Source organism: Bradyrhizobium sp. NDS-1 (genome assembly GCF_032918005.1).
GTDB classification, from domain to species: Bacteria; Pseudomonadota; Alphaproteobacteria; order Rhizobiales; family Xanthobacteraceae; genus Bradyrhizobium; species Bradyrhizobium tunisiense.
Window position 1 is genome coordinate 3029944 of record NZ_CP136628.1, and the last position, 110385, is coordinate 3140328.

General features: G+C 64.2%; 118 protein-coding genes, 1 tRNA gene, 2 pseudogenes and 1 riboswitch (2 of these 122 cut by a window edge). Of the genes and pseudogenes, 57 read left to right on the forward strand and 64 right to left on the reverse strand.

The features are described from left to right. The 5 genes from RX330_RS13960 to RX330_RS13980 form a co-directional block, all read right to left on the reverse strand. Window positions 1-690, reverse strand: partial view of an SH3 domain-containing protein gene (locus tag RX330_RS13960; protein WP_317243901.1) — the 5' portion only. The gene continues 231 nt to the left of window position 1, outside the view; 690 of the gene's 921 nt are visible here — the first part of the coding sequence; its start codon is at window positions 688-690; its stop codon lies beyond the left edge, outside the window. A gap of 20 nt (window positions 691-710) precedes the next feature. After that, window positions 711-1007, reverse strand: coding sequence for a hypothetical protein (locus RX330_RS13965; protein WP_212081715.1), 297 nt, complete (start codon window positions 1005-1007; stop codon window positions 711-713). A gap of 106 nt (window positions 1008-1113) precedes the next feature. Beyond that, window positions 1114-1668: an inner membrane-spanning protein YciB gene (locus RX330_RS13970; protein WP_212081707.1), complete on the reverse strand. Its 555-nt coding sequence runs from the start codon at window positions 1666-1668 to the stop codon at window positions 1114-1116. 180 nt (window positions 1669-1848) lie between these two features. After that, window positions 1849-2166: a hypothetical protein gene (locus RX330_RS13975; RefSeq protein WP_317243370.1), complete on the reverse strand. Its 318-nt coding sequence runs from the start codon at window positions 2164-2166 to the stop codon at window positions 1849-1851. 81 nt (window positions 2167-2247) lie between these two features. Continuing rightward, complete coding sequence (locus RX330_RS13980) at window positions 2248-3645, reverse strand: carotenoid oxygenase family protein (protein WP_317243371.1); 1398 nt, start codon at window positions 3643-3645, stop codon at window positions 2248-2250. A gap of 105 nt (window positions 3646-3750) precedes the next feature. On the opposite strand from RX330_RS13980, the gene RX330_RS13985 reads away from it, so the two are divergent. Both RX330_RS13985 and RX330_RS13990 read left to right on the forward strand, forming a co-directional pair. Next, on the forward strand, window positions 3751-4482 hold the full coding sequence (locus RX330_RS13985; RefSeq protein ID WP_212081703.1) for a TetR/AcrR family transcriptional regulator: 732 nt from the start codon (window positions 3751-3753) through the stop codon (window positions 4480-4482). 202 nt (window positions 4483-4684) lie between these two features. Then, window positions 4685-5164, forward strand: coding sequence for a DUF6321 domain-containing protein (locus tag RX330_RS13990; protein WP_317243372.1), 480 nt, complete (start codon window positions 4685-4687; stop codon window positions 5162-5164). Here the strand turns inward: RX330_RS13990 and RX330_RS13995 are convergent. Further along, the gene (locus RX330_RS13995; RefSeq protein WP_317243902.1) at window positions 5161-5766 is read right to left on the reverse strand and encodes a hypothetical protein; all 606 of its coding nucleotides are present in this window, start codon (window positions 5764-5766) and stop codon (window positions 5161-5163) included. The two genes, RX330_RS13990 and RX330_RS13995, sit on opposite strands and share 4 nt — an antisense overlap. 164 nt (window positions 5767-5930) lie before the next feature. On the opposite strand from RX330_RS13995, the gene RX330_RS14000 reads away from it, so the two are divergent. Continuing rightward, on the forward strand, window positions 5931-6500 hold the full coding sequence (locus RX330_RS14000; RefSeq protein WP_317243373.1) for an SET domain-containing protein: 570 nt from the start codon (window positions 5931-5933) through the stop codon (window positions 6498-6500). Window positions 6501-6572: 72 nt separating this feature from the next. On the opposite strand, the gene RX330_RS14005 is transcribed toward RX330_RS14000, so the two are convergent. The 3 genes from RX330_RS14005 to RX330_RS14015 form a co-directional block, all read right to left on the reverse strand. Beyond that, a complete protein-coding gene (locus tag RX330_RS14005) occupies window positions 6573-7103 on the reverse strand; it encodes a VOC family protein (protein WP_317243374.1) in 531 nt (176 codons plus the stop codon). Between the two features lie 102 nt (window positions 7104-7205). Then, complete coding sequence (locus RX330_RS14010; protein WP_317243375.1) at window positions 7206-8054, reverse strand: alpha/beta fold hydrolase; 849 nt, start codon at window positions 8052-8054, stop codon at window positions 7206-7208. A 47-nt stretch (window positions 8055-8101) separates the two neighbouring features. Further along, a complete protein-coding gene (locus RX330_RS14015; RefSeq protein ID WP_317243376.1) occupies window positions 8102-8926 on the reverse strand; it encodes an oxidoreductase in 825 nt (274 codons plus the stop codon). 160 nt (window positions 8927-9086) lie between these two features. Between RX330_RS14015 and RX330_RS14020 the strand changes: the two genes are divergently transcribed. Next, window positions 9087-9941, forward strand: a complete 855-nt coding sequence (locus tag RX330_RS14020) for a LysR family transcriptional regulator (protein ID WP_317243377.1) — start codon at window positions 9087-9089, stop codon at window positions 9939-9941. A 927-nt stretch (window positions 9942-10868) separates the two neighbouring features. On the opposite strand, the gene RX330_RS14025 is transcribed toward RX330_RS14020, so the two are convergent. Then, on the reverse strand, window positions 10869-11267 hold the full coding sequence (locus RX330_RS14025; protein ID WP_212081698.1) for a hypothetical protein: 399 nt from the start codon (window positions 11265-11267) through the stop codon (window positions 10869-10871). Between the two features lie 35 nt (window positions 11268-11302). After that, window positions 11303-11533, reverse strand: a complete 231-nt coding sequence (locus RX330_RS14030) for a hypothetical protein (protein ID WP_317243378.1) — start codon at window positions 11531-11533, stop codon at window positions 11303-11305. Between the two features lie 101 nt (window positions 11534-11634). On the opposite strand from RX330_RS14030, the gene RX330_RS14035 reads away from it, so the two are divergent. Next, window positions 11635-12456, forward strand: coding sequence for a helix-turn-helix domain-containing protein (locus RX330_RS14035; protein ID WP_317243379.1), 822 nt, complete (start codon window positions 11635-11637; stop codon window positions 12454-12456). A 40-nt stretch (window positions 12457-12496) separates the two neighbouring features. Beyond that, entirely contained in the window at window positions 12497-13321 is an 825-nt protein-coding gene (locus tag RX330_RS14040; protein WP_317243380.1) for a helix-turn-helix domain-containing protein, read from the forward strand. Here the strand turns inward: RX330_RS14040 and RX330_RS14045 are convergent. Continuing rightward, window positions 13309-14109: a thioesterase family protein gene (locus RX330_RS14045; RefSeq protein WP_317243381.1), complete on the reverse strand. Its 801-nt coding sequence runs from the start codon at window positions 14107-14109 to the stop codon at window positions 13309-13311. The genes RX330_RS14040 and RX330_RS14045 overlap by 13 nt on opposite strands. A gap of 167 nt (window positions 14110-14276) precedes the next feature. Here RX330_RS14045 and RX330_RS14050 point away from each other — a divergent pair, with 167 nt between their 5' ends. Further along, window positions 14277-14942 carry a DsbA family oxidoreductase gene (locus RX330_RS14050; protein ID WP_317243382.1) on the forward strand — a complete coding sequence of 222 codons (666 nt, stop codon included), beginning with the start codon at window positions 14277-14279 and terminating at the stop codon, window positions 14940-14942. Here the strand turns inward: RX330_RS14050 and RX330_RS14055 are convergent. The 5 genes from RX330_RS14055 to RX330_RS14075 form a co-directional block, all read right to left on the reverse strand. Further along, window positions 14920-16119 carry a GNAT family N-acetyltransferase gene (locus RX330_RS14055; protein WP_317243383.1) on the reverse strand — a complete coding sequence of 400 codons (1200 nt, stop codon included), beginning with the start codon at window positions 16117-16119 and terminating at the stop codon, window positions 14920-14922. The two genes, RX330_RS14050 and RX330_RS14055, sit on opposite strands and share 23 nt — an antisense overlap. A gap of 165 nt (window positions 16120-16284) precedes the next feature. Then, a complete protein-coding gene (ccoG, locus tag RX330_RS14060; protein ID WP_317243384.1) occupies window positions 16285-17724 on the reverse strand; it encodes a cytochrome c oxidase accessory protein CcoG in 1440 nt (479 codons plus the stop codon). Window positions 17725-17760: 36 nt separating this feature from the next. Further along, the gene (locus RX330_RS14065) at window positions 17761-17964 is read right to left on the reverse strand and encodes a DUF2892 domain-containing protein (RefSeq protein WP_183234801.1); all 204 of its coding nucleotides are present in this window, start codon (window positions 17962-17964) and stop codon (window positions 17761-17763) included. A gap of 16 nt (window positions 17965-17980) precedes the next feature. Next, window positions 17981-18424, reverse strand: a complete 444-nt coding sequence (trxC, locus tag RX330_RS14070) for a thioredoxin TrxC (protein ID WP_212081680.1) — start codon at window positions 18422-18424, stop codon at window positions 17981-17983. Further along, window positions 18421-19707, reverse strand: a complete 1287-nt coding sequence (locus RX330_RS14075) for an NAD(P)/FAD-dependent oxidoreductase (RefSeq protein ID WP_317243385.1) — start codon at window positions 19705-19707, stop codon at window positions 18421-18423. Before RX330_RS14075 ends, trxC begins: the two co-directional genes overlap by 4 nt. Before the next feature lie 115 nt (window positions 19708-19822). On the opposite strand from RX330_RS14075, the gene RX330_RS14080 reads away from it, so the two are divergent. From RX330_RS14080 to RX330_RS14095, 4 genes are all read left to right on the forward strand, one after another. Continuing rightward, the gene (locus RX330_RS14080) at window positions 19823-20122 is read left to right on the forward strand and encodes an ArsR/SmtB family transcription factor (protein ID WP_375849054.1); all 300 of its coding nucleotides are present in this window, start codon (window positions 19823-19825) and stop codon (window positions 20120-20122) included. A 115-nt stretch (window positions 20123-20237) separates the two neighbouring features. Beyond that, window positions 20238-21248: an efflux RND transporter periplasmic adaptor subunit gene (locus tag RX330_RS14085; RefSeq protein ID WP_317243903.1), complete on the forward strand. Its 1011-nt coding sequence runs from the start codon at window positions 20238-20240 to the stop codon at window positions 21246-21248. Then, window positions 21245-24469, forward strand: a complete 3225-nt coding sequence (locus RX330_RS14090) for an efflux RND transporter permease subunit (protein WP_317243386.1) — start codon at window positions 21245-21247, stop codon at window positions 24467-24469. The genes RX330_RS14085 and RX330_RS14090 overlap by 4 nt, the downstream gene beginning before the upstream one ends. A 10-nt stretch (window positions 24470-24479) precedes the next feature. Beyond that, a complete protein-coding gene (locus RX330_RS14095; RefSeq protein ID WP_212081664.1) occupies window positions 24480-24836 on the forward strand; it encodes a carboxymuconolactone decarboxylase family protein in 357 nt (118 codons plus the stop codon). A gap of 73 nt (window positions 24837-24909) precedes the next feature. On the opposite strand, the gene RX330_RS14100 is transcribed toward RX330_RS14095, so the two are convergent. After that, window positions 24910-25242 carry a hypothetical protein gene (locus RX330_RS14100; protein ID WP_212081662.1) on the reverse strand — a complete coding sequence of 111 codons (333 nt, stop codon included), beginning with the start codon at window positions 25240-25242 and terminating at the stop codon, window positions 24910-24912. A gap of 107 nt (window positions 25243-25349) precedes the next feature. Further along, on the reverse strand, window positions 25350-25754 hold the full coding sequence (locus RX330_RS14105) for a hypothetical protein (RefSeq protein ID WP_212081660.1): 405 nt from the start codon (window positions 25752-25754) through the stop codon (window positions 25350-25352). A gap of 151 nt (window positions 25755-25905) precedes the next feature. On the opposite strand from RX330_RS14105, the gene RX330_RS14110 reads away from it, so the two are divergent. Next, entirely contained in the window at window positions 25906-26130 is a 225-nt protein-coding gene (locus RX330_RS14110) for a hypothetical protein (protein ID WP_212081658.1), read from the forward strand. Window positions 26131-26298: 168 nt separating this feature from the next. Here the strand turns inward: RX330_RS14110 and RX330_RS14115 are convergent, their stop codons facing one another. Next, window positions 26299-26541 carry a PilZ domain-containing protein gene (locus tag RX330_RS14115; protein WP_317243387.1) on the reverse strand — a complete coding sequence of 81 codons (243 nt, stop codon included), beginning with the start codon at window positions 26539-26541 and terminating at the stop codon, window positions 26299-26301. A gap of 185 nt (window positions 26542-26726) precedes the next feature. On the opposite strand from RX330_RS14115, the gene RX330_RS14120 reads away from it, so the two are divergent. Next, window positions 26727-27020 carry an HdeA family protein gene (locus tag RX330_RS14120; RefSeq protein WP_026201704.1) on the forward strand — a complete coding sequence of 98 codons (294 nt, stop codon included), beginning with the start codon at window positions 26727-26729 and terminating at the stop codon, window positions 27018-27020. Between the two features lie 111 nt (window positions 27021-27131). Here RX330_RS14120 and RX330_RS14125 read toward each other — a convergent pair whose 3' ends face one another. Next, window positions 27132-27596, reverse strand: a complete 465-nt coding sequence (locus RX330_RS14125; RefSeq protein ID WP_212081654.1) for a PaaI family thioesterase — start codon at window positions 27594-27596, stop codon at window positions 27132-27134. A gap of 353 nt (window positions 27597-27949) precedes the next feature. Here RX330_RS14125 and RX330_RS14130 point away from each other — a divergent pair, with 353 nt between their 5' ends. Both RX330_RS14130 and RX330_RS14135 read left to right on the forward strand, forming a co-directional pair. Beyond that, complete coding sequence (locus RX330_RS14130) at window positions 27950-28243, forward strand: hypothetical protein (RefSeq protein WP_212081652.1); 294 nt, start codon at window positions 27950-27952, stop codon at window positions 28241-28243. A gap of 107 nt (window positions 28244-28350) precedes the next feature. Then, a complete protein-coding gene (locus RX330_RS14135; protein WP_212081650.1) occupies window positions 28351-28605 on the forward strand; it encodes a hypothetical protein in 255 nt (84 codons plus the stop codon). A 24-nt stretch (window positions 28606-28629) separates the two neighbouring features. Here the strand turns inward: RX330_RS14135 and RX330_RS14140 are convergent, their stop codons facing one another. Together RX330_RS14140 and RX330_RS14145 are read right to left on the reverse strand one after the other, a co-directional pair. Beyond that, window positions 28630-28863 (reverse strand): DUF6894 family protein, encoded by a 234-nt coding sequence (locus RX330_RS14140; RefSeq protein WP_212081643.1) that lies wholly within the window; start codon window positions 28861-28863, stop codon window positions 28630-28632. Window positions 28864-28957: 94 nt separating this feature from the next. Further along, window positions 28958-29184, reverse strand: a pseudogene (locus RX330_RS14145) (hypothetical protein). Between the two features lie 251 nt (window positions 29185-29435). Between RX330_RS14145 and RX330_RS14150 the strand changes: the two are divergent. Then, complete coding sequence (locus RX330_RS14150; protein ID WP_212081639.1) at window positions 29436-29693, forward strand: DUF2798 domain-containing protein; 258 nt, start codon at window positions 29436-29438, stop codon at window positions 29691-29693. Window positions 29694-30299: 606 nt separating this feature from the next. Here RX330_RS14150 and RX330_RS14155 read toward each other — a convergent pair. Both RX330_RS14155 and RX330_RS14160 read right to left on the reverse strand, forming a co-directional pair. Then, window positions 30300-30467, reverse strand: a complete 168-nt coding sequence (locus RX330_RS14155) for a hypothetical protein (protein WP_212081637.1) — start codon at window positions 30465-30467, stop codon at window positions 30300-30302. A 152-nt stretch (window positions 30468-30619) separates the two neighbouring features. Continuing rightward, window positions 30620-30820 (reverse strand): hypothetical protein, encoded by a 201-nt coding sequence (locus RX330_RS14160; RefSeq protein WP_212081635.1) that lies wholly within the window; start codon window positions 30818-30820, stop codon window positions 30620-30622. Between the two features lie 869 nt (window positions 30821-31689). Between RX330_RS14160 and RX330_RS14165 the strand changes: the two genes are divergently transcribed. Beyond that, window positions 31690-32397, forward strand: coding sequence for an OB-fold protein (locus RX330_RS14165; RefSeq protein WP_317243389.1), 708 nt, complete (start codon window positions 31690-31692; stop codon window positions 32395-32397). A gap of 8 nt (window positions 32398-32405) precedes the next feature. On the opposite strand, the gene RX330_RS14170 is transcribed toward RX330_RS14165, so the two are convergent. After that, entirely contained in the window at window positions 32406-33308 is a 903-nt protein-coding gene (locus tag RX330_RS14170) for a transposase (protein WP_317243390.1), read from the reverse strand. A gap of 160 nt (window positions 33309-33468) precedes the next feature. Next, window positions 33469-33541 (reverse strand) — tRNA-OTHER (locus tag RX330_RS14175). 403 nt (window positions 33542-33944) lie between these two features. Between RX330_RS14175 and RX330_RS14180 the strand changes: the two genes are divergently transcribed. From RX330_RS14180 to RX330_RS14195, 4 genes are all read left to right on the forward strand, one after another. Then, the gene (locus tag RX330_RS14180; protein WP_317243391.1) at window positions 33945-34469 is read left to right on the forward strand and encodes a winged helix-turn-helix domain-containing protein; all 525 of its coding nucleotides are present in this window, start codon (window positions 33945-33947) and stop codon (window positions 34467-34469) included. A 34-nt stretch (window positions 34470-34503) separates the two neighbouring features. After that, window positions 34504-34905 carry a PBECR2 nuclease fold domain-containing protein gene (locus tag RX330_RS14185; protein ID WP_317243392.1) on the forward strand — a complete coding sequence of 134 codons (402 nt, stop codon included), beginning with the start codon at window positions 34504-34506 and terminating at the stop codon, window positions 34903-34905. Window positions 34906-35906: 1001 nt separating this feature from the next. After that, a complete protein-coding gene (gene recA / locus RX330_RS14190; protein WP_212081633.1) occupies window positions 35907-36995 on the forward strand; it encodes a recombinase RecA in 1089 nt (362 codons plus the stop codon). 102 nt (window positions 36996-37097) lie between these two features. Then, a complete protein-coding gene (locus tag RX330_RS14195) occupies window positions 37098-38099 on the forward strand; it encodes a hypothetical protein (protein ID WP_317243393.1) in 1002 nt (333 codons plus the stop codon). Between the two features lie 124 nt (window positions 38100-38223). Here the strand turns inward: RX330_RS14195 and gcvP are convergent, their stop codons facing one another. From gcvP to gcvT, 3 genes are read right to left on the reverse strand one after another with little or no spacing between them, the layout of a single operon-like run. After that, a complete protein-coding gene (gene gcvP, locus RX330_RS14200; RefSeq protein ID WP_317243394.1) occupies window positions 38224-41091 on the reverse strand; it encodes an aminomethyl-transferring glycine dehydrogenase in 2868 nt (955 codons plus the stop codon). A 17-nt stretch (window positions 41092-41108) separates the two neighbouring features. Beyond that, on the reverse strand, window positions 41109-41477 hold the full coding sequence (gcvH, locus tag RX330_RS14205) for a glycine cleavage system protein GcvH (protein WP_317243395.1): 369 nt from the start codon (window positions 41475-41477) through the stop codon (window positions 41109-41111). Between the two features lie 10 nt (window positions 41478-41487). Then, the gene (gene gcvT, locus RX330_RS14210; protein ID WP_317243396.1) at window positions 41488-42633 is read right to left on the reverse strand and encodes a glycine cleavage system aminomethyltransferase GcvT; all 1146 of its coding nucleotides are present in this window, start codon (window positions 42631-42633) and stop codon (window positions 41488-41490) included. A gap of 146 nt (window positions 42634-42779) precedes the next feature. Then, a riboswitch (glycine riboswitch) is annotated at window positions 42780-42870 on the reverse strand. Between the two features lie 222 nt (window positions 42871-43092). On the opposite strand from gcvT, the gene alaS reads away from it, so the two are divergent. Together alaS and RX330_RS14220 are read left to right on the forward strand one after the other, a co-directional pair. Continuing rightward, on the forward strand, window positions 43093-45771 hold the full coding sequence (gene alaS, locus RX330_RS14215) for an alanine--tRNA ligase (protein WP_317243397.1): 2679 nt from the start codon (window positions 43093-43095) through the stop codon (window positions 45769-45771). Window positions 45772-45776: 5 nt separating this feature from the next. Next, window positions 45777-46997 carry a cyclic nucleotide-gated ion channel gene (locus RX330_RS14220; RefSeq protein ID WP_317243398.1) on the forward strand — a complete coding sequence of 407 codons (1221 nt, stop codon included), beginning with the start codon at window positions 45777-45779 and terminating at the stop codon, window positions 46995-46997. Window positions 46998-47076: 79 nt separating this feature from the next. Here RX330_RS14220 and RX330_RS14225 read toward each other — a convergent pair whose 3' ends face one another. After that, complete coding sequence (locus tag RX330_RS14225; RefSeq protein WP_212081618.1) at window positions 47077-48291, reverse strand: NADP-dependent isocitrate dehydrogenase; 1215 nt, start codon at window positions 48289-48291, stop codon at window positions 47077-47079. Window positions 48292-48632: 341 nt separating this feature from the next. Between RX330_RS14225 and RX330_RS14230 the strand changes: the two genes are divergently transcribed. Together RX330_RS14230 and RX330_RS14235 are read left to right on the forward strand one after the other, a co-directional pair. After that, complete coding sequence (locus RX330_RS14230) at window positions 48633-49841, forward strand: TrmJ/YjtD family RNA methyltransferase (protein ID WP_317243399.1); 1209 nt, start codon at window positions 48633-48635, stop codon at window positions 49839-49841. A 179-nt stretch (window positions 49842-50020) separates the two neighbouring features. Continuing rightward, window positions 50021-51460, forward strand: a complete 1440-nt coding sequence (locus RX330_RS14235; protein WP_317243400.1) for a DUF1254 domain-containing protein — start codon at window positions 50021-50023, stop codon at window positions 51458-51460. 100 nt (window positions 51461-51560) lie between these two features. Here the strand turns inward: RX330_RS14235 and RX330_RS14240 are convergent, their stop codons facing one another. Beyond that, entirely contained in the window at window positions 51561-52214 is a 654-nt protein-coding gene (locus RX330_RS14240; RefSeq protein WP_317243401.1) for a TetR/AcrR family transcriptional regulator, read from the reverse strand. 246 nt (window positions 52215-52460) lie between these two features. Here RX330_RS14240 and RX330_RS14245 point away from each other — a divergent pair, with 246 nt between their 5' ends. From RX330_RS14245 to RX330_RS14255, 3 genes are all read left to right on the forward strand, one after another. Next, entirely contained in the window at window positions 52461-53003 is a 543-nt protein-coding gene (locus tag RX330_RS14245) for an OsmC family protein (protein WP_126260848.1), read from the forward strand. 35 nt (window positions 53004-53038) lie between these two features. Beyond that, window positions 53039-54151: an acyl-CoA dehydrogenase family protein gene (locus RX330_RS14250; RefSeq protein WP_317243402.1), complete on the forward strand. Its 1113-nt coding sequence runs from the start codon at window positions 53039-53041 to the stop codon at window positions 54149-54151. A gap of 64 nt (window positions 54152-54215) precedes the next feature. Further along, window positions 54216-55094: a sulfurtransferase gene (locus RX330_RS14255; protein WP_317243403.1), complete on the forward strand. Its 879-nt coding sequence runs from the start codon at window positions 54216-54218 to the stop codon at window positions 55092-55094. Between the two features lie 117 nt (window positions 55095-55211). Here RX330_RS14255 and RX330_RS14260 read toward each other — a convergent pair whose 3' ends face one another. Then, a complete protein-coding gene (locus RX330_RS14260) occupies window positions 55212-57158 on the reverse strand; it encodes a sigma 54-interacting transcriptional regulator (RefSeq protein WP_317243404.1) in 1947 nt (648 codons plus the stop codon). A 159-nt stretch (window positions 57159-57317) separates the two neighbouring features. On the opposite strand from RX330_RS14260, the gene RX330_RS14265 reads away from it, so the two are divergent. The 4 genes from RX330_RS14265 (at window position 57318) to cynS (ending at window position 61120) form a co-directional block, all read left to right on the forward strand. After that, a complete protein-coding gene (locus tag RX330_RS14265; RefSeq protein ID WP_317243405.1) occupies window positions 57318-58700 on the forward strand; it encodes a CmpA/NrtA family ABC transporter substrate-binding protein in 1383 nt (460 codons plus the stop codon). Between the two features lie 148 nt (window positions 58701-58848). After that, window positions 58849-59688 carry a nitrate ABC transporter permease gene (gene ntrB, locus RX330_RS14270; protein WP_212081602.1) on the forward strand — a complete coding sequence of 280 codons (840 nt, stop codon included), beginning with the start codon at window positions 58849-58851 and terminating at the stop codon, window positions 59686-59688. 4 nt (window positions 59689-59692) lie between these two features. Then, complete coding sequence (locus tag RX330_RS14275) at window positions 59693-60616, forward strand: ABC transporter ATP-binding protein (protein WP_317243406.1); 924 nt, start codon at window positions 59693-59695, stop codon at window positions 60614-60616. Between the two features lie 15 nt (window positions 60617-60631). Further along, on the forward strand, window positions 60632-61120 hold the full coding sequence (gene cynS, locus RX330_RS14280) for a cyanase (protein ID WP_212081598.1): 489 nt from the start codon (window positions 60632-60634) through the stop codon (window positions 61118-61120). Here the strand turns inward: cynS and RX330_RS14285 are convergent. After that, window positions 61107-61934 (reverse strand): oxaloacetate decarboxylase, encoded by an 828-nt coding sequence (locus RX330_RS14285; protein WP_317243407.1) that lies wholly within the window; start codon window positions 61932-61934, stop codon window positions 61107-61109. The two genes, cynS and RX330_RS14285, sit on opposite strands and share 14 nt — an antisense overlap. A 104-nt stretch (window positions 61935-62038) precedes the next feature. Between RX330_RS14285 and RX330_RS14290 the strand changes: the two genes are divergently transcribed. Beyond that, a complete protein-coding gene (locus RX330_RS14290; RefSeq protein WP_317243408.1) occupies window positions 62039-63013 on the forward strand; it encodes a LysR family transcriptional regulator in 975 nt (324 codons plus the stop codon). A gap of 5 nt (window positions 63014-63018) precedes the next feature. Here RX330_RS14290 and RX330_RS14295 read toward each other — a convergent pair whose 3' ends face one another. Next, window positions 63019-63342, reverse strand: coding sequence for a DUF1476 domain-containing protein (locus RX330_RS14295; protein WP_212081591.1), 324 nt, complete (start codon window positions 63340-63342; stop codon window positions 63019-63021). 319 nt (window positions 63343-63661) lie between these two features. Here RX330_RS14295 and purC point away from each other — a divergent pair, with 319 nt between their 5' ends. Further along, entirely contained in the window at window positions 63662-64429 is a 768-nt protein-coding gene (gene purC, locus RX330_RS14300) for a phosphoribosylaminoimidazolesuccinocarboxamide synthase (RefSeq protein WP_173015815.1), read from the forward strand. Between the two features lie 11 nt (window positions 64430-64440). Next, window positions 64441-64680, forward strand: a complete 240-nt coding sequence (gene purS, locus RX330_RS14305) for a phosphoribosylformylglycinamidine synthase subunit PurS (protein ID WP_148773046.1) — start codon at window positions 64441-64443, stop codon at window positions 64678-64680. A gap of 149 nt (window positions 64681-64829) precedes the next feature. On the opposite strand, the gene RX330_RS14310 is transcribed toward purS, so the two are convergent. After that, window positions 64830-65846 carry a magnesium and cobalt transport protein CorA gene (locus RX330_RS14310; protein WP_212081589.1) on the reverse strand — a complete coding sequence of 339 codons (1017 nt, stop codon included), beginning with the start codon at window positions 65844-65846 and terminating at the stop codon, window positions 64830-64832. A gap of 167 nt (window positions 65847-66013) precedes the next feature. On the opposite strand from RX330_RS14310, the gene purQ reads away from it, so the two are divergent. Together purQ and RX330_RS14320 are read left to right on the forward strand one after the other, a co-directional pair. Further along, on the forward strand, window positions 66014-66715 hold the full coding sequence (gene purQ, locus RX330_RS14315; RefSeq protein ID WP_212081587.1) for a phosphoribosylformylglycinamidine synthase subunit PurQ: 702 nt from the start codon (window positions 66014-66016) through the stop codon (window positions 66713-66715). Then, complete coding sequence (locus RX330_RS14320; protein ID WP_317243410.1) at window positions 66712-67698, forward strand: tripartite tricarboxylate transporter substrate binding protein BugD; 987 nt, start codon at window positions 66712-66714, stop codon at window positions 67696-67698. The genes purQ and RX330_RS14320 overlap by 4 nt, the downstream gene beginning before the upstream one ends. A gap of 28 nt (window positions 67699-67726) precedes the next feature. On the opposite strand, the gene RX330_RS14325 is transcribed toward RX330_RS14320, so the two are convergent. After that, window positions 67727-68128, reverse strand: coding sequence for a RidA family protein (locus RX330_RS14325; RefSeq protein WP_212081583.1), 402 nt, complete (start codon window positions 68126-68128; stop codon window positions 67727-67729). A 144-nt stretch (window positions 68129-68272) separates the two neighbouring features. On the opposite strand from RX330_RS14325, the gene RX330_RS14330 reads away from it, so the two are divergent. Beyond that, a complete protein-coding gene (locus tag RX330_RS14330) occupies window positions 68273-68869 on the forward strand; it encodes a TetR/AcrR family transcriptional regulator (protein ID WP_317243904.1) in 597 nt (198 codons plus the stop codon). A gap of 164 nt (window positions 68870-69033) precedes the next feature. Beyond that, window positions 69034-69459 carry a GFA family protein gene (locus RX330_RS14335; protein ID WP_317243411.1) on the forward strand — a complete coding sequence of 142 codons (426 nt, stop codon included), beginning with the start codon at window positions 69034-69036 and terminating at the stop codon, window positions 69457-69459. 13 nt (window positions 69460-69472) lie between these two features. Here the strand turns inward: RX330_RS14335 and RX330_RS14340 are convergent, their stop codons facing one another. Continuing rightward, window positions 69473-70432, reverse strand: coding sequence for a DMT family transporter (locus RX330_RS14340; protein ID WP_212081580.1), 960 nt, complete (start codon window positions 70430-70432; stop codon window positions 69473-69475). A gap of 76 nt (window positions 70433-70508) precedes the next feature. After that, window positions 70509-70988 carry a PaaI family thioesterase gene (locus RX330_RS14345; protein ID WP_317243412.1) on the reverse strand — a complete coding sequence of 160 codons (480 nt, stop codon included), beginning with the start codon at window positions 70986-70988 and terminating at the stop codon, window positions 70509-70511. Window positions 70989-71175: 187 nt separating this feature from the next. Here RX330_RS14345 and purL point away from each other — a divergent pair, with 187 nt between their 5' ends. Continuing rightward, the gene (gene purL / locus RX330_RS14350) at window positions 71176-73386 is read left to right on the forward strand and encodes a phosphoribosylformylglycinamidine synthase subunit PurL (protein ID WP_317243413.1); all 2211 of its coding nucleotides are present in this window, start codon (window positions 71176-71178) and stop codon (window positions 73384-73386) included. Between the two features lie 120 nt (window positions 73387-73506). Here purL and RX330_RS14355 read toward each other — a convergent pair whose 3' ends face one another. Beyond that, window positions 73507-74694: an acyltransferase family protein gene (locus tag RX330_RS14355; RefSeq protein ID WP_317243414.1), complete on the reverse strand. Its 1188-nt coding sequence runs from the start codon at window positions 74692-74694 to the stop codon at window positions 73507-73509. Between the two features lie 174 nt (window positions 74695-74868). On the opposite strand from RX330_RS14355, the gene RX330_RS14360 reads away from it, so the two are divergent. Next, a complete protein-coding gene (locus tag RX330_RS14360) occupies window positions 74869-75042 on the forward strand; it encodes a DUF1328 domain-containing protein (RefSeq protein ID WP_197951474.1) in 174 nt (57 codons plus the stop codon). A gap of 69 nt (window positions 75043-75111) precedes the next feature. Here the strand turns inward: RX330_RS14360 and RX330_RS14365 are convergent, their stop codons facing one another. After that, the gene (locus tag RX330_RS14365; RefSeq protein ID WP_317243415.1) at window positions 75112-75471 is read right to left on the reverse strand and encodes a DUF427 domain-containing protein; all 360 of its coding nucleotides are present in this window, start codon (window positions 75469-75471) and stop codon (window positions 75112-75114) included. A 196-nt stretch (window positions 75472-75667) separates the two neighbouring features. On the opposite strand from RX330_RS14365, the gene RX330_RS14370 reads away from it, so the two are divergent. Genes RX330_RS14370 through RX330_RS14380 form a run of 3 tightly spaced genes read left to right on the forward strand, consistent with a single transcriptional unit; the run spans window position 75668 to window position 77511 of the window. Beyond that, the gene (locus RX330_RS14370) at window positions 75668-75904 is read left to right on the forward strand and encodes a BolA family protein (protein WP_011088461.1); all 237 of its coding nucleotides are present in this window, start codon (window positions 75668-75670) and stop codon (window positions 75902-75904) included. Window positions 75905-75944: 40 nt separating this feature from the next. Next, complete coding sequence (locus tag RX330_RS14375) at window positions 75945-77126, forward strand: low temperature requirement protein A (RefSeq protein WP_317243417.1); 1182 nt, start codon at window positions 75945-75947, stop codon at window positions 77124-77126. Window positions 77127-77133: 7 nt separating this feature from the next. Beyond that, window positions 77134-77511, forward strand: a complete 378-nt coding sequence (locus RX330_RS14380; RefSeq protein ID WP_317243418.1) for a hypothetical protein — start codon at window positions 77134-77136, stop codon at window positions 77509-77511. A gap of 50 nt (window positions 77512-77561) precedes the next feature. On the opposite strand, the gene egtD is transcribed toward RX330_RS14380, so the two are convergent. Next, window positions 77562-78533: an L-histidine N(alpha)-methyltransferase gene (gene egtD, locus RX330_RS14385; RefSeq protein WP_317243419.1), complete on the reverse strand. Its 972-nt coding sequence runs from the start codon at window positions 78531-78533 to the stop codon at window positions 77562-77564. Between the two features lie 52 nt (window positions 78534-78585). Next, entirely contained in the window at window positions 78586-79881 is a 1296-nt protein-coding gene (egtB, locus tag RX330_RS14390) for an ergothioneine biosynthesis protein EgtB (RefSeq protein ID WP_317243420.1), read from the reverse strand. Between the two features lie 234 nt (window positions 79882-80115). Here egtB and grxD point away from each other — a divergent pair, with 234 nt between their 5' ends. From grxD to RX330_RS14410, 4 genes are read left to right on the forward strand one after another with little or no spacing between them, the layout of a single operon-like run. Then, entirely contained in the window at window positions 80116-80442 is a 327-nt protein-coding gene (gene grxD / locus RX330_RS14395) for a Grx4 family monothiol glutaredoxin (protein ID WP_212081556.1), read from the forward strand. 3 nt (window positions 80443-80445) lie between these two features. After that, on the forward strand, window positions 80446-81000 hold the full coding sequence (locus RX330_RS14400; protein WP_317243421.1) for an O-acetyl-ADP-ribose deacetylase: 555 nt from the start codon (window positions 80446-80448) through the stop codon (window positions 80998-81000). Between the two features lie 43 nt (window positions 81001-81043). Next, window positions 81044-82330 carry a serine hydrolase domain-containing protein gene (locus tag RX330_RS14405; RefSeq protein WP_317243422.1) on the forward strand — a complete coding sequence of 429 codons (1287 nt, stop codon included), beginning with the start codon at window positions 81044-81046 and terminating at the stop codon, window positions 82328-82330. 1 nt (window position 82331) lies between these two features. Beyond that, window positions 82332-83591 carry a serine hydrolase domain-containing protein gene (locus RX330_RS14410; RefSeq protein ID WP_317243423.1) on the forward strand — a complete coding sequence of 420 codons (1260 nt, stop codon included), beginning with the start codon at window positions 82332-82334 and terminating at the stop codon, window positions 83589-83591. A 15-nt stretch (window positions 83592-83606) separates the two neighbouring features. On the opposite strand, the gene RX330_RS14415 is transcribed toward RX330_RS14410, so the two are convergent. The 6 genes from RX330_RS14415 to murI form a co-directional block, all read right to left on the reverse strand. Next, a complete protein-coding gene (locus tag RX330_RS14415) occupies window positions 83607-84674 on the reverse strand; it encodes a threonine aldolase family protein (RefSeq protein WP_317243424.1) in 1068 nt (355 codons plus the stop codon). Between the two features lie 346 nt (window positions 84675-85020). Further along, window positions 85021-85638 carry a 30S ribosomal protein S4 gene (gene rpsD, locus RX330_RS14420; protein ID WP_094895629.1) on the reverse strand — a complete coding sequence of 206 codons (618 nt, stop codon included), beginning with the start codon at window positions 85636-85638 and terminating at the stop codon, window positions 85021-85023. A 199-nt stretch (window positions 85639-85837) separates the two neighbouring features. Beyond that, on the reverse strand, window positions 85838-86605 hold the full coding sequence (locus RX330_RS14425) for an acyltransferase (protein ID WP_212081548.1): 768 nt from the start codon (window positions 86603-86605) through the stop codon (window positions 85838-85840). Between the two features lie 105 nt (window positions 86606-86710). Next, a complete protein-coding gene (locus RX330_RS14430) occupies window positions 86711-87094 on the reverse strand; it encodes a cupin domain-containing protein (protein ID WP_212081546.1) in 384 nt (127 codons plus the stop codon). A 66-nt stretch (window positions 87095-87160) separates the two neighbouring features. Further along, on the reverse strand, window positions 87161-87934 hold the full coding sequence (locus RX330_RS14435) for an HpcH/HpaI aldolase family protein (RefSeq protein WP_317243425.1): 774 nt from the start codon (window positions 87932-87934) through the stop codon (window positions 87161-87163). A 62-nt stretch (window positions 87935-87996) separates the two neighbouring features. Further along, window positions 87997-88794 carry a glutamate racemase gene (murI, locus tag RX330_RS14440; RefSeq protein WP_212081542.1) on the reverse strand — a complete coding sequence of 266 codons (798 nt, stop codon included), beginning with the start codon at window positions 88792-88794 and terminating at the stop codon, window positions 87997-87999. A 186-nt stretch (window positions 88795-88980) separates the two neighbouring features. On the opposite strand from murI, the gene RX330_RS14445 reads away from it, so the two are divergent. After that, the gene (locus RX330_RS14445; RefSeq protein WP_212081540.1) at window positions 88981-89622 is read left to right on the forward strand and encodes a glutathione S-transferase family protein; all 642 of its coding nucleotides are present in this window, start codon (window positions 88981-88983) and stop codon (window positions 89620-89622) included. A 7-nt stretch (window positions 89623-89629) separates the two neighbouring features. Here the strand turns inward: RX330_RS14445 and RX330_RS14450 are convergent, their stop codons facing one another. After that, on the reverse strand, window positions 89630-90436 hold the full coding sequence (locus tag RX330_RS14450) for a Crp/Fnr family transcriptional regulator (protein ID WP_212081538.1): 807 nt from the start codon (window positions 90434-90436) through the stop codon (window positions 89630-89632). A 251-nt stretch (window positions 90437-90687) separates the two neighbouring features. After that, a complete protein-coding gene (locus tag RX330_RS14455) occupies window positions 90688-91764 on the reverse strand; it encodes a SecDF P1 head subdomain-containing protein (RefSeq protein WP_317243426.1) in 1077 nt (358 codons plus the stop codon). A gap of 229 nt (window positions 91765-91993) precedes the next feature. On the opposite strand from RX330_RS14455, the gene RX330_RS14460 reads away from it, so the two are divergent. Next, a complete protein-coding gene (locus RX330_RS14460) occupies window positions 91994-93898 on the forward strand; it encodes an acyl-CoA synthetase (RefSeq protein WP_317243427.1) in 1905 nt (634 codons plus the stop codon). Window positions 93899-94003: 105 nt separating this feature from the next. Here RX330_RS14460 and RX330_RS14465 read toward each other — a convergent pair whose 3' ends face one another. Together RX330_RS14465 and purB are read right to left on the reverse strand one after the other, a co-directional pair. After that, on the reverse strand, window positions 94004-95176 hold the full coding sequence (locus tag RX330_RS14465) for a M20 aminoacylase family protein (RefSeq protein WP_212081531.1): 1173 nt from the start codon (window positions 95174-95176) through the stop codon (window positions 94004-94006). 130 nt (window positions 95177-95306) lie between these two features. Further along, window positions 95307-96614: an adenylosuccinate lyase gene (gene purB, locus RX330_RS14470; protein ID WP_212081529.1), complete on the reverse strand. Its 1308-nt coding sequence runs from the start codon at window positions 96612-96614 to the stop codon at window positions 95307-95309. A 559-nt stretch (window positions 96615-97173) separates the two neighbouring features. Between purB and RX330_RS14475 the strand changes: the two genes are divergently transcribed. Further along, a complete protein-coding gene (locus tag RX330_RS14475) occupies window positions 97174-97761 on the forward strand; it encodes a TetR family transcriptional regulator (protein ID WP_212081527.1) in 588 nt (195 codons plus the stop codon). 28 nt (window positions 97762-97789) lie between these two features. Here RX330_RS14475 and RX330_RS14480 read toward each other — a convergent pair whose 3' ends face one another. From RX330_RS14480 to RX330_RS14490, 3 genes are all read right to left on the reverse strand, one after another. Continuing rightward, window positions 97790-98095, reverse strand: a complete 306-nt coding sequence (locus RX330_RS14480) for a hypothetical protein (RefSeq protein ID WP_212081525.1) — start codon at window positions 98093-98095, stop codon at window positions 97790-97792. 112 nt (window positions 98096-98207) lie between these two features. After that, window positions 98208-98858: a response regulator transcription factor gene (locus tag RX330_RS14485; protein ID WP_212081523.1), complete on the reverse strand. Its 651-nt coding sequence runs from the start codon at window positions 98856-98858 to the stop codon at window positions 98208-98210. Between the two features lie 7 nt (window positions 98859-98865). Next, entirely contained in the window at window positions 98866-100236 is a 1371-nt protein-coding gene (locus RX330_RS14490) for a sensor histidine kinase (RefSeq protein WP_317243428.1), read from the reverse strand. 185 nt (window positions 100237-100421) lie between these two features. Here RX330_RS14490 and RX330_RS14495 point away from each other — a divergent pair, with 185 nt between their 5' ends. The 5 genes from RX330_RS14495 (at window position 100422) to RX330_RS14515 (ending at window position 104791) form a co-directional block, all read left to right on the forward strand. Further along, window positions 100422-101207 (forward strand): MotA/TolQ/ExbB proton channel family protein, encoded by a 786-nt coding sequence (locus tag RX330_RS14495; RefSeq protein WP_317243429.1) that lies wholly within the window; start codon window positions 100422-100424, stop codon window positions 101205-101207. Further along, window positions 101204-101890: a hypothetical protein gene (locus RX330_RS14500; protein ID WP_212081517.1), complete on the forward strand. Its 687-nt coding sequence runs from the start codon at window positions 101204-101206 to the stop codon at window positions 101888-101890. The genes RX330_RS14495 and RX330_RS14500 overlap by 4 nt, the downstream gene beginning before the upstream one ends. Further along, the gene (locus RX330_RS14505) at window positions 101883-102488 is read left to right on the forward strand and encodes a hypothetical protein (RefSeq protein ID WP_212081515.1); all 606 of its coding nucleotides are present in this window, start codon (window positions 101883-101885) and stop codon (window positions 102486-102488) included. The genes RX330_RS14500 and RX330_RS14505 overlap by 8 nt, the downstream gene beginning before the upstream one ends. A gap of 117 nt (window positions 102489-102605) precedes the next feature. Beyond that, window positions 102606-103346, forward strand: a complete 741-nt coding sequence (locus RX330_RS14510) for a metallophosphoesterase family protein (RefSeq protein ID WP_212081509.1) — start codon at window positions 102606-102608, stop codon at window positions 103344-103346. Window positions 103347-103351: 5 nt separating this feature from the next. Further along, entirely contained in the window at window positions 103352-104791 is a 1440-nt protein-coding gene (locus tag RX330_RS14515) for a serine/threonine protein kinase (RefSeq protein WP_317243430.1), read from the forward strand. A 27-nt stretch (window positions 104792-104818) separates the two neighbouring features. On the opposite strand, the gene RX330_RS14520 is transcribed toward RX330_RS14515, so the two are convergent. The 5 genes from RX330_RS14520 to rpe form a co-directional block, all read right to left on the reverse strand. Then, a complete protein-coding gene (locus RX330_RS14520; protein ID WP_212081507.1) occupies window positions 104819-105010 on the reverse strand; it encodes a hypothetical protein in 192 nt (63 codons plus the stop codon). 22 nt (window positions 105011-105032) lie between these two features. After that, window positions 105033-105212, reverse strand: a complete 180-nt coding sequence (locus RX330_RS14525; protein WP_317243431.1) for a hypothetical protein — start codon at window positions 105210-105212, stop codon at window positions 105033-105035. Between the two features lie 5 nt (window positions 105213-105217). Next, complete coding sequence (locus tag RX330_RS14530; RefSeq protein WP_317243432.1) at window positions 105218-105358, reverse strand: hypothetical protein; 141 nt, start codon at window positions 105356-105358, stop codon at window positions 105218-105220. Window positions 105359-105449: 91 nt separating this feature from the next. After that, window positions 105450-106046, reverse strand: coding sequence for a hypothetical protein (locus tag RX330_RS14535; RefSeq protein WP_317243433.1), 597 nt, complete (start codon window positions 106044-106046; stop codon window positions 105450-105452). Window positions 106047-106097: 51 nt separating this feature from the next. Further along, window positions 106098-106799 (reverse strand): ribulose-phosphate 3-epimerase, encoded by a 702-nt coding sequence (rpe, locus tag RX330_RS14540; RefSeq protein ID WP_212081503.1) that lies wholly within the window; start codon window positions 106797-106799, stop codon window positions 106098-106100. Between the two features lie 252 nt (window positions 106800-107051). Here rpe and RX330_RS14545 point away from each other — a divergent pair, with 252 nt between their 5' ends. Then, window positions 107052-107837 carry an EF-hand domain-containing protein gene (locus tag RX330_RS14545; protein ID WP_317243434.1) on the forward strand — a complete coding sequence of 262 codons (786 nt, stop codon included), beginning with the start codon at window positions 107052-107054 and terminating at the stop codon, window positions 107835-107837. 13 nt (window positions 107838-107850) lie between these two features. On the opposite strand, the gene RX330_RS14550 is transcribed toward RX330_RS14545, so the two are convergent. From RX330_RS14550 to RX330_RS14560, 3 genes and pseudogenes are all read right to left on the reverse strand, one after another. Next, on the reverse strand, window positions 107851-108063 hold the full coding sequence (locus RX330_RS14550) for a KTSC domain-containing protein (protein ID WP_212081501.1): 213 nt from the start codon (window positions 108061-108063) through the stop codon (window positions 107851-107853). A 50-nt stretch (window positions 108064-108113) separates the two neighbouring features. Further along, complete coding sequence (locus RX330_RS14555) at window positions 108114-109109, reverse strand: P1 family peptidase (RefSeq protein ID WP_317243435.1); 996 nt, start codon at window positions 109107-109109, stop codon at window positions 108114-108116. Window positions 109110-109166: 57 nt separating this feature from the next. Next, window positions 109167-110385, reverse strand: a pseudogene (locus RX330_RS14560) (PAS domain S-box protein); it runs 1588 nt beyond the window's last position.

A 110385-nucleotide genomic window follows, 5' to 3' on the forward strand; every position in this document is an offset into this window, starting at 1 on the left:
GACCTTGTTGGCCGCGACCCAGCCGCGCCCGGCATAGGGCTTTGGCGCGTTGCGCGGATATCGTTTCTCGTCCTCGTAGTCCTTGCCCGGCGGCTTGGCGCCTTCGATCAGGAACCAGCCATCCCGGAAGCCGATGATGCGGAATTCCGTCAGCCAGCCGCCCTCGGGCGTGTTCTCGGTGCCGCCCAGCTTCAGCCGGTAGGGCGGCGGCAAGGTGCCGAGCACGCGCGCCTTTACCGAGGGCTCCGCGCGCACGTTGAGGCCAGCAGGATCCTTGTCGATGGACCACGCGCCAAGAGCGCAGGGCTCGGTGCCCTCGGGCAGGGTTTTGCGCTTTGCCGCGAGCTCGGCGTGCAGTTGAGCGAAATCTGTCTCGTCGTCGTCAGGGGCCGGCTCGGAGCGCGACTTCAATTCGGCTGAGACCGCGCGGGTTGCATCCGGGGTCAGCGTGACGACGAGACTTTGACGCGCAGCGAATACGCTGGCCGGAGTCTTCGGATCGTTCGATGTTGCGGGATAGACGGCGAGGTAACCCGTCGTGCCTTCGGTTCGATAAGCCGTGCCGCCAACATAACCAGCGGGAACGAAGGCGAGCGCGCTTGCGCGCCACGCCGGTTCGTTGTCGTCCGCAATCGCCGCTTGTGTCGCGACAGAGAGGATCGTTGCCGCGACGAAGCGAAGCCAATGCATGCTCATGCAACGCGAGGGCGTTACGCCCGCGCGCCCGTGAACGGGAAGCTGCCCATGGGGCCGATGCCCATCTCGCCGCTGATGTTGTCGCCCGAGACGGTACCGGTGAATTCGAGCGTGAGCGGCATCGGGTTGGTGATCGAGACCTTCCAGGAGACGTTGTCGCCGGAGACGGTGCCGTCGAAGATCTCGGCGGTATTACCTTCCGCGCCTTGCGTGCCCGTGAGCGTGCCGCCCGCAGCCTTCAGGCTCAACGTCGCCTGGCGCTCGCCCATCGGCGTCGTCATGGTCAGATTCCAGTTGCCGTCCACGGCCATTCCCGTCTCCCGAACAATCCCGGCGGACCGCGACGATCCGCGGCCAGTCCTGAGGCGAGCCTATAACCCAACTCGGCGCGGCTGCCTAACCCTGCATGGGAGGCATTTAAGCGCGGGCAGCGGCACGCCGGCGGCTGCTGACGATGAGGCGCAGAACGACGTATTGGAGGGCAAAGGCCAGGATCTTGCCACCGCCCGCGACGACCGTGAGATAGAACGCCCACAGCTTCAGATCGCCCGTGGAGGCGACCACGATCATGCCGGCGCCGATCACGAACATCAGCGCCGCCCAGGCATAGCCCGCGGCGGTCACATATTCCGGAACCGTCTCGACGACGATCGGCGGCATGTAGCGCAGCATCCAGCCGCGCTTGAGCATGATGAGGCCGATCGCGAAATGCGCGATCGCGGGCTTTGCCAGCATGAAGCGGGCATCGTTGGTGAGCAATGTGATCGCGCCCAGTCCAACGACGAGCGCGAGGCTCGCATAGGTCATGTAGTTGAGCTGCTGTCCCTTGACGCGGGCATAGATCACTTGCGCGAACGCGCCGGCGATCGCCACCGCCGTCGCCAGGACGATATTGTCGGTGATGAGGTAGACGGCCAGGAAGAGGATGGCGGAGAAAAGATCGGAGCCGAGACGGGCAAATACGTCTTTCATCGTGATCCTGTTCAGCGGGGCGTTGGGCAATGCGCGGGTGGATCTACCATACTTGGTCCGGCGATACTCGGGATATCACTTTGTGAACAGATGGCCCTCTTGCGGGCGGCGAAAGCGGCCGCGAGGCCCCAGGCCGGGATGCTACCCGCCAACACCGATGCGGCCGGTCAAGCGCAATCTTTACAGTGTCAAAATGATGTAGGCAGCCTGCAAGAGCTCAATCGCAGCGAGCGCTTGCTCGGATGCCTCCTCGGCGATGGCAGCCCAGGGCAGACGAGAGAGAACCGGCAGCGTGCCGGCGAACAGGATGCCGGCGACGAGCAAGATGCCGCCGTTGAAGATTGGCTGTCCGTCCGGCGGCCGCCGCACCATCTGCGGCGTGAGCGCGGCGCAGGTCAGGACGAGGACGGCCAGGCAATCTGCAGTGATCGAGGGCATGTGAAACTCTTCTGTCATTCCGGGCGAGGCGAAGCGTCGAGCTACGGTGCGCAATTGCACATCTGAGAATCCATTTCGCTACGCGTAATGCTGCCAATGGATCCGGGCTCGCGACTTCGTCGCGCCCCGGAATGACAGCTCCTATGCCGCCCCCACCCAATTGCCGTGAAAACCATCGGGCACGCGGTGGCCGAGCTGCACCAGCGCGACGGGTCCCGCCTCGACATCGGTGGCGTTGAACACGGCAAGGTCGCTGCGGTTCTCCCGCGCGCGCCAGACCACCGCCAGCAGCCAGCCATCGCCCTCAGTCGCATCCTTCGATCGTTCGACGAATACCGGCTCGGAGATGGTGTCGCCGGCCGGCAGCAGATAATGGCCGAGCCGCCGGCCGTAGCCGTCGACATGGACGACGCCGGAGAGCGCGCCGAACATCGCCAGCCGCGGGTTGGCGCAGGCGTACCAGCCGTGACGGTTTCTCAGCCCGGCGCGGCGGTCGTCGATGCGCGGGAATTCGCCGGTGAGATCGTCCAGATAGGTCTGCTGGAAGCGGTCGGTATTGCCTGAGAGGTCGAAGGTCCAGCGGCAATGCCGGGCGCGCGACTTCTCCGGATCGGTTGGACGGCCGTCGGGATGGGGAAACAGCGGCGCCTCCTCGAACTGCATGACGTCGGCGACGATGCGGTTCCCGTCCTCCCACGCATTCATGACGTGGAAGACGTAGCAGGCCTCAGCTCGAAACCAGACGATCTCCTTGGTCGTGCCGCTCCGCTTCATCACGCCGACATAGGCGCCCTTGTCCGGCTCCCAGGCATAGGGGGGCCGTCCGCTCATTGCGCGCTCCATGCTGCCGGTAATGGGGAGGATCGGAAACAGCACGTGGTTCGCGGTGACGATGAAGTCGTGCACCATGCTGGCATAGGGCGCCTCGAACCGCTCGATGCGCGTCGCCTTGCCGGAGGCATCGATCGAGCCGTAGGAGAGGGCAGGCGTCAGCGGACCTGCCGCGTTGTAGCCGAAGAACACCAGCTCACCGGTCACAGGGTCGATCTTCGGATGCGCCGTGAAACTGCCGGCGACGCGTCCCTGGTAATCGTGATAGCCGCGCGTTGCCAGCGTGCCCGGCTCGATCTCGGTCGGCAGATGCGCTTCTTCAAGCGCCAGCAGCTTGCCGGCATGGAAGATGATGTTGGTGTTGGCAACGCCGCCATCGGTGAGATCGGCGGGAGCATCCGGCAGCTTGCGGCCGAAGCCGCCGAACAGGGCGCGGCCGGCATCATGCTCGGCGAGCCATTTCGGCGTGCGGACCCAGCGATTGCGATAGCTGGCGCGGCCGTTCTCGAGATGGAAGGCGTGCAGCATGCCATCGCCGACGAACCAATGCGCGCCGGGAGATTCGAACTGCGGATTGGGGCCGTTGCGATAGAGCACGCCGTTCAGCTCGCGCGGCAATTCGCCGATGATCTTCAGGAAGGGCGCGTCCGCTTCGAACGGGATCGGCGCGATATTGTTGCGGCGCTCGGTGACGGAGTCGTGCTGCACGGCATATCCTCCCTATCTTTACATCGTAAAGATTAGATAGCGCCGATTGCCGCATCAGTCAAGCGAAATCTTTACACTGTCAATATTGCGTCATATAGCTTGCAAATGACCAAGACCGACACCAAGAGCGACACCGCGCGAAGCTCGCGCGCCCCCAGAAGAGCGGCCTCGATCGCGGCACCGCGTGCACCACGCCGCGCGGGAAGCGCGAAGACCGAGACGCCGTACCATCACGGCGCCCTGCGCGAGGCGCTGCTCGAGGCCGCCGAACGGGTGCTGGAACGCGATGGGCTCGCCGGTCTCACATTGCGCGCCGTGGCGCGCGAGGCGGGCGTCTCGCATGCCGCCCCCACCCATCACTTCGGCGACCTCACCGGGCTGCTGAGCGAGCTTGCGGCGATCGGCTTCCGCCAGTTCAACGACGCGATGGCTGCCTCGTCCAATGCCGCCTCCACGCCGCTCGAGCATGCGCTGGCGCGCCCGAAAGCCTATGTTGCCTACGCGCAGGCTCATCCCGGCATGTACGGCATCATGTTCCGCACCGAGCGGCTCGATTATTCCAGGCCCTCGCTGCACGAGGCGGCCGAAGCCTCCTTCGCCGGACTTGCGAATGCGGTCGGCATGATGCGGCAGGAGCAGATCAGCGGCGACGCGCTGACGCTGAACCAGGGCGCCGCGATCGCACGGGCCTGGTCCATGGTCCACGGCTTCACCACGCTTCTGCTCGACGGCCGACTGAAGGATATTCTGGAGCGGCTGCCGGAAGGAACCACGGCCGAGCGGCTCCTGGAGGCGATGCTGACCGCGCCCGTTACGGCGAAGCTGCCGAGCTGCTGATCGACGGACCTGCGCAACTCTTGCCGTGATCAGGCGTTGACGCCGCATGGCAAAAACAGCTCGTGCTCCCTGGAAACGCTCGAATCCCCGCAAGCGGGCCGGCAAGTCCTCAAAGCATCTCAGTCCCGCGCAGAAATCGGCGGCAAAAGCGCGCGCCCGCCGCGCTGGTCGCTCTTATCCCAACCTCGTGGACAACATGCGCATGGCAGCGAAGAAGAAATCCTCCAAGACCAAGAGCTCCAAGAAAACTTCAAGGTCGAAAACGTCAAAAGAAAAGTCGAAGACGTCTGCGAAGAAGACCCGCAAGCGCACCACGAAGAAAGCCAAGACCCGCAAGCGCAGCGCATCCGCGCGCGAAAGGGATCCACGCGGCGGCCTGACCGCGGCGGGCCGCAAGGCGTTTGCGCGCAAGCAGGGCGCCCAATTGCGGCCCGGCGTCACCAAGAAGGAATCAGAGATGACGCCACAGGAGATGCGGCGGAAAGGCAGCTGGGCCGTGCGCTTCTATGGCCGCACGAAACTGCCGCCGCTGGTCGATGCGGAGGGGCAGCCGACCCGCCACGCATTGTCGGCGCATGCCTGGGGCGAGCCGGTTCCGAAAACGGTGGCGGCGGCGCGGCGCATCGCGGCCAAGGGAGAACGGCTGCTGGCGCGCTATCGGCGCGCCAAGGCGAGAGGCTAGCGCATCGTCGCGAGCTCGACGGCGCGGCCGCGCGTGCCGATGATCTTCACCTCGTCCTTGCCGCAGGTGAAGCCGCGGGCGAGATCGTCGGCGGCCTTGCGTGCGAGCTCATTGGCGGTGGGATTGGCGGCCGCATCGACATAGGCGACATGGCAGACCGCGCCCGGCGGCAGTCGGGTCACGACCAGCATGGCCCTGGTGTTCGGCCGCCCCTGCTTGTCGGGATCGCTGCTGTCGGCGATATGCCAGCGCTGGATGATCGCGAACGGCTTTGCGTCCATGGCGCGCCATTCGATGGTCGTCTCGGAAGAATTGAACGGGCCGAACCAGACTTGGGCCGCAGGTTCCTCCGCCGCTTTCTTGCGGTTGCGCCCGACGGAGACGATTTCGCGAAGATCGTCCTCGGCGATCAGCACCATGAGACCGTCCTTGCCCGGACAGATGCGCGTCGTGCTGCCGTCGAGCTCGCTGGGCTTGCCGATCTGGCGGCAGTTCTTTGGCGCCGTCGAGGTGTAGGTGCTGCCCATGGATTGGGCGCTGGCGCTGTTGAGCCCGATACAAATCATCAAGGCAGCGAGGCCAGTGCGGGTGAAGTGGTTCATCATGAGGGCTTTGACGGTACGGGAACTTCGTACCATCAGACGTCTTCATTGTGGGCAAGGTTCAAACAGGGGCGGGATATACCTGACAGCGGCGCGGAATCGTTCTAGAAGAGCGGATTCGCTTTGGGCCCTCCAGCCTCGTTCGCGTCCTCCTTTATTTGATCATGCCAGCCACATCGTCGAACAAACCCTATCGCGTCGGCCGCTCCAAGACCGGACTCGGCCTCTTCGCCACCAAGCCGATCAAGAAGGGCACCCGGATCATCCGCTATTACGGACCGATCCTGGATTCGCGGATTCCCGCCCACGACGAGATCGAGAACAAATATCTGTTCGAGCTCAACGGGCGCTGGACCATCGACGGCTCGGTGCGCAAGAACCTCGCCCGCTACATCAACCATTCCTGCCGTCCCAATGCGGAATCCGACGTCCGCCCGCGCGAGCGCAAGGTCTTCATCCGCGCGATCAAGAACATCGAGCCGGGCGACGAGATCAACTACGATTACGGCACCGACTATTTCAAAGCCTATCTGAAGCCGATCGGCTGCAAGTGCGACTCCTGCGAGAAGAAGCGCAAGAAGCTGCGCGCCGAAGCGCGGGCGGAAGCCGCCAAGGTGAAGGCGCGCAAGGCCAAGAAGGTGGTCGCCAAGGCTTCGAAGACCAAAGCCGCCGCCAAAAAGAAGAAGCTCAACGGCAAGCACTTCGCCGGCAAGGCCGGCCGGGCCAAGGTGTAGCGCTTCTTTCGTGGTCTGACAGCGTCAGGATCGCCGCGAATGAGCTGATGCGGGTCCCTTCTCGCGCCCTGCTCAGTCCTCGTCCTGCCACCTGCGCAGATCTGTCTGGTCATGATAGGCCATGCGGTCCGGCGTGGTGATGAATTCCATCGTCGTGCCCCATGGCATGCGGCAGTAGCAGACCTTGTTTCCAGGACCTTTCTCGGTTGCATAGGGAATAGCGCGCGGCGCGGTGAGAGGAGTGCCTCCCGCCTTCGCGAAGCGCTCGACCGATGCGTCGATGTCGTCGGTGTAGAGAGCGAAGTGCGTGATGCCGAGGTCGCTCGCCCGGATCGGCTTTGCTTGCTCGGGACCGTGCATCTCGAAGAGCTCGATATCGGGTCCGGTGCCGATCTTGACCATCGCCTGCGCACGCACGACCGTTCCGGGAAAAGCGCCGACGGCCCGTTCGAATTCGGGTCCGTGCCGCGGCGGATCCGGCGGTCCGAAGGACTGGTAGATCACCTGGCCGCCGAAAGCTTCCACCAGGAACGATTTTGCTGCTTCGATGTCGGGCACCGTGATGCCGATATGATTGACGCCGCGAATGACGGGTGCAGTCATGACAGTCTCCTTTGCTGTTTAATCGATCCATCGCGATCGCTGCGGTGCAATTCGCGGCAGCCTCGCGATCCGCCCGGCCCAAGACGGCGCGGGCGCTGAGTTTCAATTGGCCTTGAGGAAATCGATCAGGGCGGCTGCGACTTCATCCGGCCGCTCGTCCGCGACATAGTGGCTGCATCGCGCGATCGAGCCGCCCCTCACATTGGTGGCGAACTCCTTGAGCATCGGCACCATCTGAGCGCCGAACCGCTGGTCCCCACCCAGGCCAAGCACCGGTATCTCGAGCGGTTGCTTCTTGTACGCGAGCGCAGTCGCATGATCGGCGGCGAGCGTGCGGTACCATTCCATGCCGCCACGCGTGCGGCCAGGAAGCGCCATCGCCTTAGCGTAGATCTCGATGTCCGCCGGGTTGAAGGTGCTGTGATCGTAGAACCGCTCTGCCATGAAGGTCGAAACATAGTCATATTCACGGCCATGAATCAGGCGCTCGGGTAAGTCCCGGTTCATGTGGAAGCTGAAGTGCCAGAGCCTTGCGGTCGTCGCTTCCCATCCGGTCCAGCCGGGAAGCGGAACGTCGAGGACGGCCAGGTGGGTAACGGCCTCTCGATGGATGGCGGCCTGCGGCAAGGCAACCATTCCGCCGATGTCATGTCCGCACACGGCGTAGCGTTGGTGCCCAAGGGCAACCATCACTTCATGCGCGTCGCGCGCCATCGTCGCCTTGTCATAGCCGTCGAGGGGGCAGTCGGAAAAGCCCGCGCCGCGCAGGTCCATGGCGACCACGCTGAAATGCTCGGCTAGCAGCGGCATCACTTTGTGCCATTCCCACCATGTTTCCGGCCAGCCGTGAAGCAGAAGGATCGGCGGGCCTGAACCCCCCGTCACGGCGTTGATCTTGATGCCATTCACCGGCACCAGCTGCTGGGTAAACCCGTTCAAAGCTGCGATCATGATCGCTTCCAGTCAGATGGGTGTCAGATAGAGCGCGTGCACAGCGCTCAGGGCTGGTCGAAATCAGTGGCGATCGTGATGTCACGCCAGGCGTCGATGTCACTGCGGAAGGCCGCCAGCTTTCTCTCGGCGATCGCGTGCGCGGCGGGGCCGAGCGGCAGATGGAGCGGGGAGTCCTCGGCGTCGACGGCCTGCAGGATCACCGCGATCGCCTTGTCGGGATCGCCCGCCTGATTGCCGTTGCTGGTTTCGCGATAGTGTTTGCGTGAGCTTGCGGCATATTCAGGCATCTCGTTGGCCGCCATCATGATCGATCGGCCAAGGAAATCGGTGCGAAACGGCCCGGGTTCGACGACCAGCACGCGGACTCCGAACGGCTTCAGCTCGCCGGCGAGCGCTTCGGAAATTCCTTCCACAGCAAACTTGGCGGCGTGGTAATAGCCTCCGCCGCCGCGGCCCTCGATACCCGCACCGGACGACATGTTGACGATCGTTCCGCCCGAACGTCGTAAGACGGGTAGCGCGGCTCTGGTGGTTTCGATCAGACCGAAGACGTTTACATCGAACATCGGCCGATATTCTTCGGGCGTGCCTTCCTCGATCGCGCCGAACAGTGCGTAGCCGGCATTGTTCACGAGCACGTCAAACCCGCCAAATGTCTCGACCGCCTTCGCAACCGCTGCCTTGGCTGCCGCCGCATCGGTCACGTCGAGTGGCAAGGTGATCATGCGGCCGCCGAAAGGCTCAGCCATTGCCCGGATCGATCTGACATTGCGGGCCGTCGCTATAACCCGATCGCCGCGCTGGGCTGCAGCGAGCGCGAGCCGCTGGCCGAAGCCGCTTGAGCAGCCTGTGATGAGCCAGGTTTTCATAACTTCTTCTCCGAGTTGTTTCACCCACGCAGCCGCCCTCATGGGGGCGGAATTCCCAGAAGGACGCGCTTCGGACGATGGCGGGAATCTAGCTGCTTAGATTTGTTCGTTAAGTGATGTTCCTGTACTCTCGGCGTTCAGTTTTGTGTGGGTGGTCGCGATGGAATGGAGTGACGTCAGAATCTTTCTTGCTATTGCGAGATCCGGCACGCTCGGAGGCGCCGCGCGTTCGCTTCGGACAAGCCATCCGACCGTCGGCAGGCGCCTTCGCGCACTCGAGCAGGCAATCGGTCACACGCTCTTCCAGCGCACAGCGGACGGTCTTGTTCTGACCGATGAGGGCCACGGAATCATCGCGCTGGCCGAGCAAATGGAAGAAGGCGCGCTGGCCATGGAGCGCCGGCTTGCGGGACGGGAGCAGAATCTCAAAGGCAATCTGCGCATTTCATCAACGGACTGGTTCGGGGCCTATGTCCTGCCTCCCATTCTGGCGGATTTCTCGAACGCATACCCCAATGTCGACGTTGAAATCCTGACCGGCACGCGCCGGTTCAGCCTCGCCCAGCGGGAGGCCGAAGTCGCTTTTCGTGCCGTTCCGTTCGACACTGCCGATGTGATCCAGCGGCGGCTCTTCAGGCTCGAATACGGCGTCTACATCGCGGAGGAGGCGGCTGATCCCAAATATGGCGATGGGGCTGGTTTCCGGCTGATCGCGCCATCCACGCCCCACTTCCCCGACATCGCGTGGCTCATCGAGAGTTTCCCCAACGCAAGACCGCTCCTGCGATCGAACAACCGCAACGTCCAGGGACGCATGTGCAGGGAAGGCGTCGGCATCGCTGTCCTGCCCCGCGTCGTCGGCAATCAGATCCCTGGTATCCGTCGACTGGATCTGCCGACGCTGCCGCCAGCGCGAGACATTTGGATGGGATACCACCGAGACCTACGGCGTCTTGGGCGTCTTCGCGCGTTCATTTCGACGGTATCGGACCATCTCGTGAACGCAGCCGCATAGCACGGCACGACCCGTCGGGCAAAACACCCCAAACCCGTCAATCCCTCCCGACAAAAATATATCGCTTTTCCGAATTTCGGATTTGTGGCATACGTCTTCCATCCCGGCCCTCCCAGAGGGGCGCTTCGCGATCGTCACGAGATGCGGGCCGGGGTGCGGTGGACGCGGTAGCGCCGGCGCGATTGGCGTGAGGACAGGGACGGGCGACCGTTGAGTCCCGGCACAACGCGCATACGACACGGCGCGGTCACAGCGGTTTGGTCAATGGTCCGGGGTGCGCACACTAAGCCCCGGACGCTGAGGCCAGGCCGTCCGCGGACGGAGAAGTCGTGTGGTCCCGACGCCCGGGGTTCTGGCGTCAAGGCTTGCGGTGATGCGGCGGCCCGACCGGGTACGTGCATCAGCCATCCGCGAGGCGACGGGGGCAATAGTGCAACGCTCCCCGAGGAGAGCACGAAGGACACCGTTAAAACCATCCGCGCAGGGAAGGCCGGGCGACCGGCATCACCTGTAGTCCAGCCCGTGTGCATTTTTCTTGTACACGGACTCGGGTGCCGCCGGCGCCCGGCCTTCCCTGCGCCCTTTGGCTATCAAGGGGCGCTGAGCGACAGCAAGCCTTGGGCGAAACGCGCCGCGAGACTGCGGAGGCGCGTCTGTAAGTTTAACTGAGAGTGGTAAGAATGCCGACGATGCACCTTGCTCCGTCATTGCGAGGAGCTCAGCGACAAAATTGCGTAGCAATTTTGCGCAGATGCGACAAAGCAATCCAGGCTGGTTCCGTAGAGGCAATCTGGATTGCTCCGCTACGCTCGCAATGACATGGAGAGGCGAGCGCCACGCGGGTGCTGTTGTGCCCCGGACGCGGCGTCCTTCGGCTCTGCGCCGCAACGCCAAAAGCGTTGCAGCGCGTCCGGGACACGGGAGCCATCACGCCGCGACCGCAGTCCCGCTCTTGCGCCATCCCACATATTGCAGCTCGGCGAACACGCCGGTGGCGATGGCCTGCGCCACGACCATCAGCTCGCCTGCAAGGTTCGGCGACACCGCGCCGGACAGCAGCAGGCCGATGCTGCCGACCGTCCATGCGGCGTTGCCGATGATGACGAGGAGCAGGAGCGGCTTCGGCACCGCGGCGCGCGAGGCGAGCCAGCCGACCAGCGCCGTATAGGCGATCAGGAACAAGCCGGTCTCGCGCAGCAGCGCCTCGGGTAGGCTGAACAGCGCCGCGAAGGCGCCTGCGCCAAAAGTGAATCCGAGCGCGGCGACGCCGCTGAAGACGGCATCGGCGAGCAGGGCGCGGCGCAGGAAGGTGGATGCTTCGATCATCGTGGTTCTCCTTGGTTGAGGTTGGGGAAGGGACGTCAGCGCAATCCGCGCCACCAGGCGCGGACGAGGCGGGCGAGGCGGTACGGACAGAGGCTCCTGCCGACGCCGTGCTCGAAGGCGATGACCCGCGCGACGACATAATCGCCGGTCGAATGCACGAGCGGCTCGGGCATGTTGAGACTGCGCGCCAGCATCCGGGTTGCGAATGCCATCGCCCAGGGCACGACGTGGTCTGCGACGGTCCGGTAGAGCAGCAGCGCGATCATGGTCATCTCCTGTTGCAACCGAAGATGCGCCGACCCGCGGGCCAATTCGATTACCTCGCGGGTAATGGAAGGGCCGAAATCTGCGTGGTAGGTTTTGGGTCATGAACGCACATGCATCCACGGCCCAGGCCGAACGTAGCCAGCCGATCCATATCGGCGATCATTTGCGCGAATGGCGGCAGCGCCGCCGCATGAGCCAGCTCGATCTGGCCGGTGAGGCCGAGATCTCGGCACGTCACCTAAGCTTCGTCGAGACCGGCCGCGCTGCGCCCTCGCGCGACATGGTGCTCAGGCTCGCCGAGCGTCTCGACGTGCCCCTGCGCGAACGCAACGTGCTGCTGGTCGCCGCCGGCTACGCGCCGGCATTCCCGCAGCGCCAGCTGGAGGATCCGGCCTTGAAATCAGCCCGCCAGGCGATCGACATCGTCCTCAGGGCGCACGAGCCCAATCCCGCGCTGGCAGTGGACAGGCACTGGAACCTGATCTCCGCCAATCGCATGGTGGCGCCGCTGCTCGAGGGCATCCCGCAGCGTCTGCTCGGCCAGCCGCTCAACGTGCTGCGGCTCGCCTTCCATCCGGAGGCGCTGGCATCTCGCACCGTCAATCTCGCGGAATGGTGCGGGCACCTGTTGGAGCGGCTGCACCGGCAATGCGAGGCGACCGCCGATCCCGAGCTGATCAAGCTCTACAACGATCTGAAGAGCTATCCCATTCCGGCGCGCTCGGCGCCGCTGTCGAGCGACAATGTCGCGATCCCGTTCAAGCTGCGACATCAGGGCGAGATCCTCAGCTTCTTCTCCACCACCATGGTGTTTGGCACGCCCGTCGACATCACGCTGTCGGAGCTGGCACTGGAGACCTTCTTTCCGGCGGACGAGCGCACCGCCGAACGGCTGAAGCACATGGCGACCGCTTTGCCATAGCGGCGTTTACAGGCGGGAGCGGCCCCCGCATAATCTGCCGATGGACACACGATCCTCCCGGCCCTTACGGCCGGTCAACCCGGTCGGCGATCTCCTGCGCGCCTGGCGCATGCGCCGCGCGCTAAGTCAGGCGGAGCTGGCGTTCGAGGCCGGCATCTCGGTCAAGCATCTGAGCCATGTCGAGACCGGCAAGGCCGCGGCGAGCCGAGACATCCTGTTGCAGCTCGCATCCGCTCTGGATTTATCCCTGCGCGACCGCAACGCGCTGCTCGAGGCCGGCGGCTTCGCCCGGCAATATGGCGAGCGCGATCTCGCCGCGCCCGAGCTTGCCGATGCGCAGCGCGCCATCGATCTTCTGCTGCGACGGCACGAGCCGTTCCCCGCGATCGTGACCGACCGGCGCTGGAACGTAAAGCAGGCCAATCGCGCCGCCTCGCGCCTGATGACCATGCTGCTCGGTTCTGAGCGCATGCAGCGGCCGCTCAATCACATGCGCATGTTTCTCGCGCCGAACGAGCTCAAGCCTTTCGTCGAGAACTGGCCGACTGTTGCGGCAGCGCTGCTTGCGCGGGCGCGCCATGAAGCGATGGCCGCGCCGCTCGATGAGGCCCTGCAATCGACCTGGCGCGAATTGATGCGCTTGCCGGAGCTTCCCATGCTTGGGATCGAGGACAACGCCGTGCCGGGACCGCTCTGCGAGGTGCGCCTGCGCAAGGGCGAGGTCGGCATCGGCCTGATTGGCGCGGTGCTGACGCTCGGCACGCCGCAGGACGTGACGCTGCAGGAGCTTCGTGTCGAGATGTTCATGCCTGTTGATGCCGTATCCGAGGCCGCCCTGATCGCGCTCTCGGCTCAGGACGCCTGAGCTTGCATGGCGTCGCGTCGTTCAAAGCTCATGGCCTGCATCACCTCCGCGAACGGCCCCTTGAGGTCGCTCAGTGTTGCCGTGGTGAGGCCCGCGCCGTTGGCACCGACGCGTGTGGCGGCACGGATCAGGATCCATTCGCTCTCCGGCGGACGAAAAAAATAGAGGCTGATCTCCGGGTTGATGAAGGTCCATTCGCGCATGTCGACGATCTGCGCGACGCCGCTGGAAAAGTCCGCGGCCTGCACCGCCTGCAACAGCGGCGTGTTCGGCTCGCCCTCGACCAGCGGCGAGTCGAGCCGCATCCAGGCGGCCGCCGGGCCCGGCTTTTCCAGCGCGCCCTCGATCAGCCGCACCGACACGTTTTGGAAATAGCGGCTCCATTTCTGCGCGAAGGCCGGCGGCGGGACGCCCGCCTCTGGCGCCTTGTCGGCCGCCGCTTGCCTCGCAAAGGGATCGACGGGCGAGCCTGCGCTCGGCGCCGTCAGCAGCGCGGTGCAGCGGCCGATCTCGGTCTCGCCGTCCATCAGCCGCACATGCAAGGTCTTGGCCTTGCGGCCGTCGCGCAGCAATTCGCTGATGGTCCTGAAGGCGCGCAGGCCTGCCGGCCGCCACAGATCGAAGGTCAGGCGCCGCACCGCGAAGCCGGATTCGGCGGCGAGACGCTCGACCTCGCGGGTCATGAGCGCAGTGGTGGCGCTTCCCTGCAACATGTCCGGCGACCACGGACCGCCGGCGTGCTCCGTGGCCCGGAACTGATGGCCTTCCGGCCTGAAAATGGCGCTCATTGCGGTGTCTCCTCGGCTGCATCGTGGCCGCGAGTATCCGGGCCGGCGGGACCTGTCGCAATAACCGCAGAGGTGAAGTCGTGAGCCATGCAGGACCGGTGCCTTGCGTCGTGTCCGGTTCGGCTTATCTTCCGGCGAACCCGTATTGCCCGAAGGAGGCGCCTGACATGAGCACGCTCAAACCGCTCCAGATCGACGTCGTCTCCGACGTGGTGTGCCCCTGGTGCTATATCGGCAAGCACCGGATCGAGAGCGCGCTGGCGCTCGTTCCGGACGTTCCGGTCAAGCTCAATTTCCGCCCGTTCTTCCTCAATCCCTGGGTGCCGCGCGAGGGCATCAGCCGCGAGGCCTACCTCACCCAGAAGTTCGGCTCGGTCGAGGCCTACAAGGGCATTGCCGGACGCGTGGTCGCGGCCGCGGGCGAGGAGGGGCTCGTCTACAAGCCCGAGCTGGTGGCACGCCAGCCCAACACGACCGATTGCCATCGCCTGATCCTGTGGGCCGAGGCGATCGGCAAGGCGCCCGAGATGAAGCAGCGCCTGATGGAGCTGTATTTCCGCGACGGCGGCGATCTCACCGATGTGAACGTGCTGGTGCAGGCGGCCGCCGATGTCGGCCTCGATGCCGACGACGTGCGCAAGCGCCTAGCCACCGACGACGACGTCGCGCGCGTCTCGGCCGACGCACAGGAAGCCGCCGAGAAGGGTATCTCCGGCGTGCCCACTTACGTCTTCGCGCAGAAATACGCCGTCTCCGGCGCGCAGGATCCGAACCTGCTCGCCCGCGCGATCCGCGAGGTCTCGGCAGAGATCAACGCACAGGCGGCGGAGTAGCTTTCGCTGATTTGCGGAGCCGGCGAACCATACGTCGTGCAGCCTCATGCGCGGCGTTGACGCCGACCAGCGCTCCATGGACGAGCGCGACCACCGGATCGTGCCGCCGCAGCGGGATCAGCACGTCGCCGACCGCGAAACGCCCGCGCCAGATCGGGTTGATCATGGGGTGGTCGGCGCTCGCGGTGGAATCCGCGCTGGCGATGGCGGGATCGGCGCAGAGATGGCGGGTGAGGTCGAGCGTGAGCTGCACGCCCGGTGAATATCTGGCAAAGCGCTCGTCGATGCCGAGCTTGAAGAAGAACGCGCGATCCTGATGGCGCAGCACGATGCCGGCGGCAATCGGCGTCGTGCCGGCGCGAAGCGTGATGATCTCGCACTGCGCGGTCTCTGCCAGCGCCGGGACGGCGCGGCGAATGAAGGTCGCATCGCCCGCATGCCGGACCAGTGCGGTGCCGCGCTCGCCCTTCCAGCCGCTGGCTTCGAGCCGCAGGAATGTTTCGAGCGCGGACCCGATCTCGTCAGGCCGGCGTGCGACGTCGAACGTAACAGGGCCGCGCTGTTCGAGGCGATGGCGCAGGCGCCGCAGCTCCTTGAGCTTCTTGGCGCCGAGTGCATCGCGCAGTAGCGTTTCAGCATCCTGCGCCGCGTCGAGGCAGGCGCGAATGTAGGAGGAAAGCACGCGCGGCTTCAGGCCATCGCGGCTCAGGACCTGCCTGAGTGCATTCATCGCAGCACCGTCGAGCGCGACGTCGTTCAGCACGAGCGCATGCGCGCCGACCGCGCGCGCCTGCTGCAACAGAGCCGCGGCCGCCTCGATCGGCGCGTCGCGGTCGATCAGCGGACTGCACAGCGTGCCGTAGGGATACGCGCTCACCAGCGCGGGCAGGGGGATCTTTAGGGCCCGCCACAGCGAGATCACCGGCATCAGCCCGATCAGCCGCGCCGAAGAACTGTCGAATGCGGGCAGTGCCGAGGCTTTGGTGCGGCCGCGCGCGGTTGCGCTGACGGCGAGTTCCCAGGCAGGCAGGTAATATCCGTTCGGCTCGACGGCGCGTTGCGCGAGTGCGCGCCATTGGCCTGGGTCGATCGTCGCGAGCGGAACGCACGCACTCGCGGCGTCGGCATGCCTTGCCGATGCCGGCTTGATCGCCGCCTGCTGCGCGATGTCGGCCACGTCCCGTCGTCCCCAATCACGCGGGCTGAGCCCGTGTTACGCTGCTCATCCTTAGCGCAAAGAATGGAAAATACCGTTGGGACGCCGCTTCAATTCGAGCGGTAGTATTAACGTTTCGTTGAGCATGTGGCGGCAGGCCGCTGGATGCGCAGTGGATTGCGGACGTCATTGATCGCCCGGCAAGAAATGGTCGCGGGCGGTTGCCCGTCCGCCGCTGGCGGTGTCGGTGATGGCGATGTCGACGTCGCGCGAGGTCTTGGGCAGGTCGCTGGGACCGACCTGGACCGACAGCCTGACCTCGCGGGTCTGGTCCTGGCCAACCTCGACGATCGGCTTGCCGTCCGAGCCGGATTCGATACCGGCGACGCGAATGGTCGCGCCGGGCAGGCCGGAAATCTCGAGCGTAAACGATCGCTGCGCGCCCTTGTTGAGGATGCGCACGGTATAGTCGTTGCGCACGCCGCCGTCCGAGAGCTGGACGAAGAGGGGATTGCGCTCGTGCAGCACGTTGACCTCCATCGTCGCGCGGGTGGCGAGCGTATAGAGCATGATGCTGCCCACGAGGGTGATGGCCGCGGCGTAGATCACGGTGCGCGGGCGGACGATGCGATAGATCGGCGGCTTGCCGTCGCGCCGGCGCTGCATGTTGATGTCGGTGTCGTAGCCGATCAGCCCCTTGGGCCGGCCGATCTCGCTCATCACGTTGTCGCAGGCGTCGATGCACAGGCCGCACTGGATGCAGCCGAGCTGGATGCCGTGGCGGATGTCGACGCCGGTCGGGCAGACATTGATGCACTGGTGGCAGTCGACGCAATCGCCGGCGAGATCGCCCTGCGCGCGCGCGGCGTCCGCCTTCTTCACCGACATGCGCGGCTCGCCGCGGTCGCGTCGATAGGTGACGTTGAGCGCCCATTCGTCGGTCAGAGCCGCCTGGATGCGCGGCCATGGGCACATGTAGATGCACATCTGCTCGCGCGCGTGGCCGGCAAAGACATAGGTCGTTGCGGTCAGGATGCCGATCCAGAGATAGGCGATGAACGGGGCCTCGAAGGTGGCGAGCTCCTTCACCAGCGTCGGCGCGTCGGCGAAATAAAGCACCCAGGCTCCGCCGGTCCACCACGCGATCATGATCCAGAGGAAATGCTTCAGCGCAACCTTCCGGATATGGTCGAACGTCCAATAGTGCTTGTCGCCCTGCATGCGCTCGCGGCGGTCGCCCTCGACCCAACGCTCCACGGCATAGAACAGGTCGGTCCACACCGTCTGCGGGCAGAGATAGCCGCACCACAGCCGTCCCGCGACCGCGTTCATCAGAAACAGAGCCATCGCCGCGAGAATGAGCAGGCCGGTGAAGTAATAGACCTCCTGCGGCCACAGCTCGATGAAGAAGAAATAGAAGCGGCGATGCGGCAGGTCGATCAACACGGCCTGGTCGGGCAGGCCGGGGCCGCGGTTCCAGCGTACGAACGGCAGGAGATAATAGACCCCCAGCGTGACACAGAGGATCGCCCATTTAATGCGGCGGAACGGCCCGTGGACCGACTGGGGATAGACCTTTCTGCGCTTCTCGTAGAGAGGTCCCTCGATGAAGGTGTCGTCGGTCATGGCAAATTCCCCCGCATCACAACTGCGTCGGCGCGTTCAGGAGAACGCGCAGCCGCTGCTCAGGCCCAGCTTCCTGAACACGATCGCCGCCGGGCAGAAGCCGGTGATCGAGGCCTGCAACATGTTCAAACCGGCGAAGGCCGTCAGCAGGTACCAATATGCATTCACGTAGGTGCCCAGTGCGAGACCGAGCAGGACGACGCATCCCGCAAAGGCTAGGACGGCTTTATCGACATTCATGGCAGGCTCCTTTTGCTTACGAACGGTTCAGGTTGGCTTCGGTCCAGGCGACGATGCTGCGCGCATCCATCGCGCCGGATTGGCGGGCGATCTCACGGCCACCGCGCATCAGCAGCAGCGTCGGAATTCCGCTGATGTTGAGGCGCGAGGATAGAGCGGGTGTGTCGTCCGAATTCAGCTTCAGAAGACGCACGCCGGGTTCGAGCTGTTGCGCCGCGCGCTCGAACATCGGGGCCATGGCGCGGCAGGGACCGCACCATGGCGCCCAGACGTCGATCAGCACGGGGATGTCGCTGCCGGCGACATGGCGATCGAAGCCGGTCTCGTCCACGTCGATCGGCCGGCCCGTGAACATCGGCTGATGACAGGCGCCGCAGCGCGCGCCTTGCGGCGTGCGATCGGCGGGCAGGCGATTGATGCGCCGGCAATGTCCGCAGACGATCTGGCGTGTCGTGCTCATGTGCCTGTTCGGACCTCCTTGATCTTGGCGATGTTCAGCCTGTCGAGCAGGAAGCGCTCGTAGAACGGCTCGCTCTCGCCGCGCCGCATCTTGCGCAGGAAGTATTTCTCGAAGGCGACCTTGGCGAGGTGCACCCATTCGCCCTTTGAGGACCAATTGACGTTGCGCGGCGGAATCTGCGGCTGCGCCAGGAAGGCAACGCCGGAATCGCCGAAATCGGCGAGGCAGATCGCGTTCCAGGTAGGCTGCGCCGTCGCCGCCTTGCCGCGCAGCAGGGCGCCGATGTTCATCGCGGTCGCCGTCACCATGGATTCGATCATGAAGCCAGTCTTGGGAACGCCGACCGGCACCGGCGTCGCGCCGACCGGCGCGATCGCAACGCAGACACCGACCGCAAAGACGTTGGGGAAGGTTGGATTCTGCTGATGCTTGTCGACGATGACAAAGCCGCGCGGATTGGTCAGATTCTCGATGCCGCGCACCGCCTCCACGCCGCGAAAGGCGGGCAACATCATCGAATAAGCGAAAGGCAGCTCATGAGCCTTGCGGGACGTGCCGTTGTCGGAGAACTCTTCCACCGTCATCAAGCCTGGGGCGACATTGTCGACGCGGGCGTTGGTGATCCACTTGATGTGCTTCTCACGCATCTCGCTTTCCAGAAGGCCCTTGGTGTCCCCGACGCCGTCGAGACCGAGATGTCCGATATACGGCTCCGAGGTGACGAACGTCATCGGCACCCGGTCTCGTAGCTTCCGTCTGCGCAGCTCCGTTTCGAGGATGAAGAGAAACTCGTAAGCCGGCCCGAAGCAGGAAGCGCCCTGGACAGCGCCGATCACGATCGGGCCGGGATTGGCCGCGAGCTTCTCGAACGCGTCTCTCGCATGCGTGGCGTGATCGACGTGACAGATCGATTGGGTGTGGCCTTGCGGGCCGAGGCCGGGGACTTCGTCGAATGCGAGTTCGGGACCGGTCGCGACGACCAGATAATCGTAGTCGATCGACGTCCCGTCGCCGAGTTCGACACGGTTCTCGGTCGGGTGGACGCGCTTTGCGCCCTGCGTCAGCAGCCGCACCCCCTTGCGTTTCATGATGTCCGCGAGATCGATCTCGATCTCTTCGCGCTTGCGCCAGCCGACTGCCACCCAGGGATTCGAAGGCACGAAATGATAGACCGCGCCTTGCGAGATGACGCTGAGGCGGTCCTCCTTTCTCAACTGGGGTAGCAATTCATAGGCCATCAGCGTTCCGCTCAGACCGGCTCCGACTACGACAATCTCCGCCATGGGTACCTCCGTTGGACCAAGTTGCTCCGCCGGTTCAGTTCCGGCTGTCATGCGACGCTTGACGATATATTCATATTTGCGTATATACGCAACTATGAAAATAAATGCCGACATCATGGAGCGGGCGGCGGATCAGGCGAGCGAGTTGCTGAAGGCGCTCTCCAATCGCCATCGCCTTCTCATCATCTGCCAGTTGATCGACGGCGAGCGGTCGGTCGGCGAACTGGCCGAGTTCCTTGGACTGCGCGATTCCACGGTCTCCCAGCATCTTGCGCTCCTTCGCAAGGATGGCCTGGTCGCATCCAGGCGCGATGCGCAGACGATCTTCTATTCGATCGCCAGCGAGCCGGCCCGCGAAGTCCTGAAGACGCTTTATCAGGTGTTCTGCGCGCCGAAGTCCGCAAGGACGAAGTGAAGGCTACTCAAGTGCGGACGGACGCGCCTTGCGCGAGATCAACGCGCCGTCGCCCGATGTCGATGAAATGAGAGGACCGCCGCGGCGCGGTGTGGTGAAGTAGATGAGGACACGGATGCGTCCCTTGCAATATCCGGCATGCCTGTGGCTTCTGGCCGCCTGGGCGACGATCGGAATTCCGGCGGGGTCGGCTGCGGCCGCCGCAACGCTCACCGTGGCGCAGCAGCAGGTTATCGACGAGAAAGCCGTCTTCGCGACGGTCGAGAGCATCAGTGTGGTTCCCGCCCGAAGCCGCATCGGCGGGACCGTGGTTCAGCTCAAGGTGCGGGAAGGGGATCGCGTTACCGCGGGCCAAGTCATTGCGGCGATCGGCGACGAGAAGCTCGTCCTCCAGATGAAATCGCTCGATGCGCAGATCGAGGCGCTGCAGGCACAGGCCAAGCAGGCGCAGCTCGACTTCACCCGGACCGAAGGTCTGGTCGAGCGGGGCATCCTGCCGCGCGTCAAGCTCGACGAGCAACGCACGGCGCTCAACGTCGCCGACAACGGCTTGCGCGCCAGGACCGCGGAGCGCGCCGTCATCAACGAGCAGCTCAACCAGGGACAGGTGCTTGCGCCGACGGACGGGCGCGTGTTGAAGCGGTTGATCACCGTCGGATCCGTCGTGCTTGCCGGCGATCCGCTCGTGACGGTCGCCGAGCAGAACTTCAAGCTGCGGCTGCGCGTACCGGAGCGTCACGCACGCTCTTTGAAGGCCGGCGACAAGATCCGCGTCGATGGCGCGGAGTTGGCGGGAGAAGCCTCGAAGCGCGGCGTGATCGACCTCGTCTATCCCCAGATCGAGGAGGGGCGCGTCATCGCGGACGCGACCGTCGAAGGGCTGGGTGAATATTTTGTCGGGGATCGCTTGCGGGTGTGGATCGCTGGCGGCGCGCGGCCGGCCTTCGTCATTCCCTCGAGCTATGTGACGACCAGGTTCGGCATCGACTACGTCCAGCTCCGGAAAGGCAGCGAGACGATCGACGTGCCGGTGCAGCGCGGTCGCGACATGCCGACGCCTTCGCTTCCCGACGGGCTCGAAATCCTGTCCGGCATCGGGGCCGGCGATCAACTGGTGCAGCCGTGAATCTCGGTCTGTCAGGACGGTTGACCCGGTCGACCATTGCATCGCCGCTGACGCCGCTGTTCCTGATCGGGGCGCTCGTCGTGGGGCTGATCGCCGTCGTGGTGATTCCGCGCGAGGAGGAGCCGCAGATCAGCGTTCCCATGGTGGACATCCGCGTCAACGCCGACGGCCTGCGCGGGCCGGACGCGGTGGAGCTGGTGAGCAAGCCGCTGGAATCGATCGTCAAGGGCATCGACGGCGTCGAGCACGTCTACAGCCAGACCGAGGATGACCGCGTGATGGTGACCGCGCGCTTCCTGGTCGGCACCAAGTTCGAGGATGCCATCCTCAGGGTCCACGAGAAAATCCGCGCCAATCTTGACCGCATTCCCGTTGGCATTCCCGAGCCGCTGATCGTAGGGCGGGGCATCAATGACGTCGCGGTGACGGTGCTGACGCTGTCGCCGAAGCCGGAAGCGGCCAGCCGCTGGACCGACAAGGACCTCTATGAGCTCGCCGACAAGCTGCGCGCGGAGCTGATGAAGGTCGACGACATCGGCCTGACCTACATTTCCGGCGGCACCGCGCAACAGATCCGGGTCGAGCCCGATCCGGAGAAGCTGTCGCTGTTCGGCGTCACGCTGCAGCAGCTCGTGGCCAAGGTAAAGGACGCCAACCGCTCGTTTCTGGCCGGGCAGGTCCGCGATGCCGGCATCGTGCGGAGCGTCGCGGCGGGACAGACGTTGTCCGGCATTCCCGATATCGGGCTGTTGCTGATCACGAGCCGCGACGGCCGGCCGGTCTATGTCAAGGACGTCGCCTCCGTCGTCGTCGGCCCGAGCACCGTCGAGCATCGCGTCTGGACGGAAGCACGCGATGCCGCCGGACAGTGGGCGCGTACGCCCGGCGTCAGCCTGGCGCTGGCCAAGCGGGCGGGCGCCAACGCAGTCGTCGTGTCCGAGAACATCGCTGAACGCCTCGCGGCGTTGAAGTCGCGCCTTCTTCCCGAAGACATCCAGGTGACGGTGACGCGCGACTACGGCGAGACCGCCAACGAGAAGGCCAACGAGTTGCTGTTCCACCTCGGACTCGCGACGATCTCGATCGTGGTGCTGATCGCGGTCGCGATCGGCTGGCGCGAGGCGCTGGTGACCCTCGTCGTGATTCCCACGACGATCCTGCTCACGATGTTCGCTGCCAATCTGATGGGCTACACGATCAACCGCGTCAGCCTGTTCGCGTTGATCTTCTCGATCGGCATTCTCGTCGACGACGCCATCGTCGTCGTCGAGAACATCGCGCGGCACTGGGCCATGCGCGACGGCCGGCCGCGCCTGCAGGCGACCATCGAGGCGGTGGCGGAGGTCGGAAACCCCACCATCGTCGCGACGTTGACCGTGGTCGCCGCGCTGTTGCCGATGCTGTTCGTGTCGGGCCTGATGGGCCCCTATATGGCGCCGATTCCGGCCAACGCGTCGGCGGCCATGCTGTTCTCGTTCTTCGTCGCGATGGTGGTCGCGCCCTGGCTGATGCTCAAGCTTGCCCCAAAAGGCGAGGTCGCCTCGGCGCATGCGGGGCACGATGAAGGACGGCTCGGCCGGCTGTACCGGCGCTTCGCCTCGCCGATCGTGCGGAGCAAGCGGTCGGCCTGGATATTCCTGCTCGGCGTCGGCATCGCAACGCTGCTGTCGATGACGCTGTTTGCGACCAAGTCGGTGACGGTCAAGCTTTTGCCGTTCGACAACAAGTCCGAGATCGCGGTTGTCGTGGACCTGCCGGAAGGGGCGAGCCTGGAGGCGACCGAGCGCACGCTGTTCGGCGCGGCCGAGATCGCCCGGCAATTGCCGGAGGTCACCTCGCTGCAATCCTATGCCGGCACGCCGGCCCCCTTCAATTTCAACGGCCTGGTGCGGCATTACTATTTGCGCCAGAGGCCCGAGCTCGGCGAAGTGCAGGTCAACCTGGCCGCGCGTGGCGAGCGCAGGCGCGCCAGTCATGAGATCGCGCTCGAACTGCGTGAGAAGCTGAAGGCGCTCGATCCGCCCGCGGGCACCAGCGTCAAGGTGGTCGAAGTGCCGCCCGGGCCGCCGGTGCTTTCGACGCTGCTCGCCGAGGTCTACGGTCCCGACGCGACCACGCGCCGTGCGGTCACGGCCGAGCTCAAGAAAGTCTTCGCAGAAGTCCCGTTCATCGTCGATATCGACGATTCCGTCGGCGAGAAACGGCCACGGCTGCGGCTCTCGATCGACCAGGACCGGCTCGAATTCTTCGGCGTCGAGCAGCGCGACGTCTACGACACCATCCAGGCACTGTTCGGCGGCATCTCGGTCGGCTACTCGCATCGCGGTGAGGACCGCAACCCGATCGAGATCGCGGTGCATCTCGGAAAGCGCGATCTGGTCTGGGACGAGGCTCTGGCCTCCACGCCGGTGCCGGCCAACACATTGCCCGGCAGCAAGACGGTCGTCGAACTCGGTCAGGTCGTGAAGGCGACCATGGAGGAGGGCTCGCCGACGATCTTCCGCCGCGACGGGCGCTTCGCCGACATGGTGATGGCCGAGCTCGCCGGACGCTTCGAGGCGCCGCTTTACGGCATGCTCGCGGTTGCCGATCGTGTCGATGCCCATGACTGGGGCAAGCTGCCGAAGCCGGCGATCAGCCTGCATGGCCAGCCGTCGGACGAGTCGCGTCCAACGCTGCTGTGGGACGGCGAATGGGAAATCACCTGGGTCACCTTCCGCGACATGGGCGCAGCGTTCGGCGCCGCCATTCTCGGCATCTACGTGCTGGTCGTGGCCCAGTTCAGGAGCTTCCGTCTGCCGCTCGTCATCCTGACGCCTATTCCGCTCACGTTGATTGGCATCCTGGTCGGGCACTGGCTGCTGGGTGCGCCGTTCACCGCGACCTCGATGATCGGCTTCATCGCGCTGGCCGGCATCATCGTGCGCAACTCGATCCTGCTGGTCGATTTCATCAGGCACAGCGGTGGGGATGGGAAGTCGCTTCGCGAGGTGGTGCTGGAGGCCGGAGCAGTCCGCTTCAAGCCGATCCTGCTCACCGCGCTCGCGGCCATGATCGGGGCTGCGACCATCCTGCTCGATCCGATCTTTCAGGGATTGGCGATCTCGCTCCTGTTCGGGCTTGCGTCATCGACGCTGCTCACAGTGCTGGTAATCCCCGCGATCTATATCGCCTTGCGCGCGCCACGCGAGGCCGCTTCGACCACTGCCAGATCCAGCTAGCGAGGCTCCGATGGACAAGAACTTCGTCGAAATCACCAGGAATATCTCGGCCAACCTGAAAAAGCTGCGGAGCGACATTCCCGATACGATGAAGGGATTTGCCGCACTCGCCCAGGCCGCCACGCGTGACGGGGCGCTGGACAAGAAGACCAAGGAACTGATCGCGCTGGCACTCGGCGTCGCCGCGCATTGCGACGGCTGCATCGGCTTTCATACCGAGGCGCTCGTCAAGCTCGGTGCAACGCGCGAAGAGATCGAGGAGACGCTCGGCATGGCCGTGTATATGGGCGGCGGGCCGTCGCTGATGTATGCAGCCGATGCGATCGGGGCGTACGAGCAGTTCCAGCAGCAAGCCGCTTCCGATTGAGCTGCGCGCGGATGTCCGACGTGAAGAGGACCGGACGACGATCGTCCGGTCCCCTTGCCTTACCTCTTGGTCACTACCAGTAGCGGTCGCCGACACCCACGCCGACGCTGACGCCAGGCGCGCGAATGCCGACGCCGGCGCGCGGGCCATCGTCATAATGGCGATGATAGGTCCGGCGCTCGTAATAGCGATCGCGCGGCATGTAATTGTAGGAATCGCGCACGATCACGCGCGAACCGCCGCGTGTGCGATAGCAGCGGCCGTCGTCGTCGCAGACAAGCCGTACTTGCTGGACCAGATCCGGATTGGCGTACTCGCTGCTCGTGTAAATATCGGACGCCTTCGCACTCGACGTGGCTGCCAGAGCGCCGACGCCCGCCAAAAGCGCAATCGTGAATGTCTTCATCCTGTCCTCCTCGAAACTGCCCTCGGCGGTAACAAGAAGGGGAGGCGGCGATCGTTCCCCGCCGCGATGCTGGTTTTTCCCGGAACTGGCCGTTTTTGCGGCGGTTCCTAGATCGGCTCGTAAGTCTCGCTCCCGCAGATGTCGTCGGCTTCCGCTCGCCGGCGGTCGACGACCTTTCCGCCTGTGATCGTGACGATGTAGGTCTGGGCACCTAGCGAAGTGCCAGTCGCGGAAGTGAGTTGCGCGCGGACGCAGGAGGTCCAGCCCGGTCCGCGCACCTCACGATGAGGTGGGGCGACGTGCACCTCGCGCGGATAGGAGGTGCTCAAGAAGACGACATCGATCTGCTCGCGTACCACGCGCTTGACGTCGGGAGGCGCTTCGGGAGGCGGCTGCTCGGCCTCCTTCATACGCATGAACTCGGGCACCGGCGCGCGGCTATCGGCAACGCCGCAAGCACCGAGCGCGAGCGATCCGGCGAACAGCGCCGCATGAGCAATAATCCGCAACATCCGTGAAGATCCCCTGCGGGCCAACAGATAGACACGAATGCGATCCGGCGAAGTCCCTGCCGATCAAAATTTGCTGAAGCCTTGGAACCGGCGGCATTGCTATTCCGCGATTGCCGGCTAGTTTGTACCCCACACGAAGGGGATTGCACCGATGAGGATTTTGGTCATAGCGACCGCCATGCTGGCACTGACGGCCGCCTCGGTGCAGGCGCAGGGCCGGCGGCATCCGCCTGAACCGGCCAAGCCGGCGGACAACAAGCCCAAGGTCGACGAGAACGCCTACAAGGCCGCGCTCGAGCGCATTCCCGAACCCAAGGACAAGTACGACCCGTGGGGCGGAGCCCGTCCGAACGAACCTGCCAAGAAGCCGAAGTAGAGCTGGTTCGGACGTTTCGATTCCCGCCCATCGTCGCGCCTGCGACGGCTTATTCGAGAAGCGACGAGGTGCCCGCGATCGGCGTGCTTGCACGGCGTCGCCGTCGTCGTTGGCGTGATCATCATCGTGTTGTGGATGCGATACGAACGTTCGTTCACATCGTGCGCGTTATTGCACGAAGGCGAGGCCGACGCGCTTGTCACTGCGCCAAACTGTGCGACAATTCCGCACGAAATCGTCGCACGCGATCGAGAGCGTGAACGATTGCGGCAACGTGAGGGGGGCGTCGAGGTCGATGGCCGCGCCGCCCGCCGACATGTTTCGCACGGTGCAACGAATGCCGCTGTTTTGAAAGGTGATCGTTCCACCCTTGAAAACACGGTGACGCTGTGCAGCACGCTTCTCGATCATCGGCGTCGATCCATTACGATGATTGTGAAAATAGTGCATGGAAATTACGTTGAACTAAACTCAATACCGGCGCTACTTGCACGTCGCTTCAGACTTTGTTTACGACGTTGGAGCGGCCAGTCACTTCCCGCCGACTTTAGGACCAAGTCTTTCTTTTATGGCGTTACGCGCCGATGGAGATTCCGATGAAGACCACGCTTTCGATCTTGCTCGCCGCCGCGTTCTCGCTGTCGTCGATGCCCGCCCACGCCGTCAAGTGGGACCTGTCGACCATGAGCTGCAAGCAATTCCTCGAAAGCGGCGAAGACAACATTCAGGTCGTGCTGACCTGGATGGACGGGTGGTACAAGGGTGACGAGGACAACGCGATCATCGACACCGACGTGTTCATCGAGAACGCCAAGAAATTCGGTGCCTATTGCGGAAAGAATCCAACCGCCAGCATCGTCACCGCGGCCGACGAAGTGCTCGGCAAGTAACCTTTGAAATTTGCGGACGCAATCGCGTTCTTGTTTCTTGCTTCGACACGATCGTGATGGAGAGCCGCGCTGCGCCTTGCGCTCACGCGGCTCGCTTTTTTATGCCGATGCTCAGCCCGGCAGCATCGCGAACGCGCTCGACACCATGGCCACAGGCTTGTTGTCGCCAGCCGAGAGCAGCGTGACGCGGCCAAAGCTCATGGTGCGCCCGAGCCGCACCACGCGCGCGTCCGCCAGCACGTCCATCGAGGACGCCGCGCGCATGAAATGCGTGGTCTGGTCGACCGTGGTCATCGGGCGATAGCCGCGATTGGCAGCGAGGATCGCGATCACCATCGCGGTGTCGGCAAGCGCCATCAGGGCCTGGCCGCAGACCACGCCGCCGTTTCGGCACAGCCGCTCCGAAAACGGCATGCGCAGGACCGCACCCGGCTGCCAGTCCGGCAGATCCGCCGGCTGTGTATGCTCGATGCGCTCGACCGTGAGGTTGAGATCCTGGACCCAGGGCGCAAAAACCTCGCCGAGGATGCGTTTGGCGTCGGACAGGCCGAATTCGGCGTCTGGCTGCATTTGCATTGCTGTCGCACTCTCCTGTATTGCCTGATGTTTCGGCCCATTGTGCGCGCATCGACGCTGCAAAGTCACCCGGTCCCGTCGGCTTGAAAATGCCTGACTTGGGCCGATATGATGCCCCGCTCGGGTAGGGGATGGATGATGTTGCGCCGGTGTGTCCTGGTCTTCTCTATGGTCGCGCTCGGCCTCTCGCTGAGCGGGTGCACCAAGTGCGGTCCGATCTGGGACGATTGGCTGCATGGGCCCAAATCGTGCCGGTCGGATCGGCACTAGCGGACCCCGGGCGGCCCTGGCGGCCGCGCAAGGATGACCTGGCGCGGGCGATCCGTGCCTCATGGATGATCAAGGAGTGGACGATGAAGCTTTTCCGTTTGGCCGCGGTGCTGGCCGTGGTCGCGGGACCTGCCTATGCGCAGTTGCCCAATATCAATCTGATGCAGGACGCTCCGAGCAAGTCCCCCGAGGAGAAGGCGGCGGAAGCCGAGCGTGACAGGGCCTACAAGGAAACGCTGAAGAAGATTCCGGATACCAAGGCGTCCAACGATCCCTGGGGCGGCATGCGCTCCGATCCGCCGAAACAGCCGGCGGCGCCGAAGGCCTCGGCTGCGACCAGCGCGCCGAAGAAGAAGTCCGGCACGGCCGCCAACTGATCGCATGGCCCGATCTGGGGCTGCAATGGCGCCTCCGATTGGGACTCCTCTTCATCCGATCCGCTCCCTACATTTGGCCGAGCGTATTGCGTAGAGGAGGGCACGACATGGCCGATCGTCCGCGGGACCTCGCCGAGCGGATGGCGCGCCGGCGCAAGCTGGCCGGCAAGCCCGGCCAAACAGTCGGCGACGGCTATCTGCGCGAGACCTTCACGCTGCCGCGCGCGGCGGCGCGGGAGCAGGCGCAGGCCTTCTTCGCCCGCTATCCCAAGGCCGGCTATATGAGCGCGGTCGAGACCTGGCGTGAACTGCCCGGCGGCGACATCGAATTCACCATGCGGCGGCTGCCCAGCGCGGACTAAAGCCGGCTCGACCCGAACGCGGTGCTAGTCGAGGGTTTCGGCAACGATGCGGATCCGGAACACGGGTTCCTTGGCCTCGTCCAGCAGCTCCATGTGCCATTCGGAATTTTCCTGGAGCTTGCGGGCAAGGCCGGCGGTCATGTCGGCGCAGACATTGGTCATTTCTTTCCAGGCCGAATCGCGATCGGCAAATTCCGTCGCCTGGTCGGCGCAGCCGGAATAACGGCCATTCCGGATTCGAAAGAAATAGAGTGGCATGGCGGGCACCGATAGCGCGCGTGATGGCCTCGTCCCCAAGGCCATGGGCGCGCGTAGTCCAATCCCAAACCCGCGTCAGATCAATTCCGGGCGGCTACGGATCAGGCCGCCGCAGCGATTTCATCCGGCCGGTTGAGGCGGCGTTTCGGCCGATCGCTTCAGCTCCCGATCGATGCGCAGCTGCACGCGCCGGATCGCGAGCAGGTCGATTTTCGTCTCGGTCCTGCCGGTCTTGATCTGCTCGCCGATGCGGAACTGCCACTGCCAGATTCCGGGAATCGCCGTCTTGGCGACGGTGAACTCGATGCCCCTGTGATTCATGGTGACCTCCACGATTCACGTCCACGATTGGAAACATGCTGGTCGTCATAATATTCCCGGACAAGCAAATTCCGTCAGGGGAACTGTCGGATCCCCGTGGTTCTCCGACCATGAACAGAGTTCCTGAGCTGCGTCCCGGTTGCGTCGTGCACATCGAGACCCCGCCCGGCGGTTCCCGCCGGGTCCCGTGCCCTACGAGCTGCGGCATGTGCCTTGCTTGGCCTGATGGCGGCAAGCAACATGGGCCCGTCATGCTCGGCATTCCCCGCCGCTACAGTCACTTCGTCTTCGGAATCATCCAGTCCGGACTGACCTCGCTGATCGCGGCGGGGATCGCCAGCTTTCCAGCGGGCAGCGCGATGATCTTCATCGGGCACTGGATGGTGTCGTGGCTGATCGCCTGGGCCGCGATGTTGCCGATCGTGCTCATGGCGGCGCCCGCGATCCGCGCCTTCGCTCTGCGTCTGACGCGGGAGGACAGCGAACCGCGCGCCGGCAGCCAAGCATGAAAAAAGCCCCGCCTGGGGCGTGCCGGGCGGGGCAGAGAGTTATTGGAGGCCGAGGTGCTGGGCTTGCAACACCAGAGCCGCATCATCCTAGCGGGCTCCGCTTACGGCAGCCTGACGGTGCGCCAAATTTCCCCGGGCCCGATTCCGAGGCCGCAGACTGGCCCCGCGCCCGTCCCAATTTCGACATCCGTTCGCACAACTGCAGACACACAGGTCGGCAAGATTTCAAACCGTTCGGCGCAGCCATGGGGGAAACGTGGCACGCCGGCAACGGGGTGGCATCATGGATAACGTAGAGCGGTCATTTGCCGCCGCGACAGCGGCTGGCTTCGTGGTGCTGGTGATCGGCCTCGTGCTGCTGGCGCTGCTGTAGGGCACGCGGACGGCGGCCGGGCCCCGCGACGATCGGGCGGGGCCTGCGGCCATTCTCGAAAATTGGGAAAACAACCCCATGCACAGTCGGGGGCATGGGAGTTTCGCTGATCCTTCAGTAGCTTAGCGGTAGTGTTTGGATACCGTTGCGTTCGCCCCGCGAGCCTGACGCGTCTTGCGACGGGGCGATTCTCGCCTTGCCGGAAGTGAGCGATCGCTTCTGCGGCCGGGGCTCTAGTGGATCTTGATGTCGTCGAGGGGAAGATGAAGCTCGCTGGCGCGCTCTTCGCGATCCCTCTTGCGAAACTCGTTTTCCTTGCGCTCGAACTTGATCAGCTCCTCATGCGCCGCCTCCAGCAGCGGATTGCGCCTGATCGTTTCGCGGTGCTTGTCTTCGGTCATGACTGAAGTCCCCAGAGTTGCGGTCTCACCCTGGAGAAGGCCGGAGACCGCGAAAAGTTCGGTGCCAGAGGATTGCGGAATTATGACGGCGCAAGGCAGCTCGCCCTTGATGCGCGTCAGCCTCGGTCCGAAAGGACGTCGCGGCTGCGCGGCTATTTCGGCGGTTGCAGTCCGGGGGATTTGACCCAGTCGTGCAGATGATTTGCCATCTCGGCTTCGCGCGCCTTCTTGAGCAGGGCGTCCCTTTCAGGGCCGGGCGGAAGCCGGGAGGCGTCCTCCTTGACCTGTTTCACCCATGCGGAGAGCCGGTCTTGAAGGGTCAGTTGCTGCTTGAAACGTCGTCGCTTGATCATGGCACGCCCCTGTCCGCGCGAGCACGGCGGGAGCGCCATCGGCTTCTCGTCACCGGGAGCAGCCGGGGTCCGTGCGGTGATGATGGATTAGGATCCATAAAAGGAACGGCGTCTGTTCAATTGTGCGCACAGGACGCTCCGAGAGTGAAAGGCCCGGTGCTGTCCTGATTGGGACACCCGCAGAGGGGAAATGGGACACTCCTCCCATTAAGGAAAAAGTGGCAATTCCACTTGATTCTAAGGCAGGGCCGAATCTACTTTCGGTCTCGCCGGGGCTGGCATTTCAGCACGAACATTCATTGCAACCGGCAAGGGGCTACCGCACAGGTGGCCCCTTTCGATTCCGACACCCGCAGAGTGGGATTAGGGCGCAATGAGGAGGGACAATGAGGCGACCTACACGTGGTCGTTTTCATCGTCACGGCCCGTGATGACGACGTTGCGGACACAAATCAGCGGGATCGCGAAGGCAATTCAAAATGAAAGAAGCCGCCAACCGAGGCGGCCTTGCTTCACGGAAAAACGCCACCCGCCTAATCTGTGTCGCGGGCAGCGGCTTCCCAGCCCCGGGTGGGTTTGCAAAACCCCGGTGGGTTAGGAATTGCACATCCTCATCATGTGGTCTGAGCAAAATTGCTCACACTGACGATCCATATTCCCGCCCGCAACGTGTTCCGTTGGGTCCAAATTCCTTGATCCACCCAAGGGTCGGGCACAAAACGAAAGCCGGTACTGGCCGAAATAGGCCACTCGCAAATGCAAAATAGGCCAGTCAACTTGCCCGCCGCCCCCATTGCTGCGTTCGAAAGATTCGGCGACTCAACCACAGGCGGCTATAAACGTGTAGTTGTTCTGGGGAGGCGTGGGCATTGCTTGCCGGAGACGATCTTTCAATCGTGCTGTTTTTTATTGGTACGGGCGTTAGCTTTGGGTGCGCTGGAATGAGTGCAGCCGGTTGGAAGCACCCAGCCTTAATTTCCGGACTATTCGGGATTGCAGCTATATGCATGGCTCTTGGGATGGCTTGGAACGCCGTCAAAGAGGCCTCACCTCCAGCAATTACTGGCGCGATTCATCAAATCGCGACAAATCCCGTGTCGTGGTTCGCGATTTTGGTTCTGACCGCGGCGGCATCAATCATGTTGCCTAAGCGAAAAACAGATCAACAAATGATTCCTCAGCTTGAGAAATCAGAGGGCATCGAACAAGCCAATCCAGTCGGGGTTAAACCTGCTGTGGCGGTGGCCGCCCAGAGGATATTTATTGACGCTAGTCCCGAATTTCTGCTCAACCTGTACAAAGATAAGACGTCGCTCCAAGGCGACGCGTTGGCGGCCAATTATTTAGGAAAATGGATATCCGTCACCGGCGAGGTTGCCGACATTTCCGAAATTATGGGCCACTACATCATCGTCATTCTTTTCGTCAACCGTAAGATGGTCTCGGCGACGTTCCTGACGGAATTCAGAGACCACATCTCTCATATTACGCAAGGCGCCAAAATCACGGTTCGAGGAGAGCTTCACGCGATAGACACTATCAGCGTCAAAATTAGACAATGCGAGCTGGTTAGCTAAGACCGCGCTTATGCGCGGCCACCTTGAATTACCACGAACTTCCGGCGCCGATCTGGCGGGGTCTCCGTGGGCAGCGCGGGCGCCACAGCGAGCGCAGCATCCACAAGCTGCGCAATGGTCCAAGCCCTGTCGGCCAGCCCCAGTGCCTTCGCTGGGGTCGTGCGCAGGGCTTCATGGACGCGGCACAGATTGTAATGCGCAACGTACAGCGCGACGGCGGCAACGTGGTTGTCCAGCTTCTTGCTAAAGCCGTTCGTGAGGCGGGTGAACCGACGCGACGCCATGCGCAGCGAAAGGTTCTGGCGTTCAACGTAGCTGGTTGAAACGTACTGCTCGGGATCGCCCGATACTACGTCACGGCTTACAGCTACTACGGCGGCGGGCGAGTAGCGGCCCTGCGCTTCCTTTACCAGATGGGTTACGCTGTAGGTCTTTACGATCACGCCATGGGAAGCGTCCGGGCCGAAGGCGTCGCGGATTGCTACCCGGTAGGGGTGGAAGCCGTCCGTGCTGATCTCCGGCTGGCCGATCACGCGCTGGCGCAGGTCGTGTAGGAAGTCCATCGTGCTTTCGGCATTCCGCTTGCCGACGCCCCAGCTAATGATTGCCTTCTGCGTCCCGGCCATGCCGATGAAAACGTACTGATCACCCTTGGCGTTGATCTCGTGACGCTGGACGTTCTTTTGCTTCTTGCCGACGAAGCTCCAAAGCTCGTCAAGTTCAAGGCGTTCGGTGCGGACGCCGACCATGATGCGGTCGTGCAGCTCCATGCAGCCCATGCCGACACGGAGGGCCAGGCTGGCGACGGTGCCACGGTTGACGCCGGTAAGACGCGAGGCGGTACGGATGCCGACGCCCTCGCAAAGGGCGGCAATGACTTCAACTTGCTTATCTCGGGACAGGACGTTCATGAGGGCGCAATCCTCGTTTTGGATTGGCCCCGGCGGACTCTAGAAAATACGCCTTCCAGGGCGTATATTCTGATTTGGTCGTCCGGCCCGGGGCGCAATCTCGGGTTCGATGGCTAGGGATCGGCAGCGTTCCAGCGCCGTCGGTCCCGCTAATTCTCGGCTGCCCTGCCGGGATTAGAACCCGGACCTCTCCGCGTGTAACAGCGAGCGTCCTACCATTAGACTACAGGGCACCTTTTCGAAGCCGCATCGTCCAACCGATGCGGCTTTTTTGTTTGTATGTTTCCAATCCCAGCAAGTCAAGCAATGTTTGGTTTTGTGAGTGGATTTACGACTAGAATGGTATCTCTATTTTTGGTGGGAAGATTTCCACACAGGTGGCCTGTGGATAGAATAGTAACGCTTGATTGAGGTTTGGTATCGTGCAATAAAAAGGGCGCGCAGGATTCACGGTCCTAGCGCGCCCTATGTCCTCACCCGGTCAAGAGCAGAGGAGGTTGCGAAGAAGATGACGGTCCAACAAGCGAGTGGGGGTCCGTGACCCCTTATGACCCGCCTACAAGGGCGTCTTTGCTTTGTGCCGCTTCGCAACGGCACTCTTAATCCTATAGCACATAGGTGCGTTGGGAGCAACAAATGTCTGACGAATCTAAGGGAATCGACCCTTACGAGACGGTCTTGGCTGATCTCTACGCGAAGCGCGATCAGATTGCGCAAGCTATTGCCGCCATTGAAGGGCTGCGCGGCGGCGCCATGGGCGGCAGTTCTAATGCCGGTGGCGCTGCTCCGTCGGGAGGGGCTTCAAAGCCGAATAATGGCTCTCTGGATCACCCCGGGGCTCTCCTGGGCATGTCTATCGTTGACGCGGCGAAAGCCCTACTTGCACACAAGCGAACCCCACTAAAGAATCCCGATTTCGCCGCCATGTTCAAGGCTGGCGGCCTTCACATGAACTCTAAAGAGCCCGCGAACACCATTGGATCGGTGCTGACCCGTCGTATGACTGAGGTTGGTGACGTGGTGAGAGTGGGGCGCGGGACTTGGGGCCTGAAAGAATGGTACCCAAACCGAAGCTTCAAGGTGAAGGACGACGAAAAGAAGGACGATAAGAAGCCTCAACAAGAGCCCGGGAAGATCGGGCTTGATGCCGCGCTGGAATAAGAAAGAGGCCGCCCAATGAGGCGGCCCATCGGTTATGGCAAAGCACAGTCCCTCCAAAAACCCTGATTTGATTATCGGGCCGCTGCCGGTGGCAGCGGTCAATAAGACGTTGGGGACGGAGATTGATGCAGGAGATGTCATATTGACCCGGGGCGCTCAGCGCCACGCGAATAAACGCCACCCCCAAGACTATCCTAAGTGTTTGCCGCACCTTGCAAGTGTGATCGCGAACCCCCGCTATATCGGAGACGATCACAACAATAGCGGTATCGAGATTTGGGGGTATGTAGCAGCTCTTGGAGCGCTGGTTTTAGTCGCGGTCGAATTGGTTCCCGACGAAAACGGCTGCTATCAGATATCAAGTTTTTATATGGTGTCTGAGAAGAAGGCTAACGCCAGGCGATTGAAGGGTTTCTTGAAGGTCGTGGTAGTCTAACTGAAAAGGGCTCCGATGCAGATCGGAGCCCTTTTAGTATACTTTCGGGAAATTAGATTTGCTGGGATGCCCACACCCAGATCTCTTCGCCGATTGCTCGACTACTTTGCCTGACGAACGTTCGATCATCAGGCGCGTGAGGAGGCCGTTCTCACCTCAAAACTCGCTTCCCGTTGGACAACCCTCGCATAGCGGTTTTGTTTCCGCAAGGCTGAAGTAGCCCAAAACAGTGACACTTTGGTTACTTTTGCCGGGGAATTTGTGCCAAAAGTCCGGCTTCAGGTTCGATATAAGGATGAAATCTCGGAATTCCACCCCGAAACGGACCTATTTGCAGGTCCCTGCAAAGTTACCCTCCGAGGTAACGGACTGGGTGAGACACACAGGGGGCCGCCAACTGAGGCGGCCTTACTTTTTCGGAGGAGGCTCTAGCCTGCTAGCAAGCAGCAACCACGCCTCAGCCGAGTTTTGGAGCGCCGTCTTTCGGCGGCCAATATTACGCTCAGCCTGCGCTAGCTGTTCGGCGGCCTTCTGTCTGCATTCGTCCGCGGTAAAATTCATGCCGCGATTAGATCTACTTCGGCGCGGCTTGTCTGGTCAAAACAGGACACCATGCTGAGGGGGGGGTCAATGCTCCTTGCGGAGCTTCCTGATAAGCGCCTTTTGATCGTCGATATGCTCTTGCACGACCTGCCGAGCTTCGTCGGTCCGCTGATCGTCCGCGGGCTTCTTCTGTGGCGGACCCTCGTTGCTCATCGTTGCATTCCATCAGCGTTGATCCGGTAAGGATTGATTCACCTCAACGATTTGAGTTCCGTTTTCAAATCAGGCCACTCCCAAAATCAAACTAGGCCACTGCGCTCGGAAACAGGCCACCGCCACGAAAGCCCAAAAGAACATATTGCGAACCTAGAACAAATAGGGTACATTGCTTTTGTCGACGAGCCGCCTCGCAACCGTTTGTCCCTCACGCGAATCCTCGCCATAAGGAGCACGACCCAATGTCCGCCACTGCCCTGCGTATCGTCGAAGGATCTTCCATGGACAAGAGTAAAGCTCTGGCCGCCGCGCTCTCTCAGATCGAGCGCCAGTTCGGCAAGGGCTCGGTGATGAAGCTCGGCAAGAACGATCGCTCGATGGATGTCGAGGCGGTCTCGTCCGGGTCCCTCGGGCTCGATATCGCGCTCGGCATCGGCGGCCTGCCCAAGGGGCGTGTCGTGGAAATCTACGGGCCGGAATCCTCAGGCAAGACGACCTTGGCGCTGCACACGGTGGCGGAAGCGCAGAAGAAGGGCGGCATCTGCGCCTTCATCGACGCCGAGCACGCGCTCGACCCGGTCTATGCCAGAAAGCTGGGCGTCAACATCGACGAGCTCCTGATCTCGCAGCCTGACACCGGTGAGCAGGCGCTGGAAATCTGCGACACGCTGGTGCGCTCGGGTGCGGTCGACGTTCTGGTGGTGGATTCGGTCGCGGCCCTGGTGCCGAAAGCCGAGCTCGAGGGCGAGATGGGCGATGCGCTGCCGGGCCTGCAAGCGCGGTTGATGAGCCAGGCGCTGCGCAAGCTGACGGCCTCGATCAACAAGTCCAACACCATGGTGATCTTCATCAACCAGATCCGCATGAAGATCGGTGTGATGTACGGCTCGCCCGAGACCACCACCGGCGGCAACGCGCTGAAATTCTACGCCTCCGTCCGCCTCGACATCCGCCGCATCGGCGCGATCAAGGAGCGCGACGAGGTGGTCGGCAACACCACCCGTGTCAAGGTGGTGAAGAACAAGCTGGCGCCGCCCTTCAAGCAGGTCGAGTTCGACATCATGTACGGCGAGGGCGTGTCCAAGATGGGCGAGATCCTCGATCTCGGCGTCAAGGCCGGCATCGTCGAGAAGTCAGGCGCCTGGTTCTCCTATGACAGCCAGCGCCTCGGCCAGGGCCGCGAGAACTCGAAAGCGTTCCTGAAGGCCAACCCCGACATCACCGCCAAGATCGAGACCTCGATCCGCCAGAACTCCGGCCTGATCGCCGAGCAGATCCTGGCCGGCACGCCGGAGCGCGACGCCGACGGCGAGGAGCCGGCGGACGAGTAAGTCTTAACGCGAAGGTTTTTCGCGAGGAGCGGGCGCTGAAGACGTTGAGTTGCCGACGTCGTCAGCGCCCGTTTCGTTTTGCATGAGAGGGGCCTGCCGACCATGAAGCGCGTGATCCTGACGAGTTCGTCCGGCGTCAGCCTCGCGCTCGCGGATCGTGCTGACTTGGTCATTCCCTTCATCTATCGCTTCGTTTCGGGGCCACTTCCGTCAGCTGGCCATCTCAACGGTTATCTCGCCTGGCGCGAGTCCAGGACATGGTACGATGAGATGCACTGGTCGGATTGCGTTCCCGTCCGCTATTCGCTCCTTCTCAGGCGACAGGATCGAGCTGGCGCGTTGCTCTGGGTCTGCGAGAATTACGGGGTCGATGTCATCGAACTGTGGTTCGACTCCGAACCAAACAGTCAATTGCAGCTGGTCTGGATCCTCGATTACCTGCGTTCCAAACCACCATCCGCCACTGAGAAGCTGCGGTTGCGACATGTCGATTTCGACCTGCGCGGAGCCGACCCAGCCGCGCTTCGTCTGCGCGACGTGCAGGAGTTCGATCTGGCAGAAAGCGATTTTGCGATCGCCAGCATGGCCTGGGAGGCTTACCGTGCGCCGACGCCAGAGCTTTGCGCCGGGCTGCTCGGCAGACAGCTCGGCAGTTTGCGTTTTCTGAAGCCTGCCATGGAAGACCTGCTCGCAGAGTTGCCTTCAACGACGGGACTGGGGGCGACCGAGACGCGGCTTATCGAACTCATCGCAACAGGGCACAATCGTACCGATGAACTATTTCGGCCGGGTGCTCTGGGGACGGGGATGTTCGATCGATGGGAGTTGGGCGCGCTGCTCGAAGGACTTGCATTCGGCCCTGCGCCAGCGATCGCGGGTCTGGACGCCAAGCTGGCGACACTCGATCCGGACAACGCGCGCAGTCGCAACGCCGCCTATCGCCGGAGCCGCCTGTCGCTGACCGAATTCGGCAAAGCGGTTCTGGAGGGCCGGGAGGATTTCCGCCGTCATAATCCGATCAGACGCTGGTGGGGCGGCACGCTCCTCACCAACGAACGGCTCTGGCGTTGGGATGGGCAAAGGCGAGTGTTGGTTGCGCCTTAGGTCGGGACCGTAGGATCGTAGGGTGGGCAAAGGCGCGCAAGCGCCGTGCCCACGATCTTTCACCGCATATGGAGGTGGCGGGCACGCTTGCGCTTTGCCCACCCTACGAAACCTCCGTCGTGTCCTACTCCGCGGCTTGCGCGTAATCGCTCACCGGCGGGCAGGAGCACACGAGGTTACGGTCGCCATAGACGTTGTCGACGCGGCCCACCGGGCTCCAGTATTTATCGGTGCGCGAGCTGCCCGCGGGGAAGCAGCCCTCGGCGCGGGTGTAGGGGCGATTCCAATCGTCGCCCGCGATGTCGTGCACGGTGTGCGGGGCGTGGCGCAACGGCGAGGCTTCGATCTTGAAGCGGCCGGCTTCGACCTCGGCGATCTCTTTCCGGATCGCGATCATGGCGTCGCAAAAACGATCCAGCTCGGCCTTCGATTCCGATTCGGTCGGCTCGATCATCAGCGTGCCCGGCACCGGGAAGCTCATGGTCGGCGCGTGGAAGCCGTAATCGATCAGGCGCTTTGCGATGTCGTCCACGGTGACGCCGCTTGTCGTCTTCAACGCACGCGGGTCGACGATGCATTCATGCGCGACGCGGCCCCTGGCGTTCTTGTAGAGCACCGGGAAGTGCGGATCGAGCCTTGCCGCGATGTAGTTGGCGTTGAGGATTGCGATCTCGGTGGCGCGCTTCAGGCCTTCGCCGCCCATCATCAGGATGTAGATGTAGGAGATGGTCAGGATGGAGGCCGAGCCGAACGGTGCGGCCGAGACCGGGCCGACAGGCGCGTCGCCTTGCGTCGCCGGATGACCGGGCAGGAACGGCGCGAGGTGTGCCTTGACGCCGATCGGGCCCATGCCGGGGCCGCCGCCGCCATGCGGGATGCAGAAGGTCTTGTGCAGATTGAGATGGCTGACATCGGCGCCGTAATCGCCGGGCCTGGAGAGGCCGACCTGCGCGTTGAGGTTGGCGCCGTCGAGATACACCTGGCCGCCATGGCCGTGCACGATGTCGCAGATCTCGCGAATGTGCTCCTCGAACACGCCATGGGTCGAGGGATAGGTGATCATGACCGCGGCGAGGTCGTTCGAATGCTTCTCGGCCTTGGCGCGGAGATCATTGACGTCGACGTCGCCGTTCTTCTCGCAGGCGACCACCACCACGTCCATGCCGACCATCGCGGCCGAGGCCGGATTGGTACCGTGGGCGGAGGAGGGGATCAGGCAGATCTTGCGATGGCTTTCGCCGCGCGAGGCATGATAGCCGCGGATCGCGAGCAGCCCGGCATATTCGCCCTGCGCGCCGGAGTTCGGCTGCAGCGAGATCGCGTCATAGCCGGTGATGTCGCACAGCCATTTTTCCAGCCGGGCGAACAGCGCGTGATAGCCCTTGGCCTGCTCGCGCGGAACGAACGGATGCAAGCTCCCGAACTCCGGCCAGGTCAGCGGCATCATCTCGGTGGTCGCGTTCAGCTTCATGGTGCAGGAGCCCAGCGGGATCATCGCGCGGTCGAGCGCGAGATCGCGGTCACTCAGCTTGCGCATGTAGCGCAGCATCTCGGTCTCCGAGCGATGCGCGTGGAACACGGGATGGGTGAGGAAAGCGGTGGTGCGCTTCAACTCGTCCGGCAGCGCTTCGCGCGTCTCGGCATCGATCTCGGCATAGGCGAGCTTGCCGCCGAAGGCGCGCCAGACCGCTTCGACCGTCGCAGGCGTGGTGGTCTCGTCGAGCGCGATGCGCAAGGCGGGGGCGCCGACGCCGAGATTGATCTTCTCGGCAGCCGCGCGCGCGACGATCTCGGCGCGCTTGGCGCCGGCATCGACGCTGAGCGTGTCGAAGAAGGTGTCGCTATCAGGCGCAAAGCCGAGCTTGCGTAAGCCGGCCGCGAGCACGGCCGCGCGGCGATGCACGTTGCGCGCGATCTGCGTCAGGCCCTCGGGGCCGTGATAGACCGCATACATCGAGGCGATCACGGCGAGCAGCACCTGCGCGGTGCAGATGTTGGAGGTCGCCTTCTCGCGGCGGATATGCTGCTCGCGGGTCTGCAGCGCGAGGCGATAGGCCGGCATTCCACGGGAGTCCACGGAGAGGCCGACGATGCGGCCGGGCAGCGAGCGCTTTAGCGCATCGCGCACCGCCATATAGGCCGCGTGCGGTCCGCCATAGCCCATCGGCACGCCAAAACGCTGCGCGGAACCGATCGCGATGTCGGCACCCAGCTCGCCGGGCGAGGCGAGCAGCGTCAGCGCCAGCAGGTCGGCGGCGACGATCGCGAGCGCGCCCTTGGCCTTCAGTGCGGCGATTGCGGGCCTGAGGTCGCGCACTGCGCCTGACGAACCCGGATATTGCAGCAACGCGCCGAGTACATCGGCCTTGTCGAGATCGGTGAGGGGATCGCCGACGACCAAACTCCAGCCCAGCGGCTCGGCGCGGGTGCGCATCACGGCGAGCGTCTGCGGGTGCACGTCCTTGTCGACGAAGAAAGCCTTTGCCTTCACCTGCGAGTGCCGCTCGGCCAGCGCCATGGCTTCGGCGGCAGCGGTGGCCTCATCGAGCAGCGAGGCGTTGGCGACGTCGAGCCCGGTGAGATCGCAGATCATGGTCTGGAAGTTGAGCAGCGCTTCCAGCCGGCCCTGGCTGATCTCGGGCTGGTAGGGCGTGTAGGCGGTGTACCAGGCCGGATTTTCGAGGATGTTGCGCTGGATCACCGCGGGCAGGATGGTGCCTGAATAGCCCTGGCCGATCAGCGAGGTGAAGACCTGGTTCTGGCTTGCGAGCTCGGTCATATGCGCGATCGCCTCGGTCTCGCTGAGCGGCTTGCCAAGGTCGAGGGGGGCGGCCTGCCGGATCGAGGCCGGCAGCGTCTCCGCCATCAAGGCATCGACGCTCTTTGCGCTGACGGTTTCGAGCATTGCGGTGACGTCGCGCGCCGAGGGGCCGATATGGCGGCGAACGAAACTTGCGGCGGTGTCGCCGTTGGTCTTGCGGTGCGCGGTCATCGCTTGCTCCATCGTCCTTAAGCCGTATGTGCCTTGTAGGCGGCTTCATCCATGAGACCGCCGAGCTCGCTCTTGTCGGCAATCCTGATCTTGAAGAACCAGGCCTTGCCCTGCGCGTCCGAGTTCACCAGCGCCGGCTCGGCGGCGAGCTCGGCATTGGCCTCGAGCACCTCGCCGGCCACGGGCGCGTAGACGTCGGAGGCGGCCTTCACCGATTCCACGACGGCGGCGGCTTCCGCCTTCTTCAGCGCGCGGCCGACCTTGGGCAACTCGACGAACACGACGTCGCCGAGCTGCTGCTGGGCATAGTCGGTGATGCCGATAGTGGCGACATCGCCGTCGATGGCGAGCCATTCATGGTCGGAGGTGTACAGCGTCGTGGTCATTGTCTCGTCCTCAGCGTTTGTAGGTGTTTTTCACGAAGGGCATGGCGGCGACTGCGAGCGGCAGTCGCTGGCCGCGCACCTCGGCGAACAGTTTGGTGCCGAGCGCGCTCAGGTTCGTGGGCACGTAGCCCATCGCGACCGGCGCATTCAGGCTCGGGCCGAAACCGCCCGACGTGACTTGTCCGATCGGCTCGCCTGCCGTCTCGTCGGCAAACAGCAGCGCGCCCTCGCGCACCGGGGCGCGGCCGAGGGCGAGCAGGCCGATGCGGCGGCGGGATGCACCACGATCGAAATGGGCCAGGATCTTGTCCGCACCCGGAAAGCCGCCGGCGCGCGCGCCGCCGGTGCGGCGACTCTTTTGCACCGACCATTCCAGCGCCGCTTCGACCGGCGTCGTGGTGGTGTCGATGTCGTGGCCGTAGAGGCAGAGCCCGGCTTCCAGCCGCAGGCTGTCGCGCGCGCCGAGGCCGATCGGCAGCACGTCCGGATTTTCCAGCAGCATCCTGGCGAGGCGCTCGGCATCCGCAGCGGGGACGGAAATCTCGAAACCGTCCTCGCCAGTGTAGCCGGAGCGCGAGACGAAGCAGGCAATATCGGCAACCATGCGCGGACCGGCATCCATGAATGTCATGGACGGCGCCTCTGCACATAATTTCGCCAGCGCCGTCTCCGCCTTCGGGCCCTGCAGCGCGATCAGCGCGCGGTCGCCAAGAGAATCGATGACGCAATCGTTCGAGAGATTCGCGCGCAGATGCGCCTCGTCTTCGGCCTTGCAGGCGGCGTTGACGACCAGGAACAGGTGGTCGCCGAAATTGGCGACCATGAGATCGTCGAGAATGCCGCCATCTTCATTTGTGAACTGGGCGTAGCGCTGCCGCCCCGGCGCGATCGCCACGATATCCTGCGGCACCAGCCGTTCCAGGGCGCGGGCGGCGTCCTCAACCTTGCCGGACTTCGGCCGGAGCGCGAGCTGGCCCATATGGGAGACGTCGAACAGGCCGGCGGAGGCCCGGGTATGGAGGTGCTCCTTGAGCACGCCCGCGGGGTATTGCACGGGCATGTCATAGCCCGCGAACGGCACCATCTTGCCGCCCAGGGAGACATGAAGCCCGTGAAGGGGCGTACGTTTCAGGGAGTCTTGGTCGTGCGCTAGCATCTTGGAGGGCCCTCGGCGGTTCCCCGGGGACGATTCCCCGACGGACACCAGTCGAAGCCCCATCTGTCGCTGTGCCTGAGAGTATTATCCCGTCGGCGGACGCAGTCCGGGTCTAGACCCGTCGGCGCCTCTTTCCAGATGCTGTCAAAGCCACGCGGTCCTTTTGCCTGAGAGTTTCCGGGGCGGTTGCTCCTTCGGCGCCGGCTGCCTAAAGCCGGTCTCTCCCGACGTGGCCGTACGATACAGATGGGTACAGACCACAGGGCGGCCAAGCCTGTCAACGCGACTTCCGTGCCTTTCAACCGGATTGCGCTGATGTGGCAACCCTATGATCTCCTTGCACAGTTTCTGGACAGCGAAGCTGGCCTTGTCTAAAAGCGCTTTGGCCCGCAGATATCAGCCTTAACGTTACGGTTTTGATGGCGAGAAGCGGGTCCAAGCACACCCGATTGGATGAACATGAGCGGCGTCAACGAGATCAGGTCGACCTTTCTGAACTTCTTTGCCGAGAACGGCCACGAGATCGTGTCGTCCTCGCCATTGGTGCCGCGCAACGACCCGACATTGATGTTCACCAATGCCGGCATGGTGCAGTTCAAGAACGTCTTCACCGGCGTCGAGAAGCGGCCCTATCAGCGCGCCACCACCTCGCAGAAATGCGTGCGGGCCGGCGGCAAGCACAACGACCTCGACAATGTTGGCTACACCGCGCGCCATCTCACCTTCTTCGAGATGCTCGGCAACTTCTCGTTCGGCGACTATTTCAAGGAGCGGGCGATCGAGCTCGCCTGGACGCTGATCACCAGGGAGTTCGGGCTCAAGAAGGACAAGCTGCTGGTCACCGTCTACCACACCGACGACGAGGCGGCAGGCCTGTGGAAGAAGATCGCGGGCTTCTCCGACGACCGCATCATCCGCATCCCGACCTCGGACAATTTCTGGGCGATGGGCGACACCGGCCCGTGCGGCCCGTGCTCGGAGATCTTCATCGACCGCGGCGAGCACATCTGGGGCGGGCCTCCGGGCTCGCCGGAAGAGGACGGCGACCGCTTCCTCGAATTCTGGAACCTGGTGTTCATGCAGTACGAGCAGGTGACGAAGGAGGAGCGCGTGCCCCTGCCGCGTCCCTCGATCGACACCGGCATGGGCCTGGAGCGCATGGCCTGCATTCTGCAGGGCGTCGAGAGTGTGTTCGAAACCGATCTGTTCCGCCATTTGGTCGATGCGACGTCGTCCGCGCTCGGCAGCGGGCCGAACGAGCAGACCGTGGCCTCGTTCCGCGTCATCGCGGACCATCTGCGTTCCTCGGCCTTCCTGGTCGCGGACGGTGTGCTGCCCTCGAACGAGGGCCGCGGTTACGTGCTGCGGCGGATCATGCGCCGCGCGATGCGCCATGCGCAGCTGCTAGGTGCGAAAGAGCCGCTGATGCATCGGCTGGTCTGGGCGCTGGTGCGCGAGATGGGCCAGGCCTATCCCGATTTGATGCGCGCGGAGAATCTGATCGAGGAAACGCTGCGGCTGGAAGAGACCCGCTTCCGCAAAACGCTGGTGCGCGGCCTTGCCATCCTCGACGAGAGGAGCGCGTCCCTGAAGAAGGGCGACATGTTCGACGGCGACGTCGCCTTCACGCTCTACGACACCTACGGCTTCCCGCTGGACCTGACGCAGGACGCGCTGAAGTCGCGCGGCATCGGCGTCGACCAGGCCGCGTTCACCGACGCGATGGAGCGCCAGAAGGCCAAGGCGCGCGAGTCCTGGAAGGGTTCTGGCGAGGCGGCTTCCGAGGCGATCTGGTTTCCGCTGCGCGAGAAGCTCGGTGCCACTGAATTCCTGGGCTACGAGACCGAGAGCGCCGAGGGCGTGGTGTCCGCGCTGGTGAAAGACGGCGCCGAGGTGACGAGCCTCAAGACCGGTGACACGGGCGCGATCGTGCTGAACCAGACGCCGTTCTACGCGGAGTCCGGCGGCCAGGTCGGCGATACCGGCGTCCTCACGGGCGAGGGCGGCATCAAGTTCCGCGTCGCCGACACCCAGAAGAAGCTCGGCGATTTCTTCGTGCATGTCGGCACCGTCGAGAGCGGCGAGCTGAAGCTCGGCACCGCGCTGCAGCTCGAGGTCGATCATTCCAGGCGCTCCTCGATCCGCGCGCATCACTCGGCGACGCATCTCATCCACGAGGCGCTGCGCCAGGTGCTCGGCGATCACATCGCCCAGCGCGGCTCGATGGTCGCGCCCGATCGTTTGCGCTTCGACTTCGTGCACCCGAAGCCGATCACGGCGGAAGAGCTTGCGCGCATCGAGGACATCGCCAACGACGTGGTGCTGGAAAATGACGAGGTCACCACCCGCGTGATGGGCGTCGACGAGGCCCGCGAGGCCGGCGCGCGCGCTTTGTTCGGTGAAAAATACGGCGACGAGGTCCGCGTCGTCTCGATGGGCCGGACCGCGCGCGAGCGTGGCGCCAACGCGCTCGGCTGGTCGGTCGAGCTCTGCGGCGGCACCCATGTGCGGCGCACCGGCGACATCGGCCTGATCACGCTGACCGGCGAGAGCGCGGTTGCCTCCGGCGTGCGCCGCATCGAGGCGCTCACCGGCAACTACGCGCGAAAACACGCCAACGAGACCATGGCGCTGGCGAAGACCGCGGCAAACGAGCTGCGCACCTCGCTCGACGACGTGCCGGCGCGCATCACCGCGCTGATGGAGGAGCGCAAGAAGCTCGAGCGCGAGCTCTCCGACGCCCGCAAGAAGCTGGCGATGGGCGGAGGTGCATCCGCGAGCAACGGCGCAGCCGCGGGCGTGCGCGAGGTCGGCGACGTCAAGCTGATGGCGCGTGCGGTCGAGGGCATCGAGATGAAAGATCTCAAGAGCCTGGCCGACGAGGCCAAGAAGCAGATCGGATCCGGCGTGGTCGCCATCGTCGGCGTCACCGAGGACGGCAAGGCCGGTGTGGTGGTCGGCGTCACCGCCGATCTCGCCGCGCGCTTCAACGCCGTGAACCTGGTGCGCATCGCCTCCGAAGCGCTCGGGGGCAAGGGCGGCGGCGGCCGGCCCGACATGGCGCAGGCCGGCGGCCCCGACGGGGCCAAGGCGACCGAGGCGTTAGCTGCGATCGAAAAAGCCATGGCCGGCGCTTAAGGATCATGCGCCCCAGTCCGCGCGGACATGGGCTTCCCGATCCCAATATGAGGGATCGCCTCTATGAATTGCTGGAGCACGATCCGCTGGCCTATTCAGTCGGATCGCGCTTCATCCAGATCATCATCGGCGTCATCGTGCTCAATGTGGTCGCGATGATCCTCGCCTCGGTGCCGGAGCTGGACGCTCAGTTCGGCACGCTGTTCGCGGCCATCACCATCCTGTCCGTGATCGTGTTCGCGCTGGAATATGCCGCGCGGCTGTGGACCGTGGCGGGCCACACCCAGCGCAAGGCGTCCGCGCTGTCCGACCGGCTCGGCTACGCCTTCTCGGCGCTCGGCATCATCGATCTCATGGCGTTTCTGCCGGCCGTGATCGTGCTCGCCACCGGGGGGCATGCGACGCTGGCGGCCCTCGGCGTGCTGCCGTTCTTCAAGCTGATACGGTACTCCCCGGCGATGCGCTCGCTGCTTGCCGCCGTGCATGCCGAGCGGCGGGCGCTGATCGGCTGCATCGTCATCCTGATCGGCGCGGTCCTGACCTTCGCCTCGCTGCTCTACGCCATCGAGCGCGACGTGCAGCCGGACAAGCTCGGCACCATCCCGCAGGCGATGTGGTGGGCGATCGTGACGCTCGGCACCGTCGGCTATGGCGACGTCGTGCCGGTGACGCCGCTCGGCAAGCTGATCTCCACATTCGCCATCATCAGCGGCTTCGCCATGATCGCGCTGCCGGTCGCGATCATCTCGACCGCGTTCGCCGAAGAGGTGAAGCGGCGTGATTTCGTCGTCACCTGGGGCATGCTGGCGCGGGTGCCGCTGTTCTCGCATCTGTCGGCGGCGGAGATCGCCGACATCATGCGGCTGCTCCGCGCGCGCACCATCGAGCAGGGCGAGATTCTGGTGCGGCGGGGCGATGTGGCCTCGTCGATGTATTTCATCACCGCCGGCGAGGTCGAGATCGCGCTGCCGAGCCAGCATGTGCGGCTCACCGACGGCACTTTCTTCGGCGAGATCGCGCTGCTGCACAAGACAAAGCGCAGCGGCACGGTGACGGCGATACGAAAGACCCGGCTCCTGGTGCTCGACGCCCAGGACTTTCACGCCCTGATCGAACGCATGCCGACGCTCGCCGACCACGTTCACACCACCGCCAAGGCAAGGCTTGCCGACACCGGCGATCTCGCGCTGGCGGAACTGGCGCAGGGGGACGAGGGAGGCCGCTGAAGCGGTCCGAAAAAGCAAACGGGCCGCGCTGTCGCGCGGCCCGTGATGTCCGGCCCAGTCGGGCGGAATTGCGGACGGCTTAAGCCGCCAGCTCCTTGGTCAGGTTCTCGGCGACCTTGTCGAGGAAGCCGGTGGTCGAGAGCCAGCGCTGGTCGGCACCGACCAGCAGCGCGAGATCCTTGGTCATGTAGCCGGCCTCGACGGTGTCGACGCAGACCTTCTCCAGCGTGTTGGCGAACTTGGCGAGCTCGGCATTGTTGTCGAGCTTGGCGCGGTGGGCGAGGCCACGGGTCCAGGCGAAGATCGAGGCGATCGAGTTGGTCGAGGTCTCCTTGCCCTTCTGGTGCTCGCGGTAGTGGCGGGTCACCGTGCCGTGGGCGGCTTCGGCTTCCACGGTTTTGCCGTCGGGAGTGAGCAGGACCGAGGTCATCAGGCCGAGCGAGCCGTAGCCCTGCGCGACCGTGTCGGACTGCACGTCGCCGTCGTAGTTCTTGCAGGCCCAGACATAGCCGCCGGACCATTTCAGCGCCGAGGCCACCATGTCGTCGATCAGGCGGTGCTCGTAGGTCAGGCCCTTGGCCTCGAATTCCTTCTTGAACTCGCGGTCGTAGATGTCCTGGAAGATGTCCTTGAAGCGGCCGTCATAGACCTTCAGGATCGTGTTCTTGGTCGAGAGATAGACCGGGTAGTTGCGCAGCAGGCCGTAGTTCAGCGAGGCGCGGGCGAAGTCGATGATGGAGTCGTCGAGATTGTACATCTCCATGGCGACGCCGGCGCCCGGAGCCTTGAACACTTCCTTCTCGATCACGGTGCCGTCCTCGCCGACGAACTTCATCGTGAGGGTGCCCTTGCCGGGGAACTTGAAGTCGGTGGCGCGGTACTGGTCGCCATAGGCGTGGCGGCCGATGATGATCGGCTTGGTCCAGCCGGGAACCAGACGCGGCACGTTCTTGCAGATGATCGGCTCGCGGAAGATCACGCCGCCGAGGATGTTGCGGATGGTGCCGTTCGGCGACTTCCACATCTGCTTGAGGTTGAATTCCTTCACCCGGGCTTCATCAGGGGTGATGGTGGCGCACTTGACGCCGACGCCGACCTTCTTGATGGCTTCGGCGGCGTCGATGGTGACCTGATCGTTGGTGTGGTCGCGGTATTCCATGCCCAGGTCGAAGTAGAGCAGCTCGACATCGAGGTACGGATTGATCAGCTTGTCCTTGATGTACTGCCAGATGATCCGGGTCATCTCGTCGCCATCGAGCTCGACGACGGGATTGGATACCTTGATTTTTGCCATGATCGGGGAAGCCTCTTGGGAACGGCGCTTTCGGCGCGCCACGGGAATATCCGCCGCCTCTTAGCACCGCCGGGCGGCGGGCGAAAGCCAAGGGATTATGCACTTTTAGCTCATCCAGCTTGCCGGGATTGGGGGGCGGGCGGCGGCTCTCGCCCGGCCGCCGGGGGCACGTTCCCTGCGATTTCAAAAACCGAATCTAACCCCGTTATTTCCCTTGAGAATTTTGTCAGGACAGGCAAACGACAGGCGAACGGGACGAGGCCGTCGGCAAGCGGCGGCTTGAATCAATTCCCAAGGCGGCCTTGCCAAGGCCTTGAGACGTAGAGTGAAAGCGAAATCAGATGTCGGGGACTGACAAGAGCAAGGCGGGTTTGTCCCTCGACGGTCCCATCGTCATCCTGGTCGAGCCGCAGCTCGGTGAGAACATCGGCATGGCCGCGCGCGCCATGGGCAATTTTGCGCTAGGCGCCTTGCGCATCGTTAACCCCCGGGATGGCTGGCCCAACATCGCGGCCCAGCGCGCCGCGGCCGGCGCCGACCATATCCTGGAAAGGGTCGAACTGTTCGACACGGTTCAGCAGGCCGTCGCCGACCTCGACCTGCTGTTCGCCACCACGGCGCGCCCCCACGACCAGGCCAAGCCCGTGGTCGGGCCGGAGGCCGCGGCGAGCGAGATCGCCGGGCACGTCGCGACCGGCGGCAGGTGCGGCATCCTGTTCGGCCGCGAGCGCTGGGGGCTGACCAACGAGGAGGTCGGGCTCTCCAACCGCATCATCACGTTCCCGGTCAATCCAGGCTTCGCCTCGCTCAACCTCGCCCAGGCGGTGCTGCTGGTCGGCTATGAATGGTTCAAGCGGGCCACGTCAGGCGAGCTGCCGCACGCCATGCCGGAGCGCTCCGAGCGTGCCTCGCAGCACCAGATGCAGGCCTTCTTCGACAATCTCATCCGCGAACTCGACAAGGTGGAGTTTCTGCGACCTGCCGAGAAGCGCGACACCATGCTGGTGAACCTGCGCAACATCTTCAGCCGGATGGAGCCGACCAAGCAGGACATGCACACCCTCCATGGAGTCGTCATGGCGATCGCCGAGGGGCGCAAGGGCCCGGCCAAGGGCGGCGTGCTCGACGGCGAGCAGGCCACGCGCCTGCGCGCGCTGCTGGCCGAGCACGGCCAGGGCGGCGGTGTGCCCGACAGTGGCTCGACCGTGCGCGGCCTCGCCCGCCTGCTTCGCCGCAACCCGACTGATGCCGAGCGCCTGCTCTGGCAGGCCCTGACTCGCGACCGCCGCTTTGCAGGCCAGTTCAAGCGCCAAACCCCGGTGGGGCGGCACATTCCGGATTTCGTCTCGTTCCCGCATCGGATCGCGATCGAGCTGGTCAACCCGGGCGAGGGCGAGGCGATCGCAGCCGACCGCGCGGGGCGGCGGACGTGGCTGGAAGCGCGGGATTATCGGGTGCTCGACATTCGCGCTGCAGATGTGGAGCGGGATCTTGAGGCGGAGCTGGTGCGGCTGCAGAGGATGATGGCGGAAAACACAGACATTCCGTAGGGCAAGGAGTTCGCGCGCCGTCGCAACCCACTGTTTGTACCGCCAGTTGATGCAGACGTGTTGAGTTGTCCTGGCGAACGGCACTTGAGCGCGGTCCAAAGGCCATCCGTCCCATTGATACATGTCAAGGAACATGGAACCCCCCTCGCTACGCTTTGGGGCAGCAGGGAGGGTTCGATATGTCAATTGACCGTCGCCAAGCGCTGGCCGTGTTCAGCGCCGCCGCATCGTCGCTTGTGATGTCCCGCGCGGCACGTGCCGAGTTTGACGGTCCTGTCGTCAGGGCACTGGAGGGAGGCGAAGATTTCTGGCTCGCCCAGGACGCCTATATCTATGGCTATCCGCTTGTCACGATGGAAATGACCCGCCGCGTGATGACCAACGTCGCGACGCCGCAGGGCACGCGCGCGCCGATGGGGCAATTCGTCAAGCTGCGCAAATACCCTGATGCCAGCTTCAAGGACGTCACCGCACCCAACGCAGATACCCTTTACACGACCGCCTGGATCGACGTCGGAGACGAGCCCTGGGTCCTGAGCATGCCTGATATGAAGGACCGTTATTTCCTGTTTCCGATGCTGGACGGCTGGACCAACGTCTTCCAGGTCCCGGGCAAGCGCACCACCGGCACCAAGGCGCAGACCTACGCGATCACCGGCCCTGGCTGGAAGGGAACGCTTCCCGCCGGTGTCAAGGAATACAAATCGCCCACGAGCATGGTGTGGATTCTGGGCCGAATTTATTGCACCGGCACGCCGGAAGACTACGCGGCCGTGCATGCGGCACAGGACGAGTTCAAGCTCTTCCCTCTCAGCGCGTACGGCAAGTCCTATACGCCGCCGGCAGGCAAGGCCGATGCGTCGATCGACATGAAGACGGCCGTTCGCGATCAGGTCAACCGCATGGACGCCGCCGCCTATTTCACTCTTCTGGCGCTATTGATGAAGCGCAATCCGCCGGCCGCCGCGGATACGGCTGAGGTCGCCAAATTCGCGAAGATCGGTCTTGTCCCCGGCAAGGATTTCGACGCGAGCAAATTCGATGCTGCCTTCGCCAAGCGGGTCCCGCAGGTGGCATTCGACCGCATCATGCTCCAGTTCAAGGTCAACAAGGCGATCAGGAATGTCAACGGTTGGGCCTTCGACGCTGAAGCCGGCGTCTACGGCACCAATTACTTCAACCGCGCCCTGGTCACGGCCATCGGCCTTGGCGCCAACCGAATTCAGGATGCGTGCTATCCGACATCGCAGAAGGACGCCGACGGGAAAGAGTATGTCGGCAGCAACAAGTACGTCATGCGCTTTCCGAAGGGGCAGCTTCCTCCGGTCGGCGGCTTCTGGTCGCTGACGATGTATGACGAGCACTATTTCTTCGTTGCCAATCCGATCAACCGCCAGTCGATCAGCGCCCGCCAGAACCTCAAAGTCAATCCGGACGGTTCGGTCGACCTCTACATCCAGAAGGACAATCCCGGCTCCGACAAGGAGAGCAACTGGCTTCCTGCGCCCGCGGGCAAGTTCGTGCTGATGTTGCGGATGTACTGGCCCAACGAGAAGTCGCCTTCGATCATCAACGGGACCTGGAAGCCGCCGCCGGTCCGGCAGGTGACGAGCACCTAGGGCCCTACAAAATCTTCGTAGCCCGGATGGAGCGGAGCGTAATCCGGGACGTTGTCACCGCATTCCGCTTCGCTGCATGCGGGCTACAAGACAAGCGCGATCACACCGTCTCCAGCTGCTCCGCCGCCCGCTTCTTCTTCGCCTTGGACTGCCCGAGCAGCGGGCCTGCCGTGAGTGCCGCCGTATCGGCGACGGCCGGATCGCGCGAGATCATGGCGGCGACGATCGCGCCATCGATGATGAGGCCGAGCTGGTGCGCGAGCACTGCGGGCTCGGCCGATCCCAATTCACTGGCGAGCTTCTCGATGTGGCCGAGCACGATCTTCTTGTGCTTCAGCGCGATGCTGCGGAACTGTTTTGCGTCCTTGTCGTGCTCGCCCACCGCATTGATGAAGGGGCAGCCGTAGAAGCGCTCTTCCGCGAACCAGCTCTTCAGCGCCGGGAAGATGCGCGTCAGTTTCGCCTGCGCGTCGCCGCCGCCTTCTTCCATGGCGCCGATGAACCAGTCGCGCCATTGCTTGCCTTCGCTCTCGAGCACGGCGTTGACGAGATTGGTCTTGGAGCCGAACAGTTTATAGAGCGTGGTCTTGGCGGTGCCGGCCTCCTCGATGATGGCATCGATGCCAGTGGCGTTAATGCCGTTCTTGCAGAAGAGGTGCGTGGCGGCATTGAGCAGGCGCCCGCGCGCGGATTCGTCGTCGCCGGCACCGGCGTGCGGCGAACTGGATTTCTTCTTCGATGACGTCTTTGCCATAGGCTGCAACTTACTCGCAGCTGCGCGGCATCATCAAGCCGCATCTCTTTCGCGCCGAAAAGATTCGCATCGGCGAACCCATCTGCATCGCCTTTGAGCAGAGCCCGACTGATCAGTCTGCAGGCAGCGCCCCTTAAGCGGCTCCAATCCCTCGCATTTCCTTTTCGGCCCGCTTTGGCACGTCCTATGCAAGGAAACAGACCGTTCGGTATCCTACCGATTTCCACTTCTGCGAGGGAGAAGAAGATGACTGCCGTCGTTCAAAAGACAGTGCTGACGGGGTGCCTCGCGCCCATCGACAAGAACGGCCTCGAGCAACTGATCGCGAGCGGCAAGGCCAATCCGAAGGTCGTCAAGACCTTGAAATGCAAGACGGTTGCGGAGGGTAAATTCCGCCACGCCAACTACATCCGCAATCTGCCGCCCTACATCGTCGACGAACCGCCGGGGCTGCTGGGCGACGATACCGCGCCCAATCCGTCCGAAGCCTCGCTCGCCGCGCTCGGCTCCTGCCTCGCGGTCGGCCTGCACGCCAACGCCGTGCACCGCGGCTGGATCGTCAACAAGCTCGAGCTCGAGCTCGAAGGCGACCTCAACATCACCGCGGTCTGGGGCACCGGCGATACTTCGGACAAGCCGGTCGGCTTCACCGATGTGCGCGTCAAGGTCGACATGGAATGCGAGGGCATCGCGCAGGACGAGATCAACGCGCTGGTCGCCCACGTGAAGAAATGGTCGCCGGTCGCCAACACCTTCACCCGGCCGGTCAATCTCGAGGTCGGCATCTAGCCGAGAGCAATCACGACACGGTGCGGGAGACGATCATGGGTTCACTGGCTTTATCGCGGGTCGACGTTCTGGATCAGCCCGCACCGTCCATTGCAGGTGAGGTGGCGCGGATCGCGCGGGAGCAACTCGCGCCGCTCGCGGTCGGCATCGACGACGGTTCGGTCTATCCGGCCGAGGTGCTGCGTGCGTTCGGCGCGGTCGGCGCCTGGGGCAGTCACGTGCCGCACGAAGGTCCCGCCGATCTGCGCTGCGCGATCCAGGCGATGGCGGCGATCGGGGAGGTCTGCGGCGCCACGGCCTTCATGGCCTGGTGCCAGAACACGCTGGTCTGGTACGCGGCGAATTCCACCAACGTGAAGCTGGCCAAGCGTTTTGGCGATGCATTCTCGACGGGGCGCGTGCTCGGTGGCACCGGTCTCTCGAATCCGATGAAGAGCTTTTTCGGCATTGAGAAGCTCAAGCTGAAGGGGCGCAAGGTCGAGGGCGGCTACGTCGTGCGTGGCGCGCTGCCCTGGGTCTCCAACCTCGGTCCCGACCATTATTTCGGCACCATCTTCGAGCGCGAGGACGACGAGGGCACCGTCATGTTCCTCGCCGACTGCTCGGACCCCGCGATCACGCTGACGCCGTGCAAGCCATTCATGGCGATGGACGGCACCGGCACCTATGGCGTGCAGTTCCGCGACGCCTTCGTGCCGGACGAACTGATCCTCGCCGATCCCGCCGGCCCCTTCGTGAAGAAGATCCGCGCCGGCTTCATCCTGCTGCAGGCCGGCATGGCGCTCGGCCTCATCAAGGACTGCATCAACATCATGGACGAGGTCGACGGTTCGCTCGGCCACATCAACCGCTATCTGCCGCAGCAGCCGGTGCATTTCCGCGAGCTCGCCGCCGAGCTCGAGGCCGAGACCATGGCGCTGGCACGCGATCCCTACAACGAGGAGGAGACCTACTGGCGCAAGGTGATCGCGCTCAGGCTTCGCGCGGGCGAGGCCAGCGTCGCGGCGGCGCATGCGGCGATGCTGCATTGTGGCGCCCGCGGCTACTTGAAGAGCCACCGCGCGCAGCGGCGCCTGCGCGAGGCCTATTTCGTCGCGATCGTCACGCCGGCCACCAAGCAGCTGCGCAAGATGCTCGCCGATTTCTGAGTTCCAAACCTTAGAGCTCTACGAGTCCACCCGAAGACCCACCAACCTCAACGGAGAGGCTGCCATGACTGACGTTCTGATCACTGCCGTCGAACTCGCCGATCTCTTGAAGACCGAGCCGTGTGTCGTCATCGACACCCGCAATCCCGATGCTTACGCCGCCGGGCACCTGCCGGGCGCCGTGAACGTGCACGAGATCTTTACGTTCCTCGCGACCTCGACGCCGGAAGGCATGGCCGAGCTCAAGACGAAATTCGCCGATGCGTTCGGCGCTGCCGGCCTTTCGGGCAAGGAGACGGCGGTGGTCTACGAGCAGTCGATGAACTCCGGCTTCGGCCAGTCCTGCCGCGGCTATTACCTGCTCACCATGCTCGGCTATCCCAAGGTGAAGGTGCTGCATGGCGGCTTCGACGCCTGGTCGGGTGCGGGCTTCCCGGTAACCAAGGAGGTGCCGATGCCGGCGAAGGCGTCGTTCGCGATCGTGCCCGAAGCCGGCGAGATCCTGATCGACGCCAAGACCATGCTCGCCGCCGTCGGCAAGCCCGGCATCGCGATCCTCGACGTCCGCGACGTCGACGAGTGGATCGGCGACAGTTCGTCCCCGTACGGCAAGGATTTCTGCCCGCGCAAGGGCCGGATTCCGGGCGCCGTGTGGCTGGAATGGTATCGCATGATGAAGCCTACAGCCGAAGGCCCGCGCTTCAAATCCAAGGACGAGATTCTGGCGGAATGCGCCACCGTCGGCATCTCGCCGACGACGCCGGTCTACCTCTACTGCTTCAAGGGCGCGCGCGCCTCGAACACGTTCCTGGCACTGAAGAACGCAGGCGTGAAGGACGTGCGGATGTATTTCGGCTCCTGGAACGAATGGTCGCGCGATCCGTCGCTGCCGATCGAGCAGGGGCTGCCGATGGCACCGGGTGTGACGACAAAGGCGGCCTGAGCGCGCGCCTCGTCCTTCGAGACGACCGCTTCGCGGTCTCCTCAGGATGAGGCTAAGCGGCACCGGTGTCTGTTGATACTGTTGCCGCGCACTCCGTCCTCATCCTGAGGAGCCCGCCTAAAGCGGGCGTCTCGAAGGATGGGCCGATTGCGGACGAGGCGCGATCCCAAGCGCCTTGATCCGCGAGGCCAGCGTGGTCGGCTTGATGTCCAGCATCTCCGCCGCGCCGCCGGGACCGAACACTTTCCCTGTGCAGGCTTCGAGTGCGGCGAGGATGTTGGCGCGCTCGTAGTCGCGCATCTCGGACGAGGTCATGACGGTCGGCCGTGCATCGGCCTTCTGGCGTGCCGTGCCGATCGTGGGCTGCGCGCCGGAGGAGTCCGGCAGGTCGATTCGCAAACGGCCGTTCTGCGACAGGATCGCGGCGCGCTCGATCACGTTCTGCAGTTCGCGGACATTGCCGGGCCAGTCGTAGCGGGTGAGCCGCCGCGCATCGCCTTCCGACAGACGCAGGTTGGATTTCAACGCCTTGCTCTCGCGCGTCAAAAAATGCTGGGCGAGCAGGGGGATGTCCTCGCGCCGTTCGCGCAGAGGCACCGTCTCGATCGGGAATACGTTGAGGCGGAAATAGAGGTCCTCGCGAAAGCGACCGCGCTGGACCTCCTGCTTGAGGTCGCGGTTGGTCGCGGCGATGACGCGGACGTCGACGGCGCGCGTGCGTTCCTGGCCGACGCGCTCGAAATTGCCCTCCTGCAGCACGCGCAGCAGCTTGCCCTGTAATTCGAGCGGAATTTCGCCGACCTCGTCGAGGAACAGCGTGCCGCCGTCGGCGAGCTCGAACCGGCCGATGCGGTCGCGCGTTGCGCCGGTGAAGGCGCCGCGGACATGGCCGAAGAACTCGCTCTCGAACAATTCCCGCGGGATCGCCGCGCAGTTGACGCGGATCAGCGGCCGGTCGCTGCGGGTGGAATCCTCGTGGATGGCGCGCGCGATCAGCTCCTTGCCGGTACCGGACTCCCCGGTGATCATCACCGCCGCCGTGGTCGGCGCCACCAGCTTGACCTGGCGCAGCGTCTTCTGGATCGCCTCGCTTCCACCGATGATGCCGCGCGGATTGGTCTCGATGCGGATTTCCTCCTGAAGATAGGCATTCTCAAGTTCGAGCCGCTCGCGCAGGCGGTCGACCTCTGCTAGCGCGGCATGCAGCTTCTCGTCGGCCTCGCGCCGCTGGCTGACATCGCGAAACACGACCACGGCGCCGACCACGACGCCGCGGTCGCGGATCGGCGTGGACGTGTATTCGACCCACGCCGGAGAACCGTCCTTTCGCCAGAATACTTCGCCGTCGACCTGGTGCACGGCGCCGTCGCGGAACGCCGCGTAGATCGGGCAATCATGGTTGTGATAGTGCCGGCCGTCGTGGTGAGTGTGGTGCACGATCGGATGGATCTCCTTGCCGACCAGCTCCTCGGCGGTCCAGCCCAGCATGCGTTCGGCCGCGGGATTCACGAAGGTGGTCTTGCCCTCGGCATTGACGCCATAGATGCCTTCGCCGGCGGCGCGCAGAATCAGCTGGTTCTCGCGCTCGATGTCCTGGAACACGCGCTCGACCCGCTGCCAGGTCGCGATCCCACCTCGCATGTGGTCCTCGGCGGCGGCATCGACATTGCGGCGGCGGCGCGCCTCGAGATCGGTGAGGACGAGCAGCACCAGGGTACGGTCGCCGTGGCTGACGAGGCAACCTGACGTTTCGAGCCGGAGCTCCTGGCCAGTGGCGTACCGAGGGGCCAGCGCCGTGGTCCAGTAGGCGCCCTTGTGCAGCACGGCCTGGGTGAACACGGTGAGTGCGGGAAGCTGGCCGTTGTGAAGCGTGCTGGCCTTGGTCTGCCGCAACAGGGCTCGGTCGTAGCCGAGCAGGGAGCAGGCGGCCGGATTGGCATCGATGATCTGGTCGCCGTAGGGGTCGACCAGCAGCGTCGCCTCGACGGAGGACTCGAAGGCCGCAATTCGTGGGTCGATGGTCCGGGCCGCGTCGTCGTGGCCAGGCATTGGCGTCGTTGCCATTGCGAAATCTCGTAATTCGGCTACGAATTTTCGTATATCACGATTTTTCGTAGCGACCAAGCTTCACTGAAAGCGTTGCGTCATCAATGCCGTGGACGGCAGAGCCGCCGTGGCATGCTCCTTGCGTAATTCCTCCTGCAACGACGCGCAGGAGGTCCGATGTCCACGTTCGACAATCCGTTCGATCCCAACCGCAACCTCCGTGATGGCTGCGCCTGTGGCCAGCATCGCTCGGCAGCCGAGCACGAGCAGGCGACCACGGCGCTTCGCTGCGAGCCGGCCGAGAGCGAGGACAAACGCTACGAGGGCGTCGTTGCCTCCGCCGTCATGCGCGCGATGTTTCCGCAGGACGTGGCGCGGCGCGCCTTCCTGAAATCGGTTGGTGCCTCCACCGCGCTTGCGGCGCTCTCGCAGTTCTTCCCGCTGAAGACGGCGACCGAAATCTTTGCGCAAGGAGGCGCGCCCGAGAAGAAGGACCTCAAGGTCGGCTTCATCCCGATCACCTGCGCCACGCCGATCATCATGGCGGCGCCGATGGGTTTCTATTCGAAGCACGGCCTCAATGTCGAAGTGGTCAAGACCGCCGGCTGGGCGGTGATCCGCGACAAGACCATCAACAAGGAATACGACGCGGCGCACATGCTGGCGCCGATGCCGATCGCGATCTCGCTCGGGCTCGGCGCCAACGCCATTCCGTTTGCGGTGCCTGCGATCGAGAACATCAACGGGCAGGGCATCGTGCTGGCGGCCAAGCACAAGGACAAGCGCGATCCCAAGGACTGGAAGGGAATGAAGTTCGCGATTCCCTTCGACTATTCCATGCACAATTACCTGCTGCGCTATTATCTCGCCGAGCACGGTCTCGACCCCGATACCGACGTGCAGCTGCGCTCGGTGCCGCCGCCGGAGATGGTCGCGAATTTGCGCGCCGACAACATCGACGGCTTCCTCGCGCCCGACAACATTTGCCAGCGCGCGATCTATGACGGCGTCGGCTTCATGCACCTGTTGTCGAAGGAGATCTGGGACGGCCACCCCTGTTGCAGCTTCGCCGCCAGCCGCGAGTTCATCACGACGGCGCCGAACAGCTTTGCCGCGCTGACGCGCGCCATCGTCGATGCCACCGCCTACGCCTCCAAGGCGGAGAACCGCAAGCAGATCGCGGAAGCGATCGCGCCGGCCAATTACATCAACGCGCCGGTCACGGTGCTGGAGCAAGTCCTGACAGGCACTTATGCCGATGGCCTCGGCGGAGTGAAGACGGACGCCAAGCGCGTCGATTTCGATCCGTTCCCCTGGCAGTCATTTGCGGTGTGGATGCTGACGCAAATGAAGCGCTGGGGCCAGATCAAGGGCGACGTCGACTACAAGGGCGTCGCCGAGCAGGTGTATCTGGCCACCGACACCAAGAAGCTGATGACCGACATGGGCCTGTCGCCGCCGGCGAGCAGCTACAAATCGTTTGCGGTGATGGGCAAGAACTTCGATCCGGCCAAGCCGGAGGATTATATCGCGAGCTTCAAGATCAGGAAGTCGTCGTGATGGTGAGCTCTCTCGTGTCCCGGACGCGATGCAGCACGCAGTGGTACATCGCTGAGCCGGGATCCAGTGTGGCCGCATGGGTCCCGGTTCTGCGTCGCACCGCTTTGCGCTGCGCCGCGCCCGGGACACAGTATCGCTGGTGCGCCAGATGACCTCCTCCCTCCGCCTCCGCGCCGGTCTCGTCTCGATCGCATTGCTCGCCGCGTTTCTCGGCATCTGGCACCTCGCCACGCGCTCGACCGGCGCAACGACAACGATGAGCCCGGAATACGCCAAGCTGATGGGGCTGACGGCCACGCAGGGGAAATCAGCGATGCCCGGGCCGCTCGATGTCGGCGCCAAGCTCTGGGAGCACCTGAAGCGGCCGTTCTACGACAACGGACCGAACGACAAGGGGCTCGGCATCCAGCTCGCCTATTCCATCGCACGCGTCGGCACCGGCTATCTGCTCGCCGTGCTGGTCGCGATCCCGCTCGGCTTCCTGATCGGCATGTCGCCGCTGCTCAGCAAGGCGCTCGACCCCTTCATCCAGGTGCTCAAGCCGATCTCGCCGCTGGCCTGGATGCCGCTTGCGCTCTACACCATCAAGGATTCCTCGATCTCGGCGATCTTCGTGATCTTCATCTGCTCGATCTGGCCGATGCTGCTCAACACCGTGTTCGGCGTTGCCAGCGTGCGCAAGGAATGGATCAACGTCGCGCGGACGCTCGAGGTCAGCACCGTCAGGCGCGCCTTCACCGTGATCCTCCCCGCTGCGGCGCCGACGATCCTGACCGGCATGCGCATCTCGATCGGCATCGCCTGGCTCGTCATTGTCGCCGCCGAGATGCTCGTCGGCGGCACCGGCATCGGCTACTTCGTCTGGAACGAGTGGAATAATTTGTCGATCACCAATGTCATCATCGCGATCCTGCTGATCGGGGTCGTCGGCATGCTGCTCGACCAGATCCTGGCGCGGTTCACGCGCATGGTCACGTTTCCGGAGTAGGGGCATGACCGACAAGTTCATCTCCATCGAAGCCATCGCGAAGCGCTATCCTGGCGCCGGAGGGGCCACGACCACCATCTTCGAGAATCTGTGGCTGTCGATGGCCCGCGGCGAGTTCGCTTGCGTGATTGGCCATTCCGGCTGCGGCAAGACCACGGTGCTCAACATCCTTGCCGGCCTCGACGCGCCGAGCGAGGGCGCCGTGATCGTCGACGGGCAGGCGATCTCGGGCACCAGCCTCGACCGCGCCGTGATCTTCCAGAGCCACGCGCTGCTGCCCTGGCGCACCGTGCTCGGCAACGTCGGCTATGCCGTGAGCTCGAAATGGCGGAGCTGGGACCGCGCCAAAGTGAGGGCGCATGCCCAGACCTTCATCGATCTCGTCGGGCTGACCGGCTCCGAGCACAAGCGCCCTTCGGAGCTGTCGGGCGGCATGAAGCAGCGCGTCGGTATCGCGCGGGCGCTGTCGATCACGCCGAAGATGATGCTGATGGACGAGCCGTTCTCGGCGCTGGATGCATTGACGCGCGGCACGCTGCAGGACGAGGTCCGGCGCATTTGCCTGGAGACCGGGCAGACCGCATTCATGATCACCCACGACGTCGACGAGGCGATCTATCTCGCCGACAAGATCTTTCTGATGACCAATGGGCCCGGCGCGGTGCTCGCAGAGGTGGTCGAGAACCCGCTGCCGCGGGATCGCGGCCGCACCGATCTGCACCGCCATCCGCTCTACTACGCGCTGCGCAACCACATCATCGATTTTCTGGTGACGCGAAGCAAGACGTTTACCGCCGAGACGCCCGGTCACGATCCACGCAATGTGCCGCTGGTGCATATCGGCAAGCCCGGACTGACGGTTGCCTCCGGTGGTGACGAGCAGCGCCAGACCTGGATTCCCGGGACCAGTCCCGGACTGACTGCCTGAAACGGAGACCCTGACATGAAACGCGAAGACCTCACCGAGAAGCTGCTCGACATCAAGCGCGAGAAGGGATGGAGCTGGAAGCACGTCTGCGAGAAGATCGGCGGCTATTCCGAGGTGCTGATCGTCGGTGCGATCATGGGCCAGATGAAGCTGACGAAGCCGCAGGCCGCCAATGCCGGCGAGTTGTTCGGCCTGTCGAAGGCGGAAGTCGCGATGCTCAACGAGGTGCCGATGCGCGGCACCGGCACGCCGATGCCGCCGACCGATCCCCTGATCTACCGCTTCTACGAGATGGTGATGGTGAACGGTCCGGCCTGGAAGGCGCTGATCGAGGAGGAGTTCGGCGACGGCATCATGTCGGCGATCGACTTCGACATGGGAATCGAGCGCGTCGCCAACCCGAAGGGCGATCGCGTCAAGATCACCATGAGCGGCAAATTCCTGCCCTACAAATATTACGGCGCCAGCGGCAACGTGCCGGAATACGGCTTCAGGGAGGAGTGACCGCGGCGAAGGCCTCGCGCAGCGCGCCGACCGGAGCCATCTCGCGAACATAGGTGAAGGAGCCCTTGTCCTTCATCTCACGCGCGCAGTTCAGGAACGCCGCGAGCGCGTAGCGCGACATGGCGCCGCCGACGCTGATGCGCTTGACGCCGGCGGCGGACAATTGCGCCGTTGTCAGCGTCGGGTCGGCAAAGCCCATCACGTGGTTGAACGGCTTACTGATCGAGGAGACGACGGTCCGGATCGTGGCGAGATCGTACAGGCCGGGCGCATACAGGACGTCGGCGCCCGCGGCCTCGAAGGCCTGCAGGCGGCGAACCGTGTCGTCGATGTCCTTGCGGCCGTGCAGGAAGTTCTCGGCCCGAGCCGTCAGCGTGAACGGAGTTGGCAGCGCACGCGCCACTTCCACAGCGGCCTGGACCCGCTCGACGGCGAGGGAAAAGTCGTAGATGGGGCGATCGCGGTCGCCGCTGAAATCCTCGATCGAGCCGCCGACGGCGCCAGCTTCCGCGGCACGCCGGATGGCTTCGGCCGCACGTTTCGGCTCATCGGCCCCGCAATTTTCGAGATCGACGCTCACCGGAAGGTTGGTAGCATCGACGATCTCGCGCGCGTTGGCGAGGATGACATCGAGACTGACGCCGCTGCTGCCGAGCATGTTGGCAACTCCGAGGCTCGTCGTCGCGAGGGCCTCGAATCCCATTGCTGCGAGCAGCTTGGCCGTACCGGCATCCCATGGATTGGGAATGACGAAGGCGCCAGGCCGCTCGTGCAGCGCGCGGAACGCCGTCGCCTTGTCCAATTGGCTCGTCATGGCTCGTCTCCGTGTTGTCCGTCGATGCAGCCTTAGGAGCATTTTCGCCATCCGACAAATTTGTTATTCTTGCAAAGGACATCAGTTTTTTGCATGAGGTCGCGATGGACAGTGACGCCCTCAACACCTTCCTGACGGTTCATCGCAGGGGCGGGATCTCGAATGCCGCGAAATTCCTGCACCGCTCGCAGCCGGCGATTTCGCGCCGCATTGCGCTGCTTGAGCAGGAGCTTGGCGTGCCCCTGTTCGAGCGGGCGGCGGGCCGCACCCGGCTCAGCGATGCCGGGCGCGTGCTGATCCCCTATGCCGAGCGGGCGGTCGCCGCGGCGCAGGACGCCGAACAGGCCATACGCGCTTTGACCAAGCAGAATGCGGGGCCGGTTTCGTTGGCGGTGACCGGCACGCTCGCCGATGGCCGGCTGTCGACCATCATGAAGCGGTTTGCCAGGGAATATCCCGCCGTCACGCTAACCTTGCGGACGGCGACCAGCGCGGAGGTCAGCGATCTCATCCGGCGCGGCGAGGCCACGATCGGCCTGCGCTACAACGTCGACCGCGCCGGCGATCTCGCCTGCGAGCTGGTGCTGACCGAGGCGTTACAGGTCGTTTGTGCGCCCGAACATCCGCTGGCCGGCAAGCGGGTGAAGCGGCTCGCCGAGCTTCGCGGTGAACGCTGGATCGCATTCCCGGAAACGCGCGGCCGCCGCGAGATCGCCGCAGCCCATGTGTTCGCTCTGTTTCTCACGCAAGGGCTCGGCGAGGTCGAATGGACGGCAGTCGACAGCCTCACCGCGCGGAAGCGCCTCGTGGAGGCCGGCTTCGGTCTCGCGCTATTGGCGAGAAGCCATGTGGCAGAGGAGTTGCGCGCGGCATCGATCGCGACGATCATCGTCGGCGATCTTGCCGCGGATCAGGACACCGTCCTCGTGACCCGTCGCGACGGCTTTCTGAGCGCTGCCGCCGAGCGCCTGCTCGACACCATCCGCCGCAACTATGCCGGGCGGCATGTCTCGGTCTCAAAGTACGCCAGAAAAAGATCGCCGGCGCGCAAGGTTGTTGCGCGCCGGCGGCTCGTCTGAATGGATTATTTTCCCGCCTTCACCTCGGCGGCTGCCACCGCGAGCAGCTCGCTCATCTTGGCGCGAATCGCCTGTTCGGTGACAGCGACGTTCTTGGCGGCAAAATCGGCCGTGAGCTTACGCAGGACGTCGGCATCGCCGGCCTCCTCGAAATCGGCCGCGACCACCTCCTTGGCATAGGCGGTGGCGGCATCGCCTGACATGCCGAGCTTTTCGGCCGCCCACAGCCCGAGCAGCCGGTTGCGGCGGGCTTCCGCCTTGAATTTCTGCTCCTCGTCGAGGGCATACTTCTTCTCGAAACCTTCCTGGCGCTTGTCGAACTCGCTCATGCCTTGTTCCAAATCCCTCTGAATGGAGCGGGGGCCTTCCGTTGCGACCGCCCGGCTGCATGCCTACATAGATAGCACATATCGGCAAAACAACGGGCCGTTAAGCCGCAGGCGAGACGGTATAAGTTGGTGCCGGAGGGCCGGATCGATTGTGCTCGGTCAGCCAATCGGATAGGTTGCCTGAAGGCTTGGTTCCCGTTCTGTTTCCAAGGATTCGAGACGGGTTCCCAGCCGTTCACGGCAGCTCCGCTGTGGGTCGCAGTCCTCGTAACCGGAGCACACCAAATTCATGGATTTCAACAAAACACGGTACATCCCAATGAGCCGTCGGCGTCGCATTTATGAAGGCAAGGCAAAGGTTCTCTATGAAGGCCCGGAGCCCGGTACCCTGATCCAGCACTTCAAGGACGACGCCACCGCGTTCAATGCGAAGAAGCATCAGGTGATCGAGGGCAAGGGTGTCCTCAACAACCGGATCTCGGAGTACCTGTTTCAGCACCTCAACGACATCGGGGTGCCGACCCACTTCATTCGCCGCCTCAACATGCGCGAGCAGCTGATTCGTGAGGTCGAGATCGTGCCGCTGGAGGTAGTGGTGCGGAACGTCGCTGCCGGCTCGCTGTCGCAGCGCCTCGGCATCGAGGAGGGCACGCAGCTGCCCCGTTCAATCATCGAATTCTACTACAAGAACGACCAGCTCAACGACCCCATGGTGTCGGAAGAGCACATCACCGCCTTCGGCTGGGCGACGCCCCAGGAGATCGACGACATCATGGCGCTCGCCATCCGTGTCAACGACTTCCTCACCGGCCTCTTCCTCGGCATCGGCATCCGCCTCGTCGACTTCAAGATGGAGTGCGGTCGCCTGTTCGAGAATGAGATGATGCGCATCATCGTCGCCGACGAGATCTCGCCGGATAGCTGCCGTCTGTGGGACATCAAGTCCAACGAGAAGCTCGACAAGGACCGCTTCCGCAGGGATCTCGGCGGCCTGCTCGAGGCCTATACTGAAGTTGCAAAACGCCTCGGCATCCTCATGGAGAACGAGCGTCCGCAGGGCTCAGGCCCGGTGCTGGTGAAGAGCTGAGGGGATTTGACGTGAAGGCACGTGTTACCGTTACCTTGAAGACGGGCATCCTCGATCCCCAAGGCAAGGCCATCGAAGGCGCACTGAAGTCGCTCGGCGTCGATGGCGTCGCCAGCGTCCGCCAGGGCAAGGTGTTCGATATCGAGCTCGCCGGCGCCGACAAGGCCAAGGCGGAAGCGGCGCTGAAGGATGCCGCAGACAAGCTGCTGGCGAATACCGTGATCGAGAATTATCGGGTTGAGATCGTTTAGGCTGTCTCGTAGACCCTCATGGTGAGGAGCGCAAAGCGCGTCTCGAACCATGCAGGCCCGGCTGTTACATCTCGGCCTTCATCCTTCGAGACGCGCGCGAAGAGCGCGCTCCTCAGGATGAGGGGCGAGAGAAGCGCAACGGCATTCGCTCACAGCCATCCGACGCTGCGAAAACGCCAGTACAGCGTCGTGCACGCCGTCAGCATCACGCCGAGCAGCATGAAATAGCCGTACTCCCATTCCAGCTCCGGCATGTGCTTGAAGTTCATGCCGTAGATGCCTGCGAGCGCGGTCGGGACCGCGATGATCGCGAGCCAGGACGCGAGCTTCTTCGACACCGCCGTCTCCTGCGCCTGGCCGACCAGCAGGCTCGCCTCGAAGGCGAAGGCCAGCACCTCGCGCATGGAATCGATGCGCTCCTGGATGTTCCGGACGTGGTCGGTGACGTCGCGAAACAGCGGCTGCATGGCCTTCCGCACCATCGACAGCTCGTCATGCTCCAGCCGGCGGCAGACCTCCACCAGCGGGCCGATCGCGGTCCTGAGCCGCAACAGGTCGCGGCGCAGCATGTAGAGCCGCTCGATCTGCGCCTTGCTGATCGGCTTGGAGAGCACGTCGTCCTCGATGCCCTCGATCTCGTCGTGAATGCTTTCGAGCACGGGCGAGTAATTGTCGACGATGAAATCGAGGATGGCGTAGAGGATGTAGTCTTCGCCGCGCGCGAGCGCCCGCGGGCAGCTCTCGCAGCGTTCGCGCACCGGCGTGTAGGACGTCGAAGCGCCGTGGCGCACCGAGACCAGATAACCTTCGCCGACGAAAATATGCGTCTCGCCGAAGGCGATCCGGCCCTCGATCAGTTGCGCGGTCCGCGCGACGATGAACAGGGCCTCGCCATATTGCTCGATCTTCGGCCGCTGATGGGCGTGGTTGGCGTCCTCGATCGCGAGATCGTGCAGGTCGAACTGCTTCTGCACCGCGCCGAGCAGCGCCATGTCCGGCTCGTGCAAGCCGATCCAGACCACGTGGCCGGGCTTGGTCCGCCAGCTCGAGGCCTCGCTGATGGCGATGTTGGCGACGCGCCGGCCGTCGACATAGGCACCGGCGGCGACGACACCATCGGTAGGCACCGGTTCGGACGGGGATGTGGGCAGCGACGGGACGTTCATGGCTTCAAATCCCGGCAAATCGAGCGGCCGCGCGGCGTGCGATTATCACCTGTGCACAAGGCCCTGTGCCGAGGCTAGCACTGGTAAAATCCCCGTCAAATGGTTATGTCTCTTCGTGAATTGGCCGCTTGGCCAGCCTCGATTCCCGCTCCATCGGAACCTCAGCCATGAAAGCCGCCATCCTCGTCTTTCCCGGAATCAACCGCGAGCGCGACATGGCGCGTGCCTTGAGGCTGATCTCCGGCAGCGAGCCGGCGATGGTCTGGCATGCCGAGACGGCGCTGCCCGCGGGCACGGATCTCGTGGTGGTGCCGGGCGGCTTCTCCTACGGGGACTATTTGCGCTGCGGTGCCATCGCGGCCCGCGCGCCGGTGATGGATGCGGTGCGCGACTATGCGGCCAAGGGCGGCCTCGTGCTCGGCGTCTGCAACGGTTTTCAGATCCTCTGCGAGTCCGGCCTTCTGCCGGGCGTCTTGATGCGCAACGCGCGGCTGAAATTCATCTGCCACGACGTGCATCTGCGCGTCGAGCGTTCCGACACGCCGTTCACCCGCGGCTACAATGCCGGCCAGGTGATCCGCGTGCCGGTCGCTCATGGCGAGGGCAATTACGAGGCGGATGAAGAGACCATCAAGCGGCTCGAAGGCGAGGGGCGGGTGCTCTATCGCTATTGCTCGGCCGAGGGTGTGGTGGACGAAGCCCATAACATCAACGGGGCGGCGCATTCGATCGCCGGCATCGTCAACGACAAGGGCAACGTGCTCGGCATGATGCCGCATCCGGAAAACCACGTCGAAGACATCATGGGCTGCACCGACGGCCGCGGCCTGTTCGCGGGCCTCACGGCGCATCTGGAAAAGGCGGCGTGATCTCGTTCGTGGCGAAGCGGGCGCTCGCGGCGATCGCGGCGCTGACGCTTGCGTCATTTTCGCTCGCAACCAGCGCTCTCGCGCAGGATTACCCCAAGCGTCCGATCACCATGATCGTGCCGTTCGCGGCCGGCGGCACCTCGGACGTGATCGCGCGCGCGGTGGCCGAGCAGATGGGCATCGCGCTCGGCCAGACCATCGTGATCGAGAACGTTGCGAGGGCCGGCGGATCGACCGCGCTGGCGCGCGCCTCCCGCGCCGAGCCCGACGGCTACACCATCGCGATCGGCAATGCCGGCACCAATGCTGCGACCTACACGATCTATCCAAAGCTGCCGTTCACGCCGGAGTCCTTCGTGCCGATCGCCATGGTGGCGAAGACGTTCGGCATCATCGCCGTGCGCAAGGATTTTCCGGCGAAGGACCTGAGAGAGTTCATCGCCTACGCCAAGGCAAATCCCGGCAAGATCAATCTCGGCCATGCCGGCGTCGGTTCCTCGAACTATTTGATCTGCAAGAGCTTCGTCACGTCAGCCGGGATCGACGCGGCGTTGGTCGGCTATCGCGGCGCAGCGCCCGCGCTGACCGATGCGGTCGGCGGCCAGATCGACGGCGTCTGCGATGCGGCCGCATCCGTCTCGCAGTCGATCAACGACAAGCTGGTGAAGGGGCTCGTGGTCGGCTCGACCGTGCGCCTCGCCACGCTGCCGGATCTACCGACCTCCGCGGAGGCCGGCCTGCCTGAGTTCGAGGCACAGGGCTGGAATGGCCTGTTCGCGCCGAAGGGGACGCCGCCGGCGATCATCGCCAGGCTCAACGCCGCCGCGCGCACGGCCGTGGAAACCGACGCGGTGAAGAAGCGCTTTGCCGATCTTTCGACCGTCGCGCCCGATGCAGGCGAGCATGCGCCGGAGCTGCTGCAGCAACTCGTGACGCGCGACGTCGAGAAGTACCGGAAGATGCTGGCGGACGACGCCAAGTAGTCGGCACATCTCCTGCGCTCGGCGAGATCTACTGAGTTGCTGAAGGGACGCGGGCGATGACCTTGATCTCGAAGTCGAAGCCCGCCAGCCAGTTCACGCCGACTGCGGTCCAGTTCGGATAGGGAGCTTCACCGATCTCGGCTGTGCGGACCGCCATCACCGTCTCGATCTGGTTCGCAGGATCGGTGTGGAAGGTGGTGACGTCCACCACATCGTCCAATGTGCATCCGGCCGCCGCGAGCACGGCGCGCAGATTGGCAAACGCGCGTCGCACCTGGTCCTCGAACACAGGCTCGGGCGAGCCGTCCTCGCGACTGCCGACCTGCCCTGAGACGAACAGGAGGTCGCCGGATCGGATCGCGGCGGAATAGCGATGCGCTTGGTACAACGCATGGCGGTTGGCAGGGAAAATGGCCTGACGCTGGAGCATGTTTGAGCCTTTCGATGGGCGATGGAAGGGCACCGAACCAGATTGCGTGACGGTGCCGCCCGTGGCATTGAGGTATTTCATATACGGCGCGTATGTGGGATATCGCTCACATACGAGGCGTATGTCAACAGGAAATTGAGCGGCATGGAAAAGGGAAAGCGTGCCGCGGCGATGGCGGAAAATCGGGCCAAGCTCATCCGCGCCGCGCGCGAGGCATTTGCCACGCAGGGTTATGCAGAGGCCTCGATGGACGAGCTCACGGCCGCCGTCGGTCTGACGCGGGGCGCGCTGTATCACAATTTCGAAGACAAGAAGGGGCTGCTCTGGGCCGTCGTCGCGCAGATCGACGGCGAAATGGCGGAGCGGCTCCGCGTGGCCCGCGAGCAGGCGCCCACTTTATGGGAGGGTCTTCTCGCAGAGGGCAGCGCCTATATCGAAATGGCGCTCGATCCAGAGATCCAGCGCATCATGCTGCTGGACGGACCCGCCGTGCTCGGTGATCCCTCCAAATGGCCCGGCGAGAACGCCTGTCTCGATATCACGATGGGAGCGATCGCCTCGCTGATCGAACAAGGCGTGGTGAAGCCGGTCGATGTCGAAGCGGCGGGGCGATTGCTGAACGGCGCCGCGCTCAGCGCCGCCTTATGGGTTGCGGCAGCCGACGAACCGAAAAGCGTGCTGAACAAGGCTATCGACGCGTTCCGAGAGTTGGCGAGTGGATTGCTACGCAAGAAGATCTGACTGCGCGTGATGCAAACCACTCCGAAGCGCCTCTCGGGTCCGCTACGGCATGCCGCTGCAATTCTTTTAATGATTGTCCGGCTTGCATTTGCGGGATATTTCTCTGTCCGTTGACGTCGCCGAGACGGTCTCGTCCTCGCACCAACACCGGGAAACAAGACAACATGATGAGCGACACAAACGTCCGGGCTGGTCAGTGCCATTGCGGCGCTGTGCGTTTCGAGGCGACGCTCAGCGACGGCTTCAATTCGATCCGCCGCTGCACCTGCTCTTACTGCCGAATGCGCGGCGCGGTCATCGTCATGGTGGAGATGGGCGGCATCAAGTTCCTGAAGGGCGAGGATGCACTGACGAGCTACCGCTTTCATACCGGATCAGCACAGCATTTTTTCTGTTCCCGCTGCGGCATCTACACGCATCATCAACGTCGATCGGACCAGAATTCGTATGCGGTCAACGTAGCTTGCTTCGACGGGATAAGTCCGTTCGATTTTCTTGAGGTTCCTGTCACGGACGGCGTCAATCATACCAACGACACCGGCAAACCGACGCGCCGCGCAGGCACCCTCCGCTTCATTCCGGCGGACTGACCATCGCCATGGGCTAGCGCCGCTTCAGCCGCTCCGCCGGCACCGTCATCGCGGCAACGCCGGCCATCACCAGCAACAGTCCCAGCGCGAGGTTCGACGGCACGCTCTCGCCGAGCAGCAGCACCGATAGACCCACGCCGATCGGGATGCGCAAGTATCCTTGCGCGTTGGTGGTCAGCGTGCCGAGCCGGCCGAGGCAGACGTAGAACAGCATCAGGCCCAGCGCGCTCGAGACGATGCCCATGACGATGGTGGCGACGATCGCCGTCGGCGTCGGATGCAGCGTCCAGGGCTGGTCGATGAGCAGCGAGGGCGGCAGCAGGATGAGGCCGCCGAACAGCAGCGAGCCGGCCGCCACCACCATCGGGTCGTATTCCGACAGGCGAAGACCGAAGATCGTCGCGCAGGCAAAGGAGATCGTGGCGAGCAGGATCGCAATCTCCGCGACGATCTCGCTGCCGAAGCCGCGCAGCGCATCGAGCCCGACGATGGCGACGGTGCCGGCGAGTCCCAAAATCGCGCCGGCGAGCTTGAGCAGCGTCGCCGGCTCGTGCCGCGTGATCAGCGAGGTGATCAGGAAGGCGAAGATCGGCGTCGTCGAGGCCAGCACAACCGTGTTCGACGCCGGCACATATTGCTGCGACCAGGTGATGATCAGGAATGGAAAGGTCGAGTTGATCAATTGCTGGGTGGCGAACAGCTTCCAGGCCCTCGCGTCGGTGGGAATCCTGATGCCGCGCATCCACAGGATCGCGAACAGGAAGGCGGCCGCGATCAGTGAGCGCGCCGAAATGAAGGTGATGGGCGGGATCGTGGGAAGCGCGAGCTTGGTCAGCGGATAGGTCGAGCTCCAGCAGCAGGCGAGCGCCAGCAGCAACGCATAGTCGCGCCAGTTGCGCGCGCCGGTTGCGGCGATGGGCGACAGTGGTGCGGCGGCTGTCGCGCGCCTCGCCTCCGATGTGCTCTGCGGCACCTTGTTCTTGCTCCCCGGCGCGGTAGCGCTTGCCGCGAAGTCTGGGCGAGGGCGCGCGAAAAAGGAAGGCGTCGAGCTATGCGTTTGGCTGAGGGAGCGCCTTCCGCTTCATCCGCTTGATCGTGCCGGAAAAGGTGAGCAGCAGCCGTTCGCCGGACATCATCTGGCCGCGCAGGAAGATCAGCGAACCGCCGGCCCGGCTCACTTCGCCGGTGCATTCGATCAGCTCGCCCTCCCGTGCCGCGTCGAGGAACTCGCAGGAAAAATTGGTGGTCACGGCCCGGCTGTCCAGGACATGGGTGGCGATCGCAAACAGGGAGTAGTCGGCAAAGGCCATGTAGCAGCCGCCATGGACGTTGCCCGAGCCGTTGAGGTGCTTCTTCTCCACCCGGAAGGCGCTGCGGACGCTGCCGTCTGCCTCGATCCGGTGCCAGAAGGGGCCGACATGGGCCTCAAAACTGTCGCGAATCCAGGTCCGCCAGCCCAGAAATTCGCCCTCAGTGGCGACGTGGAGGTCGGGGCGGCGGGGCGGGGGTGCTTTGGTCAATTCGTGCAAGGAGATGGGCCTTCAATTGCGGGTCTTCAGCCCTTAAATCCGATCTGTCCGCGCCGTGCAATTCCTGTTCCCGAAGGGCGGCCTGCCGCAAAATGTGGGACAGCGGGAAAATGCGCCATAAAGGGCTTTTCGCGAGCCCCGGATGTTCCTAAGAACGGCCAAACCGCCGCCCGAAAGCCCCGAATCCATGAAGAATGAACCGAAGATCACCCCCGAACTGGTTGCCGCCCACGGGCTCAAGCCCGACGAATACGAGCGCATCCTGAAGCTGATCGGGCGGGAGCCGAGCTTCACCGAGCTCGGCATCTTCTCGGCGATGTGGAACGAGCACTGTTCGTACAAATCCTCGCGCATCCACCTCAAGGGGCTGCCGACGAAAGCACCCTGGGTGATCCAGGGCCCGGGCGAGAATGCCGGCGTGATCGACATCGGCGACGGCCAGGCCGTGGTCTTCAAGATGGAGAGCCACAACCACCCGAGCTATATCGAGCCCTATCAGGGCGCGACCACTGGCGTCGGCGGCATCTTGCGCGACGTCTTCACCATGGGCGCGCGCCCGATCGCCTGCCTGAACGCGCTGAGCTTCGGTGCGCCCGAGCACGCCAAGACCCGGCATCTCGTCTCCGGTGTCGTCGCCGGCGTCGGCGGCTACGGTAATTCCTTCGGCGTGCCGACGGTGGGCGGGCAAGTGCGCTTTCACACCCGCTACGACGGCAACATCCTCGTCAACGCGATGGCGGTGGGCCTCGCCGATGCCGACAAGATCTTCTATGCAGCCGCCTCCGGCGTGAACATGCCGATCGTCTATTTGGGCTCCAAGACGGGGCGCGACGGCATCCACGGCGCTTCGATGGCCTCGGCCGAGTTCGACGACAAGTCCGAGGAGAAGCGCCCGACCGTGCAGGTCGGCGATCCCTTCGCCGAGAAGCTGCTGCTGGAGGCCTGTCTCGAGATCATGGAGAAGGGCTGTGTCATCGCGATCCAGGACATGGGCGCGGCGGGCTTGACCTGCTCGGCGGTGGAGATGGGTGCCAAGGGCGATCTCGGCGTCGATCTCGATCTCGACGCGGTGCCGACCCGTGAAACCGGCATGAGCGCCTACGAGATGATGCTCTCGGAAAGCCAGGAGCGCATGCTCATGGTGCTCAAGCCCGAGAAGGAGAAGGAAGCCGAGGCGATCTTCAAGAAGTGGGGACTGGATTTCGCCGTCGTCGGCTACACCACGCCGAGCAAGCGCTTCGTGGTCAAGCATGGCGGCGACGTCATGGCCGATTTGCCGATCAAGGAACTCGGGGACGAGGCGCCGCTCTATGATCGCCCGCACGTTCCCTCCGCCGCGTTGCCCGTCGTGCATGCGCGCGACGTGCCGGCGCCGATGAGCCTTGGGCCTGCGCTGGAGAAGCTGATCGGCACGCCTGACATGTGCAGCAAGCGCTGGGTCTGGGAGCAGTACGACCACGTCATCCTCGGCAACACCATGCAGCGCCCGGGCGGCGATGCCGCCGTGGTGCGTGTCGAGGATGGGCCGAAGGGCCTGGCGCTGACCGTCGACGTGACGCCGCGCTATTGCGAGGCCGATCCGTTCGAGGGCGGCAAGCAGGCGGTGGCGGAGGCCTGGCGCAACATCACGGCGGTCGGCGGCAAGCCGCTCGCGATCACCGACAATCTCAATTTCGGCAATCCTGAGCGGCCCGAGATCATGGGCCAGTTCGTGGGCTGCCTGAAGGGTATCTCGGAAGCCTGCCGCACGCTGGACTTCCCCGTCGTCTCCGGCAACGTCTCGCTCTACAACGAGACCAACGGCCGCGCGATCCTGCCGACGCCCTCGATCGGCGGTGTCGGCCTGCTCGACGACTTCACCAAATCAGCCTCGCTGGCCTTCAAGGCAGAGGGCGAGGCGATTCTCCTGATCGGCGAGACGCACGGCTGGCTCGGCCAGTCGGTGTACCTGCGCGACATCTGCGGTCGCGAGGAGGGCGCGCCTCCGCCGGTCGATCTCGCCGCCGAGAAACGCAATGGCGATTGCGTGCGCGGCATGATCCATGGCGGCACGGCGACCGCCGTGCACGATCTCTCCGACGGCGGCCTCTTGATCGCGCTTGCCGAGATGGCGATGGCGAGCGGCATCGGCGCAAAACTGCTCGCGGCGCCGACTGCGCTGGTGCCGCAGGCCTATTGGTTCGGCGAGGATCAGGCGCGCTATCTCGTGACCGTGCCTGAAACGGAAGCGGGCCGCGTGCTCGCCAAGATGCGCGGCTGCGAGGTGCCCTGCGTGCGGATCGGCACCACCGGGGGCGATGCCATCGCGGTCGCCGGCGAGGCGCCGGTAACGATCGACAGCTTGCGCAAATCGTTCGAGCGCTGGCTGCCGGAATATATGAGCGGCAAGGCGGCATAAGGCGCTGCCACACACTTCGTCATTGCGAGGAGCAAAGCGACGAAGCAATCCGGACTACCTCCGCGGAGGGATTCTGGATTGCTTCGCTGCGCTCGCAATGACGAGTGGAGAGGCCATGCCTCACAATATGCGCGATGCGCCCGGGATCTGCCGCAATGCTCGCGTCAGAGCCCAGCTCGCCGCGACCGTCAGCACAAACCCGATCGTGGCCTTGACGATGGCCGGCAGGTCGTAGTCGAACAGCCAGTATTGCAGCCACAATGCGATCGGATAGTGCACCAGGAACATGCCGAACGCGTCGCCCTGCATCGGATCGAGCAGCCGGGCTGAGCCTGATTGCTTGAATCTCTGGAAAATGGCCAGGATCAGAAACATGATGGCCACGCTGAAGACAGTGAAGCAGATCGCATAGAGCGCTTCATACCAATCCGGCAAAGGCGCCGGGTTGCCCAGTATTTCGCGCTTGATGAAGATCAGCGTCCACAAGAGGCAATACGGCACGATCGCCAGCACCATCCAGTCCCAGCTGACCTTGGCCATGCGGCCGTCGACAGAGAGCAGCCCACGATCCATTTGCGCAACGCCGATGCCGGCACCGAAAAAGAAATAGGTCGCGTAGAGCATCACGCGCCCGTGCTGGACCGAGAACGGCCCGAACTCGAACCAGCTGCTGTGTCCGTAGTGAACCAGCCCGGGAATGTAGAACGCCGCGGTTACGGCCAGCATGACTGCGAAGAACACGGCGGGCCGGCGGCGACCATGCAGCGAGAGGCGATTGATCGGATCGAGCAGATTGGGTGACAGCCGGTGCAGCAGGCAGGCCACCAGGTCGAAGGCGAACAAGACCCATAGGAACCAGATCGGCCCGCTCGGCCATGGGCCCTTCGTGACCATATTCCACCAGAATTCCGAAAAGCCGATGTCCGGATGATGCCGCAGGGAGATCGCGTAATAGGCGAGCGGAATGACCGTAAAGGCGCAGATCACGAAGGGTAGGCCAAGCCGAAGCAGGCGATCTGCCATGTAGCTCCGCGCTCCCTTCCGGGCGATGCCGGACCAGGCGAACAGTCCCGACAGGAAGAAGAACATCGCCATGAAGAAACTGTCGGTGGCGAGCACGATCATATCGAAGCCGAAAAAATAACTCGGATCGGTATGACCGAAATAAGTATAGGGGATCACCGCGTGATGCAGCAGCACCACCAGGGTCAGGAAGGTGCGGGCGCGATCGATCGCCAAATTGCGCACCTTGGTCTGCGGCGCGGCATGCACCTCTGCGCCGATCGTCGCTGAATGTGACATCGTCATCGTGGCCGCCCCGATCTTGATCCCGGCCGGATTCTGCCGCCGAGAACTTGATTCAGCAAGGGCGGCTTGTTCGCAGGTCGCCCCCGACTACCTCTAGGAACCAGTTTCTCGCAGCAATGTTAGCGTTTGCCGAAAACGGTCTAGGCCATGAGTTGCGGCAGTTCGGAGCAGGCGATGACGATCCTGAAATGGGCGCTGATCTTCCTACTTGTCTCGATCGTGGCCGGCGTGCTCGGCTTCACCGGCATCTCGGCCGCCTCGGCCGACATCGCCCGATTCCTGTTCTACGTCTTCGTCGTGATCTTCCTGGTGCTGCTGATCCTGGGGCTCACGATCTTCAGGACGTGACCCGATTCGGGTCCCCTTCGTCGTCCTGGCCAGGCTTGACGCGGCCATGACGACGGTGGGTTGCGGCGCTTACCCCACTTCCTCGATCTTCACCTTGTCCGGATAGAACGCCAGATGGCCGGAAATCTCGGCCATCGCCGGGAAGGGCGTCTCGTAGGTCCAGATCGCGTTGTTCAGCGTCTCGCCGTCGGCCTTGACGCTGAAATAGCTCGCATCCCCCTTGTATGGGCAGTGGGTGACCCGGTCGGTGCGCTCGAGGAGGGCCATGTTGGTGTCCTCCCGTGGCACATACTGCACCGCCGGATACTTGGCCTCCTTCAAGGTCAGCGCCCTGCCGGTCTCGGCGATCACGACGCCGCCCGCCGTGACGCGGACGCGCCGGGGGTTCGGGGTGATGGTGATGGGGTGGTCCGGCCCTGGAAGCTTCATGATGTCACGCCTTTTCGATCAACCTGTCACGCGCGGCACTTTGTCGTGCCTTTATCCTGATGCGATCAGGGATATAGTGCCTGAGGACGTGACGGTGAAGGCCGTTCACGCTAAGTTTGGCCCTGCCGGGCCGGGGACCCCGGCAGCGATTCGACGACGAGGCTGATTAGCAGCCGAGACAAGGAGCGAGACCCGAATGCCCATGGACGCCCACGATATCGAGGCGATGATCAAGGCAGCAATCCCCGATGCCGAGGTGACCATCCGAGACCTCGCCGGCGATGGCGACCATTATGCCGCGACCGTGATCTCTGAATCCTTCCGCGGCAAGTCCCGCGTCCAGCAGCACCAGATCGTCTATCAATCCCTGCGCGGCCAGATGGGCGGCGTGCTGCACGCGCTGGCGCTGCAAACCGGGGTACCAGGGACCTGACGAGACTGCAGCTGACCTGACCAGCGCCAGGGGGACGATGATGGCTGCGGACAATCCGCGCGGCGCGATGTTTCGCGTCATCACGCCGAACCACCACAGCCGCGTCACTTATGTCGAGCTGTTCTTCGATCTCGTCTTCGTCTTCGCGGTCACGCAGATCTCGCACGCGCTGCTGCACCATTTCACGGCGCTCGGCGCGGTGCACGTCGTGGTGCTCTTTTTGGCGGTGTGGTGGGCGTGGGTCTTCACCGCCTGGGTGACCAACTGGCTCAACCCCGAGCTGACGCCGGTCCGCATCCTGCTTTTTGCGATGATGCTGGGCGGCCTCGTGCTGTCGACCACGATCCCGACCGCGTTCGAGGGGCGGGGCCTGTGGTTCGCGATCGCCTACGTGGCCCTGCAGGTCGGACGGACCGCGTTCTGGATGTTTGCGACCCCGCATCACCGGTCTGCAGTGCGGCACAACGCGGTCCGTATCCTGGCCTGGTTCTCGGTCTCCGCAGTGCTGTGGATTGCTGGCGGTCTGTCCCACGGAGACACGCGGCTCTGGCTGTGGATCGCGGCGGTGAGCTGGGAGTACATCGCGCCGGCTGCACGGTTTTGGGTGCCGAAGCTGGGATTCTCGTCAGTCGAGGCCTGGGCCGTCGAAGGCGCGCACATGGCCGAGCGCTGCTCCCTCTTCGTCATCATCGCGCTCGGTGAAGCTATCATCGTCAATGGCGCAACATTCGCTGAACTGGAATGGAACGCGAGCAATATCCTCGCCTTCGTCTCGGCGCTGGTCGGCGCCATCGCGATGTGGTGGATCTATTTTCACAAGGGCGCCGAGGCCGGCTCCGAGCGCATCTCGAAGTCCGCCGAGTCCGGCCGCCTGGCGCGGCTCGCCTACACTTATCTGCACACGCCGATCGTCGCCGGCATCATCCTGACCGCGGTCTCGGATGAATTGGTGCTGAAGCATCCGGCCGGACACTCCGACATGCGCACGATCGTGAGCACCATCGGCGGTCCGTTGATCTTTCTGATCGGCACCATCCTGTTCAAGCACGCCATCCGCGGCTTCCTCCAGCTCTCGCACGGCGTCGGCATCATGCTGCTGCTCGCGCTGAGCTGGTTCGCGTCGGACCTGTCGCCGCTCTGGCTATCGGTTGCGACGACCGCGATCATGATCGTGGTGGCGGTCTGGGAGTCGGTGTCGCTGGGGGCGACAACCGAGGAGTAGGCAGGGCATGAGGCGCCTCATCATGTTCGGCGCTGCCGTGGTCGCCGCACTTGTCATCGAGGAGGCCACGCACGGCTGGGTGCTCGGCCAAAGCCCGTCGGCTTGCCGTGCCATGGGAGGAAAACCTGCTCCAGCCGCTGGACGCTGCATCATGCCCGCGTGTTACTGGCTGGGCGGTTGCGGACATTGGGCGTATCCGCCGCAGTGGCTCGATCGCGTCAAGCCAGGCGACCCGATCTCAAAGGTGGTTTTCTGGCTCGGCGAGCCGCTCCAGCGCGAAGGCGAGTATCTCTCCTGGTCGTGCGGGAAGGCGCACGCTGACAGCTTCCGCGCCGTGATCCGGGATGAAAGGCTGGTGGCAATTGAACCGTGCAAGCCTGATTAAGTCCGCGCCGAAGGCCGGGAGCTGACGGTCCAAAGGAGAGGCGGAGGAGCTTACTCTGCAACCTCCAGCGCATGCACCGAGAACATCTTCGCCGCGTCCGTCCAGCTCTCGCGCACACGCCAGCCCGCGCCTTGCGCCAGCGCGGCAAAACGCTCGATGCTGTACTTGTAGCTGTTCTCGGTGTGGATGCTCTCGCCCGGGCGGAACGAGAAGCTGGTGCCGAGCAGGCGCACGGTCTGGCTCTTCCTGCTGATCAGGTGCATCTCGATGCGATGCCGCTCGCGATTGTAGATCGCACGATGGGTGAAGGCGGAGAGGTCGAAATTGCCGCCGAGCTCGCGGTTGATGCGCACGAGAACATTGAGGTTGAAGCGCGCGGTGACGCCGGCGGCGTCGTTATAGGCGTCGTGCAGCACGCGCTCTTCCTTTTCGAGGTCGGCGCCGATGATCATCTGCGCGCCCCGGCCCAGGATCTCGCGCGCGCTCTTTAGGAAGGCCTGCGCTTCATGCGGCTCGAAATTGCCGATGGTCGAGCCCGGGAAGAAGCCGACCTTGGGCATGGAGGCGACCTGTCTGGGCAGCTCGAACGGCGTCGTGAAGTCGGCGGCGACGGGATAAATGCCAAGCGCGGGAAAATCCCGCTTCAGACCGTTCGCCTGTGCCTTCAGGAAGTCGCCGGAGATGTCGACGGGGACATAGGCCGCGAACTTGCAATGATCCAGCAGCAGGCGGACTTTCGTGGTCGCGCCAGCGCCGAACTCGACCAGCGCCGCGTGCTCCGGGATGATCTTCGCAATGTCGCGGCCGCGTTCCTTCAGGATCGATAGCTCGGTGCGAGTCGGGTAATATTCCGGCAGCTTCGTGATCGCCTCGAACAGCTCCGATCCGGTCGCGTCGTAGAAATATTTCGGCGACAGTTTTTTCGGCTGCTGCGAGAGGTCCTCGATGGCCTCGCGGGCGAAGGCAGTCGTCTGCTCGTCGGGAAGATGGGCTTCGGCCAAAGCGCTGGCGTGCACATTCATGATACTCTCCTGAACGCGCTGTCCGGCGCGCATTTATCGTCGGATAAGAGTTTTACTCGTAGTCGGCGAGCCGCAGTCCCGTGAATTGCCAGCGGTGGTGCGGATAGAAGAAGTTCCGATAGGTGATACGGCTGTGGCCTTCCGGAGTTGCAAGCGAGGAGCCGCGCAGCACCAGCTGGTTGACCATGAACTTGCCGTTGTACTCGCCGAGCGCGCCTTCGATGGCGCGGTAACCGGGGTAGGGTGAATACGCGCTGCGCGTCCACTGCCAGACGATACCGAAGGCGTCGTTGAGCTGGCCGGCGCGGGCCGCGACCTCCCATTCCATTTCGGTCGGCAGGTGCTTTCCGGCCCAGCGGGCGAAGGCGTCCGCTTCGTAATAACTGACGTGGCAGACCGGCGCGTCGGGATCGACCGGCTCGAGGCCAGCGAGCGTCATCACTTGCCAGGCGCCATCAACTTCGCGCCAATGGCCTGGGGCCTGCCAGTCTTCCTTGCTGGCTGCGGCAAAGCCGTCCATCAGCCACAGCGTTGCGCTCCGGTAGCCGCCGTCACGCATGAAAGCGAGCCACTCGCCGTTGGTGACGAGATTGCGCGCGACCTTGACCGGGCCGACCAGGGCGCGGTGCGCCGGCTTCTCGTTGTCGAAATGAAAGCCGTCGTCGACATGACCGACGGTGTGGATGCCCTCGTTCAGCGCCAGCCAATCCTCGCCTGAGCGTGTCGCGGCGGGGAAGCGCCACTCCGGGTCGTAGGCGGGGTAGACCGGGTTCTGCGCAAAGGCGTGCAGGATGTCGGTGAACATCAATTCCTGATGCTGCTGCTCATGGTTCAGCCCGACCTCGACCAGCGGCGCGATCTCGCGAATCTTGTCGGCGCCGGCCTCGCGGAAGAATTTGACGACGGCTGCATCGACATATTTGCGATAGGCGCCGACCTGATCGGCGCTGGGCCGGGTGATGTCGCCGCGATGATTGCGCGCATGGCGCGGACCGGCGCTGACATAATAGGAATTGAACAGGAACGCGAAATCGGGATGGAAGGGCCGATAGCCCGCAGCGTGTTCGCCGAGCAGGAATTGCTCCCAGAACCAGGTGGTGTGCGCCCGGTGCCATTTCGTCGGGCTCGCATCCGGCATCGACTGGATCTGCTGGTCCTCCGGCGAGAGCGGCGCGGCCCGGCGTTCGGTCTCGTTGCGCACGGCAACGAACGCGTCTTCCAGCCTCCGGGCGAGGCCGCCCTGACCGGACGGTGACGAAAGCGGGACGGTGGCCGTAGCGGAGGCTGGTTTCGTCACGTTTTTCTCCAGACAGGACAAGAGAACGTTGTTGGCGTTGCCCGGTTCCAAAACCGGGGTTCGTCCTAGATAGGGGCTCCGTGAGGGTATAAAAGTCCTCCTGGGCCATGATATTCGCGTCATCATGCAATGGGGCGCCGCCGCCAAAGGCCCCGCTCCCTGAGGCCGTTCGCCGCCATTTTACTTTGGATGCACAACGGTTTGGGCTACATATATGAGCAGACATCGGGTTAAATCGGCTGAGCCGGCCCGAAGTGATTGTTGAGGCCCCAGAAGGACATGGATATGAGCATCGAGGAATTCATCGCCAACGAAGTGAAGTCGAACGACGTGGTTCTGTTCATGAAAGGCACGCCGCAATTTCCGCAGTGCGGTTTCTCCGGCCAGGTCGTCCAGATCCTCGACCATATTGGCGTCGGCTATAAGGGCCTCAACGTCCTCGAATCTGCAGAACTGCGGAACGGCATCAAGACCTTCTCCAACTGGCCGACCATCCCGCAGCTCTATGTGAAGGGCGAGTTCGTCGGCGGCTGCGACATTATCCGCGAGATGTTCCAGGCCGGCGAATTGCAGCAGCTCTTCTCCGAGAAGGGCGTCGCCGTCGCGGCTTGATGCGTGACCCGGCTGACGCGCCGGATCGGCAATGCCGAGCTCGACGTCATTGTCGCCGACATCACCACTCTGAGCGTTGACGCCATCGTCAACGCGGCCAACACGTCGCTCCTTGGCGGGGGCGGCGTGGATGGGGCGATCCATCGGGCGGCTGGCCCCGACCTGCTGGCCGAATGCCGCACGCTTCACGGCTGCAAGACGGGCGATGCCAAAATCACTGGTGGTTACCGGCTCAAGGCCGACCATGTGATTCACACCGTCGGGCCGGTCTGGAATGGCGGGACGCTGGGCGAAGACGATCTGCTCGCCTCCTGCTATCGCAGCTCGATGAAGCTGTGCGGGAAGCACAAGCTGACCTCGGTGGCATTCCCTGCGATTTCGACTGGCATTTATCGCTTTCCCGCCGACCGGGCGGCCGATATTGCCGTGCCTACGGTGATCGAAGAGCTTTCTGCGGCTTCATCCGTCGCTCGCGTGGTGTTCTGCTGTTTCTCCGAGCCGAGCGCCAAGCTTCATGCCGAGGCGCTCGCGCGCTACGGCAGCCCTTGTGCCTCATGATGCGCCCGGTACACTCCGGCGGACCATGTTCCGGGGAGGGGATATGATTTTACAGTCTGGACTGCGTGCGCTGGTCTGCGGCGCGCTGGTGTCGCTTGCCACGGCCTCCTTCGCGCGGGCGGAAGGCACCTACGAGATTCCGGCCGGTGCGCGTTTCAATCAAGAGAAGCTCGCGAAGATCAGCGAGTTCTTCAAGAACGAGGTCGCGACCGGCAAGATCGCCGGCGCCACCGTGCTGATCAAGCAGCACGGCAAGCCGGTCTATCACGAGGCCTTCGGCGTGCAGGACGTGGTCAGCAAGGCGCCGATCACCGACAAGACCATCTTCCGCCTGTTCTCGATGACCAAGGCGATCACCTCGGTCGTGGCGATGCAATTGATCGAGGACGGCAAGATCAAGCTCGATGATCCCGTCTCGAAATACATCCCGTCTTTCGCCAATGTGAAAGTCGGCGTCGAGAAGAAGGCCGAGGACGGCACCAAGTCGCTCGAACTGGTGCCGCCCATCCGGCCGATGACCGTGCTCGACCTGATGCGGCATAGCTCGGGCATCACCTATGGCTTCTATGGCGACAGCCTGGTGCGCAAGGCCTATCGCGAAGCCAATATCTATGCCGGCGATTTCGATCTCGCCGAGTTCGCTGAGCGGATCGCAAAGCTCCCACTGCACAACCAGCCGGGCGCTCTCTGGCAATATGGCCATTCCACCGACGTGCTGGCGCGCGTGATGGAGGTTGCGGCCGGCAAGCCGCTGATCGATATCATGCGCGAAAAGCTGCTCGATCCGCTCGGCATGGTCGATACCGGCTTCTTCGTCACCGCCCCGGAGAAGCAGAAGCTCGTGGCACAGCCGGTGCCGAACGATGCCGACTTCCGGGTCGGCCGGATTAACGATCCGACCGTGGTGAAGAAGATCCAGTTTGCCAGCGGCGGCATGGTCACGACCATGGCCGACTATGAGCGCTTCGCGCAGATGCTGCTCAACGGCGGCAGCCTCGACGGCAAGACCATCCTCAAGCCGGCGACCTACAAGCTGATGACGACCGATCAGGTGGGACCGGGCTCCGGCGTCGAGCGCGACTATTTCTATTTCCCCGGCGACGGGTTCGGCTTCGGTCTCGGATTGGCGATCCGTACCGATCCCGGCAATGCCAAGCCGCCGCCGCCCGGCAATCTCGGCGAATTGAAGTGGGACGGTGCCTCCGGCTGCTATTTCGTCATCGATCCCAAGCAGGACATGTTCTTTGTCCTCTTGGAGCAGACCCCGACCGAGCGCCAGCGCGTGCAGCGGACCTTGAAGCAGCTCGTCTATGAAGCCATGGAGAAATGACATGAGGTCGTGCCGCGCGCTGATCGCGGCGCTCGTTCTTTTGGTCGGCCTCGTCGATGCGCGTGCGGGCTCCGAGCACGCTGCGCACAAATTGTCGCCCGACGGCCTCGCAAAGGTTTCCGACTACATCCGGAACGAGGTTGCCACCGGAAAGATCCCCGGCGCCATCCTGCTGCTCCAGCAGCACGGCAAGCCGGTCTATTATGAGAATTTCGGCGTCCGCGACGTCGCGACCCAGCTTTCGATGAGCGCGGACACGATCTTTCGCCTCTACTCGATGTCGAAGCCCATCACGTCAGTCATGGCGATGATGCTGGTCGAGGACGGCAAGCTCTCGCTCGACGATCCAGTCTCGAAATTCATTCCGGCCTTCGCCCACATGAAGGTCGGTGTCGAGAGAAAGGCCGAAGACGGCACGGTAACGCTGGCGCGGAAGCCGCTCGCGCGCCCTGTCACCGTCAAGGACCTGCTGCGCCATACTTCAGGGCTGCCTTACGGCTACCGTGGTGGCAGTATGCTGCATGAGCTCTACGCCGATGCCAATCTCTTCCAAAGCAATCTTGGCAATGCCGACTTCGTCGCGAAGATCGCCGCGCTGCCGTTGGCCGAGCAGCCGGGCACTGCGTGGGACTACGGCTTTTCCACCGACGTGCTTGGCCGCGTCGTCGAAGTGGCTTCGGGAAAGACTCTGCTGCAATTCGAGAAGGAGCGGCTGCTGGATCCGCTCGGCATGACCGAGACGGCATTCTACGTGGCCGATCCCGCCAAGTTTCCGCGCATCGCCGAGCCGATGCCGGAGGATCGCAACATCAACCCGACGACACCGATGCGCGACATCAGGCGACCGCTGAAATGGGAATCGGGCGGCGGCGGCATGGTCGGCACGATCGGCGATTACGCCCGTTTCGTGCAGATGCTGCTGAATGGCGGCACGTATGAGGGGCGGCGCTATCTCAAGCCCGAGACCGTGGCGCTGATGGCTTCAGATCACGTCGGGCCCGAGACGAAGATCGCGCGCGACCAAAGTTATCATCCGGGCCCCAATTCCGGCTTCGGCCTCGGATTCGCGGTCCGCACCTCGGTGCCGCCAGGCACGTCATGGCCACTTGGAGAGTATCGCTGGGACGGCGTCGGCGGCACGTTCTTCTTCATCGATCCCGAAGATGATCTGTTCGGGATCTTCATGGTGCAGACGCCGTCGCAGCGCGGCCGGATCCAGTTGGCACTGAAGACGCTGATCTATCAGGCGATGGGGCGGTGAGCTGTCGTACGGGACTTACGCCCCGAGCACGATGTCGCGGACGTATCCGATCGTCTCCTCGATCTGGCTGGCATCGACGTCGAGATGGGTGCAGGCGCGGATGCGGCCGTCCATCATCGCAAGCGTCACGCCGCGCTGGCGTAGTGCCGCGACCATCTCGTTGCCGGCAATGCCGGCGCCGTCGGGCTTGAAGAACACGAGATTGGTCTCGGGCTCCTGCACCTCGATGCCCGCGATCTGCGACAGCCCGCGGGCAAGCGCGCGCGCATTGGCGTGATCGTCGGCGAGGCGCTCGACGTGATGATCGAGCGCGTAGATGCAGGCGGCGGCACAGATGCCGGCCTGTCGCATCGAGCCGCCGAGGCGCTGCTTCCACTGCCACACCGCGTCGATGAAGGCGCGCGAACCCGCCAGCACACCGCCGATCGGCGCGCCCAGGCCCTTGGAAAAGTCGATCCAGGCCGAGTCCCAGCCTGCGGTCATGTCGCGCGGGGAGATGCCGCTCGCCACGGTGGCGTTGAGCAGGCGCGCGCCGTCCATGTGAGTGACGAGGCCGTGCTGCTTGGCGATCGCGACGATCTCGTCGAGATCAGCCTTCTTCCAGATCGTGCCGCCGCCGATATTGGCGGTCTGCTCGACGCTGACGACGGTCTGCGGCGGCTGGTAGCGCGTGCGCGGATGCAGAGCTTTCCGGAACGTCTCCGGCGTGAACTGGCCGTCGGGACCCTTGAGCTGGGTGACCTGGAAGCCGCCGATCGCGGCATGCGCGCCGCCTTCGCGGGCTATGATGTGCGCGGTCTCATGCGCGAGGATCTCGTCGCCCGGACGGCAATGCACCAGCGTCGCGGTGACGTTGCACATCGTGCCGGACGGCATATAGACCGCGGCTTCCTTGCCGAGCAGATCGGCTACGCGCTCGCACAGCGCATTCACCGTCGGATCGTCGCCGACCTGCTCGTCGCCGACCTCCGCCCGCGCCATCGCCTCGCGCATTGCAGCCGTCGGCTTGGTCTGCGTGTCCGAGAGCAGATTGATGCGCACCGGCGGCGCCTTGGGATCGATCGGGGGAGGGGTGTAGAGCATGGCCTGTCTCGTCATCTGGTCGAACGGTTGCGACGTATTGCGGGCGTATCCCGATGACCTGTACTGGCCACGAGAACGTTGGGCGACGCGCTCTCGCGCGGCAAGGAGGATTTCGTCTGGCGTGTCGGCTGTGAAGATATTGCAATCAGGCTGAGCGAACAGCCCCCGATATCGGCAGATCTGCTCATCGCGGGAGAGGGTTTCCCACGCTCGAAGCGCCACTTCAGCGGGCGCAGCTGAGGCAGAGTATTGGCGAGCCGGTCGGCCATGCGAGACATCCATGGCATGCTACCAAACAAAAAGGCCCCGGAAACCGGGGCCTTTGAATGTCGTTCTGCCGTGCCTATCAGCGCGAATAGAATTCGACGACCAGATGCGGCTCCATCTGCACCGGGAACGGCACGTCGGAGAGATGAGGGATGCGCACGTATTTCGCCGTCATCTTGCCGTGGTCGACTTCGAGATAGTCGGGAGTGTCGCGCTCGGGGAGCTGGCTGGCTTCGAGGACGTGGGCGAGCTGCTTGGAAGCTTCCTTGACCTCGATCACATCGCCGATCTTGACCTGATAGCTCGAGATGTTGACCTTGCGGCCGTTCACCTTGACGTGGCCATGGTTGATGAACTGGCGCGCGGCGAAGATCGTCGAGACGAACTTGGCGCGGTACACGACCGCGTCGAGACGGCGCTCCAGGAGGCCGATCAGGTTCTCGCCGGTGTCACCCTTGAGGCGGCTGGCCTCGACATAGATGCTGTGGAACTGGCGCTCAGAGATGTTGGCGTAGTAGCCCTTCAGCTTCTGCTTGGCGCGCAGCTGCACGCCGAAGTCGGAGAGCTTGCCCTTGCGGCGCTGGCCGTGCTGGCCGGGGCCGTATTCGCGGCGGTTGACGGGGCTCTTCGGGCGGCCCCAGATGTTCTGGCCCATACGGCGGTCGAGTTTGTACTTGGCTTCACTGCGCTTAGTCATCGCGTCCTCTTGGGGTTTCACGGTTTGAGGAAACGCGCCCTCCTGTGTGACGGGCAAGCCCGGCACCGACAGGTCCAATCCCCAAAGCATAGGAGGCAGGACCACGGGTCGCGAAACGCTTCGCGGGCCGAAATCGGCCCGCGAGCAGGCGGCTTTTAGGTGAGTTTGGCCCATTCTGTCAATGCGAATGGCCGCGAAATCAGGTCCCGACCGCTCGGATGGGCTTTGACCCGGCCGCCCGCAATTCGGCAGCGATTTCAGTGTTCAGGACCTGTTCCAGGCGGGTCAGGACCCGGGCGATGGGGGCCGCGTCGGTGACGCGGTGGTCCCAGCGGATCACGACATGAATGGTCTGATCCGGCTCGACCAGCCCATAGCTCAGGACAAAGGGGCCCGGCGTGATCGGGTGGAGCTCGCCGCCGCCATAGGCGGCCACCGAGCTCACTCCGAAGCTGCCGAACCAGTTGCCGCGCTGACGGCCGAAATTCAGGCCGAAAGCCCAGGACAGGCGCCGCAACGGCAGCGGCAAGCGCGTCGCCCGCATGATCTTGCGGAACATCGGGACGTCCTCGATCGGAGCCGTCTTGCCGCGTCGGATTTCCGCATCGACGGCAGCCAGCGAAAGGTCCTCGGGACCTGCGATCCGCTGCGGAAGGACGCATTCCTCGCCATCCTCGACCCGCGCGATCGCGACTGTCGCCACGCTTTTGGGCAGCTCATAGAGGGTCGGCCACGGCCATTTGGCATAGACGGTGCGCAGAATCGGCTCGTCCCTGGCCACCAGGGCAAAGGCCTTGACGAACATCGCGGCCCAGCCGGCAGGTGCGGTTGCGCCTGCGCGGGCCTCCAGCACGGGGCGGATGTTGAGCGAGCGGGATAGCGAAACGAAAGGCACGCCCATCGAGGCATGCATGAGGTCGCAAATCAAACGGCGCCGCAGCGAGATGGTCTTGGGCGTCCCGCGCATTGGTCTCCGGTTCCAGATCAAAGGATTAAAATATGTGCAGCGAGCGGGGCCCGCCCGCTCGCTCTAGCATGAACCAACCCGCTTGGGGCCAGTCGGTTCGCCGCATCAGGGCGCCGGCGAGGCCAGCGGCTTGGTCTTGTCGACGACGTAAATCCCAAGCACTTTCATGGCCTTGTCGCCATGAGCCTTGGCGTCGTGCACGACGCCGGCCGGAATCTGGTAGGAATCACCGGCTTTCAGGGTCTTCTCCGGCTGCCCGTCGATGAGGAGATTCAGCTCGCCTTCAAGCACATAGCCGGTCTCGATTCCCGGATGGGTATGGCGTCCGGCCGCGCCGCCTGCCGGGACTTCCGCGATGGCGGTGATGGTGTTGTAGCCATCCGGGAACTCGACCTTCTGAAGCGGTGTACGTTTGATGCCGGGCTGTTGGGCGAAGGCAGCGAAGGCAAGGCCTGCAAAGGACAGAGCGAGCAAAGTCTTTTTGAGCATTGGTTTTTCCTCCCTGGAACGACCCTAGCAGCGCGGCAATTCCCGGCAAGGTGGCCAGCGGCCTGTTCAGCGCTTGATCCCCTCGAATGCCGTCATGATGCCGCGCTGGAATAGAGACCAGTCGAAGCCGAGCGCGATCGAGCGGTAGCCGCGGTCGATCAGGGCATTGGCCTGGTCGGCGGTGCGGGCCACGCCGCCGATCGGCACGCCGCTTCTGAGGATGCCGGCCTCGGCGCGCGCCACCAGCTCCAGCAATTCCGGGTCGTCCATCTGGCCGCGTTTGTTGATGGACGTCGCGAGGTCGCCGGGGCCGATCACCGCAACGTCGATGCCGGGCGTTGCCATGATCTCGTCGATGCGGTTGACGGCATCGACATGCTCGATGGTGATCATGCAGATCATTTCGTCGTCGGCTGATGCCATGTAGTCCGGTATCGACTGGCCCCAGCGGAACGGCGCGTGGAAGGGACCCCAGAGACGATCGCCGCGGGGCGGATAGCGCACGCTACGCACCGCTTTCTCGGCATCAGTGCGGTTGGTGATCATCGGAAAATTGATACCGAAGGCCCCGATGTCCATCGGCGCCTTTGCAAGCCACGGCTCGTTCGCCGCGATCCGTACAAGGGGCGTACACGGCGTGCCCGTCGTCGCGGCGATCATCGCGTGAGCTTCGGTGAGCCCGATCGGTCCATGCTCGAGATCGACGATGATCCAGTCGAGCGAGCGTGCCATGATCTGCACGGTCTGCACGCTCGGGATGGTCGCGATCGCGCCGAAGGCGGGACGGCCTTCGCGCCAGAGCTGGCGGAGACGGTTGAGCGGCGTGGTCGGGACCGACATGGAAAAGGCCTGCTGCTAGGTGAAGACGGCAAAACCTAGCAGCGCGCCGTCGCCGCGCAAAGTCAGGCCAGTGCGCGGCCGCCGAAGAACGGCGTCAGCATGGTCGAAAGGCGATGCACGCGGTTCGAGGTGAAGATCATCTCGGCGCGGTCCTGCGCGATGCCGCCGACCCGTGGGCCGAGCAGGTCCGAAACGCGGCGCGCAATGGCGGGCGCCGGATCGATCCAGTCGACAGGCCAGGGTGCCAGCCGCCTTAGCCGGTCGAGCAGCAGCGGATAGTGGGTGCAGGCGAGCACCACCGTGTCGGTGCGCGATGTGGCATCGCCGGCCTCACCGACGAAGCAGGGAGCGAGTTCGGCGCGGATGGCCTCGTCGCTGATCGGCGTCCCGCTGAGCTCGGCTTCCGCCAGCGACGCGAGTTCGGGAGAGCCGACCAGCGTCACCTCGCATCCTTGCGCGAAATCACGGATCAAAGCCTTGGTGTATTCGCGCTTCACCGTGCCCTTGGTGCCGAGCACAGAGACGCGGCGGGTTCTGGACTGCGCGCAGGCCGGCTTGATCGCCGGGACCGTGCCGACGAAGGGCACGGAATAAGCCGCGCGCAAGTGCGACAGGACCAGGGTGGACGCCGTGTTGCAGGCGATGACGACGATATCAGGATCATGCGTGCCGATCAGTTCACCCATCAGCGGCACCACGCGGGCGATGATCTCGTCCTCGCCGTGGTGGCCATAGGGGAAGAAGGCGTCGTCGGCGACGTAGACAAAGTGTGCGTCGGGGCGCGCGGCCACGACCTCGCGGAGCACCGTGAGCCCGCCAAGGCCGGAATCGAACACCAGGATGGTCGAAGAATTGGTCACGGAATTACCCTAGCCCGCCATGGTTACCATTCGGTTTTTAGGGCGGTTTTGCGGCGGGGACCGGCTTGGGGGCCGATTTGGAAGGCTTGAATGTGCCCGGACATATCCGCAAAATTCCGGGAAGCCAGCAATCACGAGGTATGATGCGGCGTCACAGTGCTTCCATTTGCGTTCGCAGGAGACCTCATGCTCACCGTCCATCATCTCGGTAAGTCGCAGTCCGAGCGCATCGTCTGGCTGTGCGAGGAGCTGGGAATCCCATATGAGCTGAAGCGCTACACGCGTGATGCCGCGACCATGCTGGCACCGGCCGAGTACAAGGCGCTGCATCCGGCCGGCACGGCACCGGTCATCACCGACGGCGAGCTGGTGCTCGCGGAATCCGGCGCGGTCGTCGACTACATCGTTGCAAAATACGGCAACGGCCGTCTCGTGCTCGGGCCCGACGATCCAGCCTTTGCGCAGTTCCTGTACTGGCTTCATTTCGCCAACGGCACCTTGCAGCCTGGCATGGGACGGATGATGATCCTGAGCCGGCTCGATCTCGCCAAGGACAATCCGACCCTGCGCGCGATGAAGGGGCGGCTCGATCGCGCCTACGACCTTCTGGACGCCAGGCTTCGCGAGGCCGAATACCTGGCGGGCAGCGCCTTCACCACCGCCGATATCATGACGGTGTTCTCGCTCACCACCATGCGCTACTTCCAGCCCTATGATCTCCAGCGCTGTCCGAACGTGGTCAGATATCTCGGCCGCATCGGCGGCCGTCCGGCCTACCGGCGCGCGATGGAGAAGGGCGATCCGGGCATGGAGCTGCTGCTCAGCTGAGAGGCTGTCACGCGATGCGGTTCGTGGTCGCTGCCCGTTCGCTGGCGAGCTGCTTCTGCAGGCGATCGATGTTCTGCAGCAGGCGCTGGCTGGTCAGGACCAGGAAATAATAGCCGAACTGCGGATCCTGGAAGTAGATCTCGAGCAGCCGGTCATAGGTAATCGTCAGCACTTGGCCGTCTTCGATGCATTCGATCGTTCCGGTGCGGCGGTTGTCGGGCGTCAGGAAGCCAAGCTCGCCCATCAGTGCGCCCGGCCCGATCTCGACGTTGATCTCCTTCACCCGGAACTTGCCGGTGACGGCGAGCAGCATCTCCTTGGCAGGATCGCCGAGCTTGAAGAGCGTATCGCCCCGGCGATATTTGCGCTCGGTCATGAACGGCTTGAGCCATTCGATCGACATGTCGCCTTCGGCGGCGTGGCGTGCCTTCTTGACCAGCTTGAGCATCTGCCGCAGGCGCAGGGCGTTGATCGGAAGCAGCAGCAGATAGAGCAGGAACGTCGCGACGTTGGCGGTGAGCGCGCCGAACACGGCGAAGAAGGCGCAGCCGATCATGTTGGCGACACGCAGGGGCACCATCGTTCGCATCAAGAGAGTGGCGACGAAGAAGCCGGCGCCGACCGCGGCGAACAGATTGGCGAACGTGATGTTATGGACAAAGATCTCCAGCAACCGATTGAAGATCGCGTCATAGGTGACGTTGTTGGGATCGAGGCCCATCTGGACCAGGATCTTCGCGATCCTGAGGTTATCCGTTGCCGCATCGAGAATGCGGTCGAGGATCGAGGAAATGTCTGCGCTGCCGGACGGCATGGTACTAACCCCGCGTAAGGCCTTCAGTCCTGGTCGGTATGCTCGACACGTGTAGCCGAAATCGGATGACGGCTGCCTGAAATGAGGCCTTCGGCCGCCACGCCGCAAGAGGCAAATTTTAGCCTGATCGGGCGTTTCGGCAATTGCCCGTTGGTTGCGCCTCTGGCTGCAACAGGGCCGTGATTCGGGGTGGGCTTCGACGTCGCAAGGGGGCTGGACGCCCGAGGCGGGGGCGTCGGACGATCTTCGCCTTACGGCTTGGCGGCGGGCTGGACGACCTGTTGCTCGACAAGGCCAAGACGTCCGGGCAGAGAGCCGGCGCGCAGCAGCATGGCGACGCTGTTGGCCTCTTCCAGGGTGAAGTTGCCGGAAATCTGGCCGGAGCCGCCGGTGATGGGCTCGCGGATCACGGGGGCGGAGACCACCTTGTCGTCGAGCGCGATCGCGAAGGGCATTCCGACGTTCTCTGCCGTGATGTGGGCGAAGCGCCGGGTACCGCGGCCGTTGAAGCGGAACGAGGCGATCGGCTCCTTCGTCCCGCTCGCAAATCCCGGGCCTGCATAGCTGATGTCATTCCCGTCGAGCGCGCTCGCCTTGACGAGATAGGGGAGCTTGTCCTTGAAGCCGAACATGAGTTCCGAGCCCGCCGGAGGCGTGCCGGATTGCGCCTGCTCCGCCGACATCGTGACATCGATCAGGCGGAAGCTGACCTTGACCTTCTGGGCGAATATCGCGGTGATACGGTCGGGCTCCATCATGCCCGGCAGGAAGATGCGGATGCGGTCCGTTCCCTCGGGCTGAACGCTGGCCAATGTGACGCCGGCGTCCTTGAGTCGCTGCTCGATCATGCCGATGGAATCTTCGACGAGATCACGTAGCCGTGCGGCGGATGCGGCGTCGGTCGGCGCGAGCCTGACCAGCCCGTCTCCGGCGCCGGTCACGGTGAGTGCGTGCGTGGGCAATCCCTCTGCCGCCGAGGCGAGCTTGCGCGTGAGCAGCTCACGGCCCTTGACGTCTGCGATCTTCACGTCGACGCCGCCGTCACGGATCGTAAGGCCGGAGAAGGCGATCCGGCCCTCGCGCAGGATCTTGTAGACGTCGTCGCGCAGATCCGTGGTGACCGCCTCCCGCAAGGCGTCGTTGTCCACCTTGTAGATGATACGCGATCCGCCCAGTTTCTCCATCTTGTCGTTGATGAATGCCGCGACCTTCGCGCGCATCTTGTCGAGCTGCGGGTCGGCGTGCGCCACGCGCGGCAGCGAGATCGTCGATGCGATCGCGAGAACGAGGAGCAGTCTCGTGATGCGATTTCGCAGGTGCGCGGGCATGATGACCTCAAGTCTTGCGGCAGGGCGCTGATACGCGAATTCAGTGCCAGTTCTTGGTCCCTCGACCGGTCCCAGAGGTTCAAGCGAAGCGGCCGGTAGGCAATGGACGAACGGCAAATCATCCATCATTCTGTCCGCGCTCGGCCGGCCATCGGCCGATGCCTCGCCGAGCCAAAATGTCAAAAAGACAGGGCGGCGGGGACATGCATCTGAGGGAGGACGGAATTCCATGGGTATCCACGCGCTCGATCGGTCTATCGGCAACGACTATCCGGACCTGGCGACGGACGCGGAAGTCCGGGCCTTCGAGCAGGTTCCCTACGCCGATCGCGTCGCGGCCGAGAGCACCTATGAGGCGATCAGGCTCGGTGCTGCGCGCAACCCAGACGGCGCAGCGATCCAGTTCCTGCAAAACGCCGACCCTGCCGACACGCCGGTCGTGGTCACGTACCGCGATTTCATCGCGCGAGTCACGCAGGCCGCCAACATGTTTCATGCGCTCGGTGCGGAGAAGGGCGACGTCATCAGTTTCATGCTGCCGCTGGTGCCGGATGCGTTCGTGACGCTGTTCGGCGCCGAGGCCGCGGGCATCGCCAATCCGGTCAATCCGCTGCTCGAGGCGCATCAGATCGCGGAGATCCTGGACGCCGCAAACACGAAAATCCTGGTGGCGCTCGGTCCGATGCCGGGCACCGATATCTGGCAGAAGGTCGAGCAGATCCGCCCGCAACTGAAGAATCTCAAGGCAATCGTGCAGGTGTTCGGCGGCGGCGATCCCGCCAAGGGTATCTTTGCCTTCGGCGACCTGATCAAGCAGCAGCCTTCCGACAGGCTCGTCAGTGGGCGCAAGATTTCGGGCAGCGACATCGCCGCCTATTTCCACACCGGCGGCACCACCGGCACGCCGAAGCTGGTGCGGCACACCCATACCAATCAAGTCTATCAGGCCTGGGCGCTCAATCTGCTGCTGAAGGCGAAACCGGGCTCCAATTTACTGTTCGGCATGCCGCTGTTTCACGTCGGCGGTTCGCTGACGCAGGTGCTGCTGACGCTGTCGGCCGGCGGCTCGCTGGTCGTGCTGTCGCCGAGCGGCTGGCGCAATCCAAATGCGGTGAAGAACATCTGGCAGCTCGTCGAACGCTTCAAGCCCGAGGCCCTGTCAAGCGTGCCGACGGTGCTGGCCGCCACGCTCGCGGTGCCGCCGGGCAACGCCGACATTTCCAGCCTGAAATATGCCGCCGGCGGCGGCTCGGCGATTCCCGTCGCCGTCGGCTCGGCGATCCAGGACAAGCTGAAGCTGCCTGTGGTCGAGGTCTACGGCATGACCGAGACCTCAAGCGTGCATACGCTGGCCTATCCGTCGCGGCCGATCCGGCTCGGCTCGGTCGGCCTGCCCATGCCTTATTCGCGCGTGCGCATCGTGCAGCTCGATGCCGATGGCCGCCTGATCCGCGACTGCAAGCCGGACGAAATCGGCGTCGTCATCATGGCCGGGCCCGGCGTGTTCGGCGGCTATCTCAACGACGAGCACAACAAGGGCGCGTTCGTCGACGAGGTGTGGGTCAATTCCGGCGATCTCGGCCGGCTCGACGCCGACGGCTATCTCTGGATCACCGGCCGCGCCAAGGACCTCGTGATCCGCGGCGGCCACAACATCGATCCGGCGCCGATCGAAGAGATCATGTTCCGCCATCCTGCCGTCGGCTTCGCTGCTGTGGTCGGCCAGCCCGACGCCTATGCCGGCGAGCTGCCGGTGGGTTACGTGCAGCTCAAACCGGGCGCCAAGGTCGAGCCGGGCGAGTTGGAGACGTGGGTGCGCGAGCGCACACCGGAACGCGCCGCCGTCCCGGTGCAGGTCATTCCGATCGATCCGATGCCGGTGACGGGCGTCGGCAAGGTGTTCAAGCCGCAACTGCGCTGGGACGCGGCGGAACGCGTGTTCACCAGGGTGCTGGCTCCGCTGGTCGAGCGGGGCATCGACTGCAAGGTGAAGGTCGGCGCCCATGGCAGCCACGGCTCGATCGCGACCGTGACGCTCACGGGCCTGCCGTCGGATCAGCGCGATACGGTTGCAGGCGAGGTACATGCGCTGCTTGCACCGTTCGTGATGCGCCACGAGGTGGTGCAGGCATAAGTGCTTGCGTTGGAGTGTAGCCCGGATGAGCAAAGCGATGTCCGGGAAGCCGGCTGTCCCGGGTGTCGCTTTGCTCACCCGGGCTGCAGCAGCACACGTGCGGCTCTACCCCGCCGGCATCCGCGTCTCGACCAGGCGTGCCCAGAACGAGGCGCCGTGGCCCAGAATGTTGTCGTTGAAGACATAGGCCGGATGGTGGCATTCGTTGCCGTCGCCCATGCCGACCAACACCATCGCGCCGGGACGGGCTTCCAGCATGAAGGAGAAATCCTCCGCGCCCATCATCGGGATGAACTTGTCGTTGACGCGGTCGGCGCCGACGATGTCGCGGGCGACGTCGGCGGCAAGGCCGGCCTCGCGGGCATGGTTCATCGTCACCGGGTACATCCGCGTGTATTTCGTCTCGGCCGAGCCGCCATAGGCACGCGCGATGCTGTCGGCGACTTCGCCGATGCGGCGCTCGACGAGATCACGCACCTCAGGGTCGAGCGTGCGCACGGTGCCGGCGAGCTCGGCGATCTCCGGGATGATGTTGAAGGCCGTGCCGGAATGGAATTGCGTGATCGAGATGACCGCTGATTTCAGCGGATCCACGTTGCGCGCCACGATCGATTGCAGCGCGTTGACGATCTGCGAGCCGATCAGCACGCTGTCGACGGATTTGTGCGGACCCGCGCCGGCGTGACCGCCCTTGCCGTGGACCGTGATCTGGATGTTGTCGGAGGAAGCGAGCATCGCGCCGGGCGTGGTTGCGAAATGGCCTTCGGGCAAGTTCGGCATGTTGTGCATGCCGTAGACTTCCTGGATGTTCCAGCGCGTCATCAGCCCGTCCTCGACCATGGCCTTGCCACCACCGCCGCCTTCCTCGGCGGGCTGAAAGATCATGATCGCGGTGCCGTCGAAATTCCGCGTCTCGGCGAGATATTTGGCCGCGCCGAGCAGCATCGCGGTGTGGCCGTCATGGCCGCAGGCGTGCATCTTGCCGGGCACCTTCGATGCATAAGGTACGCCCGAGGTCTCCATGATCGGCAGCGCGTCCATGTCGGCGCGCAGGCCGATGGTCTTGCCGGAAGCGGACTTGCGACCGCGGATCACGCCAACGACCCCGGTGCGGCCGATGCCCGTCACCACCTCGTCGCAGCCGAACTCGCGCAAGCGATCGGCGACGATGCCGGCCGTGCGGTGGACGTCGTATTGCAGTTCGGGATTCTCGTGGAAGTCATGGCGCCAGGCGGCCATTTCGTCGGAGAGGGCGGCAACGCGGTTGACGATGGGCATGAGGGGGGATCCGTTTCCTGCGGGTTTTTATCTCATTCCGGGGCGATGCGACGCATCGAACCGGAACTCTGGAGATTGTAGCGCGAGATTCCGGGTTCACGCTTCGCGTGCCCCGGAATGACTGTGAATGTCAGCTTTCCCCGAACACGCGCTTGAAGATCGTGTCGACGTGTTTGAGGTGATAGCCGAGGTCGAACTGCTCCTCGATCTCGGCGTCGCTGAGATATTTCTTTACCTCGGCGTCCTGCTTCAGGAGTTGCAAGAAGTCGCCTTCGCCGCGCCAGACCGGCATGGCGTTGCGCTGCACCAGCTTGTAGGAATCCTCGCGGCTCGCGCCCTTCTGCGTCAGCGCCAGGAGCACGCGCTGCGAATGCACGAGGCCGCCGAGGCGGTCGAGGTTCTTCTGCATGTTGGCAGGGTACACCAGCAGCTTGTCGATCAGGCCGGCAAGGCGCACCAGCGCGAAATCGAGCGTCACGGTCGCGTCCGGGCCCATCATGCGCTCGGCAGAGGAGTGCGAAATGTCGCGCTCGTGCCAGAGCACGACGTTCTCCAGCGCCGGCGTCACATAGGCGCGCACCATGCGGGACAGGCCCGTGAGGTTCTCCGACAGCACCGGGTTGCGCTTGTGCGGCATCGCGGAGGAGCCTTTCTGCCCCTCGGAGAAGAACTCCTCGGCTTCCAGTACCTCGGTGCGTTGCATGTGGCGGATCTCCACCGCGATGCGCTCGACCGAGGCGGCGATCACGCCGAGGGTCGAGAAGTACATCGCGTGGCGGTCGCGCGGGATTACCTGGGTGGAAATCGGCTCGGGGACGAGGCCCATCGCTTTCGCGACATGCTCTTCGACGCGCGGATCGATCTGCGCGAAGGTGCCGACGGCGCCGGAGATGGCGCAGGTCGCGACCTCCTTGCGCGCCGCAATCAGGCGCTCCTTGGCGCGCGTGAATTCGGCATAGGCATAAGCGAGCTTGAGGCCGAAGGTCACCGGCTCGGCATGGATGCCGTGGCTGCGGCCGATGGTCGGCGTCATCTTGTGCTCGAAGGCGCGCTTCTTGAGCGCGGCCAAAACCTTGTCGAGGTCGGCGAGCAGCAGGTCGGCGGCGCGGGTCAGCTGGACGTTGAGGCAGGTGTCGAGCACGTCGGAGGAGGTCATGCCCTGGTGCACGAAACGCGCCTCGGGGCCCACGATCTCGGCGAGGTGGGTGAGGAAGGCGATGACGTCGTGCTTGGTCTCGCGCTCGATCTCGTCGATGCGGGCAACGTCGAAGGTGGCGTTCTTGGCCTTGGCCCAAACCGTCCTGGCAGCCTCCTTGGGGATGGTCCCGAGCTCGGCAAGGGCGTCCGCCGCATGCGCCTCGATCTCGAACCAGATCTTGAACCGGGTCTGCGGCTCCCAGATCGAGGCCATTTCGGGACGGGTATAGCGGGGGATCATGGGGCGGCTCCAGGAAGGTGGGCGGGTGGCCCAAGGAATGGTCCGAGGGGCAGGTCCGGCCGGAATGTTTTTTACGCCGTGATTTAACAGAGCAGGGAGGGCGAAACAAACGATCCGACCCCGGAACGGGGTTTGGGGAGGGCTAATCCACCGCTGGGGGCCGAGCCGGCCGGCCGGTAGTCAAAAATCTGCTGTCAATCACGGATCATTGACTGACAGATATTGAAATCTGTCAGCGAGACGTGTATATCCGTCTCGGACGCTCCGATTGGGCGTCCCGCGACAAGCCCCGGGAAGCCCGACATCCAAAGCGGATCGGAGGGCAAATTGAAGAACGGGACCGCGGACGAATGGAGACTTAGACAATGACGACCGAAATCTTCAATTTGACTGGCGTGATTGGGCATTGGCTCAATGTGCTGGTCGCGCGCCAGATCGCGGCGCAGGCTGCAAAACTGCCTCATTAACGCATAGGCTTTCCGAAACGACCGGCAAGGGCGCTTCGGAAGCAGCCCTGGTGCCGGGGTAACTGAGCCCTGAACGGGAACATGGTGCTGGCATGAATGAAGCTGTTGTCTTGACGCCGGAGCGGATCCTCGAAGTCACCGAGGACGTGCTCAGGCGCTTTGGACTTGCCAAGGCCACCGTGGTCGACGTTGCCCGTGCGCTCGATGTGAGCCACGGCAGCGTCTACCGCCATTTTCCCAGCAAGGCCTCGCTGCGCGAGGCCGTTGCCAAACGCTGGCTCGACCGCATCGACGCGCCGTTGCGCGCGATCGTCGAGGAGCAGGGGCCTGCGCCGGCCAGGCTCGATCGCTGGTTGCGCACGCTGTTCGCTGCCAAGCGTTCGCGTGTCCTCGACGATCCCGAGATGTTCGACACCTATCTGACGCTGGCGCGCGAGGCCTGCGCCGCCGTCAAATGTCACAAGGACACCATGATCGACCAGATCGGGTCCATCCTGGTCGATGGCGTGAAGCAGGGCGTGTTCGCCGTGGACGACGTCAAGACCACCGCGCGTGCCATCTTCGATGCTACCGTCCGTTTCCACCATCCGGCTCATGCCGACGAGTGGAGGGACGCCGATCTCTCCGCGCGCGTGGACGCGACACTGGCGCTGCTGCTGCGCGGGCTGAAGGCGGGATAGCCCGCCGCGTCTGCTCAGCGCGAACCCGTCAAACCCGCGCCTTCTGAATATGCGCGCCATTGTGAGCCTGCGACGAGGACGTCGCGCCTCGCCGCGCGCGGACGTTCGCCTCGGGCGATGGCACGACCGGGGGACTGTCCGGATATGCATTGACCGCGATTTCGACAGTGTCCTTTGACCGCTTGCGCAGGCGGTAAAAGGTCAGCTCTTGCTCGAGCATGGGACAGCGGAAGTGAACGACAGCGGTGTCCGGCAGACGACAGAGCTCGTCGATGAGCTCGCCTACTGTGATGATCGGGGGATGGTCGACGGCGTTGTGATGACCCTTACTCATGATCTTTGACTCCTTCACTGCCGTGTTAACCGGAGCCGGACGGTCTCAGTTCCAATCTTGCTCGCTGGATTGAGAAGCTCCGGAAGACCAGGATACTTCGGCAGCTTTGCTGCTAGATCCTCGTCAGCCCGCATGTGGCGGCGAGGCGCACCAGCTGCGCATCGGTGCGCGCGCCGGTCTTGGTCTTGATGAGGTAGTGATAGTTCTGCACCGTCTTCACACTGAGATTGAGATGCGCCGCGATCTGCTCGGTGGTCGCGCCGCCGGCAAACTGGCGCAAAATCTCGATCTCGCGTTCGCCCAGTTGATCCAGCACTGAGCCGGTCGACAGGCTGTCCTCGGCGAGGATATGCGCGATGTCGTCGCTCATGGCGCGTTCGCCGCGGGCGACGCTGCGGATGGCACCTACCACCGCGGACGGCTCGCTGCTCTTGGTGACGAAGCCGCTCGCTCCGGCGCTGAAGGCGGCTTTCACCAGCACGGCCTCGTTGTGCATGGTGAAGACGAGGATCCGCGCTCGCGGGCTGCGCGCGCGGATGTTGCGGATCGCCTCCAGTCCGCTCGCGCCCGGCATCGAGATGTCGAGCACCACGACATCAGGATCATGCGCCTTGAAGGCGCCGTAGGCGTCCGCGGCGTTGTCGGCCTCGGCCACGACATGCAGATCGCCCTGGCTTTCCAGCACGCGCCGATAGCCTTGCCGGACGATCGGATGATCGTCGACGAGCAGCACGGAGATGCCTGTTGCTGCAACCTCGCTCATTCCAACCTCACGCGGCGAGCGGAATGGTCGCGGCGACGCTGAGGCCGCCGCGGGCAGGCAGGATAGACAGCGATCCGCCGGTGGCCGCAACGCGCTCGCGGATGCCGGTCAAACCGAAACCGGCCGACTGCGCGACACGGGCCGCGTCGCCGCCCCCGTCGTCCTCGACCCGGATCAGCAGCGCGTCGTCCTCGCCGGCGCGGCGCTCGATCCGCAACGAGATCTCCCGGGCCGAGCCGTGGCGCAGCGCGTTGGTCAGGCATTCCTGTGCCACACGATAGGCCGTGGTGGCGGCCGGGCCCTTGATGTCACTGAGGTCGCCCCTGAGATCGAGCTGGATCGTCGGCCGCGCTGCGCTCTGCGAGCGCCAGCTGTCGACGAGATTGACGAGGCTTGCCTCGAGACCGAGCTCTTCGGGCAGGGGATTACGCAGACGCCTCAGCGCATCGCGGAGCGAGGCCATCAGATGATGGGTGGCCTGCGAGATCATGCGCGCATCCTGTGCGATCCCGTTGTCCCTGTTTGCCCTCGCGCTCGCCGTTTCGATCGTGTTGGCGAAGGCGAGGATGGCGGAGAGGTTCTGCCCGAACTCGTCGTGGAGTTCGCGGGCGAGCGCGCGGCGCTCGTCGTCGCGGATCTCGAGCAGGCGCCGTGTCAGTGCGGCGCGCTGTTCGGTGGCTTCCTCCAGCCGGCCGCCGAGCGCATCGACGGCGCTGCCGATCATCGCCAGCTCCATGGAGCGGAAGCGCGGCAGTTTGGTGCGATACTGACCGCGCGACATGCGCTGCAAGGCGGTCACGATCGTGCGCGCCGGTGCCAGCGCATGCGCGATCGCCAGCGAAGCCAGCAGTGCGATCGCTGCCGCCATCAGAAGCGCGACGTCGATCACGTTGAGGATGTACTCCCAGGCGAGCGAGATGGCGGCGGCCGCATCCGGCGTCGCGACCACGGTGCCGGCGGAAGCCGCGCGCGGGCTGACTGGCCGCACCGCCTCGGCGTGGCTGCCGAGGAAGGTCGGCACAATAGCGGCGAACCAGCGCGGCGGCGTCTTGCCTAACCCCTCGCTTTGGCCGCAGAGCGGCTTCTCGAATGCCGCGGCGGGCTGGAACTCGACGCAGACGCCGGGCGAGATCAGCTTCATCGTCTCCAGGGTGCGCCAGTCCGGAACCGGCAGGAGATGCTCGCGCGCTCTGCTGCTGCGCAACAAGAGCTCGCGCCAATACAGCGCCTGAAGCGCCTGCGCCACCCGCTGCGCCGAGGCCGCGGTCGCCCGGTCGACGCTGCGATAAGCGTCGAACGTGGCCCATATGGTTGCCGCGCCAAGGCACAGTGCCACGATGAGCAGCAGACGGGCGACGAGCTGAAGCACAAGGCGCATGCGATCACCCCCAACGTTTGGTAGGCTCAGCCTAACAACGCCGCCGCGCCTTGCCAATCGCAGGGTGTGGCAGGATTGCAGCTCGGGCAAATTTCCCACGCCGGATTGGGCATGGGTCTTTGGACCGGACGCGGCGGCTTTGATCTAATGGGTAGGGAATAGTTGCAAGCCAGGAGCAGTGCGGCATGAGTTCGATGACAATTGGACCGATCGCGCCGTCTGCGACCGACCCATCCGAGCGCAGCGCGCTGCTGTTCTGGATGATCTTCACCGGCCTTTCGATCTTCGCTGTCGTGCTGCTGTGGCGCTTCGGCCTGATCCACCTGATGTTGACGTCGGATCGAACGTACATTTCGAGCGTCATCGCGTTGCTTTATGTCGTCACCTGCGGCCACTGTTTCCTGCGCACGCGGGCGATTGCCCGTGAAGGGGCCGCGGCCCGGCGCTGTCGGGCGATGCTGTCGGCTACCGGTGGCAGCAAGGCACTGGAGGCGGGGGCGACCGCGCTGCCGCGCGGCCTCGTACGCGATCACATCGAGAGCCTGGTGACCAAGGCCGCCGCGCAGGACTACCGGTCGGTCGACCAGACCCTGCTGCTGCGGACGCTCGCCGACCGGCTGCGCGGCTCCAACGGCTTCGGTGCCTTCGTCTCGGACACGCTGATGAAGCTCGGCCTGCTCGGCACCATCATCGGCTTCATCATCATGCTGGCGCCGATCGCCGGGCTGGACGCCGCCGACAAGGTTGCGATGCGCTCCTCGATGGGCCTGATGAGCGACGGCATGGCGGTCGCGATGTACACGACGCTCGCCGGTCTCGTCGGCTCGATCCTGGTCCGTATCCAGTACTACATGCTGGACGCCGCGACCCAGCGGGTGTTCTCGGATGCGGTGGTGCTGACCGAGACCTATGTGACGCCGGTGCTCGAGCGTCAGGGTGCTGGACTAAAAGGCGCCGGAACCGCGTCATGATGGATGATTTCGGACTCTATCCACGCGAGGAGCCGTTCGATCCGCTGGGCGTGATGCTGTTCAAGGCGCTTCAGGTGATCGCGTTTCTCTTCTTCCTGGCACTGCTCGCGGTCTCCCCGGACGCCAAGGACGGGAAGATCGACTCCAAGGCCGAGTTCATGATCACGCTCGACTGGCCGGACAACCACCCCGACGATCTCGACCTGTTCGTGCAGGATCCCGCCGGCAACATCGCCTGGTATCGTCACCGCGAGGCCGGCTTCCTGACGCTCGATCGCGACGATCGGGGCGGGGCCAACGACTTCATCATCGTCGCCGGCAAGAAGATCGCCTCGCCCATCCGCGAGGAGATCGTCACCGTGCGCGGCATTCTCGCCGGCGAATACACGGTCAATGTCTCGCATTTTGTCGCGACCACGGGCGAACCGGTCACGGCCAATGTGAAGGTGCAGAAGCTCAATCCCAAGGCGCAGGTGGTATTCGACAACAAGTTCACGCTCAACCACACCGGCGACGAGAAGACCGCAGTGCGGTTTCGCATCGATGACGAGGGCAAGGTGACCAACGTGGACCAGCGGCCGAAATCGCTGCTCGAGACGTTCCGCAGCGGCTGGCGCAACGGCGCCGATCTCGACCCGAGGACCGGTGTGAGCAGGAACCCCGTGAGGATACGCCGTGACTAGCTTGCAGACGGTCATCCTGACGTTGTCGGTCGCCTACGCCGTCATCGGCGCGCTACTGCTGGTCGTGCTGGTTTATGCGCGGCTGCACTGGTCTCTGAAGGCGGTCGCGGTGGTCGTGACCAGCGCCTTCTACGTCGTCAGCTTCGGCGAGATGCGCGGGCTGCTCGGCTGGGCCAGCTCCGACCGGCTGCCGACGACCTTCAAGCTGCTGAAGGCCCGCATCGTCGAGCCGCATTCGCTTCAGGGCGATCCCGGCTCGATCTATCTGTGGGTCGAGCAGCTCGATGAGGACAATCGCCCGAGCGGCATCCCGCGGGCCTTCCGCGTGCCCTACAACGACAGGCTCGCCGACAAGACCCATGCGGCGGAGAACGAGATCGCTCTGGGAAATCCGCAAGGCGGCCGTGCCGCGGATTTCGGCGGGGGCGATGGCAGCCTCATCGATTTGGTCCGCGAATATGTGACGCCCAAGACGATCCTGGAGACGACCGGCGGCGATTCCTCGACCGGTGAGTTCATGGCCCCGCCGGCCGGGGCACAAGGCGCGGTGTTCACCCCGCTGCCACCGCCCCGGATGCCCCCGAAGGACGAGCAATAGGCTCTTCACCATCGTGACGGCGGCGCGCTGGTAAAGCGCGCGGCGCTGGCGCATCTTCTTGACCTCCCTCAATTGGGCCTTATCGGCCTTCAATATGAATTGAGGGGTGGAGGGTGCGTGCTCCTAGCTGTTTTTTCCGATATTCACGGCAACAGGCAGGCCTTCGAGGCCTGCCTGAAGGTTGCCCGTGCGAAGGGCGCGGAGCGGTTCGTCCTGCTCGGCGATTTCGTCGGCTATGGCGCCGATCCCGAATGGGTGGTGGACACCACTATCGAGCTGGTGGCCCAGGGTGCCGTGGCCGTGCGCGGCAATCACGACCAGGCGGTCAATTCCTCGGCGGAGACCATGAACGCCGAGGCGCAGGTCGCGATCGAGTGGACCCGCGGGCGGCTTGACACCGCGCAGCGTCGGTTCCTGACCGAATTGCCGATGCTGGTAGAGGACGGCGATCGTCTCTTCGTGCATGCGGAAGCCTCTCACCCGCAGCGATGGCACTACGTCCGCTCCACGGTCGATGCCGCCAAGAGCCTGATCGCGACGCGCGCTCACGTCACGTTCTGCGGTCATGTCCATCGTCCTGCGCTCTATTCGATGTCGGTGACGGCGAAGATGACGAGCTTCGTGCCGAAGGCCGACGTCCCGGTGCAGCTCCTGCGCGGACGGCAATGGCTCGCCGTGCTCGGCTCGGTCGGCCAGCCCCGCGACGGCGATCCGTCGGCAGCCTTCGTCTTGTTCGATACCGAATCGTGCCAGATCACCTATTGCCGCGCGCCTTATGACGTCGAGACTGCGGCGGGCAGGATCCGCGACAACGGCCTGCCGCGCTGGCTTGCCGACCGCCTGTCGCAGGGGCGCTGACGGCCATGCCGAAAATGCTGGTCAAGACAGGCGCGCAGATCGACGGCTTCACCATCGGCGAATGCGTTCATGCCGGCGGCATGGCGACGCTGTGGTCCGTCACCCATCCCGGCATTGACGTGCCGCTGCTGATGAAGATTCCGCGGGTGTCGGAAGGCGAGGACCCCGCTGCAATCGTCTCATTCGAGATGGAGATGATGATCCTGCCGCGCCTTGCGGGCCCGCACGTGCCGGCCTGCTTCGGAACCGGCGATTTCGCCCGCCAGGCCCATGTGGTGATCGAACGCATTCCAGGCGCCACGCTCTACAAGCGGCTGCCGGACCTGCCGTTGCCGTACGACGAGGCGCGCCAGCTCGTGGCGAAGATCGCGACCGCATTGGCGGACTTGCACCGGCAGAACGTGATTCATCATGACATCAAGCCGAGCAGCGTCATGTTCCGTGAGAGCGGCGAGGCGGTGCTGATCGACTACGGCCTGTCGCATCACAACCACCTGCCGGATCTCTTGCAGGAGGAATTCCGCCTGCCTTACGGCACCGCGCCCTACATGGCACCCGAGCGGCTGTCTGGAGTGCGCGACGATCCGCGCAGCGACCTGTTTTCGCTCGGCGTGCTGCTGTATTTCTTCACCACCGGCGAGCGGCCGTTCGGCGAGGGCGAGACGCTGCGCGCGATGCGGCGCCGGCTCTGGCGCGATCCGTATCCGCCGCGAAGCTTGCGCGCCGACTATCCGCCCTGGCTTCAGGAGGTGGTGTTACGCTGTCTCGAGATCGAGCCGGTGTGGCGCTATCCGACGGCGTCCCAGCTCGCCTTCGATCTGGCCCATCCGAACCAGGTCAAGCTCACCACGCGCTCGGAGCGGATCAAACGCGACTCCCTCGGCGTCGCATGGCGCCGCCGCTTCAACCAGGGCGTGATGGCGCCGCAGGTGAAATCGGATGTCGCCGCCCAAATCGCGTCGAGCCCGATCCTCGCCGTCGCGCTCGACACGGTCGAAGGCGCACCGGAGCTGAACGAGGCGCTACGCATGACCACCGAGCGCATCCTCGCCACCTTGCCGTCGGCGCGGCTTGCCTGCGTCAACGTGCTCAAGCTGAACCGGATCGCGATCGACCGGACGCTGGACGAGCAGGGGTCCAACAAGCATATCGACCGTCTCGTGGCGCTCAGGCATTGGGCGACGCCACTCAAACTGGACGAGAGCCGGCTGACGGCTCATGTGCTGGAGGCAGTCGATCCCGCCGCCGCGATCCTGGAGTTTGCCGAGGTCAACCAGGTCGACCATGTCATCATCGGCGCGCGGCAGGGCTCGTTCCGGCGCACGCTGCTCGGCAGCGTCTCGGCCAAGGTGGCCGCGGAAGCGGCCTGCACGGTCACGGTGGTGCGGCCGCCGCGGATGGCTGGGGATGCGGGCGAGTCCGATATCGGCGCGGTGCCGGGATAGGCCGTCCGGCGACTCTGAGGAATGGAATCAGGCCGCGTGGGCGGAGTGAACAGTGCGCTTGCGGCGGATCGGCCAGGAGAATTGCGGGCCGGGATCGCCGTGATCCGCGCTGCCGCCGAAATACTGGATGATCTCGCGGCAGGGCTCGCAATTGAACAGGTTGCGCGACGCGGATGCCTTGGTCATTTCCTTCAGGCAGTTCGGGCAGTGCGGTTTCATGGAACTGATCCGGAAAGGAATATCAGTGTCGGCGCTGCGAGGAAAACGAATGGTCGAGGTCCGTCGTGTCGAGCCCGGCGTCGTCGTCCGGCGTGCCGTCGGCGCGTTCGAGGCGGCCGAAGAAATAATCGAGGCCGGGATGCGGGCGGCGCGGGATCCGGCACCTGCGCTTCGGCTGACGCTTCACGAGTGCGATCTGCATGGCGCTCAGCCCCGACGATGAATGTGGATGGCGCGGGCGGAAGCCTTGGCCTTCACCGGTCGGGCCACGTAGAGGCTGCGGGCCGCGATCGCCGCGTTGAATACGAACCACAACGCTACGCCAGTCCAAACCAGGGTCGCCGTCATGATGTGCTCCCGTCAAATGCAGGCAGGAGTCACTTGTGGTGATTTGCGCGAATCAGTGAAGTCCGGATGAGTACGGATCAAGACTGCAATTTTAGGCATTGCGCGTTGCAACACCCGTAAGGGCCGCGGCTTTTTTCCGGTGCGGCTGCACCTTGCCCGCGCGCGCGCCTTCGAGGATCTCTCGTATGCGCGGTGCATTTCGAAGACAGCGAAATCCGTAACGCCCGGTGTGGTCGGTATCGGGCGAGCGGGTCGATCGCCCCGACGCGAAGTTGAGGTGACCGGCGCCACCGCCGATGTCGAGGATTTCGAAGTCCGCGTCCATTTCCTGGAAGGGCGTTTGATTGACCGTCCGCCTGCCCCAGGCCGTTCGCAGGATGAGCGCGCGGCGATCGGTGATCAAATAGAGCGTCTGCAGGTCTTGCAGCAGCATGACCAGCGGGGCCGCAACCATCGCAAATCCGAGCATCACGAGAGGTTGGGCCGCCCCGCCGATCCAATCGAATCCGATGGCGATGACGGTCAGCAACAGCCAGGGAAATCCGATCCACCAAAGATAGCGCCACATCATCATGTGGGCGACGCCGTCGGGCTGGCCCTGCCAGATCACCCGCTCTCCGCCCTGCAGGGCTTCGGCGCGCAGGCGCTGCAAGCCTGCGGAAAACGGGGTGGCGCGGAGATCCTTCATTGCCTTTTGTCGCGGCGGTCGTGGCGCCGGTTCGGAAGCCGCGAATGGTCCTCAGATGGCTTCGCCCCGCGCGCCCAGCGCCGCGTTGCGGATCGCGGCGATGTTGGTCTTGTAGGCCTCCTGCGTGCCGCCCCTGAATACGGACGTGCCGGCGACGAAGGCGTTGGCGCCGGCTGCCGCAAGCGCGCCGGCGACCTCGGGGCCGACGCCGCCGTCGACCTCGATGTCGATCGGGCGTCCCGCAATCATCGCGCGGATGTCGCGGATCTTGCCGATCGCTGAGGGGATAAAGGCCTGGCCGCCAAAGCCGGGATTGACCGACATCACCAGAACGAGGTCGACGAGGTCGAGGACATATTCGAGCGTGCTGATTGGCGTGCCGGGATTGAGCGAGACGCCGGCCTTCTTGCCCAGCGCGCGGATCGCCTGGAGCGAGCGGTGCAAATGGGGGCCGGCCTCCGCATGCACGGTGATGTGGTCGCAACCGGCTTTCGCAAAGGCCTCGAGATAGGGGTCACAGGGCGAGATCATCAGGTGCGCGTCGAACACCTTCTTCGTGTGCGGACGCATCGCCTTGATGACGTCGGGACCGTAGGAAATGTTGGGAACGAAGTGACCGTCCATCACGTCGAGATGAATCCAGTCGGCGCCGGCGGCGTCGACGCTGCGCACCTCCTCGCCGAGCCTCGAAAAATCCGAAGCCAGGATCGAGGGCGCGATTGCCAGGGGGCGAGGGGCGAAGGCTTGGGTCATGGCTCGATTTCCCGTGGCGGCCGTGAAAGATGGCCTCGCCTAACATGGGCCTCCGTAGCGGGCAATGCAGGGGAGGCGTGCTTCCTGTGGGTGGAAATTTCTGCCGCGACCGGCATGAATTGCCGATGTTCCCCGGCCGTCCAGGGCGCGGCGGCAGCGGATTTCATTGAATTTTTTGCGCTGGCACGCCGCTTGCTGACGTTGTCCGACAGAACATTGGCCGCGGCATGCCGCGTCGGTTGGAGTTGTGCAATGTTGTTAGCCCTTGGTGCGGTCTCGAGCGCCTTCGACGCGATCCAGTCGCTGACGAACTCGAAGTCGTCCTCGTCGACCCAGAAGGCGGGATCCTCGCAAGGTGCGACCAACCCGTTCGCGATCGACAGCGCGGGTACCATGACGACCTCATTGGTCGGCTCAAGCACTCCTCCGCAGATTTCGCCGCAGACCATGCGTGCGTTGATCGCCATGCAGGGCCAATCGGCCGACGGCGCGAGCAGCGCGGTCAACTCGACATCTTCGAATTCGGTGTCCTCGGCCTCGAAGGACCGGCAGGCCGCGCTGAAAGATATGTTCTCGCAGATCGATGCGGACGGCGACGGCAAGATCACCAAGTCCGAGTTCGAGAACGCCCTTGGAGCCGGAGGCACCAATCTGGCGCAGGCCGACGACGTGTTCTCGAAGATGGACGCGAATGCGGACGACAGCATCAACCTCGGCGAAATGACGAAGGCGCTGACCAGCGGTCGTCATGGCGACCATGCGCAAGGCGCTGGCGGCGCTGGCGACGGATCGGATTCCTCGTCGAAGCCCAAGGGCGGATCGACCTCGACCACGACGATCGCTGCCGACGGCTCGACCACGACGACCGTCACCTATGCCGACGGCTTCAAGATGTCGACCACGGTGCCGGGCGCCTCCAGCTCTTCGACTGCGAATGGCGGCGGCAATTCGCCTTATGACTGGTTCGGGCAGATGATGCAGCGCCAGGCGCAGGCCGCATCCGCCACCACCGCTTCATCGATGTCGATGAGCGTGTGAGCGGCATTCGAGGTCAGCCGGCATGCTCGTGCGTGATGTCACGACAGACGTAGCGGTCCCGGATTTCCTGATTGAAGAACGTCCCCTTTGAACGCGCATCCCCGAACGCGGCGGCGACCTCGGGCGGAACGTCCTCGTAGACATAGAGGCGTCCGCTGACAAAGGTCACCTTCAGCTCGCGCGTATCGGGCGCATAGCGGAAGAAGCGGATTACGGAAGACGGCATGGCGGTGGACCCTGGCCTGCCAGGGTAATGCAGTACCCGCCGTTTCGTTTCTAACCGAATTTGTCCTTCCACGCCGGCTGTGCCCCCGGAAACGGCAGCGCGGTGGCGCCGTACACCGCGCGGCCGATTGCGCGCGCGACCACGTTGGCGGCGACGGTGCCGAGTTCGGTGAGGCCGACCAGCGGCTCGATCGGCTTCTCGCCGGTCGCCGCGGCAAACAGCACGTCGCCATCAGTCGGTGCGTGCACCGGGTAGATGGCGCGGGCGAAGCCGGTGTGCGCGATCATCGCCAGACGCTTGGCCTGGGGTTTGGTCAGCACCGCGTCGGTGACGACGGCGCCGATGGTCGTGTTTTCGCGCGCGCTCGCCGCGGGACCGCCCTTGATGCGCATGCGGAGCATGTCGTCGGTGAACTTGTCGGGCTGGCCGCGCCCGCCGAACTCGCCGCCCACTTCGAACGGTGCCGCCCAGAACCACGGCCCGTCGCCGATGGTAACGCTGCCCACGGCGTTGACGGCGACGATCGCAGCGACCTTTACGCCGTCAGGTGTCACAGCCGAGGCCGATCCGAGCCCGCCCTTGAACGTCGCGGTGGTGGCCCCTAGGCCTGCGCCGACGCTGCCGAGCGGGAAGTCGGTGCCGGCGGCAGCCGCCGCGGCATAGCCGAGGTCACGATAGGGCGAGAATCGTCCCCAGGCCTTGTCGCCGCCGTTGAGCAGGTCGAACAGGATCGCCCCCGGCACGATGGGAATCAGGGCTTCGCGAATCCGGTGGCCGCGTCCCTGCTCGGCGAGCCAGGCCTGGACGCCGCCGCCGGCGTCGAGGCCGAAGGCGGAGCCGCCGGACAGCGCGATCGCGTCGACGCGCTCGACGGTATTGGCAAGATCGAGCAGGGCATCCTCGCGCGTGCCCGGGCCGCCGCCGCGCACGTCGATGGCCGCGACCGCGGGGGAATCGAAGATGATCGCGGTCGCGCCGGTGGCGACTTTGGCATCCTCGGCATGGCCGACGCGGACGCCGGCGATATCGGTGAGCAGATTCTTCAAGGTGGCCTCGCACACTGAAAGGAGTTCACCTTGCGATAGCGCAGGGATGCCGCAGGCTCAACTTGCCAGTGCCGTCCTCAGCATCTTGGCGAGCTCGGACTTGCGGTAGGGCTTCGCCAACAGCAACACGCCGGAATCGAGCCGGCCATGATGGACGATGGCATTTTCGGTGTAGCCCGAGGTGAACAGCGTCTTGAGGTCGGGGCGGCGCCGGGCCGCTTCGTCGGCAAGCTGGCGGCCGTTCATGTTGCCCGGCATGATGATGTCCGTGAAAAGCAGGTCGATGGCCTTGTCGCTGTCGATGATGGTGAGGGCCTCCGCGCCGTTGGCGGCCTCGAGCGCGGTGTAGCCGAGGCTCTTGACCTGCGTCACAACATATTGCCGCACCAGTGCGTCATCCTCGACGATCAGGATTCTCTCGTTGCCGCCGGTGATGGGCACGTTCTGGAGCACCTCGAACTCGGTCTCCTGCACCCCGGTCGAGCGCGGCAGGTAGATCTTCACGCTCGTGCCGTGGCCGACCTCGCTGTAGATCTTGATGTGGCCGCCCGACTGCTTGACGAAACCGAACACCATGCTGAGGCCGAGGCCGGTACCCTTGCCGACCTCCTTGGTGGTGAAGAACGGGTCGAAGACCCGATCGATCAGGTCCGGCGGAATTCCACTGCCGGTGTCGCTGACGGCAATCATCACGTAATTGCCGGCGACGACGTCGGGGTTCATGCTGGCATAGCCGTCGTCGAGGAAGATGTTGCGGGTCTCCAGCACCAGGGTCCCGCCGTCCGGCATGGCGTCGCGCGCGTTCAGTGCGAGATTGAGGATCGCGGTGGAGAGCTGGCCGGGGTCGACCAGGGTCGGCCAGGCGTCCTCGGTAAGTTGCGGCATGATCGTGATCTGCTCGCCCAGGGTCGGGTGCAGCAGCTTGGCGGCTTCGAGCGCCAGGGCGTTGACGTCGATCTCGCGCGGCTGGAGCGGCTGCTTGCGTGCGAAGGCGAGCAGATGCTTGGTCAGCTGCGCGCCGCGTTCGGCGGCGTCGTCGATCAGCTTGGTGATGGCGGCAAGCTCGGGCCGGTCGGCGACGGCGTCGCTGAGAATGCCGATCGTGCCCGTGATGACTGTCAGCACGTTGTTGAAGTCGTGGGCGACGCCGCCGGTCAACTGGCCGATGGAGTCCATCTTCTGGACCTGCCGGAACTGGGCTTCGGCGGCCTGCTTCTCCGTCAGATCCCGGCCGATGAAGAAATGGCGCTTCACCGGCTCGGACCAGGTGCCCATC

Bases quoted from the DNA above. Each gene is read 5' to 3' on its own strand.
- RX330_RS13965 (WP_212081715.1), bottom strand. From the start codon at position 1,007: ATGGCCGTGGACGGCAACTGGAATCTGACCATGACGACGCCGATGGGC.
- RX330_RS13970 (WP_212081707.1), bottom strand. From the start codon at position 1,668: ATGAAAGACGTATTTGCCCGTCTCGGCTCCGATCTTTTCTCCGCCATC.
- RX330_RS13985 (WP_212081703.1), top strand. From the start codon at position 3,751: ATGACCAAGACCGACACCAAGAGCGACACCGCGCGAAGCTCGCGCGCC.
- RX330_RS13990 (WP_317243372.1), top strand. From the start codon at position 4,685: ATGGCAGCGAAGAAGAAATCCTCCAAGACCAAGAGCTCCAAGAAAACT.
- RX330_RS13995 (WP_317243902.1), bottom strand. From the start codon at position 5,766: ATGAACCACTTCACCCGCACTGGCCTCGCTGCCTTGATGATTTGTATC.
- RX330_RS14000 (WP_317243373.1), top strand. From the start codon at position 5,931: ATGCCAGCCACATCGTCGAACAAACCCTATCGCGTCGGCCGCTCCAAG.
- RX330_RS14005 (WP_317243374.1), bottom strand. From the start codon at position 7,103: ATGACTGCACCCGTCATTCGCGGCGTCAATCATATCGGCATCACGGTG.
- RX330_RS14010 (WP_317243375.1), bottom strand. From the start codon at position 8,054: ATGATCGCAGCTTTGAACGGGTTTACCCAGCAGCTGGTGCCGGTGAAT.
- RX330_RS14015 (WP_317243376.1), bottom strand. From the start codon at position 8,926: ATGAAAACCTGGCTCATCACAGGCTGCTCAAGCGGCTTCGGCCAGCGG.
- RX330_RS14020 (WP_317243377.1), top strand. From the start codon at position 9,087: ATGGAATGGAGTGACGTCAGAATCTTTCTTGCTATTGCGAGATCCGGC.
- RX330_RS14025 (WP_212081698.1), bottom strand. From the start codon at position 11,267: ATGATCGAAGCATCCACCTTCCTGCGCCGCGCCCTGCTCGCCGATGCC.
- RX330_RS14030 (WP_317243378.1), bottom strand. From the start codon at position 11,533: ATGATCGCGCTGCTGCTCTACCGGACCGTCGCAGACCACGTCGTGCCC.
- RX330_RS14035 (WP_317243379.1), top strand. From the start codon at position 11,635: ATGAACGCACATGCATCCACGGCCCAGGCCGAACGTAGCCAGCCGATC.
- RX330_RS14040 (WP_317243380.1), top strand. From the start codon at position 12,497: ATGGACACACGATCCTCCCGGCCCTTACGGCCGGTCAACCCGGTCGGC.
- RX330_RS14045 (WP_317243381.1), bottom strand. From the start codon at position 14,109: ATGAGCGCCATTTTCAGGCCGGAAGGCCATCAGTTCCGGGCCACGGAG.
- RX330_RS14050 (WP_317243382.1), top strand. From the start codon at position 14,277: ATGAGCACGCTCAAACCGCTCCAGATCGACGTCGTCTCCGACGTGGTG.
- ccoG (WP_317243384.1), bottom strand. From the start codon at position 17,724: ATGACCGACGACACCTTCATCGAGGGACCTCTCTACGAGAAGCGCAGA.
- RX330_RS14065 (WP_183234801.1), bottom strand. From the start codon at position 17,964: ATGAATGTCGATAAAGCCGTCCTAGCCTTTGCGGGATGCGTCGTCCTG.
- trxC (WP_212081680.1), bottom strand. From the start codon at position 18,424: ATGAGCACGACACGCCAGATCGTCTGCGGACATTGCCGGCGCATCAAT.
- RX330_RS14075 (WP_317243385.1), bottom strand. From the start codon at position 19,707: ATGGCGGAGATTGTCGTAGTCGGAGCCGGTCTGAGCGGAACGCTGATG.
- RX330_RS14080 (WP_375849054.1), top strand. From the start codon at position 19,823: ATGGAGCGGGCGGCGGATCAGGCGAGCGAGTTGCTGAAGGCGCTCTCC.
- RX330_RS14085 (WP_317243903.1), top strand. From the start codon at position 20,238: ATGCGTCCCTTGCAATATCCGGCATGCCTGTGGCTTCTGGCCGCCTGG.
- RX330_RS14095 (WP_212081664.1), top strand. From the start codon at position 24,480: ATGGACAAGAACTTCGTCGAAATCACCAGGAATATCTCGGCCAACCTG.
- RX330_RS14100 (WP_212081662.1), bottom strand. From the start codon at position 25,242: ATGAAGACATTCACGATTGCGCTTTTGGCGGGCGTCGGCGCTCTGGCA.
- RX330_RS14105 (WP_212081660.1), bottom strand. From the start codon at position 25,754: ATGTTGCGGATTATTGCTCATGCGGCGCTGTTCGCCGGATCGCTCGCG.
- RX330_RS14110 (WP_212081658.1), top strand. From the start codon at position 25,906: ATGAGGATTTTGGTCATAGCGACCGCCATGCTGGCACTGACGGCCGCC.
- RX330_RS14115 (WP_317243387.1), bottom strand. From the start codon at position 26,541: ATGATCGAGAAGCGTGCTGCACAGCGTCACCGTGTTTTCAAGGGTGGA.
- RX330_RS14120 (WP_026201704.1), top strand. From the start codon at position 26,727: ATGAAGACCACGCTTTCGATCTTGCTCGCCGCCGCGTTCTCGCTGTCG.
- RX330_RS14125 (WP_212081654.1), bottom strand. From the start codon at position 27,596: ATGCAAATGCAGCCAGACGCCGAATTCGGCCTGTCCGACGCCAAACGC.
- RX330_RS14130 (WP_212081652.1), top strand. From the start codon at position 27,950: ATGAAGCTTTTCCGTTTGGCCGCGGTGCTGGCCGTGGTCGCGGGACCT.
- RX330_RS14135 (WP_212081650.1), top strand. From the start codon at position 28,351: ATGGCCGATCGTCCGCGGGACCTCGCCGAGCGGATGGCGCGCCGGCGC.
- RX330_RS14140 (WP_212081643.1), bottom strand. From the start codon at position 28,863: ATGCCACTCTATTTCTTTCGAATCCGGAATGGCCGTTATTCCGGCTGC.
- RX330_RS14150 (WP_212081639.1), top strand. From the start codon at position 29,436: ATGCTCGGCATTCCCCGCCGCTACAGTCACTTCGTCTTCGGAATCATC.
- RX330_RS14155 (WP_212081637.1), bottom strand. From the start codon at position 30,467: ATGACCGAAGACAAGCACCGCGAAACGATCAGGCGCAATCCGCTGCTG.
- RX330_RS14160 (WP_212081635.1), bottom strand. From the start codon at position 30,820: ATGATCAAGCGACGACGTTTCAAGCAGCAACTGACCCTTCAAGACCGG.
- RX330_RS14170 (WP_317243390.1), bottom strand. From the start codon at position 33,308: ATGAACGTCCTGTCCCGAGATAAGCAAGTTGAAGTCATTGCCGCCCTT.
- RX330_RS14180 (WP_317243391.1), top strand. From the start codon at position 33,945: ATGTCTGACGAATCTAAGGGAATCGACCCTTACGAGACGGTCTTGGCT.
- RX330_RS14185 (WP_317243392.1), top strand. From the start codon at position 34,504: ATGGCAAAGCACAGTCCCTCCAAAAACCCTGATTTGATTATCGGGCCG.
- recA (WP_212081633.1), top strand. From the start codon at position 35,907: ATGTCCGCCACTGCCCTGCGTATCGTCGAAGGATCTTCCATGGACAAG.
- RX330_RS14195 (WP_317243393.1), top strand. From the start codon at position 37,098: ATGAAGCGCGTGATCCTGACGAGTTCGTCCGGCGTCAGCCTCGCGCTC.
- gcvP (WP_317243394.1), bottom strand. From the start codon at position 41,091: ATGACCGCGCACCGCAAGACCAACGGCGACACCGCCGCAAGTTTCGTT.
- gcvH (WP_317243395.1), bottom strand. From the start codon at position 41,477: ATGACCACGACGCTGTACACCTCCGACCATGAATGGCTCGCCATCGAC.
- gcvT (WP_317243396.1), bottom strand. From the start codon at position 42,633: ATGCTAGCGCACGACCAAGACTCCCTGAAACGTACGCCCCTTCACGGG.
- alaS (WP_317243397.1), top strand. From the start codon at position 43,093: ATGAGCGGCGTCAACGAGATCAGGTCGACCTTTCTGAACTTCTTTGCC.
- RX330_RS14220 (WP_317243398.1), top strand. From the start codon at position 45,777: ATGCGCCCCAGTCCGCGCGGACATGGGCTTCCCGATCCCAATATGAGG.
- RX330_RS14225 (WP_212081618.1), bottom strand. From the start codon at position 48,291: ATGGCAAAAATCAAGGTATCCAATCCCGTCGTCGAGCTCGATGGCGAC.
- RX330_RS14230 (WP_317243399.1), top strand. From the start codon at position 48,633: ATGTCGGGGACTGACAAGAGCAAGGCGGGTTTGTCCCTCGACGGTCCC.
- RX330_RS14235 (WP_317243400.1), top strand. From the start codon at position 50,021: ATGTCAATTGACCGTCGCCAAGCGCTGGCCGTGTTCAGCGCCGCCGCA.
- RX330_RS14240 (WP_317243401.1), bottom strand. From the start codon at position 52,214: ATGGCAAAGACGTCATCGAAGAAGAAATCCAGTTCGCCGCACGCCGGT.
- RX330_RS14245 (WP_126260848.1), top strand. From the start codon at position 52,461: ATGACTGCCGTCGTTCAAAAGACAGTGCTGACGGGGTGCCTCGCGCCC.
- RX330_RS14250 (WP_317243402.1), top strand. From the start codon at position 53,039: ATGGGTTCACTGGCTTTATCGCGGGTCGACGTTCTGGATCAGCCCGCA.
- RX330_RS14255 (WP_317243403.1), top strand. From the start codon at position 54,216: ATGACTGACGTTCTGATCACTGCCGTCGAACTCGCCGATCTCTTGAAG.
- RX330_RS14260 (WP_317243404.1), bottom strand. From the start codon at position 57,158: ATGGCAACGACGCCAATGCCTGGCCACGACGACGCGGCCCGGACCATC.
- RX330_RS14265 (WP_317243405.1), top strand. From the start codon at position 57,318: ATGTCCACGTTCGACAATCCGTTCGATCCCAACCGCAACCTCCGTGAT.
- ntrB (WP_212081602.1), top strand. From the start codon at position 58,849: ATGACCTCCTCCCTCCGCCTCCGCGCCGGTCTCGTCTCGATCGCATTG.
- RX330_RS14275 (WP_317243406.1), top strand. From the start codon at position 59,693: ATGACCGACAAGTTCATCTCCATCGAAGCCATCGCGAAGCGCTATCCT.
- cynS (WP_212081598.1), top strand. From the start codon at position 60,632: ATGAAACGCGAAGACCTCACCGAGAAGCTGCTCGACATCAAGCGCGAG.
- RX330_RS14285 (WP_317243407.1), bottom strand. From the start codon at position 61,934: ATGACGAGCCAATTGGACAAGGCGACGGCGTTCCGCGCGCTGCACGAG.
- RX330_RS14290 (WP_317243408.1), top strand. From the start codon at position 62,039: ATGGACAGTGACGCCCTCAACACCTTCCTGACGGTTCATCGCAGGGGC.
- RX330_RS14295 (WP_212081591.1), bottom strand. From the start codon at position 63,342: ATGAGCGAGTTCGACAAGCGCCAGGAAGGTTTCGAGAAGAAGTATGCC.
- purC (WP_173015815.1), top strand. From the start codon at position 63,662: ATGAGCCGTCGGCGTCGCATTTATGAAGGCAAGGCAAAGGTTCTCTAT.
- RX330_RS14310 (WP_212081589.1), bottom strand. From the start codon at position 65,846: ATGAACGTCCCGTCGCTGCCCACATCCCCGTCCGAACCGGTGCCTACC.
- purQ (WP_212081587.1), top strand. From the start codon at position 66,014: ATGAAAGCCGCCATCCTCGTCTTTCCCGGAATCAACCGCGAGCGCGAC.
- RX330_RS14325 (WP_212081583.1), bottom strand. From the start codon at position 68,128: ATGCTCCAGCGTCAGGCCATTTTCCCTGCCAACCGCCATGCGTTGTAC.
- RX330_RS14330 (WP_317243904.1), top strand. From the start codon at position 68,273: ATGGAAAAGGGAAAGCGTGCCGCGGCGATGGCGGAAAATCGGGCCAAG.
- RX330_RS14335 (WP_317243411.1), top strand. From the start codon at position 69,034: ATGATGAGCGACACAAACGTCCGGGCTGGTCAGTGCCATTGCGGCGCT.
- purL (WP_317243413.1), top strand. From the start codon at position 71,176: ATGAAGAATGAACCGAAGATCACCCCCGAACTGGTTGCCGCCCACGGG.
- RX330_RS14355 (WP_317243414.1), bottom strand. From the start codon at position 74,694: ATGACGATGTCACATTCAGCGACGATCGGCGCAGAGGTGCATGCCGCG.
- RX330_RS14360 (WP_197951474.1), top strand. From the start codon at position 74,869: ATGACGATCCTGAAATGGGCGCTGATCTTCCTACTTGTCTCGATCGTG.
- RX330_RS14365 (WP_317243415.1), bottom strand. From the start codon at position 75,471: ATGAAGCTTCCAGGGCCGGACCACCCCATCACCATCACCCCGAACCCC.
- RX330_RS14370 (WP_011088461.1), top strand. From the start codon at position 75,668: ATGCCCATGGACGCCCACGATATCGAGGCGATGATCAAGGCAGCAATC.
- RX330_RS14375 (WP_317243417.1), top strand. From the start codon at position 75,945: ATGGCTGCGGACAATCCGCGCGGCGCGATGTTTCGCGTCATCACGCCG.
- RX330_RS14380 (WP_317243418.1), top strand. From the start codon at position 77,134: ATGAGGCGCCTCATCATGTTCGGCGCTGCCGTGGTCGCCGCACTTGTC.
- egtD (WP_317243419.1), bottom strand. From the start codon at position 78,533: ATGAATGTGCACGCCAGCGCTTTGGCCGAAGCCCATCTTCCCGACGAG.
- grxD (WP_212081556.1), top strand. From the start codon at position 80,116: ATGAGCATCGAGGAATTCATCGCCAACGAAGTGAAGTCGAACGACGTG.
- RX330_RS14405 (WP_317243422.1), top strand. From the start codon at position 81,044: ATGATTTTACAGTCTGGACTGCGTGCGCTGGTCTGCGGCGCGCTGGTG.
- RX330_RS14410 (WP_317243423.1), top strand. From the start codon at position 82,332: ATGAGGTCGTGCCGCGCGCTGATCGCGGCGCTCGTTCTTTTGGTCGGC.
- RX330_RS14415 (WP_317243424.1), bottom strand. From the start codon at position 84,674: ATGCTCTACACCCCTCCCCCGATCGATCCCAAGGCGCCGCCGGTGCGC.
- rpsD (WP_094895629.1), bottom strand. From the start codon at position 85,638: ATGACTAAGCGCAGTGAAGCCAAGTACAAACTCGACCGCCGTATGGGC.
- RX330_RS14425 (WP_212081548.1), bottom strand. From the start codon at position 86,605: ATGCGCGGGACGCCCAAGACCATCTCGCTGCGGCGCCGTTTGATTTGC.
- RX330_RS14430 (WP_212081546.1), bottom strand. From the start codon at position 87,094: ATGCTCAAAAAGACTTTGCTCGCTCTGTCCTTTGCAGGCCTTGCCTTC.
- RX330_RS14435 (WP_317243425.1), bottom strand. From the start codon at position 87,934: ATGTCGGTCCCGACCACGCCGCTCAACCGTCTCCGCCAGCTCTGGCGC.
- RX330_RS14445 (WP_212081540.1), top strand. From the start codon at position 88,981: ATGCTCACCGTCCATCATCTCGGTAAGTCGCAGTCCGAGCGCATCGTC.
- RX330_RS14450 (WP_212081538.1), bottom strand. From the start codon at position 90,436: ATGCCGTCCGGCAGCGCAGACATTTCCTCGATCCTCGACCGCATTCTC.
- RX330_RS14455 (WP_317243426.1), bottom strand. From the start codon at position 91,764: ATGCCCGCGCACCTGCGAAATCGCATCACGAGACTGCTCCTCGTTCTC.
- RX330_RS14460 (WP_317243427.1), top strand. From the start codon at position 91,994: ATGGGTATCCACGCGCTCGATCGGTCTATCGGCAACGACTATCCGGAC.
- RX330_RS14465 (WP_212081531.1), bottom strand. From the start codon at position 95,176: ATGCCCATCGTCAACCGCGTTGCCGCCCTCTCCGACGAAATGGCCGCC.
- purB (WP_212081529.1), bottom strand. From the start codon at position 96,614: ATGATCCCCCGCTATACCCGTCCCGAAATGGCCTCGATCTGGGAGCCG.
- RX330_RS14475 (WP_212081527.1), top strand. From the start codon at position 97,174: ATGAATGAAGCTGTTGTCTTGACGCCGGAGCGGATCCTCGAAGTCACC.
- RX330_RS14480 (WP_212081525.1), bottom strand. From the start codon at position 98,095: ATGAGTAAGGGTCATCACAACGCCGTCGACCATCCCCCGATCATCACA.
- RX330_RS14485 (WP_212081523.1), bottom strand. From the start codon at position 98,858: ATGAGCGAGGTTGCAGCAACAGGCATCTCCGTGCTGCTCGTCGACGAT.
- RX330_RS14490 (WP_317243428.1), bottom strand. From the start codon at position 100,236: ATGCGCCTTGTGCTTCAGCTCGTCGCCCGTCTGCTGCTCATCGTGGCA.
- RX330_RS14495 (WP_317243429.1), top strand. From the start codon at position 100,422: ATGAGTTCGATGACAATTGGACCGATCGCGCCGTCTGCGACCGACCCA.
- RX330_RS14500 (WP_212081517.1), top strand. From the start codon at position 101,204: ATGATGGATGATTTCGGACTCTATCCACGCGAGGAGCCGTTCGATCCG.
- RX330_RS14515 (WP_317243430.1), top strand. From the start codon at position 103,352: ATGCCGAAAATGCTGGTCAAGACAGGCGCGCAGATCGACGGCTTCACC.
- RX330_RS14520 (WP_212081507.1), bottom strand. From the start codon at position 105,010: ATGAAACCGCACTGCCCGAACTGCCTGAAGGAAATGACCAAGGCATCC.
- RX330_RS14525 (WP_317243431.1), bottom strand. From the start codon at position 105,212: ATGCAGATCGCACTCGTGAAGCGTCAGCCGAAGCGCAGGTGCCGGATC.
- RX330_RS14530 (WP_317243432.1), bottom strand. From the start codon at position 105,358: ATGACGGCGACCCTGGTTTGGACTGGCGTAGCGTTGTGGTTCGTATTC.
- RX330_RS14535 (WP_317243433.1), bottom strand. From the start codon at position 106,046: ATGAAGGATCTCCGCGCCACCCCGTTTTCCGCAGGCTTGCAGCGCCTG.
- rpe (WP_212081503.1), bottom strand. From the start codon at position 106,799: ATGACCCAAGCCTTCGCCCCTCGCCCCCTGGCAATCGCGCCCTCGATC.
- RX330_RS14545 (WP_317243434.1), top strand. From the start codon at position 107,052: ATGTTGTTAGCCCTTGGTGCGGTCTCGAGCGCCTTCGACGCGATCCAG.
- RX330_RS14550 (WP_212081501.1), bottom strand. From the start codon at position 108,063: ATGCCGTCTTCCGTAATCCGCTTCTTCCGCTATGCGCCCGATACGCGC.